Genomic DNA, 114,328 nt, shown 5'->3' with positions numbered 1-114,328 from the left:
GGCTGTTGTGCTGGTTCTGGGCACTGCGGTGACGACTTTTCTGGCGCACGTGTTCGCGGATTTCGTCGCAAGCAGTCAGATTCCCGAAGCGCACGGTGATGCGACCGACGAGCAACGCACGTTCGAAGCCGTCGAGGAACTTCGTGATGCAGTCCCCATCCTGAGTTCCGGTACCGTCCCTGCACTGATGCTGGCCCTCGGTTGGTTGTCGGTGCTTCCTGGCCAGTGGTCGGAGCTGCTGGCCGGTGTCGTCATCGTGGTGCGCATCGCCACTATTCAGATGGTCACGGAGCGAATTCGTGGGAACTCGTTGACCTTCCGCGCATTTCTGGGTGGGTTGGCCACCGCGGCGGTTGCGGCACTGATCGTCTTGGCGAAGGTCTTTCTGGGGCACTAGCTCCCGAACTCGGCGTACAACTCCGGCAGGAAGCCCGCGAGGTGGTTCATCTCCTGCCCGCAGTGCAGCATCAGTTCTCGGGCGAGATCGAGCCCGAGTACGAGGTCGGTGGGGTCCACCGACGCGCCGCGTTGGACGGCGCACGCGGCCTGCTTCACGTCCGGCACGCGCAGTCCTCGCAGGTTCAGGTGGAAACGGCTCCGCATCTCGGCACCGCCGGCGACGGGTCGGACCTGGTGGGCCAACCAGCCCAGGTCCACCGGTGCGATGGAGCTGCCTACTCTGCCGAACACGATCGTCTGGTCTGCGGGAACGTCGAAGCCGTGCGCAATCGGATCGCGAAAGCCGATACCCAACTGCTGCAGCTTCGGCCCGACGTATTCGTCCACGAAGGTCGTGTTGCCGATGTATTTGGCCTTGTCGGGTATGTCGAGTGCAGTTCGATCGTCGGCCAGCGCGGCATACAGATGGGCATCGGGATGCCACAGTTTGTAGCGCGCGGCCTCGGTGGAATGCCAGCCGAACCACCAGTCCCACATGGCCGCCGTCACGCGTGGCATCACCGTACGGACCGCCACGAATGTCACTCCGTCCGCGCGTCGGCCGTATCCGGTCTCGACCGCGGAGTAGCCGGTGGGTGCGAGATCTGTTGTGATCGAGTCGAATTCGGGAACCGAGTCGGGCGCGAGTGCAGGTCCGGCGTAGGCCTCGGTGACGGCTTCCTGTGCGGGAGTGGTTCGCTGCGCCATGAACCGTGCATAGGGCCGTTCTCTGTCGGTGTCGCGATAGCCCTGATAGCGCTCGCCGCACCCGGTACTCGAACCGGTCGTGGGAGACGCTGCGGCCGTGGCGACCGGACCGACGACGGCTGCGGTGGCCGCGGCTGCTGCTCCCATGATGATCTGGCGTCGGGTCGGTCCTCTGCTCACTCATCCACCCCTCTCAACAGAAGTTGAGGATAATGTGCAGAATCGTCGGCTGTCAATGGCCGGGCACTACACTGCGCGGTATGAGTCCGGCACACCCCAAGGACGACGAATCACGAGTGCGGCGGCGCGACGAGATCGCGACGGCAGCGATCGAGGTGCTGGCCACCAAAGGTTTCCGTGGCCTGACCCACCGCGCGGTGGACGCGGCCGCGGGACTGGGGCCCGGGTCGGTCAACTACCACGCGCCCACTCGAAGTCGGCTGCTGCACCTGGCTCTCGGCCAGTTGTTCGCTCGCGACTTCGAGATCGCCGGAGCGACCTTCGGCAGTCTCGTCGATGTCAAACCGCTGACCGTGGACGTCGTGGTGGCTCGGATCGTCGACTTCATCGAGGCGATGACGACCGGCGAGGCCGCAAAACGAGTGATCGCTCGCAGCATCATGCTGGGCGAGGCGCAGCACGACGCCGAGGTTCGCGAGCTGTTCGACACTCAGCGCGGTGCCTTCGTCACCTACACCCAGTGGATCGTCGCCGCACTCGACTCCGAGGACCCACAGTCGGAAGCAGAAACTCTGGTGGTGATGATCGAGGGTCTGATTCAGCGGCAAGTGCTCATCGGGTCTCGCCTGCCCCGGTCTTTCGTGGAGCAGATGCTGCGCACGATCGTGGTGAACTCGCCGCTGATTGCCGATCGGGCACAGGACGGGCGGACATCACCCCAGTAGCGACCGACGCTCGGTGTGGGTGAACGTGAAGATCGTTGCGCCGAAGCTGATCAGCGCGGTCAGGAGCAATACCTGCGGGCCGGTGATGACGACGCCGATGAAGGCACCGATCGCGCCACCCAGTGCGAACGATCCGAGAAGTGCTGTGTAGCAGAGCCAGTCGTAGCGCGTCCCGCCGCCGAACAGGTGCCGCTCGATACCCTGGCCGAGTTTGACCAACGTGCCGGTGACGTAGCTGAGCGGAATGTACGTCTCTTCCTTCTTCGTGAAGGCGGTGTTCAACGCACCGAGGGCGAACGCCACCAACAGGATCGGGTAGAAGTTCACGGTCGCCGACGACCAACCGGAGATGGCGATGTCGATCGATCCTGCCGCTGCGAGCGCGACGGTGGTCAGCACGGTTGCCCCGTGCGGATGGTTCGACCAGTAGCGACGACGGCAGATGGAGGAGACGACCACGCCGGCCAGGAAAGAGCCCATGAGTGCCAGAGCCGCAATGGGTGAGGCTCCCGGGGTGACCTCCTTGCCCTCGGGATGCCCGAAGTGCCCGACGACGGCACGTTCGGTGTTGCCGGTCATGAAGGTAACGAAGTAGCCGGCGGAGTGCAGGAAGGCGACTGCGCCCACCATCCCGGCAAGCCCGGACAGAATCCAGGACAGACGAGCTTCGGCACCGACGGCTGTCTCGCGGCTGATCGTCAATGGGGAAGTCATGACTCGATTCTCCTGGGCTGAGGCGAACCGGCAATACTTTGAGTTGTCGGTCACATAACCGACGTCGATTCCTCGACGGCCACCATTCCGCGGTGCATCACCCTGTTTCCTACCACCGCGCTGTGATCGGCTCGATGCATCACACATCTGTTGTCCCACATCACCACGTCGTCGGGTGCCCACGAGTGCCGCAGCAGGTTGTCCTCGTGCGTGGAGTGCTCGAAGAGGTATCGAATCGTCTCCTGCGCCTCGTCGGCGGACATTCCGCTGATCGCCACGCACCGCGCGGGCGCAGACAGGGCCAATGCGGTACGCCCGGACACGGGATGCACTGCGAACAAGGGATGTTCGGCGGAGGAATCGGTGTCCGACGCCACCCCGGTCACACGATGCGTCACCATGCGTCCGGCCAAGTGCGCTTTTCGGTCGTCGGGCAACGTGTCGTAGGCCGCGTACTGGTCGCTGAACAATGTGCTGCCACCGGCCCGCGGTACCTCCACCGCGCGTAAGGCGGTGTACGCAGGTGGATTCGGAACGTAGGTGGTGTCCACGTGAAAGGTCGATTTCGGAGGTGTCGTTCGGCCGACGTTGCTGATGACGTTCAGGTCGGGGAATCCCGGCACCGGCGTCTCGCCCTCGGTGAACATCATGTCGCCGAATCGGCGCAGGAACGCGAGAAAGTGCTCGTCGTCCACAGACTGCCGCCGCAGGATCAGTACGCCGTGTTCGGCCAACAGCATTCGTAGTTCGTCGACCGCGGCCGAGCCCACGTCCAGGTCGTCGATCTCGATTCCCAGCGTCATGAGGACAACTCCTTCACCAACAGTTCGTCGAGCGAGTGTGCGAACAATTCGTCGACGGCGATCCCGGCTGCCGAGGCCATCACAGCGAGCACACTGGACGGGGAGTACGAGCAGTAGAGACCGGCTTCGAGAAACCACGGTTCACCGTCGGGGTCGATGCGAAAGTCGAAGAGTCCGTAGTGCCGGCAACCCAGGGCTCGGTAGCACGATCGTGCTGCGGCCCAGACCTTCTCGGTGATCGGATCGGAGACGTCCACCATCCACGCCTTGGTCTGCTCCTTCGCGACCAGGTACAGATCTCCGTTCGAGGTGCGATTCAACTTGTCGGCGCTGGTGCGTATCGACTCGACGGCATACTCCTCCAGGGGAAGACAGATCAGTTCACCGCCTCGTTCGATGATGCCGCAGCGGACTTCGCGGCCGAGTTCGATGTACGACTCCACCAGCGCCGCGCTCGAATACGTCAGCGCCTCACTCACTGCGCTTGTCAGACGGTCGGATTCGCGAACGAGCGTGACGCCCATCGAATTGTCCGAGTCCACGGGTTTGACCACGACCGGCAGATCGACCTCGACGTTCTCGCCGCATCGCACCACAACGCCGTCGGGAACCGCGACCCCGGCCGCGGCGACGACGGCTCGGGCTCGAGCTTTGTCCGCCGTCATCGCCATCACGTCAGGACCGTTGCCCACATACGGCACGCCCAGCAGGTCGAACAGGCTGCGATACGTCGTCATGCCGGGCAGACAGAACATCTGCGGCACCATGACGTCGAAGTGCCACGACGACATGACCTCCACCGCCTGCGTCAACGTCATCTGATGCGCTGCAGCCACACTGGCGGCATCGATGCCGCCGGGGAAACTCCAGAGTCCGCCGGGGGAGACGAACGCGACCTCGAACCGGTAGGCGGGATCACCACCGAACGCGTCGAGGAATCCGCCCGCGTACACCCGAGACAGATCGCAGTGGAACTCGTCCACCGAGGATCCGACGAGTACCAGGACCGACACGGTCATCAATCGCCTCCGTTCTCCACGAGCTTGCCGATGTTGAAATCGATGCGAGACCACCCTCGGCGCATCAGCAGGTTGCGCACCAGCAGTGACGGAATCTGGAGGTGGTGCACCAGCAGGTACGGCAGAGGATCCCATCCCGTCAGGATGGCGTCCTTGCCGCGGAAGATGCTGCGCAGCCGAGCCTTCCGATCGGACTCGGTGATCAGACGCCACAATTCGTGGTAGATCCAGTACGTCGATCGGGCCGTCGGGCTCGGGACGATCACCGGATGACCGTCGTCGAGGTACGCGGCAGCCAGGTCTGGATGGTCGTAGAACATCGTGATGGCCGAATGGGTGCGGGGGTTGCATTCGATGGCATAGATGTGGCCGTCGGCGGCGGACTCGATGAAGTCGAACGAGAGCTGGCCGGTGACGTCGAGCGAGGAGACGAAAGTGTCCACCCAGCGCAGGATCTCGGGCTTGTCCACCATCTCGTAGTTGACCTGGAACGCCGACGATTCGCAGCAGCCGTACACCTGCAACCGCCCGCCACGAACGGTCCCGTGAGTGCAGTACTCCTGGCCGGGAACGAACTGCTGGAGGATCCACGGATCGTCCTCCGAGATTCCGAGACCCTGTGCGAATCGCAGATTCTCGGCCGGGGTCCCGCGGGTGAGGCGGGTGAGGTCCATCCGGCCGACCGGGTTGTAGGAGATGCGCTTGAGGATGTACTCGCGGCCCGGTGGGAAGTCGAACTCCTCGATCTGCTGCACGTCGGTGATGCGCCGCCAATCGGGAACGCGTAGTCCCAGCGCTGCAGCGTGCTCGGAGAATCGCGATTTGTCGTCCAGCATGCGAACCGTATCGCCGTCGCCGTGAATCACCTCGCAGTGTGGATCGAGGAGTGCTCGTGCGTCGGCATCGTGAATGCTCGCAGCGGGGCTTGCGACGGGCACGAAGACGTCGACGCCTTCGCGAAGAACCACATCCAGAAGTGCTCGGGCGTAACCGGATTCGGTGGGCTCGGGAATGCAGTGGAATCGGTCGACTGCCCGCGAGAACCGATGTCCGGTGAAACGGTACTTGGCCGATTCCACCAGGACGACGCGATGCCCGGCGAGGTGGAAGGACCGTGCGAGCTGCAGGGCCTTGGTCATCTTGCCGCCGCTGATCAGGACCGTCCTGGGCGAATCGGATCGGCGCGTGGCCGGTCGGCCACCGCGAACGACAGCCACCCCCGCCGCCACGAGATCGGCGGGGATGGTGACCGCGAGGCCGGCGAGCGCGGCGACGGTACGAATCATGTTCGACGGATCAGCGTCACGCCGTCGCGCAGAGGAAGCAGTACTTGCTCCACACGGGGGTCGTTCGCCACGTAGTCGTTGAATTCGGCGACGGCGCGACCGTTCTCGGTGGGCTGTTCGCTGTACGGCTGGCCCTGCAGCAGGGTGTTGTCGACAGCGATCACGGCGTTCTCGGCCAGCAGCTCGCTGCCGAGCAGGTGCTCCACGTACGCGCGGTATCCGGTTTTGTCGGCGTCGACGAAGACCAGATCGAACGTTCCGTCCAGCCTGCGGAGGGTGTCGAGTGCCGGCCCCACCTCCACCGTGATGGACGAGCCCGCAGGTGATTCGGCGAAGCAGGACTGCGCGAACTCGGCCACGTACGGATCCACCTCGCAGGCCACCACCTCGCCGCCTGGGGGCAGGGCCTCGGCCATCGCCAATGCCGAGTAGCCGGTGAACATACCGATCTCGAGCACCCGCTTCGCCCGGGTCATGTGGACGAGAAACGCAAGGAATCGTCCCTCCACGTGACCGGAGAGCATCTCCATCTCCAGGGGCCCCGAGCCGGAGACGACGTCACGCGATCTCCAGTCCTCGGTGCGGGTCCGCGTCGCCAGTGTTGCCAGAGCGGCGGATTGGGAGGTGGTGCAGGTGTCGAGATACGGGTCGAGTCCCGCTGCGAGATCGCGGGCTCGATGAACACGGGTGGTCAGTTCGTCGGTGACCCCGACACCGGCGTCGAGCAGATCGGCTATCTCGCTCAGCTCGCGCGCCAGAATGGTCGTCGGGGTCACCGGTCGCGGGGCCTTCGTCACGGCGTCGGTGCGGTGAACATGTCGAGGCCCTCGCCTGCCCGAGGAAAGTCCAGACAGATCTTCTTGTGCAGCGTCAGGACGTCGGCCAGCTCGGCTGCGTCGAGGTCGTTGAGGAAGCGGCACGTACCGATCGGATCCGGCACCGCGGCACGCAGAATACCGTCGCGAGTCTTGAGGATCGATGCCGTTGCCTCGGAGAGTAATTCGGGTGTCAGGTACGGGCTGTCCAGGGCCAGGCCGATGCTCGACATCACTCCGAGCACTCGATCGCGGTCGGCCGTGGACAGGTGTCCGCGTTGCTCGGCGACGGTCGTCGACAGAGCCATGTCGATGTTGATCGCGTGGCCGTGGAAGAACGGTGCGGGCGGGGTCAGCTCGAGGGTGGGGCTCCACGTGTGGCCGAAGGCGATGACGCGATCGAGATCGATCTCGTGCAGATTGGGAGCCTCGAGTTCGAGCATGGTGGCGATCGCCGAGTAGGTCAGTCTGTCTGCGACCGAACGCAATTCCGCTGTTCCGTCGAGATGACCGAATCGGGTTCGCAGTAGTTCCGGTCCGTACTGTTCCAGCATCTCGAAGATCTCCAGATTGCCGACGACGGAGATCTTGATCAGCTCGGCCATGCCGTTGCGAACCTGATCCTCGGGCAGTGTGCCGAGGAACGAGAAGTCCAGCAGCACCTTCTGCGACGCGTGGTACGCACCCAGGCGGTTCTTGTGCTTTCCGTAGTTGACGGCCACCTTGATGGAGACGCTCGCGTCGATCAAGCCGATCAGTGTGGTGGGAATGCGAATGTACGGAGTGTTGCGACGGTAACTGGCGCACGCGAAACCTGCTACGTCCGTGGTCAGTCCGCCGCCCACCACCAGTACCGGCTCGGTGCGGACCAGGCCGAACGCATCGAACTCTCCCACGATGCGCTCGAATGTCTCCAGCGACTTCGCGGTCTCCGCGATCTGAACCGGAACGACCGTCAGGGCGATGTCGTGGTGATCGAAATACGCGCTGATCCGGTCGCCGTAGATCTCGTGGACCGATTCGTCGACGACCATCAGCGCGCGACCGTACGGCCGGTAGCTGTCGGCCAATTCGGTGTTCTCGAGTGCGAACACCCCGTCGACATAGATCAGGTCGTATTCGATCCGCTCGTATCCTTCGACACGAAACGACCTGTCCCCGGCGACGACCTGGGCCTGAAGATTGCTCACTGGTTACTCCTGGAGGATTGGATGGAAGGTCAGACTGAGAGCAGAGCTCGGAGGCGCTCGGGATCGAGTGCATCGACCGTCTCGGCGGCCGAGCCGAATTCGGTGCCCGCGGTGTTCTCGTTGGGGAATGCAACGCAGGTGATGCCCGCGGCTGCTGCTGCCTGGACGCCGCCTGCGTTGTCCTCGATGGCCACGCTGTCGGACGCGTTCTCTCCCAGCGTCTTCAAGGCGTATTCGTACGAGGCGGGATCGGGCTTTCCTGGCTCGACCGAGGTCGCATCGACGATGATGTCGAACGAATCTGCGGTCAGCTCGGGAGACAGAGCGGCCAGCAGCGCGTCGATGTTCTCTCGCGAGGTCGTCGTCACGAAGCCGACCTTGAGGCCGTTGGCCTTGGCCGAGTCGATCGTGTCGGCCACGCCTGGCCTGGTCTCGACGTCGGATTCGCCGATCAGACGCTGGAAGATCTCGGACTTGGTGGCGTGCACGGCGGCTGCGTCCACCTCGGTGCCGGTCTCGGACGCGTACTCACTGATGCGGTTGGCACCACCGTTGGATCCGAGCATGGCGCGGTAGTCCTCGCGAGACCAGTTCCAGTTCAGGTCGTGTGCAGCGAACGCCTCGTTGAACGAGCGGCGCTGCAGTTCGGACGTGTCGACGAGAGTGCTGATCGAGCCGAACAGAATTGCGGACATGGATGCCTTTCGGAGCGAGAGACGTTGTATCGGTCAACGTCTCGCGCATGCGCGATGGGGTGAGTTGGTTCGGGGGGTATGCCCCATCGGCACCGAATTGGAAACCTTCGAATTTCTCGGCGGAACGGTCGGATGTCAGCGGTGACGCACGGGTGCGGCCAGAGTGGTCGGTGTCGAGCGGCCGCGCAGTGTGACCGCCTCGCCCGTCTTCCAATACGAGCGTTCGTCGGGGGATGCGTGATCGAGCACGATCGACGACGTGAGCACGTCGGTGTTCGGGTCGTCCTTCGCCAGATCGGTGAGCCGGGCGGCCTGGTTCACGGTGTCGCCGATGACGGTGTACTCGAAACGAGACTCGGCGCCGATGTTGCCTGCGATGACCGTTCCGTACGTGACTCCGATGCCTATCTCGTAGTCGCCGTCGGTGGCGAGTGCGGTCGCCAGGGTGCGCGCGGTGCGCAGTGCGGCGGTCGCCGGGTCCGGGTGATCGACCGGAGCGCCGAAGATGAGCAGCACCGCGTCGCCCTCGAACTTGTTGACGAATCCGCCGCCGCGTTCGCCGTGCTCGACGACGACCGCAAAGAATCGATTGAGCAGATCCACCACGGTCTCGGCCGATTCACGTTCGGCCAGTGCCGTCGAACCCACCAGATCGATGAACAGGACCGCCACCGTCCGGTTCTCGCCGCCGAGGCGGGGTGCGCTCGCGAGTGCGCGTTGAGCAACGTCCTGGCCGACGTGGCGACCGAACAGTGAGCGGAGCCGCTCACGTTCGTCGAGTCCGACGACCATCTTGTTGAACCCGTTCTGCAGTCTGCCGATCTCGGAGGCGTCGTAGACGTCCACACGGGTGTCGGTGGCTCCGGCCTCGACGCGCTGCATGGCCGAGCTCACCTGCTGCAGCGGATCGGATACGGAACGACCGACGAGAAACATGCCGCCGAATCCGACGACGAGGGCGATGGCCGACAGGGAGACCATTGCGGGAGACAGGTCGACGTCCGGGGGAATGACGGTATCGATCAGTCTGCCGAGTCCGATGAGGCCAAGTCCGAGGATGGGAATGGCCGTGCTCAGGACCCAGATCAGGACGACGCGAAGCCGAACACCGAGTGCGGCCGCGTCGGTGACCGCACTGACCTCCATCACTGCCGCGGTGATCGGCCGGAGAGTGCGCTCGGCCACCAGATAGCCCAGTGAGCAGGTGGCCAACCCGCCGAAGCTGACGGCTATCGCCACGATGATCGACAGCGCAGCGCCGGCCGACGCATTGACCCCGACGAACACTGCGACGCCGAGCGCCCACAGCAGTACATGGACGCCGAGTTGGCGCAGAGGCAGTCGGACGACGGCGATCGCGGTCTCGTCCGAGGGCATACCGCCGGTGTGCAGCCACCGCACCAGAGGTGCTGCGACGCGGAGTCCGAGCGCGATGCCGATGCCGATCGCAACCGGCAGATACACGAAGAACGCCAGGTAGTTGCGGTGGGAGAGGATCTCTTCCGAACCGACCGGCAGCGGCAGGATGAAGCGCGCCAGCACGAACACGATGACTGCACCGATGGCGTTGGCCGACACCATTCCCACCGCGTACAGACGCATGGGTGTGCGGTCGAGGGCGGACCGTAGAGCTTCGATCACCGGTGAATCTCCGTTCTGTGGTCGCTCGCACTCCAGGTGCCCGAAAAAAATCGAGGATATTCCGCGCGAGTGACTATCTGTGTCGGCAAGTACCTGGTAATCTCCGTAACAGTTAATCACTCCTGTTCGACGATGAAAGGAACGACGGCGATGACCAGCACACTCTCCAGGAACGACGTCCTCGAGCCCGAAGACGTTTCCGCTCGTTTGCTCGATTCCGCCGCCCAGCTGTCGTACGACCCGTCCGAGGAGGTCGACTGGGAGGCCGATCTGGATCCCTCCCTCTACGGACTCAACCCGGAGTGGAGCACCCTCTACGGCACGAAGCTGTGGGACGAGATGAGCGAGGAACAGCGCATCACGCTCACCCGCCACGAGGTCTGCTCGATCATGAGCACCGGCATCTGGTTCGAGATGATCCTGCAGCAGATGGTCCTGCGCGATCAGTACTGCAAGGACTCGTCCAACTCGGACTTCCAGTTCGCGCTCACCGAGATCGCCGACGAGTGCCGTCACTCGATCATGTTCGCTCGCGCCTGCCAGAAGATGGGCATCAAGGCCTACCTGCCGCGCCGGTCGAGCATCGAGCTCGGTCGTGGCTTCAAGGCTCTCGCCTCCGCCGAGGTCGCCTACGGTGGCATCCTCGTCGCCGAAGAGGTGCTCGACGTCATGCAGCGCGACTGGATGCGCGGCGAGAACGTGCTGCCGCTGGTGCGTACCACCAGCAAGATCCACGTCGTCGAGGAATCGCGGCACATGACGTTCGCACGCGCACAGATGCGTGAGGAGATCGCCGAGAAGAGCCCGGCGCGCCGCAAGGCCAGTGCGCTCGTCGTCGCGATCGCCGCTCGCATGATCGTGTCCAACATGGTCAACAAGGAGGTCTACGCAGCAGCGGGCCTCGATGTCGACCGTGCGGTGAAGGAAGCGAAGAACAACGCCCACCACCACACGATGATGCGCACCTCGAGCGAGCACCTGATGGCATTTCTTCTCGACTGCGGTTTGGTCACCAAGCCGGCCGAGATGATCTACCGTCGTCTGCACATGCTCTGACCACTCTTTTCGAGGCCGTGAAGGACATCTGAGAAACCCATGCCGTTCGCGATCACGCAGAACTGTTGCAACGACGCATCATGCCTGTCGGTGTGCCCGGTCAACTGCATTCATCCCACGCCCGACGAGCCGGATTTCGGTAAGACGGAGTTGCTCTACATCGATCCGCGCTCGTGCATCGACTGTGGGGCCTGTGCCGACGCGTGCCCGGTGGACGCGATCACTCGCGTCTCGCGATTGACGCCCGATCAGCAGATCTACGCCGACATCAATGCCGACTACTACAAGGACAAGCCGGCTGTGGCGGAGTGGGGCGCGCCTCGGTTCCCGGTGGCAACGGTCAACGACCTACCGCCGATCGACATCGCCATCGTCGGGACCGGGCCGGCCGCCTGCTACACCGCCCAGGCGCTGCTGCGAGTGCCCGGCACCACCGTCACGTTCTACGACCGGTTGCCCGTAGCGGGAGGCCTGGCCCGGTTCGGTGTCGCTCCCGATCACCTCGGCACCCGACGCATCAGCGAGCACTTCCGCGGGATCTTCGTGCATCCACGAGTGACGATGAAGCTTGGCGTCGAGGTCGGTAAGGACGTCGATCACGTCGAACTGGCCCGAAAGTTCGACTCGGTCGTCTACGCCGTCGGCGCCGACAAGGACCGAGCCCTCGAGATTCCCGGCATCGACCTCGATGGATCCGTCAGTGCGCGCACCCTGGTGGGTTGGTACACCGGCCATCCCGACGTTCCCGCCGATGCGATCGACCTCACCGGGGTCGAGCGGGTGACCGTCATCGGAAACGGGAACGTCGCGCTCGATGCGGCCCGCATCCTCACGGCCGACCCGAACCAGCTCGACGGGACCGAGATCGCGCCCCATGCCTTGGCCGAGCTGCGTCGAAACAGAGTGGCCGAGGTAGTCGTGCTCGCCCGCCGTGGCCCGGAGTTCGCGGCGTTCACGCGCTCCGAGTGCAAGGCTCTGGTCGATCGCTCGGACGTCGACGTCGTGGTGGCCGGACCGGACGGAATCGTCGACGCCATCGACAGACTGCCGATCTCGTCCTCGGCCTCTGCGCTGGCAGGAGCCCGGCGCGTCGATCTCGGCTCTCGCGCGCCAGGGCGTCGCATCGTTTTCGCATTCGGGCGGGCACCATCCGCCCTGCACGGCCAGGGCTCGGTGGAGTCCATCGACGTGGGGGTGGGTGAACACGCGGTCACTGTGTCGACCGAGCTGGTGCTGCTCGCCATCGGTTATCGCGGAACTCCGTCGCCGGGCATCCCGTTCGACGACATCACCGGCACCGTTCGCAACGAGGGCGGTCGAATCACCGCCGCCGACGGCACTCCCGTTCCCGGGTGTTACGTCGTCGGATGGGCCAAGCGAGGGGCCACCGGCGGCATCGGCGACAACAAGATCGACGCGGAGGAAACCGCCGAGGCGTTGCTCGCGGACGTCCCGACGCGAGGTCCGGCGCGTCCGCTCGGTTGGTACGGCAAAGTGAGCGCCGCTCTCGGTGATCGAGTCTCGCGAGCGCGCTGACCGTTGGTGACGCCCGTTCTGTTCACCTTGTGTAGCAGTCTCATTCGAGTCTGACCGATTCGTACGCACGGCGAGCTTCTCGGAGTTACCGTTGAGTATGGCTGAACGGGGGGCCAAGCCCCAGGTTTCTTTTGTGAGACGGACGATGCTGCGCGCAGTCCGGTCTCTGTTCAATCCGCTCCGACCCGACGACTACCTGTCGATGATCAATCCGCTGTGGACGACTCGCGAACTTCGGGGGAAGGTCGAGCGGGTGGTTCCCGAGGGATCGGAAGCCGTCTCGGTGTACATCCGTCCCGGTTTCGAGTGGCAGGGCCATACGCCCGGCCAGTACGTTCGACTCGGAGTACTGATCGACGGTCGGTACCACTGGCGGGCGTATTCGCTGACATCCGATCCGGATCCGGTGGACGGACTCGTCAGCGTCAGCCCCAAGCTGGTGCCGTCGGGCACTGTCTCGCCGTATCTGGTGGGCACCATCAGAACCGGCGATATCGTGCGCCTCAGCGAGGTGGAGGGTGAATTCACTCTGCCGAGTCCGGTTCCGGACAAGATGGTGTTCATCAGCGCAGGCAGCGGCATCACGCCGATCATCAGTATGCTTCGCGCCCTCGACCACCACGATCAGGTGACCGACGCCGTGGTTGTGCACTCGGTGCACAACCGTGAGCAGTTGATGTTCGCCGACACCCTCGACGAACTCGAAGCCAAGCACGACGGGCTGACGGTGAAGCTGCGGATCACCAGCGACGAAGGTCGAATGAAGGCGTCCGAATTGGACGAGTTGGTTCCGGATTGGCGTGAGCGCGAAGCATTCTGCTCCGGTCCGGGTGAACATCTCGACGATTTGCGCTCGTATTGGAAAGACCAGGGTGATTACGACAAGTTTCATCACGAAAGTTTCCAGCCCGTCATCGGCGGCGGAGACGATGCAGGCGAAGGCGGCGTCGTCAAGTTCCTGAACAGCAAGAAGGACGTCGAATGCGACGGTGGCACAACGATTCTCGCAGCAGGAGAGGATGCCGGACTGGACCTGACGTTCGGTTGTCGCATCGGCATCTGTCATACCTGTGTAGGTACCCTGAAAAAGGGGCGTTTACGTGACCTACGTAACGGGGATATCTCCGAACCTACGGGGCAAGCGGTTCGGATCTGTGTCAACACCGCTGAGGGCGACATCGAAATCGAACTCTGATCTTCCACTCGAACAGGGGAATGTATGTCTATCGACGAAACCACCAGGCGCGTCACCGACACCGATGAGCCGGTGAACCCGCTGGCGCACCTGAGTGACGAGACCATTGCCGAGCTCGCCAAGGAATTCGACGCCATCCACGACGAGGTGTATGCCAGCCTCGGTGAGAAGGACCGAAAGTACATCACTTCGGTGATCGCGGCCCAGCGTCAGCTGCTTGTCGCCGGACGCGTGCTGTTGCTCGGTTCCACCAGCAAGCCGGCCTGGCTGGCCGGCACCGCATGCCTCGGAATCGCCAAGATTCTCGAGAACATGGAGATCGGCCACAACGTCATGCACGGCCAGTGGGACTGGATGAACGATCCGGAAATCCACTCGTCGGTGTGGGACTGGGATACCGCGTCCACTGCCAACTCGTGGAAGCACTCCCACAACTACGTGCACCACACGTACACCAACATCCGCGGCAAGGACAAGGATCTCGGCTACGAGATCATGCGTATCGACCCACGTCAGAAGTGGAGTCCCGTCTACCTGGCCCAGCCGTTCTACAACGTTCTGCTGATGGCCTTCTTCGAGTGGGGCGTGGCCCTGCACGATCTCGACATCGAGGCCATCCGTCGTGGCGAGAAGCCGGTCAAGGATCTCGTCGAGGACCTCAAAGGGATCGGCGTCAAGGCACGCAAGCAGTTCGTCAAGGATTACGTAGGTTGGCCCCTGATCAGTGCCGGTGCGTTCGCGTTGGCGCAGCTGGCGTCGGGTGGCCGTGTGCCGGAGAGCAAGAGGTCTCGGCTGGCGTCCAAGCTGCGAAGCTCCACCCGCTTCGGGAAGAACCGTCGCACGGCAGCATTGCTGGACAGCCGGCTCAGTGGCGTCGAGAGCACGTTCCTGTCGACGGTCGCCGCGAACTTCACCGCCAACATTATTCGTAACGTCTGGTCGAATGCCATCATCTTCTGCGGTCACTTCCCGGATCAGGCCTACACCTTCAGCCAGGAAGAGGTCGAGAACGAGACCCGCGGCGGCTGGTACGTCCGTCAGTTGGTCGGTGCCGCGAACATCGACGGCGGACCGCTCTTCCACCTGATGAGTGGCAACCTGAGCTACCAGGTGGAACACCACCTGTACCCGGATATGCCCAGCACCCGGTACTCGGACGTCGCGCCGAAGATCAAGGACATCTGCGAGCGCTACGAATTGCCGTACAACACCGGACCGTTCTTTCAGCAGTGGGGCATGGTCCAGCGGACCATCGCGCGGCTGGCGTTCCCGGGCGGCAAGGTTCGGCCGAAGCCGGGCCCCTACCGTCCCGAGGAGAGCTGGCGTCGCAAGTTCGCCGAGGGTGCCACCAAGGACAGCGAGGCCGCGAAGACTCGCGGTCGCGTGCCGGCAGGGCATCCTGCGGCCGGACCGGAGCACAACTCCGGCGGCGTCGACGTTCAGCCGCCGCCCCGTGGCGACGACTGATCGATCTCTTTCTCGACCTGATACACCGCAACCGCGGCCATCCCGAAAAGGATGGCCGCGGTTGCGGTTTCGAAGGATGATCACGCCATGTCGACATCCTTGGTCTCGATGAGCCTCTTGGTGCAGACCAGGCTCAACACCGACAGCAGAGCCAGCATCACGCCGATCGAGATGCTGCCGAACGCGGCCGTGAGCGGAGCGGCCAGCATCGGCGGAATCGCGCCACCGAGAACGCCGGCGAGGTTGTAGCCCAAACCTGCTCCGGTATAGCGGAATCGGGTCTGGAACAGCTCCGGGAGCAGGGCCCCGGTCGGTCCGTAGGCAACTCCGAAGATGGCGAGCGTGACGCACATGCCGATGACGAACGCCGCAGACGAACCCGTGTCGAGAATCGGGAACAGCGCGATCGACCAGGGGATCGCAATGATGCACGCACCCATGATCACTCGCCGTCGACCGACACGATCGGAGTAGGTCGCCGAGACCCCGATGGCGATTCCGAAGATGACCGCGGCACCGATGCCGGTGACCAACACGAATGGACGGTCGAACCCGAGTGTCTTGGTGCCGTAGCTCGTCAGGTACGCGGTCCCCATGTAGAAGAAGGCGAACAGCGACGCCAATGCGCCTGCAGCAGTCAGGATCTCACGCTTCTGAATGCGCCAGGCGTCGAAGATCGGCAGTTTCGTCGGGGCCGCATTCGCCGGTGCCTGCTCCTCGGCGAGCTTGTTGGCGCGAAAGACCGGGGTCTCCTCGATGGCCAACCGCATGTACAGGCCGATGAGCACCAGAACGGCGCTGAGCAGGAACGGGATTCGCCAGCCGTAGTTCAGGAACGTCTCGTTGGTATCGCCGAGCAGCAGACCGGTCGCGAGGAATGTCGCGCTGGAGAAGATGAAGGCGGCCGACGGTCCGAGCTGGGGGAACATGGCGTAGAAGCCGCGTTTACCGGGCGGTGCGTACTCGGCCGTGAGCAGGGTCGCGCCTGCCCATTCTCCGCCGACCGCGAACCCTTGCCCGAACCTCAGTAGCACCAGGATGATCGGGGCCGCGACGCCGATGGTCTCCGCGCCGGGCAGCAGACCGATCGCGAACGTGGACACCCCCATCAACAGCAGCGTCGAGATCAGGGTCTTCTTGCGACCGATGCGGTCGCCGAAGTGCCCGAACAGGACTGCGCCGACGGGCCTGGCGATGAACGCGACCGCGAACGTCGCGAACGAGGCCACGGTGCCTGCCGTGGATCCGAGGGCCGGGAAGAAGATCGTCGGGAAGACCAGCGCGGCAGCGGTGCCGTAGATGAAGAAGTCGTAGAACTCGATCGTCGTGCCGATACCGCTGGCGACGGCGACCCGTCGAACACTGGTCTTGGTCTGCACCGCAGGTGACGACGGTGCGGACACACCCGGGTCGTCGGGTGAGACAGTGGTCATGGTTCCTCCGTTTTGTCGGGTATCGGGTGAATGCGCGATACCGAGTGCGACGAACGGTAGTGACCCGAGTCACCCCGCGAATACCCCCGAATGGGGGGATCGGTCGAGGGCGGAGAAGTCGCCGACGGTACGCGGCCCGAGTTCATGCTTCGTGTGTCGCCGTCGGTGGTGGCGGAGGCCACACTCGGCGGGTATTCGGCCTCAGGCGCACCTCAGGGTTCGCCGGTACCGTCTGATTCCGGGGCGAGGCGCGGGTGGCAGCGGTCAGGGAGGAAGGGGTGATCGGCGTGTCCACAGACCACAATCGGGATGTGTTCGACAGTGCTCGGGTGGCCGCGGCCTATGTGGAGTACGCCGGCCCCACCGATGGATTTCTCGACCGTGGGGAGGCCGCAGCGCTGGTCGCTGCCGCCTCGGTTGCGCGCGGAACGCCGGTGCTGGACGTCGGCGTCGGCAGTGGGCGAACGACGGCCCTGCTCCGACTCGTGAGCGATCACTATGTTGCGATCGACTACGCGCCCAACATGATCGATGCGTTCCGCCGAAATTTCCCTGACCTGCAGGCGCATGTGGCCGACGCGCGCAATCTGACGGCGTTCACCGACGGCGAGTTCGGCCTGATCGTGTTCAGCAACAACGGAATAGACACCGTCACCCACGAGGAGCGCGGCCAGGTACTCGCAGAATTCGGCCGACTGCTGGCGAATTCCGGAGTGTTGGTGTTCTCCACCCTCAACCGCAACGGACCGTCGTTCGGGGAGAAGCCGTTTCAGCTGAGCAGGCCGACGCAGCGGTTCAGCTTCTCGCCGAAACGGGCGGTGACGGCCATCGGGCGGAGGCTGCTCGATCCTGCCGGTGTCGTTCGCAGCGTGCGCAATTGGTGGTCGGCCAAATCCCGCGTCGACGATCGGGGATCATGGGCCATCGCTCCACTCGCTGCACACGATTTCGCGCTGTTCATGCACTTCACCACGGTGTCGGACGTGCGATCGCTGGTGACGGGTGCCGGGTTCACGATCGTGGAGATCTTCGCCGACGACGGTTCGATCGTGGCACCCGACGCCGTGGCGAGCTCGGCCGACAACTTCACGATCGTCGCGCGCAAGTAAGCGGTCAGTTCAGCCGCTCGAGCGCCTCGGTCATCTTCTCCACCGTCTCCGGAGCGACTTTCGCCTCGAATCCGGCTTTCAGGAACGGGCCGGCTACCTTGGCTGCACCGTTGAATTCGACCTTCGCGTGGTAGTCGATTCGGGTCGAGTGCGGTCCTTCGGAAGTCAGCGTGATGTCGTCGACGCTGGTGGCCGTCTTGTTCTCTCCCTCGAACACGATGTGTGTCGGTTCGTCGGTGACCAACGTGTAGGTCAGTTCGGTGGTGATCCCGAACAGTTTCGAAACGTTGTGCCACTGCGTACCGACGGCGACCGGGCCGTCGGAAACCTGTGTGCAGCTCTGTGTCCCGGGATCCCATGCCGTCGCGTTGGAGAAATCTCGAAGAAAGGCTGCGGCCTTCTCGATCGCGACTGCGGCGGTGAATGTTCTGGTGACGTCGACCATGACGCTCTCTCTTTCTGTGCGGATCAGTCTTCGAGTGGGACGCCGAGGTGCTCGGCGAGCCTGCGCATGGTGCCGACTATCTGGTCCTCGGTCACCCGTGGAAATCCGGCCATCTTCCGAAACTCCGGATCGGTGACACGAGACCAGTCGTAGACCTGAGTCAGCGCGGTGCGACCCTCGGAGACCGCGTCGAGCTCCCAGGACCACCGCGTGCCGCGAGGCTCCATGCCCTGACGGCGGGGAATCCAACCGATACGCCGGTCCTGCTCGAAGACGAAGACGGTGTTCTCCATGACGTACTCGCCGAGCTGCGGCTGATACATGTCCATCGCAAAGGTATCGCCGACCGCACGCAGCGGCGTCGGGTCGATTGCCCCGCGCAGCATCTCCGAGCCGTCGACCGCGGCCTGGACCTCGGGGTTGGCCAGGGCGGTGAACACCGAGGCGGGGGGAGCGTCGATCACGCGGCGGACGGTCAGCTGGTCGGTCACGGGGCTCGCTTTCGGTTGTTTACGCTGGCTACGGACTTACCCCCGTCTGCGTGGAAAGAAACTCCGATCGCGGTTTTGCATTGCAGTGGACACAGCGACGAAACACCACCGCCACGAGGCATTCGTACAGTCGCCGGGTCGGACTCCGCACAATCCAGGTGCGGAGCAGCACCTTGTCAAGGGGTAGCCATGAGTGGAAATACCGTACGCCTGCAGGCGATCAAAGACGTCGAGGCGTATGTACCGCCTGCGGTCAGCTTCGTCGGAGACGAGAAGCCGGGCGAGATCTTCGGTGAGAACGTCTTCAGCAAGGTCGTCATGCAGAAGCGTCTGCCCAAATCGGTCTTCAAGTCGGTGATGGCGACGATCGACAAAGGCAAGAAGCTCGACCCGATGGTTGCCGACGCGGTGGCGTCGGCGATGAAGGACTGGGCTCTCGAAAAGGGTGCGACGCACTACGCGCACGTCTTCTACCCCCTCACCGGATTGACGGCCGAGAAGCACGACAGCTTCTTCGACCCGGTCGGTGACGGCAGCGCACTCGCAGAATTCGCGGGCAAGACGCTGATCCAGGGCGAGCCCGACGCCTCCAGCTTCCCCAACGGCGGCCTGCGCAACACGTTCGAGGCCCGCGGATACACCGGCTGGGACGTCACCAGCCCGGCGTACGTGCTCGAGAACCCGAACGGCAACACCCTCTGCATTCCGACGGTGTTCGTCTCGATGGCCGGTGAAGCCCTCGACCACAAGACGCCGCTGCTGCGCAGCCAGCAGGCGATGGGCGGACACGCAGAGCGCATCCTGAAGCTGTTCGGGCACGAGAACATCGAGAACATCGTCTCGTTCTGTGGCCCGGAGCAGGAGTACTTTCTCGTCGACCGGCACTTCTTCCTGGCCCGTCCCGACCTGCTCAATGCCGGTCGCACCCTGTTCGGCTCGAAGCCGCCCAAGGGTCAGGAATTCGACGACCACTACTTCGGTGCCATCCCCGAGCGCGTCCTCGGCTTCATGATGGACACCGAGCGGGAGCTGTTCAAGCTCGGTATCCCGGCCAAGACCAGGCACAACGAGGTCGCACCCGGACAGTTCGAGATCGCCCCGATGTTCGAGCGCGGCAACATCGCGGCCGATCACCAGCAACTGCTGATGACGACGTTCAAGACGATCGCCAAGAAGCACGGCATGGAGTGCCTGTTCCACGAGAAGCCATTCGAGGGCGTCAACGGCTCGGGCAAGCACGTCAACTTCTCGCTCGGCAACTCCGACCTGGGATCGCTCCTGGTGCCCGGCGACAATCCGCACGACAACGCGCAGTTCCTCGTCTTCTGTGCCGCCGTCATCCGCGCGGTACACAAGTACGGCGGCCTGCTGCGCGCATCGGTGGCGTCGGCGACCAACGATCACCGCCTCGGTGCCAACGAGGCTCCGCCCGCGATCATCTCGATCTTCCTCGGCGATCAGCTCGCCGACGTGTTCGATCAGATCGCCAAGGGCGCGGCCACGTCGTCGAAGGGCAAGGGCACCATGATGATCGGTGCCGACACCCTGCCCGTGCTGCCCACCGATCCCGGCGATCGCAACCGAACCAGCCCGTTCGCGTTCACCGGCAACAGGTTCGAGTTCCGCGCCCCCGGTTCGATGCAGACCGTCAACGGCCCGATGGTCACGATCAACACGATCATGGCCGAGGCATTGGATTACATGGCGACCAACCTCGAAGCGGCCGTCGCCGAGGGCACCGACTTCGACACCGCCGTGCAGAACCTCCTGACGGAGATCATCACCGAGCACGGCGCGGTGGTGTTCAACGGCGACGGCTACTCCGACAACTGGCAGATCGAGGCCGAGGCGCGCGGGCTACCGAACCTGCGCACGACGCTCGACGCGTTGCCCGAGCTGATCTCGGACTCGGCCATGGAACTGTTCGAGAAGTACAAGGTCTTCAACCACCGAGAGATGCACTCGCGCTACGAGATCGGGCTCGAGCAGTACGCGTTGACGGTGTTCGTCGAGGCGCGGTTGACGCTGGAGATGGGCCAGACGTCCATCCTGCCCGCGGCGGTGCGCTACCAGACCGAGCTGGCGCAGAACGTCAGCGCGCTCAAGGGCGCGGGCGTCGACGACGTGGACATGACTGCGCTGCAGGCGGTCTCGGCTCCACTGTCGGAGCTGCGGGCAGCGTTGGCGACATTGAAGGGCGCGCTGGAAGCCGACCCGGGTGGCGACGCTCTGGCCGAGGCCACGCACGCCAAGGACGAACTGCTGCCCGCCATGGCTGCCGTCCGCTCTGCGTCGGACACGCTCGAGGCGATGGTGGCCGACGATCTGTGGCCGCTGCCGACGTATCAGGAGATGCTGTACATCCTGTAATTGCGTGAGCAATGTCTCGGATCGGAATAGCTTCATGGATCTCGATCGTTCGAGTGGTCAGTGGCAAAGATTGTGCACGCACTCGTAAGGAGAGAGATCCATGAAGTTGTTCACCCCGTTGGCGATCGGTGACCTGAAGCTCGACAATCGGCTGGTGATGGCCCCGTTGACTCGGGTGCGGTCCGGCAAGGACGGCGTGCCGGGCCCGATGGTGGTCGAGCACTACAAGCAGCGGGCATCTTTGGGGCTCATCGTCAGTGAAGGCACCTACCCGAGCCATGCAGGCCAGGGCTTCCCCGGTCAGCCCGGTCTGGTCACGGACGAGCAGATCGAGGGTTGGCGCAACGTCGCCGACGCAGTGCACGCCGATGGCGGCTTGATCGTCGCTCAGGTCATGCACGCCGGTCGCGTGACTCACGAGGCGACGACAGGTGGCCGTGAGGTCGTCGGACCCAGTGCCATCGCCATCGAGGGGGAGACCCACACCTATGAGGGCAAGAAGCCGTACCCCACCCCGCGGGCGTTGCGTGAGAACGAGCTGCCTTCGGTGATCGAGGACTTCGTGCAGGCGTCGAAGAATGCGATCGCTGCCGGCATGGACGGTGTCGAGATTCACGGTGCCAACGGATACCTGTTGCACGAATTTCTCTCACCGGCATCGAACCAGCGAGACGACAAGTACGGCGGCTCGCCCGAGAACCGTGCGCGCTTCGTCGCCGAGGTCGTCGAGGCAGTGGTCGCAGCTCTGGGCGCGGGCAAGGTGGGCATTCGAATCTCACCCTCGCACAACATTCAGGATGCGCTCGAGACGGACGCCGCGGACGTGCGGGCCACCTACCGTGCGTTGGTCGACCGGATCGCACCGCTGGGTCTGGCGTATCTCAGTGTGCTGCACAAGGATCCGGCGGGCGAGCTGGTTCAGGATCTGCGGCAGGCCTTCGGTGGTGCCGTACTGGTCAACAGTGGTTTCGGTGAGATCACCAACCGCGACGAGGCTCTGTCGCTGCTCGACAACGGCGTCGGTGACGCCGTCGTCGTCGGCCGTCCAGCGATCGCCAACCCCGATCTCGCATACCGCTGGCGCGAGGATCTGCCGTTGAACGAGCCGGATCCGAGCACCTTCTACACCGACGGTGCCAAGGGCTACACGGATTACCCAGCGTTCAGTGCCTAGCGGCAGTGGTGTGTTCAAGTGCCCCAGGGGGCACTTGAACACACCACTGCGCGGAGCGCACTCAGAAGTCCGCGGTCTTGCGGGCTCGGACCTTGCTGACGATCGAGAACACCACGGCGATGATCATCAGTGCGTACAGCACGATGGTGATCGCGCTGCCGACGAGGATCGACGGGTCGCCCTCGCTGACGGCCAGTGCGCGTCGGAGCGACTCCTCGGCCAGCGGGCCGAGGATCACCGCGATCAACACCGGTGCCAACGGAATGTCGTAGCGGCGCATCATGAATCCGACGATGCCGAGCCCGAGCATGAAGATCAGGTCCACGATCGACGCACTCGACGCATAGACGCCGAGGGCGGCGAACACCGAGATGCCGGCGTAGAGGTAGTTCTTCGGGATCTTCAGCAGCTGCGCCCACAACGGTGCGAACGGCAGGTTGAGGATCAGCAGCACGATCATCGCCACGAACAGGCTGGCCAGCAGGGCCCAGACGATGTCGCCGCTGCGCTCGAACAACAGGGGCCCGGGCTGCATGCCGTACTGCTGGAAGGCAGCCAACATGATGGCCGCCGTCGCCGACGTCGGCAGACCCAGAGCCAGTAGCGCTCCCATTGCCGTTCCTGCCGTGGAGTTTCCGGCGGCCTCCGGTCCGGCGACACCGCGGATGGCACCCTTACCGAACATCGGCTTCTCGCGCTTGCGATCGAGCCTGCGCTCGGTGCCGTACGCCAGGAAGCTCGGTACTTCGGCACCGCCCGCGGGGATCACACCGAACGGCACACCGAATGCCGTGCCGCGCAACCAGGCCGGCATCGCGTCGCGGAACTCGGCCTTGCTCAGCCACGGACGTCCCTGCGACTTGATCAGGCTGCGATCCTCGGGCCGACCGATCTTGGATGCGATGTGGATGACCTCACCGAGCGCGAGCATCGCGACGGTGATGACGACGATGTGAATGCCGTCGAACAGGGCAGGTACCTCGAACGTGAATCGTGAAGCGCCCGAGGGACCGTCGATGCCGATCACGGCCAGGGTGAGGCCGATCAGCAGTGCGGTCAGGCCCTTGAGCGCCGAGTCCGAGACCACGGCCGAGGTGGCGATGAACGCGAACACAGCGAGGGCGAGGTATTCGGCGGGACCGAAGTTGGTCGCCAACGACGCGAGCGTGGGAGCGAAGAACACCACCAGGGTCGTGGCGACGATGCCACCGATGAACGCGCCGATGGCCGAGGTGGCCAAAGCCTGTGGGGCTCGGCCGTTCTTGGCCATCCGGTGCCCCTCGAAGGTCCCGGCGATCGCGGTGCTGTTGCCGGGGGTGTTCATCAGGATGCCGGAGATCGAATCGCCGAACAGGCCGCCGAAATACACACCGGCGAACATGATCAGCGCGGCGGTGGGGTCGAGAGTGAACGTGACGGGCAGCAGCAGTGCCACCGCCATCGCCGAGCCGAGACCGGGTAGGACGCCGACGGCAGTACCGAGCAGTGCGCCGACGAACACCCAGACCAGGTTCATCGGAGTCAGCGCGGTGCCGAACCCGTCGAGAAGATTGCTCAATGAATCCATCGAAAATTCAGCTCCGTCAGAAGATCTGGGCGAGAACGCCGCCGGGCAGGGTCAGGCCGAGGCCCGCGGAGAATGCGATCTGAATGGCGCTGGAGACCAGCAGCGCGACGGCCGCGTCGAACACGTAACGGCGACCGCCCAATCCGATCGAGACGCCCCAGAAGAGGATCGCACCTGCCAGAACCCAGCCGAGCGGGTCGAGGAGGGCGATGAACACCGCCACCGATCCGACGGTGATCGACAGGGTGCGCCAGTTGCTGACGGTACCGGTGTGTGGCTTGCCGTCCTCGTCGACACCGCGGTCCACCACCTCGGGCTTGACCAACAGTTGGATGGCGACCAGCAGGGCGACCACGAAGCAGCCGCCCGCGACGATGGCCGGAAAGACCTGCGGGCCAGGGGAGGTGGCGGTCGATGGAACCTCCATCGTGACGGTTCCGTAGACCAGAAATGCTCCCAGTGCGACGAGCAGCGCGGGAACGATCAGTCCACTGCGGCCCGTCCAGAACGATCGGGACACGTCCGTGTCGGTAGTCGTCGTTGTCATACCAGCCCCAACTCTTCGAGAATTCCGGTGATGCGTGTCTGCTCGACCTCGAGGAATTCGCCGAATTCGTCTCCGGTCAGGACGGATTCCTTCCAGCGGTTGCGTTCGACGGCCGTCGCCCATTGCTCGGTCTCGACCATCTCGGTGACGATGTCGACGAGAGTCTGCCGGTCCTCGTCCGAGATTCCCGGCGGCGCAACGATTCCGCGCCAGTTCACCAGGTCGACGTTGTAACCCTGCTCGATGAAGGTGTCCACGTCGAATCCCTCGAGCGGCTCGGGCGAGGCGACGGCGAGCGCGCGCACGTTGCCGGCTTCGATCTGATCGCGGAAGTCGTTGAAGCCACTGACGGCAACGCCTACGGTGTTCGACAGTAATGATGTGAGTACCTCACCGCCACCGGAGTAGGCGATGTAATTGATTGCGGCGGGGTCGATGTCGGCTTCCTGCGCCAACTGACCCGCGACGATGTGGTCGATTCCGCCGAGCGAACCGCCGCCGATCGGAAGTCCTCCTGGGTTGGCGCGCCACGCCTCGATCATGTCCTCGAGATTCTGGATCGGTGAATCCTTCGGGACGACGAACACCTCGAAGTCCTCGGCGAGTTTTGCGATCGGGACGGTGTCGGCCAAAGTCGTCTCGGAGTTGTTGATCGCGATACCGCCGAGCATGACGGTGCCGGTGATCATGACAGTGGTGGGCTGCCCACTGAGGTTGTCGAGCTGGCTCAGACCGATGGTGCCGCCTGCGCCGGGGACGTTGACGACCTGGGCGTTGTTGACGATTCCGTCGCTGCGCAGTGCCTGCTGCGATTCACGGGCGACAAGATCCCAGCCGCCGCCCGCAGCGGCCGGTGCGATCAACGTGAGCTTGGCGCGTGCGTCGGAGCCGCTGGCGCTGTTGGCGGCATCGATTCCCGCAACGGTCACCGCTCCCACCACCGCCAGGGCTCCGGCTGTTCGTAGCAGTGTGGGCGATATCGCCATCAGAAACCTTTCGTGTGGTGTGTCACAGCGTCAGGTTAGATACAGTCTGTCGGATTAGTCCAGTTCACAACATCGAGGACGATCTTCGATGGATTCGAGCAACGGGAGACACCGTGTCGGTAGCGAGCGCAGTGGCAGTAGCGATGAGCAACACACCCGAGGGGCAGGAAGCGTTGCGACGTGGTGCCGCCGAGGCCGAGCTGCGTCAGGCCGAGCTGATCGTATTGTCCGTGGTGGACCGCGATTCCGTGTCGGCGGAGGACCAGAGCGCGGCTCAGGCGGAAGTGGAGCGAGCCCTCCCCGGAAAGGCGACGACCGTGCGCGTCGAACCGGACGGCGGCGACCCGGCGGGCGCTCTGGTCGATCTCGTCGCAGACGTCGGCGCGGGCATGGTCGTCATCGGTTCCAAGCGTCGTTCCGCGGTGGGCAAGTTCTTGATGGGCAGCACCGTGCAGCGGGTGCTCTTGGACTGCCCGGTGCCCGTCCTGGTGGTGAAGGCGCCGTGACCGAGTAGTATCGGACAAACTTCACACCACACGACCCCGAGGAATCATGGACAGCGATAAACCCGGGCCGGACACGGCTCCCCGCACTACGGCTACTACGTGCGAGGCGGTGTCCGGCGAATGAGCGTTCTGCTCACTCTTCTGCTCGGCCTGCTCGTCGTTTTCCTCATCACCGTCGCGACCGGCTACTTCGTAGCCCAGGAATTCGCGTACATGACCGTCGACCGGTCCCGTCTCAAGGCTCGCGCCGAGGCCGGCGACGCCGTCGCCGCTCGCACCTTGACCGTCACCAAGCGCACGTCGTTCATGCTGTCCGGTGCACAGTTGGGCATCACGGTCACCGGCCTGTTGGTCGGCTACGTGGCCGAACCGCTGATCGGTCAGTCCTTCGGCGCGATGCTGGGCGGGGTCGGAGTTCCGACGGCAGTCGGTGTCGGCCTGGGTGCTGTTCTCGCGATCACGTTCGCGACGTTCGTGCAGATGCTCTTCGGCGAGCTGTTTCCCAAGAACTTCGCCATCGCTCGTCCCGAGCCGGTGGCCCGATGGCTGTCGCTCTCGACGACCATCTACCTCAAGCTCTTCGGCTGGTTGATCACCATCTTCGATCAGTCGTCCAACCTGTTGCTCAAGGCGCTCAAGATCGAGCCGGTGCACGACGTGGAGCATTCGGCCAGCCTGCGCGACCTCGAGCACATCGTCTCGGACTCACGCGAGACCGGCGATCTGCCCGACGAGTTGTCGACGCTGCTCGATCGCATCCTCGACTTTCCTACTCGCACAGTCGAACACGCGATGATTCCGCGTTCACGTTCGGCGACGGTTCGCGATACCGACACCCTCGCCGAGGTCGCGGCCCTGATGGGCCAGGAACACTCTCGGTACCCGGTGCTCGACGACGACGACGGCATCGTCGGCGTTGTCCATCTCGCGGACGTACTGGCCGCGACGGTGCCGGGCTCCACGCCGATCTCGGAGCTCACGCGTGACGCGTTGATCCTTCCGGAGATCCAGAGCCTGCCCGACGCGATGCGCGAGTTGCGCTCGACGAAGAACCAATTGGCTTGCGTCATCGACGAATACGGCGGTCTGACCGGCGTCATCACGATCGAGGACCTGGCCGAGGAACTGGTCGGCGAGATCACCGACGAGCACGACGACGACCTGTCCGATCCGAGTCCGGTCAGTGCCGACGACGGTAGTTGGACCATGGCCGGTGAAGTGCACATCGACGAGGTCGAACGCTCCATCGGTATCGATCTGCCCGAGGGCGATTACGAGACCATCGCCGGTTTCGCCATCGCGCACAACGGATCTCTGCCGGACATCGGTGAACGTATCGAAGTGGACCTACCACCGGACAACGCCGATCTGGCGAACGACGAGGAGAGCCCCGTTCGCTTCGTGATCCTCGAGATCGAGGAGATCGACAGCCACGTCCCGTCTCTGCTGACCCTGACGCTCGGCGAGCGTGACCCCGAGCACGACGACGAGTCGGCCGAGACGAAGGAAAGTGTGCACCGATGAGCAACATCTGGGTTTTCCTGGCCGTCACGATCGGCCTCATCGCTGCCAGTGCTTTCTTCGTGGCCGTCGAGTTCGCGCTGTTGGCCGCCAAACGTCATCGACTCGAAGACGCCGCTCCCAATTCACGGGCAGCGCGGGCAGCGCTGCGCAGTTCGTCCGAGCTGACCGTCCTGCTCGCCGGCTCCCAGCTGGGCATCACCGTCTGCACCCTCGGCCTCGGTGCGACGACCAAGCCGGCCGTGCACTACTGGCTCACGCCTCTGTTCGAGAGCGGCGGCCTGCCGTACTGGTTCGCCGACGTCCTCGGCTTCGTGCTCGCGCTGATCGTCGTCACCTTCCTGCACCTGGTGGTCGGTGAGATGGCTCCGAAGTCCTGGGCCATCGCCCATCCGGAGAAGTCGGCAACGATGCTCGCAATTCCTATGCGCGGGTTCATGTTTGTCACCCGCCCGGTTCTGACGGCACTGAACAACATGGCCAACTGGTGCCTGCGTCGGGTCGGCGTCGAGCCGGCCGACACCGTGGGTACGGGCCAGAACGCCGACGATCTTCGCCAGTTGGTGGAGCACTCGGTGAATGTCGGTGCTCTCGACGCCAGCTACCAGGCGCAGATCTCGAGTGCGCTCGAACTGCAGGAACTGACGGTCGGCGACCTGGTGCGCCAGTTCGGCAAGCCGACGTCGGTGCCGTCGACGGCGACCATCGACGACGTGCGTGAGGCGTCGCGTCGTTCGGGGCATCTGCGGATCCTGGTCAGCGACGCCGACGTGGTCAAGGGAGTGGTGCATGTGCGCGATACGTTGACCGCTCCGCAGACCCTCGCGGAGATCACGCGTCCGGCGTACACACTCGAGGCGACGACTCCGGTGTACGTTGCCCTGCAGTCGATGCGCGAGACCCGGCACCACTTGGCTCTGGTGGTGGACGGTTCGGCGGCGGCGGACGATCCGGCGCGCAGCGTCGGTGTCGTGACCCTGTCCGACGTGCTGACACGACTGTTGCCTCAACCCGTCTGACTCGGAGGGTTTCGAACCAAGCATCCCCGCCCGGCCTGCGCGGCCGAGCGGGGATGCTTTCGTCGTATCGGACCCGAGAACTCAGATCGGGGCGACGACCAACAGGTGTGCCCAGTACGACGCGACGTCGTGGCCGAGTTGGGGGAGCAGAACGTCGTAGAGCAGGTAGGACATCATTGCCGTCGAACTCCTTGTTCAGCGGGCCGTTGCCGGCCCGCGTTCCGAGACTGTGGGTGACCGAGAGTGTCGGTCAGTGAGACTGTAGATCACGCGGACCCCCGTGACATCCATATCGCCCACTCGTGTCCGCCCCCGTGGCGTACGTCAGCCGATGCAGCCCTGCAAGGTGGTGAAGCTGCCGGCAATGCCGGCACCGTTGCACACCGCACCGGTCGGGGTGAGCGTGATGGTCGAGCCCGGCGCTGCCACTGCGATCGAGAGCCCGAGGCCGGCTGCGGTGTTCTGTGCGACGGCACCCGGGCCGAACGCGATGGCTGCAGGCGCGCCGCCGAAACTGCCGTTGGCGACGGCAGTTCCACCGCTCAGTCCGAGTGCAAGCGCGGCTGCGTTGTTCATGGCCTCGGCCGAGCCCCAACCCTCCAGCCCGAAGCCGGCCGCCGCGCTCGCGACGTCGGCGGAGCTGTCGCACTGCGATCCTCCGTCGATCGTGGCGACATCGACCCCGCCGGGTGCTGTGGTGCAGGCGACCGGCGCGGCCGATGCGGTGCCGGGTACCAGTGCCGCGAACGCACAGGCGAATCCGAATGCTGCTGCGCCGCCGACAATTCTCTTGGTGTGGAACATGGTGAATGCCTCCCGAGATCGGTGCGTCGGCACCGGTGTGCCGATCGTGTCGGTCGCCGGGCAACCGTGCTCGGGACCCGACTCCCTTCGTCCGAGTGTTACCCCGTTGCAACGCCGTCAGAGGTCATCGGAATCACGAATCCATCTCGGTAGCATAACGCCGAGATAACGCCCCGGATGATCAACGAGCGTCGTGCTCGGCGCGCGACTCGAGAACGGTCGGCATCGATCCCTCGATCAATTTGATGAGGTCGGTCAATCGGGTACCGACGTCGCGTCCGAGTGGGGTGAGGCTGTACTCGACCTTCGGCGGAATGGTTTCGAGCACGGTACGCACGATGAGGCCGTCGCGTTCGAGAGTCTGCAAGGTCTGCGAGAGCATGCGTTCGCTCACGCCGTCGACGCGTCGGCGCAGAGCGTTGAATCGATAGTCGCCTTCGGTGAGCGCGGCGAGTGCGAGGACGCCCCACCTGCTGGTCGCGTTCTGCAAGGTCTGTCTCGACGCGCAGTCCCGCGCGAAGACGGACGCTTCGAGTGACACGGCGGGTTCGGGCATACCGCCATGCTAGCGCATGTGGAAACAGAAGCAGTGATTGCTCTGCTTGCACTGCACGAAAAGTAAGTGCATAGTGGTGCGGAACTTGAAACCTCAACCTCAGGAGCTCGATCATGACCACAGCGGTAACCGGAGCAACGGGCAACCTCGGCGGACTCGTCGTCGACGCACTCATCGAACGCGGTCTCTCGCCCGCAGACATCGTGGCGGTCGTACGCGACGCGGACAAGGCGTCGACGCTCGCCGAACGCGGTGTGGTGGTGCGCGTAGCCGACTACTCCGATTCGGCCGCCCTGACGACTGCGTTCGCGGGCGTGGACAAGCTGCTGCTGGTCTCGGGTTCGGAGGTCGGGCAGCGAATTGCGCAGCACACCAACGTCATCGACGCAGCGGAGGCAGCGGGGGTGGGTCTCGTCGCGTACACGAGCCTGCTCGCCGCCGACACCTCCGGCATCAGCCTCGCGCCCGAGCACAAGGCCACCGAGGAGCGGCTGACGGCCTCGCCGATCCCCGCTGTGTTTCTGCGCAACGGCTGGTACTGGGAGAACTACCTCGGCTCCCTCGCGCAGACCATCGAGGGCGGAGTGCTCCTCGGCGCGGCAGGCAACGGCAAGCTCGCCGCCGCGTCTCGCGTCGACTTCGCCGCCGCGGCCGCCGCCGTGCTGACACTCGACGATCAGGGCGGAAAGATCTACGAGCTCGGCGGCGACGAACGCCTCACCTACGCCGAGCTTGCCGCCGTCATCAGCGAGATCTCCGGCAAGTCGATCGCCTACAAGGACGTCGCCGAGTCCGAGTACGCCGCGATTCTCCAGGGCGCAGGACTGCCCGACTTCGTGGCAACGATGTTGGCCAGCGCGGACGCCGGCATTTCTCGCGGCGAACTCGACACCGATTCCGGAGACCTGCAGTCCCTGATCGGTCGCGCATCCACCCCGGTGGCAGACGTGCTTCGCGCTGCGGTATGACGGGCATCGGGGGCGGTACTTGTACCGTGGGCGCGGTGAATCACTCCTACACCCGCACCATGTTCCTGGCCGCCTCCGCCTCGCTCGCCCTGTTGGCGGGAGCCTGCAGTTCGGATGCGGACTCCTCGTCCCCGGCGACCTCCACTCCGTCGGCCTCGGCGTCGGCAAGCACCGGTGCCACAGCCGCGAGCACCTGCCCCACCGCGGAACCCGACGCCGCTGCCACACCAGACTGGACGCTGGACGGAGACACCGGCAGCATCGCCGTCGTCGGATCTACGGAGACGGCAGCACCCTCGGTCACCGTCGAAGCACCGTTCAGCGTCGCGGAGACACAGGTGGAGACCCTGGCCGAGGGAGACGGACCGGTCGTTGCAGCCGACGCCGAGGTCTCCGTCTGCTACATGGGCGTCAACGGACGCAACGGGGAAACCTTCGACAGCAGCTTCGACCGGGGTGCACCGGTCGAGTTCCCGCTCGACGGAGTCGTCGCGGGATTCCAGAAGGCCATCGCCGGGCAGACTGTCGGCTCGACCGTCGCCGTTGCTGCGACCGCGGCGGACGGCTACCCGAGCGGTCAGCCGCAGGCAGGAATCGAACCGGGAGACAGCTTGATCTTCGCTATCTCGATCCTGTCCGCGAGCTGAGTGCCTCCAGCAGTGGTGCGGCTCTGTCTCTGGGTCGTTCCGCGGGCTCCACTCCCGCGTGCCCCAGGGGGGGCACCCAACCGCACCACTGCGGCTCCGCCGCACTACACCGTCGAGAGCTGCTGAATCGTTGTCGCGCCGCCCGGGGTGGGCGTCGTGGTGATGAAGTTCGAGTCGTAACCCAACGATTCGACGACACCGCGGATCTCACGGAACTGCTCGACGCTGACGTCGGGCGTGCGCTTGAGTACGAATCCGGACGTGCGGGTGGGGCTTCCGACGAATGCCCACGAGTAGTCGTCGGCGATGTAGGCCACGATGTAGTTGGTCGGCCCCTCCTGGCTCTCCTGCGTGGGGACGCCCGGGAAGCTCACGTGCAGTTGGGCATTGGTGACGGTGTCGTTGACTCGTGCGTTACCGACGATGCGGTTCTCCTGGCCGGTCCAGGTGGTGCAGGTGTTCTCGACGCGAATGTTGGACTCGTCGATCATCTGGTAGTTCGCCTGCGTGTCACGAGCACAGATCAGGTTGAAGGGCTGCGGCACGGCGGCAACCTGGTTCCAGGTGCCCAGGTAGCGCTCGACATCGAGTGACGGGATCGGAGCCAGTGGCTCGAGGCCGACCGATCCCAGGGGGCCGACCGGCTGCGCCTGAGCCGGGGCCGCGGTCAGCAGTGCACCAGCGGCGAGGGCACCGACGAGTGCGGTGCGGCCGAATGCGTTGCGGATCTTCATGTGTTCGCTCCTTGGGTTGCGGATGTGTTCTTGCTCGAGTCGATCCTGTTCGGCCACCAGATCCCCGGGCCGATGAGGGTGAACAGGGCGGGAATCACCACGGTGCGTACGACGAAGGTATCGAGCAGAATACCGAGTCCGACGATGATGCCGAGTTGGGTCAGAGTGATCAGCGGGAGGACGCCGAGCACGCAGAACACGGCAGCCAGAACGATTCCCGCGCTCGTGATGACACCTCCGGTAGCCGACACTGCCCGCACGATAGCTGATCTGGTGCCGTGCCGAGGCGTCTCCTCGCGGGTGCGTGTGACCAAGAAAATGGTGTAGTCCACGCCGAGGGCAACGAGGAACAGGAACGCGAACAGCGGAGTGTTGTCGTCGAGGGCCGGAAATCCGAAGATGTGCAGGCTCACCCAGCTACCGATCCCGATCGCGGCCACTGCGCTCAATACCGTTGTGGCAACCAGGATCACGGGTGCGACGAGGGCGCGCAGCAGTACCAGGAGGACGGCGAGCACGACCGCGAGGATGGCGGGAATGACCACGAGGCGATCGCGAGCCGCCGCGTCCGTCGTGTCGAGCGCCTTGGCGTCGCTGCCACCTACCTGTGCCTGGTCCACGCCGCTGAGTGCGCCGCGGATGTTCTCGACCACGGTGAACGACTCGTCCGATGCGGGAGCTGCGTCGGTGACGACCGAGAGGCGAGTGAGTCCGGTGTCCGAATCTGCGACGCGGTCGACCGAGACGACTCCGTCGATCCCCTCCACTGTGCTGATGACCCCGTCGATGTCAGCGGTGGGGGCCAGGACCGTCATCGGATCGGCCGATCCGGCCGGGAAGTGCTGCGAGAGAGTGTCGAAGCCTTCGACGGATTCGGCGGTCACGCGGAACTGTTCGGTTTGAGAGAGTCCGATCTGTGTCCCGAACAATGCTGCGCAGCACGCCAGTAGCGCAACGATGGTGACCGAGGCCGTCGCTACGGGGCGTCGAGAGACGCCCGCCGCGATCGAGTGCCAGACGCCCTCCGTTGTGGTGTCCCGGTCCGATTCCTTGGGAACGAAGGGCCAGAACAGTTTCGGGCCGCAGAGTGCCAGGAGCGGCGGCAGTACGAACAGTACGAAGACCGCTGCGACGACGAGCCCGGCCGCGGCCAGAGCGCCCAGGCTGCGGGTGCTCGGCAGTATCGCCAATAGCAGCGTGAGCAGCGCCAGTACGACGGTGGCGTTGCTGGCGAGGATGGCAGGCCCGGCCTGGCGGACGGCGTGGCGGAGGGCGAGCCGATGATCGGGCTCGCGCCGCAGTTCCTCGCGGTACCGAGAGATCAGCAGCAGCGCATAGTTGGTGCCGGCACCGAAGACCAGCACGCTGGTGATTCCCGACGTGGACCCGTCGAAGGACAGGCCGGTGACCTCGGCCAGGGCGGTGCCGACGGTGGTGGCGAAACGGTCGGCGAATCCGATGACGGCCAGCGGCACCAACCACAGGATGGGTGACCGATAGGTGACGATGAGCAGGACGGCCACCACGAGTGCGGTGACGGCGAGAAGAGTGAAGTTGGCCCCGGAGAACGAGTTCGCGATGTCGGCACCGAAGGCGGGTCCGCCGGTGACCTGAGCGCGCAGCTCCGGTGCGAGGCCGTCGGTCGCGGCCGACCGCAGTTCGGTGATCAGTTCGTTCAGCGTGAATCCCGACAGCTCGGAATCGACTTGGACCAGCGCAATCGCAGCTTTGCCGTCGGGTGCGACGATCGGGGGCGGTCCGGGCTCGTCCGGTACGGAACGATCGACGGCGAGCAGCCGGCTCTGTGCGGCAGCTGCTCCTTCGATGTCCGCCGGTGTGAGGTCACCGCCGTCGACGCGGCTCAGTACCAGAATCACCGGGGCGGAGTCGGAGTCCGGAAACTGAGAGAGCAGCTCGTTCACCTGGAAGGACTCGGCCGACGTCGGCAACGAGTTCGGTGATTGATCGGCGGAGTCGTTGCTGCCGACCAGCCCCATGACGGCGATGGAGAGAACGAGGATGGCGAGCGCGATCGCCCACGATCTACGGTGCGTCACGGCTGCGGCGACGCGGTCCAAGGCGGCGGGGTTCTCGGTTCGGGTGCTGTCCACGTTCCAAACAATCTCATTTACTTAGATATTAAGCAACTGAATCTGTTGTGGGCAGTACTCTGACGTTGACCGTAGCGAAGGAGTTACCACCGACATGGCCGACCGAGACCACCTCGAATCCGCGATCTCTGCGGATCTACGAGCGCTGTCGTCGGTCTCCGAACAGATCGGCCAAGTGTTCGGGGCTCTACACAGCCTGCGCCCCAACGATTTTCGAGCACTGCTACATGTGATGGTCGCCGATGTCGAGGGTGCGCCGTTGACGGCGGGCGAACTGGGCACCATGTTGGGACTGTCGTCCGCGGCGATGACCTACCTCGTCGAGCGCATGATCGCGTCGGGGCACATCCGTCGCGAATCCGACGCGTCCGATCGACGCAAAGTCATTCTGCGCTACGACGAGCACGGGATGGAGGTTGCTCGCGGGTTCTTCGGACCCCTCGGCAGGCGCACCAGCGCTGCGTTGGCGGACCTCCCCGATACGGATCTCGCCGCCGCGCATCGAGTGTTCGAAGCACTCATCGGTGCTATGCGCGAACACCACGCCGACCTGGGTGACAGCACTCGCGCATAGTGCGTGCGCCCGGGCGCAGTGTTCGAACTGCTGGTGGGCGGCCTCCTCGATCCGATGCTGGACGCCGAGCGTGCGAGTGACGTAGGGTTGTCCCTGGTTGAGCTAACAGCCGGTCACGGGGAAACGCAGCGAAGTCGGCGTCCGGGTCAGGCAACAATTCTGCTCCCGCTGCGTCAATCGGTTTCCCCTTCAGTTCGACCGATCGATGGGATCTGCCATGAGTGTTGAATCTTCAGGCAACAAAGTTCGAACCACCCCGGTGACCGTCGCGGAGAAGTCCGTGTCGGTCGCAGCAACCGGAGCAATCTTCACCGCGCACGACGGCCCCGACGGTTCACTCGTCGTCGCCGTCCACGGCGACATCGACATGCGCAGCGCGCCGATGTTCTCCGATTTCGTCTGCAGCCGCGTGTCCAGCAAACGGCATGTCACTCTCGATCTGTCCAATGTCGAATTCTTCGGCATCGCAGGTCTCACCGTCTTCGATGCAGTCCGTGAGTACACGGCCGGTATCGGTGCATCATGGTCGATCGTCGCAGGACGCTCGGTCTCACGTCTGATCCAGGTCGCCGACCTCGAGTCCACGATTCCGACGGCTCGTCCTTCGACCGACCAGTAGAACTCCGGCGATCATCGCCGCGACAAGAGGTGGGCAGCTCCAGTACAGGGGCTGCCCACTGTTCGTTCGGTCCCTCACAGAAACGGACGACCCTGCCCGACGGGGTGGCCGGGGCGCAGGATCGTCCGTGAGTGTTTCCGTACGGGCGAACTAGTCCTTGGTTCCTTCGGAATCGCTGAAGAACGCCCACTCGCCGTCGTGCTCGACCTCGAGTCGCCACCCCAACTCCTCGTTGTCGGAACGGCTGTCCTTGAACCACGCGTGCGCGTCCTCTGAACTGGAGATGTCCTTGGTGTCGACGACGGTTCCGTGCGGATCGATAACTCTGTAATTTGCCATGACGTCGGGATGCCCCGATGCCGCGCAACCTAATCCACACGGAAGCGTCGAGGCGTGTGCGGCGGCCGGCCCACTACGTGCGGGATAGCACCGATCGAGCGAAGAACACCAGGTTCGCCGGACGCTCGGCCAGTCTGCGCATGAAGTAGCCGTACCACTGCGATCCGTACGGGACGTACACGCGAACGTGTTGTCCGGCGTCCACCAGTCGCCGCTGCTCGGGATCGCGGATTCCGTACAGCATCTGGAATTCGAACTCCTCGGACGACCGTCCTGCAGCCGACGCGAGACGTTCTGCCGCCTCGATCATCTCCGGATCGTGTGAGGCCACCATCGGGTAGCCGCGGCCGTTCATCAGCACCTGCAGGCACCGGAGGTAGGAGTCGGACACCTCCCGTGCACCTTGAAACGCTACCGACGACGGTTCGTTGTACGCCCCCTTGCACAGTCGGATACGAGATCTCGGCCCGGACAGGTCCCGGCAGTCGGCCTCCGTTCGTCGCAGGTACGCCTGCAGCACCGTACCCAGGTCGGGGAAGTCCACGCGCAGTTCGCGGACGATCGACAGGGTCGAATCGGTGGTGGTGTGGTCCTCGGCATCCACCGTCACCCACACCCCGGCCGCGGCGGCAGCAGTGCAGATCGTCCGTGCGTTCTCGAGTGCCAGAGTCCGGTCGATTCCCTGGCCGAGCGCGGACAGTTTCAGCGAGATCTCCAGTGCTGTCGCATCGGCGTCACGCGTCGAAAAGCGTTGTATCAGTGACAGATACGCGTCCACGGTTGCTGTCGCCTGAGCTCGATCGGTGGTGTCCTCACCGAGATAGTCCACCGAGACGAACCGGCCCGACGCCAGCAGGGCGTCGACTGCGCTGACGGCTGCGGGCTCGGATTCGCCCGCGACGAAGCGGTCGACGAGGGATCGGGTGGCGCGCAGCCGCGTCACCGTCGCCTGCAGTTTCGGTGAACGCGCCGCCGCCAGCAGTGCCGGCCGCAGCGGATTGCTCAGCAGAGTGGTCATCGCGTGCCCTCACCTTCCTGATGCGGGTAGCCGTGCGTGGTCGGCGGTACGAACGTTTCCTTCACGGTGCGGGCCGAGGCCCAGCGCAGCAGATTCTGCGGTGAACCCGCCTTGTCGTTGGTGCCCGACGCGCGGGCTCCGCCGAACGGTTGCTGCCCCACCACTGCGCCGGTCGGCTTGTCGTTGACGTAGAAGTTTCCGGCGGCGAATCGCAATGCCGCATGTGCCTGTTCGACGGCGGTGCGATCGGTGGCGATGACCGCTCCGGTCAATGCGTACTTCGATCCGGAGTCGACGGTGCGCAGGGTCTCGGCATAGGCGTCGGGCCTGCTGTCGTCGTACACGTGGACGGCGAGGATGGGGCCGAAGTACTCGGTGGTGAACACCTCGTCGGTCGGGTCGTCGCCGAGAAGGACGGTGGGAGAGACGAAGTACCCCTCCGAGTCGTCGCAGGTACCACCGGCGGCAATGGTCAGGCTCGAGACGGACTTCGCCCGATCGAGAGCAGCTGCGTTGCGGTCGAACGCCTTTCGGTCGATGACGGCTCCGCCGTAGTTGGACAGGTCGGTCACGTCGCCGTACTTCAGAGCCGAGACCTGCTCGATGAACGTATCGCCCATCGAGGCCCACAGCGATTTCGGTACGAACGCCCTCGACGCTGCCGAGCACTTCTGTCCCTGGAAGTCGAACGCGCCGCGAATCATGGCCGTGGTCAGCACATCCGGGTCGGCCGAGCTGTGCGCGACGATGAAGTCCTTGCCGCCGGTCTCGCCCACGAGCCGTGGGTACGAGTGGTAGTTCGAGATGTTGTTGCCCACCTCGCGCCAGAGCGTCTGGAACGTCGCGGTGGATCCGGTGAAGTGGATTCCGGCCAGCCGCGGATCGGCGAGGGCCACCTCGGACACCATCGGCCCGTCGCCGAGAACGAGGTTGATCACCCCTGGTGGCAGCCCTGCGGCTTCGAGCAGCTGGAGCGTCAGATACGCGGCCACTGCCTGAGTGGGGGAGGGCTTCCACAGCACGGTGTTGCCCATCAAGGCCGGCGCGGTGGGGAGGTTGCCTGCGATGGCGGTGAAGTTGAACGGGGTGATGGCGTAGACGAAGCCCTCGAGCGGACGGTATTCGACGCGGTTCCACACTCCCGGAGCCGAGACCGGCTGGTCGGCGAGGATCTGCCGAGCGAATGCGACGTTGAAACGCCAGAAGTCGATGAGCTCGCAGGGCGCGTCGATCTCCGCCTGATAGGCCGACTTCGACTGTCCGAGCATCGTTGCAGCAGCGATTCTTTCGCGCCACGGACCGGACAGCAGATCGGCGGCGCGCAGGAACACTGCGGCTCGCTCGTCGAAGGGGAGATCGCGCCACGCGGGGGCGGCGGCAGTGGCGGCGTCGATGGCGTCACGCACATCCTGATGGGTGGCCCCGGTGAAGCTGCCGATGATCGACGAGTGCTTGTGCGGCTCGACGACGTTCTCGACCGGACCGTCGGCAACGCGGTGGACACCGCCGATGACCTGGTGGATCTCGACGGGCGAGGTCCGGAGCTCGGTCAGGCTGGTCCGGAGGCGAGCGCGTTCCGGGCTCCCCGGGGCGTAGGTGTTGACCGGCTCGTTGGTGGGGGTGGGGACGGATGTGACGGCGTCCATGGGTGCTCCTCGTCTTCGGTGTGTGCTGTTCATTGAAGACCGATCCGCACGTCGTTCAATCAGCCGGTCGGCCAAAGAATTCGTGATGTACTTGTCCGTATGGCCAACACTGTGTCGCTGCGATCGTTGCTGACCTCACTGCACAGCGCCGTCGTCGAGCTCGTGGTGGCGCCGGTGGGAATGGACATGGCCGTGGAGTCCGTCGCGCTGCTCGACGCCGACGACCTGCGGTCACCTCCGGGAACATCCGCTGATCTGGCGCTGCTGGTGGGCGTGACCGAGGCCGATGTGATGCGGTGGTTCGACGATGTCGCGTTGCGCCCGGTCGCAGACCGACCGCGTGCGGTGCTGACCAAAGTCGCCGCCTCGACTGCGCTGTCCCACGGTGCGCGAGAGACAGGCATCGCGCTGGTTGCGGTGCACCAGCAGACACGGTGGGACCTGTTGCTGTCGATGATGCGTGGAGTCCTCGACCAGGTCCGGGCCCAGAGCCCCGACGACGGACTGTTCGGTGCCGACACCGACCTGTACGAACTCGCGCAGACGGTGGCGTCGCTGACGAAGGGCATGGTGAGCATCGAGGACGAGCGCTCGCACGTGCTGGCCTATTCGGCATCCGACGACGCGGCCGACGAACTACGCACCCTGTCGATACTCGGGCGAGAAGGTCCGGCGGACTATCTGCGCAGATTGCACGAGCGCGGCGTGTTCGATCGACTCCGCCGCACCGACGACGTCATCGACGTACCCGCGGATCCCGAACTGGTGATTCGTCGACGCCTCGCGGTGGGGATTCGTCGGATGGCCGGCAGGAGTGGAGCCGGCGGAACGACCGTTTCGATCGGCCCGACGACCCTCGGAACGATCTGGGTGCAGGAGGGTTCCGCCCCGCTCGCCGCCGACGCCGACGCAGTACTGCGTGGTGCCTCCGCAGTTGCAGCCCGACTGATCACCCGCATCGCGAATGCCCCCACCAACGAGGCCCTGCAGATTCAGCGCCTGCTGGGGGCCAGGGGCGGCGGTGTCGACGTCCCGTCGCTGGCATCGGCGCTGTCGATACCCACCACGGGATCTGCAGCGGTCGTCGGATTCGCTGCCTGCGGGGAGTTCGAGATCAGCTCCTTGGCCCCGGCTATTCGATTGCACGCCAGTGCTTTCCGCCGAGATTCGTTGGTCACGATCATCGGTGAGAGAATCTACGCACTGTTTCCCGGGGTGGCGTCGGGCACGGGTATCGCGGCGTGGACCGCCGATGCCGTGGGCCGGATCGAGACGCGCACCTCGCTGGCGCTGCGCGCCGCGGTCGCCGCACCGATCGCCGACCTCGACGGGGTGGCGGTGGCCCGATTCGAAGTCGACCGAGTACTCGACGGCACCACCGGCGAGGTACGCGTCACGACGCTGGAGGAGTCGAGAACCTCTGTGTTGCTGGGCGAAATCCTGGAACTGATCGCCAATCACGAACAGCTCCGAGACCCGCGGATCGCCGCCCTCGACCGATACGACGCCACGAACCACTCGAGAATGCGCGAGAGTCTCGAGACGTATCTGGAGTGTTTCGGCGACGTTCGGGCCGGTGCCGAGCGACTGCACATTCACCCGAACACCCTGCGCTACCGTATTCGCCGCGTCGAGCAGATCCTGGAGCTCGACCTGACCGATTCCGACGCACGCCTACTGGTGGAAATACAGCTGCGGATGTAAGAGGGCCTGCGGCCCATGTGCATAGAACCTCGTAGCAGGCTACGAAGTTTCATGCACGTGCGGCACCGGTGCTCGCTCGGATCACCAGTCTCGGTTCGATGCTCGAACGCCTGGTGCTTCGGTTTCCGGTGTCGATCTGGTCGAGCAGAATTTCGACGCTTCGGACACCGACGTCGGTGAATTCCTGGCGGATGGTGGTCAGCGGTGGTGAGAAGAACTCCGCATCGGGAACATCGTCGAAGCCGACCACGCTGACGTCCTGTGGCACTCGCTTGCCGTGGACGTCCAGTGCGCGCAGCACCCCGAGTGCCATGGAGTCGTTGCCGGCGAACACTGCAGTGACGTCGGTGTTCCCGGCCAGTTCGGTGCCGGCCCGAAACCCCGATTTTGCGGTCCAGTCGCCGCTGAGGGCGGCAGGCGGATCGATGCCTGCATCCTCGTGGGCCAGCCGCCATCCGGTGACGCGATCGGCAGCCTCGTACCACCCCAGCGGGCCGGCCACATGCCACACGGCGCTGTGTCCGAGCGAGAGCAGGTGCGCGGTTGCCGCTTTCGCTCCGGCGATCTGATCCACCGAGACGACGGCCAGATCACCGGCAGGCGAACCCTCGACGGCGACCAGCGGGAGTTCGCCGGCCAGATCGGCGATGTCGCCGCCGTCGGTTCGCAGTGGAGCGATGACGACGACGCCGTCGACCCCCTGCTTCTGCAATCGGCGCACGCAGGTGATGATCGCCGACTCCTCGAACGAGGTGGGGACGCCGACCACGACGGAGTAGCCGGCCTCGCGGGCTGCGTATTCGACGCTGTAGAGCGTCGACACCGGACCGTAGAGAGCATTCCCGGTTCCCACGATTCCGATGGTCCTGCTCCGGCCGGTGACGAGAGCGCGAGCTGCAGTGTTCGGCCGGTAGCCGAGCTCCGAGATCGCCTGATGCACTTTCGTTCTCGTCGCTTCGGTCACGTTGGGGTGACCGTTGATGACGCGGGAGACGGTCTGATGGGACACGCCTGCGAGCCGGGCGACATCGGTCATGGCGGGTCCGCGAGTCGGCGTCATCGTGTCCGAGCCTCCCTTCCTGGTCGAGGACAATCACAGCATGCCCGGGCCCGTGATGCCCGCGACTACAGGGTTTACGTGGGTGTGGTCACCGCCGAGCCGGTCGTGGTGGGCGCAGGCTTACCGGCCTCGGGACCGGAGAACATCTCGGCCGGGACGGGCACACCCAGATAGCTGCTCGGCGGCGCGGCTCTGTCGCCCTTGCTGCCCTTACCGCTCGCTGCTCGGCGTTTGGTCCAGATGTCGAATGCCACGGCAGCGAGGAGCACCAGCCCCTTGACCAGCTGAACGCGCTCGCTTGGCGAACCGATGAGCGACATTCCGCTGTTGATCACGGCGATGATGAGTCCACCGGTGAGCGCTCCGACGATGCGTCCGACGCCGCCCTGCACCGCTGCGCCGCCGATGAAGGCCGCCGCGATCGCGTCGAGCTCGAAGCCGTTGCCCGCGGTGGGGCCCGCCTGATTGAGTCGGCCGGCGAAGATGATTCCGGCGAGGGCGGACAGCACTCCCATGTTCACGAAGATCCAGAAGGTGACCGGTTTGACCTTGATGCCGGAGAGCGACGCAGCGTGGATGTTTCCGCCGATGGCGTACACGTGCCGACCGAACACCGTCCTGCCTGCCAGAGTGGAATAGGCCATCACCAGCACGGCGAGAAGGATCAGCACGTACGGGAGGTTCTTGAAGCGGGCGAGCTGGACGGCGATGGCGAGCACCAGACCGCCGGCCAGAATCATCTTGGCCAGGAACAGCGGCATCGCGTCGACGGCCTGCCCATACTTCTGACGGCCCGTCCGAGAACGCCACTGCGTGAACACGATTCCGGCAACGGCGAGGATCGCGACGAGCAGCGTGAAGATGTCGGCACCACCGAGCGGCCCGAGGCCGACATTGCCCATGAAGCCGGGGAGAAATCCGTTGGAGAGGGTCCGCACGGGACCGGGGAACGGCCCGATGCCCTGGTTGCCGAGAACGATGAGAGTGACCGCTCGGAAGATGAGCATGCCGGCCAGAGTCACGATGAATGCCGGAATGCCGAAGTACGCAACCCAATACCCCTGCCAGGCACCGATCAGCCCACCGACGATCAGGGTGATCAGGACGGCCAACGGCCACGGCACGTTCTGCTGGACCATCAGGACACCCGCGATCGCTCCGGTTGCCGCGACGACCGATCCGACGGAGAGGTCGATGTGGCCCGCGATGATGATCACGACCATGCCGATGGCCAGAATGAGGATGTACGAGTTCTGCACCACCATGTTGCTGATGTTCTGCGGCACCAGAAGCTGACCGCCCGTCAGTACGGTGAAAAGCACGATGATCAGCGCGAATGCAATGAAGATTCCGCTCTGGCGGAGGTTGCGCGTGAGCAACCCCCGCACGGTCGACAACTGATTCATCGAAGTACTCCTGTTCCACGGGTCATGAGATGCATGAGAGATTCCTGCGTCGCGTCCTCGCGAGTCACCTCACCGGTGATGCGGCCTGCGGACAGCGCATAGATCCGGTCGCAGAGCCCGAGCAGTTCCGGTAGTTCGGACGAAATCACCAGAACTGCTTTGCCCGCATCGGCGAGGCTATTGATGATCGAATAGATTTCGAACTTGGCGCCGACGTCGATTCCTCGCGTCGGTTCGTCGAGAATGAGCACATCGGGATCGCTGAAGATCCACTTGCTCAGCACGACTTTCTGCTGGTTGCCGCCGGAGAGCTTGCCGACCACGGCGGAGACGTTCGGTGCCTTGATGTTCATGCTCTTGCGGAAGCCTTCGGCGACCTTGTACTCCTGGTTGTCGTCGACGAATCCACCGGTCACCAGTTTGTCGAGTGCCGCGGTGGAGATGTTGCGCTTGATGTCGTCGATCAGGTTGAGGCCGTAACGTTTTCGGTCCTCGGTGGCGTAGGCGATTCCGTGATGGATGGCGTCGCTGACGGATTTGACGTGAATTTCCTTGCCGTACTTGTACAGACGCCCCGAGATGTCGATGCCGTAGCTACGGCCGAAGACACTCATGGCCAACTCGGTGCGTCCGGCACCCATCAATCCCGCGAGACCGACGATCTCGCCGCGGCGCAGCGTCAGATTCGCCCCGTCGACGACGGTTCGGCCGTGCTGAGTGGGGCTGTGTACGGTCCAGTCCTCGATGCGCAGAACCTCCTCTCCCACCGTGGATTCGTGCGGTGGGAATCGGTGCTCGAGATCGCGGCCGACCATCAGCGAGATGATGCGGTCTTCGGTGACCTCCGGGTTGCGCATGTCCAATGTCTCGATGGTGCGGCCGTCGCGAATGATCGTGGTGCGGTCTGCGACGGCCGCGATCTCGTTGAGCTTGTGCGAGATGATCACGCACGTGATGCCCTCGTCGCGCAGTCCGCGCAGCAGGTCGAGGAGATGAGCCGAATCCGAATCGTTCAGTGCTGCAGTCGGTTCGTCGAGGATCAGCAGCGTCACGTCTTTCGAGAGTGCCTTCGCGATCTCGACGAGTTGCTGCTTGCCCACGCCGAGATCGCCCACGACCGATACGGGGTTCTCCCGCAGCCCTACCCGGTTCAGTAGGGCTGCGGCCTCGGAGTTGGTGCGGTTCCAGTCGATGAACCCGCGCTTCGACCGCTCGTTGCCGAGAAAGATGTTCTCGGCGATCGAGAGATGCGGACTCAGCGCGAGTTCCTGGTGAATGATGACGATGCCCTCGGCTTCGCTGCTCCTGATGTCGGAGAATGCACACGGCCGACCGTCGAACACGATCTCGCCGTCGAACGTGTCGTGCGGGTAGACACCCGACAACACCTTCATGAGCGTCGACTTGCCTGCGCCGTTCTCGCCGCAGATCGCGTGGATCTCACCGCGATTCACCGAGAGAGTGACATCCTGTAGCGCCTTGACGCCGGGAAAAGTTTTGGTGATGCCGCGCATCTCCAAGATCGGGCTCGTCATCGCCGAACTCACTTCAATTGATCGTCGGTGTAGTAGCCGCCTTCGACCAGCAGCTGCTCGTAGTTGCCCTTGTTGACGATCTCGGGCTGCAGTAGGTACGCGGGAACGACCTTGTCGCCGTTGTCGTAGTCCGTCGTGTTGTTCGTCTCCGGCGTCCCACCGTCGAGCATGGCCTGAGCCATCGCGATCGTGACCTCGGCCAGTTCCCGGGTGTCCTTGTAGATCGTGGAGTACTGCTCGTCGGCGATGATGGACTTGACCGACGGCACTTCGGCGTCCTGGCCGGTGACGATCGGGTACGGCTGGCCGGCGGTGCCGTAGCCGTTGCTCTTGAGTGCGGAGAGGATGCCGATCGACAGGCCGTCGTACGGCGAGAGCACGCCCTGAACCTTCTGGCCCGAGGAGTACGTCTTGGTGAGCAGATCCTCCATGCGCTTCTGGGCGGTGGCCGGATCCCAGCGCAGTGTTGCGGCAGTCTCGAAGTCGGACTCGCCACTGCCGATTTTCAGAGTTCCGTTGTCCAGGTACGGCTTCAGGGTTTCCATCGCGCCGTCGAAGAAGAAGGTGGCGTTGTTGTCGTCGGGGGAACCGGCGAAGACCTCGATGTTCAAGGGGCCTGCAGGCGCGTCGGCCTTGTCGGTGCCGTCCTCGTTCTTCAGGCCGAGACCGACGAGTAGCGACGTGGCCTGGTCGACGCCGACCTTGTAGTTGTCGAAGGTCGCGTAGTAGTCGACATTGGGCGAGTTGCGGATGAGACGGTCGTAGGCGATGACGCCGATGCCGTTGTCCTTGGCTTCCTGCAACTGCGTGGTGATGGCAGTGCCGTCCACCGAGGCCACGATGAGAAGCTTTGCGCCCTGGGTGATCTGGTTCTCGATCTGGTTGACCTGAGTGGGGATGTCGTTCTCGGCGTACTGCAGATCGACTTTGTAGCCCTGGCCCTCGAGCGCACTCTTGAGGTTGTCGCCGTCGGCGATCCATCGAGCCGAGGACTTGGTCGGCATCGTGACGCCGATCAGGGCGCCCGCCGTGCTGCCGCCCTCGGCCGGGGCCTCGTCTGCGGTCTTGGTGCTCGATCCGCACGCGCCGAGCGTGAGGGTGAGTGCCACCGCGGCCGCGGCCATGGATAGGTGTCGAAACTTCATCGTTTCTCCCTGCGTAGTGGAGTAGACCGTGAAGCGGGGCCGCCGGGGTGTCCCTTGTGGTTCGCATCACATCAAGACGAAAGTGTGAGCGATAACATCCAGGTTGTCAAAGATTTCTGTTCTGCACCCTCGTGACCAGTGTGAGCGCTAACATCAACCGAGTCGGGAACCGCCGGACGCGCCTGTCGGACGGGTCAGTGCAGCTCTTGCACCGACTGCTTGCCGCTCTTGAGCCACCGACCGGGTAGCCGGCCGACCAACTCTCCGAGCGGGTGCACCGCGGCCGAGAGGATCTCCACCGAATCCTGCAGGATGTCGATCGAGATGCTCATCCGCTCGATGTTCGGGGCCACGGACGTCAGCGTCTCCGACAGCTTGACCAACTGGTCCAGTGGACCGTCCTTGGCGGTCAGGCGCTCGACGGCACCGTCCTCGGCCAGAAGCGTTTCGAGGATGCCCTCCTCGGCGATGGCTCGTTCGATGAGGCCGTCCTGACGCGTCAGCACCTCGAGCGGGCCGTCCTTGGCCGTCAGTCGTTCGAGTGGTCCGTTGGTGGCCGTGATGCGATCGAGGAGGCCGCCCTCGGCGAGCAATCGTTCGAGCGGACCGTCCTCTGCGAGCAGCCGATCCAAGGGTCCGCCGGGGGCCAGGATTCGCTCGACCGGGCCGCCCGGAGACAGTAGGCGTTCGAGGGTGCCGTCCTCGGAGGTGAGGCGATCGACGACGCCACCCTGGGCGAGAAGGCGATCCAGTGGCCCGCCTTCCTTGAGTGCGTTGCCCAGGGCGCGGTCGTCGGAGGTGAGCTGGCCGAGCTGGGCGAGCAGTTGCATCGTGCCGCCGCGCGGGTTGGCGAGCGACGCCACTCCGGCCGTGCCCGAGGCACCGGTGGCCAGGGCCATCCTGGTGGTCGCCAGCGCGACCTCCGCGACGCCGATCGCCTGCTCGGCGATAGCAATTCCGGCGCGCGCGGGCAGTGTGATCGCTGACACCCAGTTCATCGTTTTACTGTAACTGCTTGTAGCTCGGAAGATCAGTGAAGAACCTTCAGTCCGACGACGCAGCCGACGATGCCGACCAGAAGCGCGACTTTGAGCAACGACGCTGCTTCGGCGCCGGTGATCATCGCGTACGTGACGGTGAGGGTGGCACCGATTCCCACCCAGACGGCGTAGGCGGTACCGGTGGGCAACGACCGCATCGCAATCGCGAGACCGATCATGCTGAGCACCACCGCGACGCCGAAGACGACGGACGGTCCGAGTTTGGTGAAGCCCTCGGACTTACCGAGTGCGGTGGCCCAGATCGCTTCGAGGACGCCGGAGACGACGAGAATCAGCCAAGCCATGAGAAATCACTCCTTGCACCGTCTTGTCGCTGTTCGGGCTCCGCACGAGGGTCGTTCCGCAGGCTCCACTCCTGGTGTGCGCTCGTCCGATTGTCGGAAGTGACTTGTACGATCGTACCAATCCTCGCCGGGTCGGGACAGAGCATTCGAGTTCTCAGTAGGCATACGTGTTCGCCGGTGCCTCGATTCGCTCGACGGTCGACACCGTCATCGTGGGTGTGAACGCGGTGTCCTCCGTCGCCGTGGCAGCGTCGACGGTTCCCGATATCTGCAGCCAGGTGCCGTCCGGAATGTCGTCGAGAGCTGCGCTACCTGCGTCGAGGTGAATCCTGACGGACCTGGCGTCGGCCGCGCAGCAGATGATGAGAATGCGGGCGAGGTCGAGGCCTTCTCTCGTGCCGTCGGCCCGCGGCGAGCCTCCGTTGGCAGTCGCGACGGCGAATCCGGTGACGCGAATCTCCCGTCCGTCGAGGCTGCCTTCGGTGTCCCTGACCGCGCGTTGCACGACATCGAGCAGCGGAACCTCGGGCGCGCGCTCGTCCGGCAGGGGTGGAAACGCGGTCCTCTGACGATCGGCCGCCGAGGTGACGGATCGATCGCCGACTGCCGAGACTCCCAGTGCGGGCGGTGCGACGAACAGGATGACCGCGAGCGGAATCAAGAGCAGCCAGTACGGACGCGCATCATGATCGTGTCCGTCGTCCCCTGGCCCACCGCGGCGGATGTCGGCGACGATCGACGCGATCGCCAGGGCGACGATCAACACCCCGGCGGTCAGCAGATACGGATGCAGCGACGGTTTGACGTATCGCACAAAGCTGCCGTCCCACGAGATCTTGACCATGGCTCCGCCGAGGAGGAGTAGCAGAAGATTCTGCACCTCACGTTTCATCGCGCACCCAGGACGAGGTAACCGCACACCGTGGCGCACACGATCGCGACGACGAACGTCAGCGGGGCGAAGCGAGCCACGAAGCCGCGTCCGAAACTGCCCGCCTGCATCGCCATCAACTTCACGTCGACCGCGGGTCCGACCACCAGGAAGACCAACCGTGGCAACAGCGGCAGCATCGACATGCTCGCGGCGACGAATGCGTCGGCCTCCGAGCACAATGCCAGGATCACCGCGAGAACAGCCATGACCACGATCGACAGCAACAACTGCCCGGCGAGATGGGTGAACACCCAATCGGGAACCACCAGGTGCAGCAGCGCGGCGGCCGCTGCTCCGAACACGAGGAAGGCTCCGGCCTGAAGCAGGTCCGCACGCGCCGACTCACGGAAGGTCTCCCACTTCGAGGTTCCGTGGCGGTGTTCACGATCAGCGAGTCGAGCGGTGATCCACTCGGCCTTGCCGAACCTGGTCCACAGCCAGCCCATCACCAGGGCGGTGGCGAGCGAGCCGAGGAACCGGGCGAGAACCATCGCCGGTTCGCCGGGAAAGGCCACGGCGGTGGAGACGAGGACGACGGGGTTGATCGCCGGTGCGGACAGCAGAAACGCCAGAGCCGCAGACGTCGGTACACCCTGATCCATCAACCGACGCGAGACGGGAACGGCACCGCACTCGCACCCGGGCAACGCCATTCCCGCGAGTCCGCTCACTCCGACGGCAGCGGTGGCGTTCTTCGGAACCACCTTCTGCAGCACCGCGGGCGAGACGAATGCGGCGATGCCTCCGCTCACGAGCACACCGAGGACCAGGAACGGCGTCGCCTGCACGAAGATCCCGGTGAACACCGTTGCGCCGGTCCGCAGCGCGGGAGACGAGTCGACCCACCGGGCGATGTCGCCGCCGAACACGATGCCCAACACGAGCAGAGTTGCGAATACGTGCATGGATGACACTGGAATCCGAGTCCTGGTGCGGGTGTCCGTGTTCGCGTCGACCATGTTCCTGCCATCATGCCTCCTCCAGGTTCGGAGTGACGGCCGTGGCTCACAGCAACCTCACAGCGAGAGTGCAGCGGACGAGCAGCTACCCGCGCGATGATGGACATCGTGAGCGAGACACCCGAGGCACGAGTCCTGATCGTCGACGACGAACCGACCATCGTCGAGCTGCTGTCGGTCAGCCTCCGATTCCAGGGATTCGAGGTCGCGACGGCGTCATCCGGTCCCGAGGCGTTGGACAAGGCCCGCAACTTCAGGCCCGAGGCTCTCATTCTCGACGTGATGATGCCCGGCATGGACGGCTTCGGTCTGCTGCGCCGGCTGCGAGCGGACGGGATCGATGCGCCCGCCCTGTTCCTGACCGCGCGAGATTCCGTGGAGGACAAGGTGACCGGACTGACCCTCGGTGCGGACGACTACGTCACCAAGCCGTTCTCGCTCGAAGAGGTGGTGGCTCGGCTCCGGGTCATCCTGCGTCGATCGGGCAAGAGCGAGGACGCGCAACCGTCCCGAGTTGCGTTCGCAGACATCGAACTCGACGACGACACCCACGAGGTGTGGAAGGCGGGCGAGCCGGTTTCGCTGTCGCCCACCGAATTCACGTTGCTGCGGTACTTCATGGTCAACGCGGGCACCGTGCTGAGCAAGCCGCGGATTCTCGACCACGTGTGGCACTACGACTTCGGGGGTGAAGTGGGAGTGGTGGAGTCGTACGTGTCGTACCTGCGGCGCAAGGTCGATACGGGTGATACTCGATTGATCCACACACTGCGGGGAGTCGGCTACGTCATGCGCCGGCCACGGTGACGGGCATTCGAGTTCGGATTCGGAATCTGCCGCTGCGGTTCACCTTGGTCGCAGCGTTGCTGCTGCTGGTCGGGCTCGGTCTGCTGGCATCGGGGGTTGCGGTGACCTCCTCGCTCGAGACCTCGCTGATGCGACGCCTCGACAGTCAACTGATCGAGGCGTCCCAGGGGTGGGCGAAGCCGGGTGGAGAACGCCCGCCCTTCCCGGTCGACGAACCCAGCCCGAACAGACCGCCGTCCAACTTCTTCGTTCGTTCGGTGGCCACCGACGGTACCGTCCGTGGTCCGATCAACGATGTGGCAGAGGATGTCCCGGATCTGTCGGGCACGCCGTCCGCCATCCCGACGACCGTCGGTTCCGAGGGTGACCCGTCGAAACAATGGCGGGTGATCACGGTGACCAACGACCAGGGCTCCACCACCGTGGGAATGTCGCTCAGCGCCAACCAGCAGACCGTCAGCAGGCTCGCGGTACTCCAGTTCTACATCGGCGCGGCGGTGTTGCTGGCACTGGCCGTGATCGCCTATTTCGTGGTGCGGCGCAGTCTGCGACCGTTGCGGGAGGTGGAGACGACTGCTGCGGCCATCGCTGCCGGAGACCTGCATCGCCGAGTGCCGGAGTGGAGTGAGAAGACCGAGGTGGGCCGATTGTCGTTGGCCCTCAACGGTATGCTCTCGCAGATTCAGCGTGCCTTCGCGGCAACTGCTGCCTCGGAGGAGGCGGCACGTGCGTCCGAGGATCGGATGCGCCGCTTCGTCGCCGACGCCAGTCACGAACTACGGACGCCGCTGACGACGATCCGCGGGTTCGCCGAGTTGTACCGGCAGGGTGCGATGAGCGACATCGCCGTGTTGATGAACCGAATCGAAGGCGAGTCGGCGCGCATGGGACTGCTCGTCGAAGACCTGCTGATGCTCGCGCGCCTCGACGCCCAACGGCCCCTCGAAGTACGCCGAGTCGATCTGCTCACCATCGCCGCCGATGCCGTGCACGACGCCAAGGCGGTCTCGCCCCGACGCGACATCTCGCTGAAGGTGTTGGCGGGACCGGGGATTCCCGAGGTCGACGGCGACGACGCCCGGCTGCGTCAGGTGCTCGCGAACCTCGTCGGAAACGCAGTTCGGCACACGCCCGAATCCGCGTCGATCACCGTGTGTGTGGGGACCACCCAATCCTCGGTGCTGCTCGAAGTACAGGACACCGGACCGGGTCTGCGAGAGGAGGAGGCTGCACACGTCTTCGAGCGGTTCTATCGTGCCGATTCCTCGCGGACCAGGGAGAGCGGCGGGAGCGGGCTGGGGTTGTCGATCGTCGCGGCCCTGGTCGCCGCGCACAACGGCACGGTGAGCGTGCAGAGCGTCCCGGGGCAGGGCGCGACCTTTCGGGTCGAATTACCGCGCGCCGACGGTTGATTCGCGTTCCGTCCTGGCCTTCTTCCGTTCGGCCAGCTTCGTGTACGCGGCTGCGGCGAGAGGCGCAGCGACGAGCATCGACACCAGCCGGATCACCTGAACGCACGCCACGAAGGTGACGTCGGATCCGGTCGTCGCGGACACCGCGAGCACGGCGGCCAATCCGCCGGGTGTGGTGGCGAGGTAGCCGGTGAGCATGCTGACCCCGGTGATCGCAGACAGCGCCCAACCGAACAGGGCGCACACCAGGCCGATCGAGAGAACCAGCAGCGCTGCCCACGGAAAGATCCGTCCGATGGCCCGCAGGCTCGCGGTCGTGAAGGCAAGTCCCGCTTGCCATCCGATGACGATGAATGCCACCGGCAGCAGCACGGTGGGCACCGAGATGTCCACGGGCCACCCGAGCAGCTCGCAGGCGCCCGCCACGACCAGTGGTCCGAGCGTTGCCGGTGCGGGCAGTCTGATCAGACGTGCGAGCGCGATTCCGACGACGACGGCTCCGAGCAGAAACGCTGTGCCGATGTACCAGGGCGTCGTCGACTGCTCCTGTGTTCCGGCCCCACCACCGGTGTCGGTGTGAAAGGCGAAGGTGACGATCAGGGGCATCGTGACCACCACCAACGCCACGCGGAGATACTGGACCACGGCGACGATCCGCTCGTCGCCGCCGAGCTCCCGGGCAATCGACACCAGACCCGTTGCGCCACCGGCGATGAGAGACAAGGCACCGGTGACCGGGTCGACATCACGATGCAGTGCCAGCAGAGCGCCACAGCCGGCGCTGACGACCAGCGTCCCCGCGCCGACGAGAACGGCGGGAATCCAGTTCTCGCCCAGCGCACCGAGTGTCTCGGTGTCGAGCATCAGCCCGATCGTCACCGCCAGGGTCCCCTGCGCCGCCATCGACAGTGGACGGGGAACAGCCGCGGGTCCGAGACCGGTCAGTGCGAAGACCACGGCGACGACGAGAGCCGCGAACAGTGACGGTGCCGTGAGCCCCAGCGCCGCGAAAAGGGCCCAGCCCCCGGACGGATACGGCCGCGAGACCGATCCATCGGAGGCTGTGCCCCACTACTTTTCCGGCGCGGTCGGAGACACTCACACTCCGGACTTGACCAGCAGAACCGGGACCGGGATCTCGAGCAGCAGACGCTGAATCGTCTGCCCCATCAGGAACTTGCCGACGGCCGAACGGTGGCGTGACCCGACGACGAGGATCTCGGACTTCTGCTCTTCGACCAGTGTCAGCAGGGTATTGACGGCATCGGGATCGGGCCTGCCCACCGCCACGGTCCAGGAGACGGCGTCGGCGTGGTCGATGTCGGTGAGGGCCGTGTCCACTGCAGTGGAGACTGCAGCAGTTTCGGCGGCCTCGGCGGACGGCTCGGCCGATCCCGACAGGGCGTGCAGGACCACGAGGTCCGTCTCGCGGATGCGTGCCTCTCGAACGGCGGCTGCCAATGCTGCGCGGCCCTCGGGTGAATTGTTGTGCAGTACGCCAACAGTCATGACGGTTTCTCCTACGAGAGGTGGGGTGGGGGATCAGCCGAACGGGATCTGGCCGAGGACTATGCCGACGGCCAGCATCGCGAGGGAGACGACCACCGCTCGCCACAGGACCTTCTTGTGGTGATCGGCCAGCGACACTCCGGCGAGGGTGACGAGCAGCAGGATGGCCGGAACCAGCGGGCTCTGCAGGTGGACGGGCTGACCGGTGATCGAGGCACGGGCCATCTCGACCGGGTCGATGCCGTACTTGCTCGCCGTCTCGGTCAGCACCGGGAGGATGCCGAAGTAGAAGGCGTCGTTGGTCATGAAGAACGTCAGCGGGATGCTCAGGATGCCGGTGATGACGGCCAGGTACGGGCCCATGCCGGACGGGATGACGTTGAGCAGCCACTCGGCCATGGCCTCGACCATGCCGGTGCCCTGGAACACGCCCGTCAGAATTGCGGCGGCGAGCACCATGGCGACGACGGAGACGATGGAGGACGAGTGCCGTGCGATCGCGTCGCCCTGCTCCTTGACCTTGGGGAAGTTGACCGTCAGGGCGATGGAGGCGGCGATCATGAACAGCACCGGGATGGGCAGGATGTCCATGACGAGGATGACGAGGAGGATGACCGTCAGCGCAGCGTTGAACCACAGCAGCTTGGGGCGCAGGGTGTCGCGATTGGGGTCGAGGCCGTCGAAGAACTGGCCCGATTCGCCGTTGTCCGATCCGCCGGTGCCTGCTCCGCCGGTTGCCTTGCCGCCCTTACGGATACTGCCGCCGCCACCGGAGGCCACCAATTCGGGTTCGTAGATCAGCTTGCCGATGCGTCGGCGCTCCATGATGCCCAGGTGAACGGCGAAGAGCAGCACGATGATCAGGCCGACGATCATCGACGGAACCATCGGAACGAAGACGTCGGACGGGGAGATGCCGAGAGCGGAAGCAGCGCGAACCGTCGGGCCGCCCCACGGAATGATGTTCATCGTGCCGTTGGCGAGACCGGCGACGACCGTCAGGATCACCGGGCTGACACCGAGTTTGAGGTAGAGCGGCAGCAGCGCGGACGTGACGATGATGAACGTGGTGGAGCCGTCACCGTCGAGCGAGACGACCATGGCCAGAATGGCAGTTCCGACAACGAGTTTCATCGGGTCGTTGCGCACCAGGCGCAGGATGCCGCGCACCAGTGGGTCGAAGAGTCCGACGTCGATCATGATTCCGAAGAAGATGATGGCGAAGAACAGTAGGGCTGCGGTAGGGGCGAGGGACTTGATGCCGTCGGTGATCATGTCACCGATGCCGAGCCCCGCGCCGGCCAGCAGGCCGAAGATGAAGGGTACGAGGGTGAGTGCGACGACGGGCGTGGCTCTCTTGGTCAGGATCAAGAACATGAAGGCGGCTACCATGAGGAAGCCGAGTATCACCAACATCGTGCACTCCTTCTCGAATGTGTGAGGTGGGTCCGGTTGGACTGCGTCTGTGACTGAAGTTACGTAACCGGCATCACATGGTCGCCGTTGTGCGCACTACCCGCGCAAGCAACGTAAAGAGCCTTTTGCGCATTGTGCTCGAGCCCGCTCGGCGCATAGCCTGAGTCTGTGCGATTGAGGACCCAGGTGCTGTTGTTGCAGGCAGCGCTGGTGGCGGTGGCCCTGGCAGTGGCGTTCGGGGTGTTCGCGATCAGCAGTGGCAGGCAGGCGAGCGAGGAATACGGCGAACGTGCGCTCGCAGTCGCCCGGACGGTGGCGTCGGACCCGGAGGTGCGCTCGCTCGTCGAGCAGTTCTCGGCCGTCGACACCGCAGGCACCGATGCCGCGCCCGCGGGAGTGTTGGCGGGCGGTGCGCTGCAGCGCGCTGCCGAGGGTGCGCGCAATCGCACCGACGCCCTGTTCGTCGTCATCACCGATGATCGGGGTCTGCGCTTGGCGCACCCCGATCCGACGGTGCTGGGCCAGCGGGTGAGTACCGATCCTTCGGGTGCGTTGGCGGGTAACGAGGTGGTCGAACAGGAGCGTGGCACGCTCGGCGACTCCGTACGTGCGAAAGTGCCTGTGCTGGCGCTCGGTTCGACCGACCTGGTGATCGGCGAAGTGAGCGTCGGCATCTCCACGACGGCCGTGCGCACCGAGCTGGTGAAAGATCTGATCAACGGCGGCTTGGTGACCGGTGCCGTGCTGTTGCTCGGTCTTGCCGGCTCGACCCTGTTGGCGCGCAGATGGAAACGACTGACGCTGGGGCTGGAGCCGGAGGAGCTCGCCGAATTGGTCCGTGAACAGGAGGCGGTGCTGCACGGGATCGGTGAGGGTGTCGTCGCCGTCGACCCCGACGGAGTCGTCACGGTCGTCAACGACGAGGCGCGTACGTTGCTCTCGATCGACGGCAAACCGGGAATGCGCATCGAGAACATCGGCCTGACCCCCAGATTGCTCGAGGTCATCCGAACTCCGACGGCCGAGCCGGTGCTCGCGGCCGTGGACGAGGTGGTCGTCATCGCCTCCGCCCGAAAGGTGCTGCGTGACAATCGCAATCTGGGTACGGTGCTGACCGTGCGCGACCGGACCGACGTGGAGACGCTGACGCGTCAGCTCGACGCGGTGCAGTCGATGTCGGCGGTGCTGCGCGCCCAACGTCACGAGTTCGCGAACCGGATGCATCTGGTCAGCGGACTCCTGCACGAGGGCCATCCGGATCGCGCGTCGCAGTACATCGACGAGATCCTCGGTGTGGGGCCGAGATCGGAAACCGTCGAGGGCATCGATGCCGTGTCCGACGCCTATCTGCGGTCGTTCCTGACGGCGAAGGCCGCGCATGCCCGCGAGAGCGGGGTTCGAATGGTGTTGGGCGAGAACACCTGGGTCGGGGGAGAGGTCGCCGTTCCCGTCGACGTCACGACCGTGCTGGGCAATTTGGTGGACAACGCGATCGATGCGGCCAGGATGGGAGTCAGGCGGCCGGCCGAGGTGGAAGTGGAGCTGGTGCAGGACGGTTCGACGCTGCACATCGTGGTCGTCGATTCCGGCGACGGTGTGGATCTGGAACTCGATCAGGTGTTCGTGGAGGGAGTCTCGACCAAGTCGACGGCGGAATCCCCGGGCGGTCGAGGCGTGGGGTTGGCGCTGAGTCGGCAGATCGCGCGCACCCGCGGCGGTGACGTGACGTTGGCCGATGTCGGTGGGCAGATCACCGACGAGAACGAACGAGGCGGCGCAGTGTTCATTGCGTCGATACCGGATGCACTACTGACCGACGAGGTGTCGCAATGAGAGTACTGGTGGTGGACGACGATTTCCGAGTCGCGGATCTGCATGCGGCACTGGTGAATTCGCTCGACAACTTCGAGGTGGCCGCGGTGGCGACGAGCATCGCCCAGGCGCGGGAGTTGGCGTCGACGCACTCGTTCGATCTGGCGCTGGTCGACGTCTATCTGCCCGACGGGTCCGGAATCGACCTGGTGCGCGAACTCGAGTGCGACGCAGTGGTGCTCTCCGCTGCAGCGGATCAGCAGACGGTGCGCTCGGCGATGACCGCGGGTGCCTGGACGTATCTGATCAAACCGTTTCCGCGCTCGGCGCTGGTCGATCGCCTGACCGGATACCTGACGTACCGCAGCGCTCTGGACCGTGCGGACGAGCTGAGCCAGGCCGACATCGACAGCGGACTCGATGCGCTCCGTCCGCGGGCTGCGGCACCGCTGCCGTCCTCGCAGTCCGTCACCCGTGATCTCGTGCTCGACGCGGTGCGCACGACGGCCGAGCCGATGTCCGCGGGTGAAGTTGCTGCAGCGATCGGCATTTCACGTGCGACGGCGCAGCGCTATCTGGCAACCCTGGTGTCCAAGGGGCGACTGCGCATGCAGCTGCGCTACGGGTCGACCGGGAGGCCGGAGCAGGAGTACTCGCTACCTCCGGGTGCGTGAGGCCGCCACGACCACGGCTCCGACCACAGAAATTGCCGCGGTGACCAGAGCTGCGGTGTTCCATCCGTGCACCAGCACCGCTGCGCTGTGGTCGCCGGCCGGAACGGCAACCACCGCAACGACGGTGACACCGATGGCGGATCCGACGTAGCGCGCAGTGTTGTTCGCCCCGCTGCCCATGCCGCCGCGTCCGGCGGGCACGCTGGCCACGGCCTCGCGTCCGAGAGCGGCGTTGAGCACTCCGCTGGCGACGCCTGCCACGAGTAGTCCTGGCAGCAATCGCGGCCAGGCTGCGTTCTCGGACAACCCTGTGAGCATCAGCATGCCGAGTGCAACGCCCACCAGACCGACGGCAAGTTGCGTTCGGCCACTCAGGGACGCGGGCAACCTGCGGGCGAGCAAGGCGGTGACCACGGAGGTGGCCGACCAGCCGAACAGCAACAGGGCGGCACCGAGCGCATCGATTCCCAATACGGTTCCGAGAAATCCGGGCATGTACGACAACAGCGCGATGATGCCACCGCCGGTGGCAAGCGCGGCGATCGTGGCGGCCAGAAACGGTGGGTGTCGGAAGAGGTTCAGGTCGAGCATCGCTGTGGTGCTGCGTAATTCGAGGACTGTGAAGGCGGCCAGTAACAGGGCTGCGAGGACGAAGAGAACGATCGGGGTCACGGCCGTCCAACCCTGTCTGCCCTCGACCAGCGCGGCCAGCAACGCGGTGATGCCCGACGCCAACAGCAGCGCGCCGATCGGATCGAGGCCTCGCGGGGCGTCGGAGATGGATTCTTCGACGAGCAGGTGTGCGGCGACGGCGAGCGCGAGTGTGGCGATCGCAAGCACCACGTAGGCCTCACGCCAACTTGCCCAGCGATCCAATACCGCGGCGAGCAGTGGACCGAGGGCAATGCCGGCACCCACGCTCGCACCCCAGACTCCGCTGGCTTTCGCGCGCACCGGACCGGCCGGGTGGGTGTGCGCGATGATGCCCAGGCTCGATGCGACGACGGCTGCGCCGCCCAGGCCCTGCAGGATCCGCGCCACGACGAAGATCAGCGTGTTGGGCGAGACGGCGCAGGCAACAGCTCCGACGGCCAGAACGGCGGCACCGAGTGCGAACGTGCGACGACGTCCGAAGTCGTCGGCGACGGTACCGGTGGTCAGTAGGGCCGCGGCGAGGCCGATGCTCATCGAGCTGAGAATCCAGGTGCGTCCTGCTGCGTCCGACATCAGGTCTGCCGCGGTGCTGTTGATGGTCGCGAGCGGTGCGGTGAACGCCATCAGGGTCAGCAGGGTGCCGAGCGCTGCGATGGTGAGCGCGCGGGTGCTGTTCGCAGTGCCGGCGGGCGAGGGTGCAGCGTCGGTCATCGTTGTCCTTGTGGTCGGGTGATCGAACACCCGACCAGGTGCCGATGCAGCTACGGACGCGTCGACGACTGTCGACGCCTCTGCGTCGAGGCTTGCGCGACCGGGGTGTCAGTTCGGGACGTGAGCCTCGTGCCCGAGGTCACGCAACGCCGCCCGGAGCTTGGTCGCCGCCTCGTCCTGTGACTCCGCCGACGGATTCGGATCGGCACCCGAGATGTCGAAGTTCCCCATGTCGTACGCCGGAAACACATGCAGGTGCAGGTGCGGAACCTCTAGCCCGGCGATCAGCAGTCCGGCGCGGGGAGCGTCGAATGCAGTTCGGACGGCCTGGCCGATGATCTGCGCAACGGCAGTGATCTTGGCGAACACGGCCCCGTCGACGTCCTGCCACTGGTCGATCTCCTCGCGCGGAACCACCAACGTGTGGCCCTGCGTGACCGGCGCGATCGTCAGAAACGCAACCACGTCGTCGTCCTGCCACACGAAACGTCCCGGGATGTCACCGGCGATGATCTTGCTGAAGATGGAAGCCATGGGAACAGGATGCCTTACTGCTGTTCCTCCCAGGTGATTGCCAGGTCTGTCGCAGGATCGGTCCAGCTGCGCACACGAGGGTTGCCTCATGACAACAAAATCCCTCGTACGAGCAGCAGGCCAGCGGCCCGGCTCGAACGCCACGGCCACTCTCGAGGTGGTCATTCCGGTATACGACGAAGAGGCGGATCTCGAACAGTGCATTCGTCGTCTGCACGAGCATCTGGAGGACCGGATCCCGTTCCGGTCGCGAATCACCATCGCCGACAACGCCAGTACCGACGGCACCCTCGCCGTGGCACAGCGGCTCGCCGACGAGATCGAGGCAGTTCAGGTTCACCACCTGGACGAGAAGGGCCGCGGCCGCGCTCTCAAGGCCGTGTGGCTCGCATCGGACGCCGAAGTAGTGGCCTACATGGACGTCGATCTGTCCACCGACCTCAACGCTCTGATGCCGCTGATCGCGCCGCTGATGTCCGGTCACTCGGACGTCGCCATCGGATCGCGACTCGATCGATCGTCCCGGGTTGTCCGTGGCGCGAAGCGTGAATTCATCTCGCGCAGTTACAATCTCATTCTGCGTGCGTCTCTGCGCGCACGTTTCTCGGATGCGCAGTGCGGCTTCAAGGCCATGCGAACCGATGTCGCTCGGCAACTGCTGCCGCTGGTCGAAGACAACGGATGGTTCTTCGACACCGAATTGCTCGTCATCGCAGAGAGAGTTGGGCTGCGAATCCACGAGGTACCCGTCGACTGGGTCGACGACCCGAACAGCAGCGTCCATCTCGTCGACACCGCCGTCAAGGACCTGCAGGGATGCTGGCGCGTCGGCCGCGCCCTGGCCACCGGAGTGCTTCCGGTCGCCGAACTGCGTCGAAGCCTGGGACGGGAGCCGCTCGTGCCCGGAGTACCGCACGGAATGATCAGCCAGATGGTGCGATTCGGCATCATCGGCATCGCCAGCACCGTCGCGTATGCGTTGCTGTACCTCGTACTGCATTCCTTGATCGGCGCGCAGGCCGCGAACTTCTTCGGACTGTTGATCACCGCGGTGCTCAACACGGCGGCCAACCGTGCCTTCACCTTCGGCGTCCGTGGATCGGACGGCGTAGGCAAGCATCAACTGCAGGGGTTGGCGATCTTCGGCTTCGCCCTGCTCGTCACCAGTGGGTCGCTCGCTGTGCTGCACGCGTGGGCACCCGAGGTGTCCCGGCACGTGGAACTCGCGGTCCTCATCGTCGCCAATCTCGTTGCCACCGTGTGCCGATTCGTCGCACTGCGGTGGGTCTTCCGTGACTCGAAGAAGGCACTGTGACCACCGTGATCGAGCGTCCCGCCGAGGCCGCGCCGCCCACCCGCGAGAACTCCCCACGGTGGGAACGGATCGGGCTGATCGCGCTGTTGGTCGGCACCGGTGTCGCCTACATCTGGGGCCTCGGTGCATCGGGCTGGGCCAACTCCTTCTATTCCGCTGCGATACAGGCGGGCTCGGTGTCGTGGAAAGCCTTCTTCTTCGGATCCTCCGACGCCGCCAACTCGATCACCGTCGACAAGCCCCCGATGTCGCTGTGGTTGATGTCGTTGTCGGTGCGCATCTTCGGACTGAACACCTGGGCGATGCTCGTGCCTCAGGCTCTCCTCGGAGTCGCCTCCGTGGCACTGCTGCGAACCACCGTCAAGCGTCGCTTCGGTGGCGCGGCCGGTCTGCTCGCAGGCCTGGTACTGGCCGTGACTCCGGTTGCCGCATTGATGTTCCGGTTCAACAATCCCGACGCGTTGCTGGTGCTGCTGATGATCGCCTCGGTGTGGGCGCTGCTGCGAGGCGTCGAGACCGGAAAGACCAAGTGGCTGTTGATCACCGGCATGTTCGTCGGATTCGGCTTCCTCACCAAGCAACTCCAGGTGATGCTCGTCGTACCGCCACTGGCGCTGACCTATCTGATCGCCGGTCCGCCGAAGTTCCTCACTCGACTGTGGCAGCTCTTCGGAGCGCTGGGCGCGATGATCGTCGCGGCGGGATGGTGGATTCTGATCGTGGAATTCTGGCCGGCGTCCTCCCGCCCGTGGATCGGTGGCTCGCAGAACAATTCGATTCTGGAACTGACACTCGGCTACAACGGATTCGGCCGCCTCAGTGGTGACGAGACCGGAAGTGTCACCCCCGGCCGCGGCGGTACGGGAGCAGGTATGGGCGCTTCGATGTGGGGAGAGACCGGCATCTTCCGCATGTTCGACGCCTCCCAGGGCGGCCAGATCGCCTGGCTGATCCCGGCCGCGTCGATCCTGCTCGTGGTCGGACTCGTGCTGCGCGGCAGAGCCCCTCGGACAGATGTGCAACGAGCCTCGATGATCGTCTGGGGATCGTGCTTGCTCGTCACCGGTCTGACATTCAGCTTCATGGCCGGAATCTTTCACTCGTACTACACCGTTGCGCTCTCGCCCGCCGTCGCTGCTCTCGTCGGCATCGGCAGTGTCGTGCTGTGGCAGCGACGCGAGAGGTACTGGGTGCGCATCGCGATGGTCGTCGCGTTGGCGTCGAGCGTCGTGATGGCGTGGGTGCTGCTCGGTCGTAGCGCGAGCTTTGTGCCGTGGCTGAAGTGGGCGATTCTCGTCGTCGGACTTCTGGCGGCCGTCGCGTTGCTGATCCCGGCGCTGACCCGCGGCAGGCTGGCCGCGGCGTCGATCCTGGCGGTGTTGTTCGCCGGGCTCGCCGGCCCGACGGCCTACGCCGTCGACACGATCGACACTCCGCACAACGGATCCATCGTCTCGGCCGGGCCCGACACCGGTATGCGCGGATTCGGCGGCATGGGCGAGGGTCGACGTGGTCAGGGCGGGATGCCGGGTGGAATGCAGTTGCCGGCCGGGATGCAGCTGCCGGCCGGGATGCAGCTACCGGCGGGCGCTCCCGGCCAGATGCCGGGTGGTGACGGTGCGGCCGGTGCCGAGCTGGGTGGTGGAATGGGCGGTCTTCTCGAAGGTAGTGCGCCGACCGCCGCGATCACCGAGATGCTCGAGCAGGACGCAGACTCCTACACCTGGGTGGCAGCGGCCATCGGAGCCAACACGGCGGCCGGTTATCAATTGGCCACCGAGGAGCCCGTGATGCCCGTCGGCGGGTTCAACGGCACCGACCCGTCGCCGACACTCGCCGAATTCCAGCAGTACGTCGCCGACGGAGAGATCCACTACTTCATCGGAGGCGGCGGCATCCCGGGCATGGAGTCGGGAACCTCGGCCGCGATCTCGGCGTGGGTCGCCGAGAACTTCACCGCGACCACCGTCGACAACGTGACGTTCTACGACCTCACGCGGTAGCACCGATACCACCACGAGAAAGCCCCGCACCGTGACAGGTGCGGGGCGCTGTCGCGTCGAGCAGATAGTCTGATGCACTGTGCGCGTACTTGTCATAGGTTCCGGTGCTCGTGAGCACGCCCTTCTACTTGCGTTGAAGGCCGATCCGTCGGTCGAGAAGCTCTTCGTGTCTCCCGGCAACGCAGGCACCGCAAAGCTTGCCGAGCAGCACGCGGTCGACGTGGCCTCCGGCGAGGCGGTGACCGAGCTGGCGAAGAAGCTCGAAGCCGATCTTGTGGTCATCGGACCGGAGGTGCCCCTCGTTCTCGGTGTGGCCGACGCGCTCCGGGAAGCCGGCATCGCCGCGTTCGGCCCGTCCGCCGACGCCGCCCGCATCGAAGGGTCCAAGGCATTCGCCAAGGACGTGATGGCAGCGGCCGGAGTGCGAACCGCGCACAGTGAAATCGTCGACTCGCCCGCCCTGCTCGACGCAGCACTGGACCGTTTCGGTCCCCATTGGGTGGTCAAGGACGACGGATTGGCGGCGGGCAAAGGCGTCGTCGTCACCACCGATCGTCTCGTCGCCCGTGATCATGCTGCCGAACTCCTCGAGAACGGCCACCCGGTTCTGCTCGAATCGTTCCTCGACGGCCCCGAGGTGTCCCTGTTCTGCCTCGTCGACGGCGAGACCGTGGTGCCGCTGCTGCCCGCGCAGGACCACAAACGCGTCGGCGATGGAGATACCGGACCCAACACCGGCGGCATGGGCGCGTACACCCCGCTGCCGTGGTTGCCCGAGGGTGCAGTCGAGGAGATCGTCCGCGACGTGGTGAAGCCTGTTGCCGCCGAGATGGTGCAGCGCGGCGTGCCGTTCTCCGGGCTGCTGTACGCCGGTCTGGCAATGGGTGCCGACGGCCCGGCTGTGGTCGAATTCAACTGCCGCTTCGGCGATCCCGAGACCCAGGCGGTGCTGGCCCTGCTCGACTCGCCCCTCGGTGAGGTGCTGAACGCGACGGCAACCGGCACACTTGCATCGCTTGCGCCGTTGCGCTGGAAGGACGGCGCGGCCGTCACCGTTGTCATCGCCGCCGAGAATTACCCCGGTCGACCGCGTACCGGTGACGAGATTCTCGGCTCGGACGGCGCGGGCGTCCTGCATGCGGGCACCGCGGTGAAGGATGGTGCGGTCGTCTCCGCGGGTGGACGCGTGCTCAGCGTGGTCGGCACGGGATTCGACCTCACCGCCGCCCGAGACGACGCCTACTCGCGTATCGCGGGAATCCGATTGCCGGGCAGCCACTTTCGCACCGACATCGGCCTGGCTGCGGTGGAGGGTCGTATCTCGCTGTAGATGGGCTGGAGCGCAGGTGCGCTGAGTGTCCACAATTTCCCTTATCACACGGGATCCCGTGTGCCGGCCGAAAAAGTGGACACTCACGTCAGTTGTCCACAGGTAGCAGCGTTATCCACATTTCTCGAATCGCTCGCCCTCGAGTGGATTTCCGACGCCAGGCTGTAATCCATGGGGGTTTACACGAGGCAGCAGCTGCTGGACACCGGCGTCAGCGAGGGCGCAATCGCATATCGGACGAGAGCCGGCACACTGACCCGGCTTCTCCCGGGCATCTACTGCACCGGCGAACCGACGTACCGTGACCGTTGCGTCGCCGCTACGCTCTGGCAACCGCACGCAGTGCTGAGCCATCTCGCTGCAGCGTGGTGGTGGAACCTGCTCGAGCACGAACCCGATCACGTGGACATCACAGTTCCTCGCGCGTCGAGAACTCGCGGTCCGAAGTGGCTGCGGGCATACCGACGCAGTCTCACCGAGTCGAGCTTCGCGGACGGTCTGCCGGTGGTGACCATCGAGCAGTCCATCATCGACGTTGCTGTGTCGCTGACCCGGCCCGAGCTGGAGCAGTTCTTCGACTCTGCACTGAGCCGCACGGTGAGCTGGCGCGGGGTTGCGAGGCAATGCGAGAAGTCGGCCGGGATGGCCGGCATCACCGAGGTGAGAAGGCAGCTGCGACTGTGTTGCCCGCGCACTCTGTCCGAACCGGAACGCTTGGTGGCTCGGGCACTCAAGGCGGCGGGCTACTTCCTCGAGATCAACGCGGAGGTGGGGCCCTACTACGCGGATCTGATGGACCGCCGCGCTCGGGTGATCGTCGAAATCGATGGACGTGAATTCCACAGTGCGCCGAATGTGTTCACCAACGACCGCGTGCGCCAGAATGCGCTGCAACTCGACGGCTGGCTGGTGTTGCGCTATTCGGCGGCAATGGTGCTGACCGACCTGGACTACGTGGTGCGGCAGATCGTCGAGACAGTGCGGCGTCGCCGGAAGGCACTGACGTGAGTGTCCACAATGTGTGCCCTCGGACGGGATCCCGTGCCTGCTGCGAAATAGTGGACACTCAGTGCACCTACGCCGAGCGAATCGACGTCGGTAGGGTCGATCCAATGCACAGTGAATCGCAGCGGTCGAAGGTCGAGCCGTTCCACGTGATGGATGTGTTCGCCGCGGCAGCCGAGCGGGCGCGTACTCACGGCGACGTGCTGTCTCTTGCTGCAGGTCAGCCCTCCACCCGAGCGCCCGAGCCGGTGTTGCGCGCCACCCGCGAGGCTCTGGATGCGCATCTGCTCGGGTACACCGAGACGCTCGGGATTCTGCCGCTGCGTCGCGCGATCGCCGAGTACCACAGCGCGCGGTACGGCATCACCGTCGACGCCGACGATGTGGTGATCACCACCGGCTCGTCGGGCGCGTTCACGCTGCTGTTCCTCGCTGCGTTCGACGCGGGTGACACCGTCGTCATGGCCAGGCCGGGCTATCCGGCGTATCGAAACACGTTGGCGGCGTTGGGCTGCCGCGTCGTCGAACTCGACTGCCTGAAGAGTACGCGGTTCCAGCCGACCGTCGCCATGCTCGAGGAACTGCCCGAGCCGCCCGCGGGGCTCATCATCGCGAGCCCGGCCAACCCCACCGGCACGATCATCGACCCCGACGAGTTGGCCGCCATCGCGCGGTGGTGCGACGAGCACGGAACTCTGCTGATCTCGGACGAGATCTACCACGGTATCGCGTACGGGGACGCGCGCACGGCGAGTGCCTGGGAGACCTCAACGGAATCCGTCGCCATCGGATCGGTGTCGAAGTACTTCTCGATGACCGGATGGCGGCTGGGTTGGATGCTGCTGCCGACGCGATTGCGCAGGGCCGTCGGACGTTTGGCGTCGAACATGACGGTGTGCCCGCCGGCGATCTCGCAGGTTGCCGCCATCGCTGCGTTCACCGAGGAGTCCCGCATCGAGTTGGATTCGCACGTCGAGCGGTACGCCGTCAACCGCAGGATCCTGCTCGACGGTCTGCCGGCCATGGGCATCACCGACCTCGCACCGGCCGACGGTGCCTTCTACGTGTACGCCGACATTGCGCACCTGACGGACGATTCGCGAAGTTGGTGTGCCCGAGTGCTTTCCGAGACCGGTGTCGCACTGGCACCGGGCGTCGATTTCGACACCGTCCGCGGAAATCACACGGTGCGATTCTCGTTCGCAGGCACGACCGCCGATGTCGAGGAAGCGTTGGAGCGACTTCGTCGCATGTGAGCGTTTCCTCGTAGCAGGCTACGAAGTTTCGTTCACATGCGGCGCAGCCGCTCCAGCACCTCGGAGATGTCTGCGGCATCGACGTCGCGGTGGGTCACGAAGCGCACCTTGCCCGCAACGGTGACCGCGGCGATGCCCAACTCGGCCAGTTCGCTCACCGTCTGCGCTGGGTCTTCCACAGTGGCCAGCACGATGTTGGTTTCGGGGGTCGGCACGTCCCAGCCCCGCTCGCGCAGCCCGGAAGCAAGGGTGGACGCGTTGGCATGATCCTCGGCCAGATCACCGATTCGGTCCAATGCGACGAGCCCTGCGGCAGCAAGAACGCCACCCTGACGAACGCCGCCGCCCAACATCTTTCGCACGCGGCGAGCCTCGTGGATACGTGCGGAATCCGAGACCAACATCGAGCCGACGGGTGCGCCGAGACCCTTGCTCAGGCACACCTGCACGGTGTCGGCGCCTGCAGTGAGCGACGCGATCGGAACATCGAGGGCGACAGCGGCATTCCACAGTCGCGCGCCGTCCAGGTGGACTTTCAACCCGCAATCACGCCCGGCCGCAACGAGTCCCGCCCACTCGTCCGGCCCGAACACAGCACCGCCGGCGAAGTTGTGCGTGTTCTCGAGCGAGAGCAGCGTCGTCCGCAACGCGAAGTACGGCCCGGCACCACCGGCTTTCGCGCGGACCGTCGACGCGAGGGGACGGCCGGGCCCGGCGTCGTGGGGGAGGGCGTCGGGCATACCGCCTGCGAGCCATGCTGCGGTACCGAGCTCGGACCCCAGCACGTGCGCGTGCTCGGGTGCCAGGAAGCGATCGCCGCGCTGCAGATGCAGCATCAGCGCGATGATGTTGCCCATCGACCCCGACGGCACCCACAGGGCCGACTCGAATCCGAGCAGACCTGCCACGGCTTCTTCCAGCGCCGCCATCGTCGGATCGTGATCGAGGACGTCGTCGCCCACTTCGGCGTCGGCCATGGCTTTTCGCATGACCGAATCGGGTCGGGTGATGGTGTCGGAGCGAAGGTCGATCGTTCGATGTGCCACAAGTGTCGACAATTCCATAGCGCGAAAGCAGTCCGACGAACGGCCTCGAGCTGGCACGATGACTTGAATGTCCGCAGGTCCGACCGAGTCGCAACACAAGGTGTCGGGTGCGACTCCGAAGGGGGTGCGCCGCCGCCAGGCATTGGCGTCGGCCGCTGCGGACCTCCTCGTCGAGGGCGGATTCGACGCGGTGCGGCACCGATCGGTGGCCGCACGAGCCGGATTGCCGCTGGCGTCGACGACCTACTATTTCGAGTCCCTCGGAGACCTGGTAGCCGCGGCGGTCGACGTCGTCGGGACGCGCGAGATCGACGTCATGCGCGGTCGCATCGACGACGAGGGCAAGTGCTCGAACGAAATGGAGTCGACGGTCGATCTCATCGTCGACCTTCTCATCGGGCCCCTGGACGGCCACGAGCAGCTGATCGCGCGCTACGAACGCTTCATCGCCTCGGCGCGGCATCCCGAACTGCGAGAGGTGCAGCTGCGGCTGCGCGCCCAGATCGACGACCTGCTCACCGACGTGCTGCGCAGATCGGGCCGAACCGTGCAGGAAGAGCAGCTACGACGACTCGTGGCAGTGGTCGACGGAGCCGTCGTCGGAGCGCTCAGCGAAGTGGATCCCGACCCCCGTCACATGGCCCGAAGCATGCTGCTCGCGGTCATCGACGTCGTGGCTCCGGCGGAACAGGTGCCGGCCGATTGACTGCTTTCGAGCCGGAGTCTGTGTCGTGGATCGGTGGCACCTCGCACACGCCGTTCTCGCAGACGGGGCCGTCGTCGCCGACGATCTCCAAAGGACCGCTCATGAGCCGGCAGCGGCTTTGTGCAGGACGTCGGTGAACACCGACGGGTTCTGCGCGCCCGACACACCGAACCGTCCGTCGATCACGAAGAACGGCACACCACTGATCCCGTAGGCGATGGCCTGCTCCTTGTCCGCGCGCACTGCCGGCAGGAAATCCTCGGACTTCAGCGCCTCGACCACCTCGTTACGGTCGAGGCCGATCTCCGCAGCAAGGTCGGCGAGGTCATCGGTGCGGCCGACATGGCGGCCCTCCTCGAAGTAGGCCGCCAAGAGCCGCTCCTTCATCTCGACCTGCTTGCCCTTCGACTTGGCGAAGTGCAGGAGCTCGTGCGCCTTGACGGTGTTGGTGTGCTGCAGGGCGTCGAAGTCGTACGCGAGCCCCTCGGCTGCGGCCAGCTCGGTCATCTGCGCCAACATCTGCGTGACCTGGGCGGCCGGCATCCCTTTGTGAGAGACGAGAAAGTCGACCTCGCTGCCGTCGAAGTCGACCGGTGTGTCGGGCGCGAGCTCGAACGAGTGGAACTCCACCTCGAGCGTTCCGCCCCCGGCGGTGAACTCCGCAGCGCCTGCCTCGAAACGGCGCTTGCCGACGAAGCACCACGGGCACGCGATATCGGACCAGATGTCGACCTTCACTGTTCGGCTCACGACGCCTGCAACATGGGAATGCGCTGCGGTTATTCCACGCTGCGGCGATAGTCTCGATGCTCGGTCCGACGGCCGAATTCGAGTCCGACCTCATCCGAGACCGACAACTGCGCCACGTAAGCTGGTCGCTCGTGAGCATCCCGAATGTCCTGGCCACCCGCTACGCGAGTCCCGAACTGGTGGAGCTGTGGTCTCCGGAGCACAAGATCGTCCTGGAACGTCAGTTGTGGATTGCCGTGCTGCGCGCACAGTCCTCCCTCGGAGTCGACGTCCCCAACGCTGCCATCGCCGACTACGAAGCCGTTGTCGATCAGGTGGATCTTGCGTCGATCGCCGAGCGTGAGCGGGTCACCCGGCACGACGTCAAGGCTCGCATCGAGGAGTTCAACGCCCTCGCCGGGCACGAGCACATCCACAAGGGACTCACCAGCCGCGACCTCACCGAGAACGTCGAGCAGCTGCAGATTCTGCGCTCACTCGAACACGTCCACGGGCACGGCGTTGCTGTCGCGAAGCGGCTCGCCGAGCGCGCGGCCGAGTACTCCTCGCTGGTGATGGCCGGGCGCAGTCACAACGTCGCTGCCCAGGCCACCACGCTGGGCAAGCGATTCGCGTCTGCCGCGGACGAGCTGCTGTTGGCGCTGTCGAGGGTGCAGGAACTGATCGCGCGCTACCCGCTGCGCGGAATCAAGGGGCCGATGGGCACCTCGCAGGACATGCTCGACCTGTTCGGCGGTGACTCCGCCAAGCTGGTCGCTCTCGAGCGGATCGTTGCCGACCACCTCGGCTTCCGCCACACGCTCACCAGCGTCGGCCAGGTCTACCCGCGCTCGCTCGACCACGAGGTCGTGTCCGCGCTGGTCCAGGTCGGTGCCGGCCCGTCCTCGTTCGCACACACCGTCCGCCTGATGGCAGGCCACGAACTCGTCACCGAAGGTTTCCAACCGGGCCAGGTCGGCTCGTCGGCGATGCCGCACAAGATGAACACCCGGTCGTGTGAGCGCGTCAACGGCCTGCAGGTGGTGCTGCGCGGCTACGGATCGATGGCCGCCGAGCTCGCCGGAGCGCAGTGGAACGAGGGCGACGTCTTCTGTTCCGTTGTTCGCCGCGTCGCGCTGCCCGACGCCTTTTTCGCTATCGACGGTCTCATCGAGACCTTCCTGACCGTGCTCGACGAATTCGGGGCGTATCCGGCGGTCATCGCGAAGGAACTCGACCGCTACCTGCCGTTCCTCGCGACGACCAAGGTGCTGATGGCAGCCGTGCGCGCGGGCGTCGGACGCGAAACCGCACACGAGGCGATCAAGGAACACGCCGTTGCCGTCGCATTGGCGATGCGTGAGCAGGGACTCGACCCGGACCTGCTCGACCGCCTGGCCGCCGACGATCGGCTGCCACTCGACCACGCTGCCCTCGATGCGGCGCTGGCCGACAAGACGGCCTTCATCGGTGCGGCCGACGCTCAGGTCGGTGCTGTCGTCTCGGCAGTGGAGCGGCTGATCGCGAAATTCCCGGCCGGAGCGTCGTACAGCCCGTCGCCCATTCTCTAGTCAGGCGAGGACGTCGGGCAGGTCGGCGACCGAGTCGATCACGTGATCGGGTTCCATCGCGAACTCGTCGGTGATGCGTCGATCGAGGACGTCCTGACGGAATTTCCCGGTGCGAACGAGTACTCCCGTCATGCCGACGACCTGGGCGGCGAGGACGTCGTTGTCGAGATCGTCACCGACCATGACGACGTCGTCCGGGTCGACGCCCATCCGATCTGATGCCGTCCGGAAGCCCAGGGGAGCGGGCTTGCCGATCGCTTTCGCAGCGTGACCGGACGCTTGCTCCATCCCGGCGAGGTACATGCCGGTGTCGATGCGCAACCCGCCACCGGTGCTCCACATCAACGACCTGTGCATTGCGACGACGGGTATGCCGCGGCACAGCCAGTCGTAGACGCGGCTGAGCCGCTCGTGCGTGAACTCCGGCCCGGCACCGCCGACCACCACGACGTCGGGATCCTCGGACGTCTCGTCGACGAAGTCGATTCCCGGCATGTCTCTTGCGATCTCACCGTTGTTGATCAGCACCACCCGTGAATCCGGATAGTTCTCGCGAAGATGATCTGCGGTGAGCGACGCGGCCGTGACGATCTCGTCCGAATGCACGTCCAGCCCGACATCGCGCAGTGCGGTCGCGATCTGCTCACGCGTCTTCGACGTCGTATTGGTCAGAAATGCGCGCGCAATGTCCTTGCTGTCCAAGTACTTCAGAGTGTCCGCTGCCCCTGGCACCGCTTGCCACGACGTCACCAGAACGCCGTCGATGTCGAAAAGAACCCCGCCGATACCCATCGACAAACAGTAGTCTCCGGCTTCGGGCTCTGCAGCCTCAGAGCACCGAGCGCCTACGCTCGGTGGTTGTGAACCCCTACACGATTTTCGCCGAGATCATTGCCGGGACGGCCGAGGCTTCTCGCGTCCACGAGGACGAGACAGCGGTTGCGTTCATGGACATCAGGCCGCTCACCAGCGGACATGTGCTGGTCGTGCCCAGGCAGCAGTTCCGGACTCTCGAGGAGCTGCCACCGGAGATCGGGGCGCACCTGTTCGTGGTGGGACAGAAAGTGGCCGCCGCTGTGCGAGCGAGCAATCCGCGTGTCGCCGGAGTCAACTTCTTTCTCGCCGACGGCACGGTGGCCGGTCAGGAAATCTTCCACGTGCACCTGCACGTGATCCCCCGGATGATCGGCGACGGCTTCGGGCTGCGGGCTCGGCCGTCGTCGCCGCAGCGATCCGAACTGGACCGGCAGGCCACAGAGATCGCAGCCGCTCTCACTCGGTCGTGACCTTCTTCGCCTTGGACAGCGCGTCGGCATAGACGTCGATGGTCTTGGTGTAGCGGCTGTAGCTCTTGTTGGCGCCGTAGTCCCACAACACCATCTGCTGGTCGTCGACGGCGGCGATCGTGTCGAAGGCCGGGTAACGACTCGGGATGTCGGCGAGCTTCACGTCGGCGGCGTTGGCGACGTCGTGATAGACGAACGCGACGTCGGCGTCGACGGTCGACACGTTCTCCCACGACACCTTCTTCCAGTACCCGTCATCGGTGCCGTCGGGTGTGTACATCCTCAGGCCCCACCGTTGATAGTCGCTGAAGTCGGGGTCTGCCGACGGGTCGAGGACGTACGCGACGTCGAGTGGCCAGACGCCGACGCCGGTGAGGTCCTGACGCTCCGAGGCAACCTTCTCGAATTTCGCCACGGCGGCGTCGAATTCGGCCTTGATGTCGGCCAGTTGTGGCGTGTCGAGGTCGACGCCGAGCGAGGATGCGAGTCCGGCGTAGTTCTCGATGGTCTTCGCCGTCGAGGTCGTATCCAAGGTGACACCCAGAGTGGGGGCGAGCAGATCGATCGTGTCTGCCTTCGACGAGTCGGCCGTGGTGGTCAGCTTGCCGAACTGGCCGAATCGAGGGTTGTACTCGCCGATGACGAGATCCGGTTCGAGGGCGGCGGCTTTCTCGACATCGAATGTGCCCCAGCTCTCGCCGACCGATTCGATGCCGGTGAGGTCGGAGCAACTCAGAATGGGGCTGGTGCCCATCGGAGTCGTCGACCAGATGGCGATCGGCTTGATTCCGTACGACATCAGAGCCGCGGCCGATTCTTCGTCGGCGATGATTCTCGTCGGCTGAGTATCGAGCGAGATCGTGCGTCCACGACCGTCGGTGTACGTGAACGGTCCCGATGCTCGGTCGACTGCATCGACGCGGTCGTTCTCGCCGCACGCGGCTGGGTTCGCGTTCAGGTCGACGACCTCGGTGTCGGTGGTGCCGCTGCTGCACGCTGCAGTGGCGAGAAGCACGAGCACCGCGATACCTCCGGTGCGGGCGCGGGGGCCGGATCTGTATCGCCCCATGGTGCGGATTCTTGTCGAAGACATGCGCTCACTTTCGCGTTCGATGATGGACGGTGGAACCGAGGGAGATCGAGGGCCGCACACGTTTCCGGGCGCACTCGGCGAACGACGGAGCCGTTGTAGCCGAGAGGATGTTAGGTTAGCCTACCGTAGGCAAGTAGCGTTGCTCATGACATCGAGCCAGGACGCTGGGCACTGCCGAGACGGCCATCGACGGACCCTCGCCGGCGTCACCCCGAATCTCGTCCGCAAGTAGAAGGAGACGCCTCATGCACCGCACCCAGCTCGGTGGAGCGATCCACCGTGTAGGCCTCGTTCATGCCGATCTGCACTCCACCGATCGAATCTCGGGGGCGACCGTTCGATGACCTCGCACAACGACCACGTCGACGGTCAGTACGACATCGTCGGCGTCGGATTCGGTCCTTCCAATCTCGGTCTGGCCATCGCGATCGAGGAACACAATCGAACATGCGCGCCGGCCGAGCGTCTGACCTCGTGTTTCATCGAGTCGAAGGACGAGTTCGCCTGGCACCCCGGCATGTTGTTGCCGGGCACCTCGATGCAGATCTCGTTCCTCAAGGACCTGGCGACGCAGCGCAATGCCGGCAGCGAGTACACCTTTCTGGCGTATCTGTCGGAGCAGGATCGGCTCCATCACTTCATCAACCTGCAGACGTTCTTCCCGAGTCGGCTCGAGTTCCACGATTACCTGGCCTGGGCCGCCGGAAAGGTCGACGCGACCGTCCACTACGGGACCCGGGCGGTGGACGTCGTCGACACCGGCGACGGCTACGGCGTCCGTACCGAGGGCCGGCGAACCGGGACCGTCCGGGCGCGCAACATCGTGCTCGCCGGTGGACTGACCGCCAGCCTGCCCGACGGGGTCACTGCGTCGGACCGGCAGTTCCACAATCACGATCTTCTCGGCCATCTCGATCGGTTGCCGTCGCGGACGCAGCGCACGTTCGTCGTCGTCGGTGCCGGGCAGAGCGCAGCCGAGGTGGTGGACTACCTGCACTCGACGTACAGCGATGCCTCGGTGCACGCGGTGCTGCGCAAGTACGGGTACAGCCCGGCCGATGACAGCCCGTACGCCAATCGCATCTTCGATCCGACGGCCGTCGACGACTTCTATTCGTCGTCGCACACGCTGCGCGAGCAGTTGCTGCAGTATCACCGCGGCACCAACTATTCCGCCGTCGACCTGCCTCTGATCGAGGAGTTGTACGCGCGCGAGTACGCCGAGCGGGTCAGCGGGCAGCGCCGGTTGTTCGTGCACGGAGCATCCCGGTTGGTCGGAGCCACCGAGGAGCCGTCGGGCGTGCGTGTCTCCGTAGAGCACGGCCCGACGGGGCTGGCCGAGGACGTACTGTGCGACGCTGTCGTCTATGCCACCGGCTTCACGTCCCTCGATCTACCCGAGATCCTCGGTCCACTGTTCGACGCCGTCGAATACGACTCTCGCGGTCCTCGCGTGACGCGTGACTACCGACTCGTGACGCGAGAACCGAGTGCGGGTTCGATCTACCTCCAAGGCGGCACCGAGCACACGCACGGTCTGACCTCGTCCTTGTTGTCCAACATCGCTGTTCGCAGCGGTGAGATCGTGAAGTCCGCTGTGAGCGCGAGGGTGCGATCGGTGGTGTGAATCGGGTGAGGACGAGCGTGGGCGACGAGCCGGAACAGCGAGACGTTCCGGCTGAAGTCGGTGGCCTGGCTCGTACCGATGCGCGGCGGGCCGCAGGATTGTTCTTCGTCGTCGCTGTCTTGGCAGCGTTGTGCCTGGTGAGCATCTCGGTGGGGACCGAGTACATCCCGATCGGTCAGGTGTGGCGCGGGCTGTTCTTCACCGACGGATCCACCGAATCCGTGATAGTCCGCGAACTGCGGCTTCCTCGTACCGTTCTCGGGTTGCTGGTCGGGATCGCCCTCGGGGTGGCCGGTGCGCTGATTCAGGCGATGACGCGAAATCCACTGGCCGACCCGGGAATCCTCGGTGTCAACGCCGGGGCGGCGTTCCTCGTGGCGATCGCCGTCGGTGTGTTGGGTGTCACCGGCATTCGGTCCTACATCTGGTTCGCGTTCGCCGGGGCCGTGCTCGCCACGGTGGCGGTGTACGCGCTGGGGTCGCTGGGGCGAGCGGGAGCGACTCCGATTCGCTTGACGCTGTCCGGAATTGCGCTCGGTGCGGTCCTCGGCGGTATCACCTCGGGCATGCTGCTGCTCGATCCGGATGCCTTCGACAGGATGCGGTTCTGGGGTGCGGGGTCGTTGGCCGGTCGGGGCGTGGACGTCGCGTTCGAGATCGCCCCGTTCATCGCGGTCGGCGTCTTCCTGGCCGCCCTGATCGCTCGTCCCCTCAACGCGGTCGCGCTCGGCGACGACCTGGCGCAGTCGTTGGGGGCGAACGTGATTCGTACCAGAATCATCGGTGTCGTCGCAGTGACTCTGCTCGCCGGCGCTGCGACGGCGGCAGCCGGTCCCATCGGATTCGTCGGACTGATGATTCCACACATGGTGCGCTGGTTCGTCGGCCCGGACCAGCGCTGGATCCTGATCTACACGGTGTTCGCAGCACCGGGCTTGCTCCTGCTCTCGGACGTGGTCGGACGTATCGTGATCAGGCCGGGGGAGCTGCAGGTCGGCATCGTCACCGCGTTCGTCGGCGCACCGGTGCTCATCGTGCTGGTTCGCCGGAAGAAGGCGAGCGGACTGTGACCCGTGAACAACACGGCGGCGGCATCGATTTCGGCCGAAAGCTGTGGGTCGTTCGAGTGCGGGATCGAGTGGACGGCCGTATCGATATCCGGGCGGTCGGCGTCTGCGCGGCCTTGCTTCTGGTCACGGTGGTGGTCTCCGTTCTCGCGGTCGGGACCGGCGACTTCTACATTCCGCCGAACGAGGTGCTCACCGCGGTGTTCGGCGACGCGCCACGCCTGACCGAGATCGTGGTGATGGAGTGGCGGTTTCCCCGAGTGGCACTGGCCTTCCTGTTCGGAGCCGCCCTCGGTGTATCGGGTGCGATATTCCAATCTCTGACGCGAAATCCTCTGGGCAGCCCGGACATCATCGGATTCGCCACCGGTTCCTACACCGGCGCGCTCGTTGTCATCCTCGCCCTCGGTGGTGGCTACTACCGGACCGGAGCGGGCGCGCTCGTCGGTGGCCTCGCCACGGCCGCGGTGGTGTATCTGCTCGCATACCGACGAGGGGTACAGGGCTTTCGGTTGATCATCGTCGGGATCGCCGTCAGTGCGGTACTTGCCTCCGTCAACACCTGGCTCGTGATCAGGGCCGACCTGGACGACGCGATCGCAGCCGCAGTGTGGGGCGCGGGCACGCTCAACGGGCTGGGATGGTCGCAGGTGGGACCCGTACTGGCAGTGTCGATCGTCATCGCGTCGGGCTTGGCGCTGCTCTCGCGTCGGCTGCCGATGTTGGAGATGGGGGACGACGCGGCGAGGGCGCTCGGTGTGCGTCCCGAGCCGACCCGGTTGATGCTGGTGTTCCTGGGAGTTGCACTCATCGCGTTGGTCACCGCGGCGGCGGGGCCCATCTCGTTCATCGCGCTCGCTGCACCGCAGTTGGCGCGCCGCCTCACCGGCACCTCGGGAGTGGCGATGGTGCCCGCCGCGTGCATGGGAGCGCTGCTGTTGGTCGTGAGCGACGTGGTTGCGCAGCGCGTCTTCGCTCCCACTCAGCTGCCGGTGGGCGTGGTGACCGTATCGGTCGGCGGCGCATACTTCGTGTGGTTGTTGGCGCGGGAAGGCAGGAAGCAGTGACGAAGCCTCGATTGCACACCGACGACATCACGGTCGGCTACGACAAGAGTGTCATCAGCGAGAACCTGACCGTCGAGATTCCCGACGGCAAGTTCACCGTCATCGTCGGACCGAATGCCTGCGGCAAATCGACTCTGCTGCGGGCGCTCTCGCGGCTGTTGAAGCCCTCGCACGGAACCGTTCTGCTGGACGGGAAGGCGATCTCGTCGTATCCGGCGAAAGAAGTTGCCCGACGCCTCGGCCTGCTTCCGCAGACCTCCATCGCACCCGACGGTATCTCGGTGGCCGATCTCGTTGCGCGGGGGCGTTATCCGCATCAGAAGCTGATCCGGCAGTGGTCGGCGGTGGACGAGGCTGCGGTGATCGAGGCCATGAACGCCACCGGAGTGACGTCACTGTCCGCTCGTCCGGTGGACGAACTGTCCGGCGGCCAGCAGCAACGCGTCTGGGTGGCAATGGTTCTCGCGCAGCAGACCCCACTGTTGCTGTTGGACGAGCCGACGACCTTCCTCGACATCGCCCACCAGGTCGAACTGCTCGACCTGTTGGCCGGTCTGAACCAGGAGAACGGTCGCACCCTCGTTGCGATACTGCACGACCTCAACCATGCCTGCCGGTACGCCGACCACATCATCGCGATGAAGGACGGAGCGGTGGTCACCGAAGGCGCGCCCACCGACGTCGTCACCGCCGAGCTGGTCGAGGCCGTCTTCGGGTTGCCGTGCCGCATCATCGACGATCCGGAATCACACACTCCGTTGGTGATTCCCAAGGTGGGCGGTCACAGGCTAGGCAAGGCTTAGTTTAGAATTGGTGGAGAACGGCCGCCGAGTCAGCTCGAAGGTCTCGCAAGAGTTACGTCGAGATATGTATCGAGGACGAAGATGAGTGAACAACCGCGGGGTTACTACTACGCCGATGTCGTTGCAGTGGAACAGCTCACCGTGCACATGGTGCGCGTGACGTTCGGCGGCGAGCATGTCGCGGGCTACCGCACGCTCGGGGTTCCCGACGAATGTGTCGGCGTCTATTTTCCTCGGGCGGGGGAAATGAAGCCGCCGCCGATGACCGAGGTCGACGGCGTGTGGTGGTTCCACGGTCTGGACGACGCACCGGAGGGCCGCAACTACACCATTCGTTGCCTCGACGAGACGCGCGGTGAGCTGACCATCGACTTCTTCGCCCACGAGGGCGGCGTCGCGGCCACCTGGGCACAGCAGGCCGCGCCAGGGCAGACGGTGCTGTTCACCCGTCCTCGGTCCTGGTACTCACCGCCCGCCGACGTCGAATGGCTGTTGCTGGTCGCGGACATGACCGGGTTGCCCGCACTCGGACGGCTCGTCGAACAGTTGCCTGCCGGGATGCGGGCGCATGCGATCGTCGAGGTTCTCGAACGCGGCGACATCCAGTCCTTCGAGACCCAGGCCGACGTCACCTTCGACTGGCGCATCGGATCCGGAAACGGCGACAGCGCAAGCGTTCTCGATGACGCGGCGCTGGCCTACCCCGTGCCCGAGGGACGTGGGTACGTGTGGTTCGCCGGCGAGGCGTCGTCCTCGCGTCGGGTGCGCAAGCACTTCCGCAAGGAATTGGGCTACGACATCGCGTACTTCGACATCATCGGTTACTGGCGCGCCGATTCCGAGAAGTGGCTCGAGAAATACAAGCAGTACCAGGAAGAGGCGCTGGCGGTGTACAACGGCGTCATCGAATCCGGCCGCACCGAGCAGGAAGCCAGCGAGGCATTCGATGCGCTGCTCGAGCGGGTGGGGCTCTAACTCTGGAATACGAAGTTCGGCAACTCCAGTGTCGCCGCGTCGGGGCCGAGGAACTTGCTGGTCACGGCCTGCACAGGCTTCGATCCGGCCAGGCGCAGGACGGTGCGAAATGCGGCGACTCCCACCGAGGTCTTCGGATGCGCGACGCGCGGCACGCCGGGCGGGAGTTTCTGCGCCTGATCGACGAACGGACGCATACGCGCCTCGAAGGCCTCGAACCCGGCGCGATGATCGGTCGCCCGTGCGAGTTCACCGGCGAGCACGTACGCACCGGTGACCGACAACGTGGTCCCCATTCCGCTCAACGGCGTTGCGCACCAGGCGGCGTCGCCGAGCATGCCGATTCTGCCGTTCGACCAACGCGGGGCCTTCACCTGCGCCAGATAGTCGACGTACAGTTCCGAGTCCGGACCGAGGGAGTCCAGGATCCGGGGCACCTCCCAACCGACATCGGCGAACTGCGTCCGCAGCGCGGCGACGACCTGCTCGGTGGACGCGCCCTCGTAGCCGCCGGCGTTCGACACCCAGGACAGGCTGAATCGCGTCGTGCCGAGGTTGTCCGGTCGTAGGTTCGCCACTCGCGATCCGGGGGCGTTGTACCAGCGCCACCAGCCGTCGTCGCTCGGTCCCTTCGGCAGTACGCCGTAGGCGGTGTACAGGCCGACCGGGGTGGTCTCGGCCTCGCCGGCGAACACCAGTTCTCTGCTGCTGGAACGTATTCCATCGGCGAAGAGAACCAGATCGAATCGCTCGGACGGCCCCGACGCGAACGTCACATCGACTCCGTCGGCATCCTGGGCCACGTCGAGAACGCGATCGCCGTAGCGATACTCGGTTCGGGGTCCGGCGGATTCGACCAGAATCCGCGCGAACTCCCCGCGCAGAATTTCCAACTCCGCCGTCGGGCCGTCTTGGGAGCCATCGCCGGCCGGGAAGGCCGCGATGGTGGCGTTTGCGTCGTCGACGAATCGGGTGCCTTTCTCGGTGGTGCCGTTCGCGAGCAGGGTCTCGTCCAGGCCCATGCGCCGCAGCACCTCGCGGCCGGAGCCGCGCACGTCGATGTTCTGGCCGCCGAGTCGCAGTTGCGGAGCGCGTTCGAGCACGGTGACCTCGTAGCCGGCTCGGTCGAGCCAGAAGGCGAGAGTGGGGCCGGCGATGCTGGCACCGGTGACGAGCACACGAGAAGACATGGGGCGCGGATGCCCGGGCGGCCGGTCGTTCAATCCCGGAGGGAAAGTAGCTGAGCCTCACCTTTGTGGTGTACTTTCATCGAATTGTCCGAATGACCCGTTTCCGTCAGGAGAACCGTGTTCACCGTTCGCCGTCTGGCGCTGCTCTCGTGCAGCGCAACCCTCGCCCTCGGTCTCGTTGCATGCAGCTCGGAAGGCTCGTCCGACGAAGGCACGTCCACCTCCGAGTCCGCAACCGCCGAGTCCGCACTCGTGGTGTACTCCGGCCGCGGTGAAGAGCTCGTCGACCCCCTGATCGAGCGCATCGGTGGCGGTATCGAGGTCGACTACTCGGGCAACACCAACGCCCAGGCCGCGAAGATCCTCGAAGAGGGCGACGCCACCCCGGCGGATGTCTTCTACGGTCAGGACGCAGGCGCACTCGGTGCCCTCGACGAGGCCGGTGCCCTCGCGCCGCTGCCCGAGGACATCCTCTCCCTCGTTCCCGAGCAGTACCGCGGTGCCGACGGCACCTGGGTCGCCACCTCCGCGCGGGCCCGCGTGCTGGCCTACAACTCCGATTCGGTGCAGGCAGCAGACCTGCCCACCGGTATCGACGGACTGCTCGACCCGCGCTGGCGCGGACAGATCGGCTACGCACCCACCAACGCGTCGTTCCAGGCCTTCGTCACCGCCCTGCGCGTGCAGCGCGGTGAGGACGGTGCCCGCACCTGGCTCGAAGGCTTCGTCGCCAACGAGCCCGTCGCCTTCGAGGGCAACAACCCGCTGCTGACCGCAGTCAACGACGGACAGGTCGCCACCGGCCTGCTCAACCACTACTACTGGTACCCCTTCAAGGACGAGAACGGCGACGACGCCCCGGTCGAGCTGCACTACTTCGAGCCCGGCGACCCCGGCGCGCTGATCAACGTCGCCGGTGCCGGTGTGCTGGCCGACTCGGACAACCAGGAAGCGGCATTCGACTTCGTGCGCGAGTTGCTCTCCACCGAATCGCAGACGTACTTCGCGAACGAGACCGCCGAATACCCCGTCATCGACGGAGTCACCTCGGACTACGACCTGCCGCCGCTGTCCGAGCTGGGCTCGACCGATCTCGATCTGGGCCAGCTGTCGTCCCTCGAGGAGACCCAGACCCTGCTCACCGACGTCGGAATCATCTAGGCGGTGCCCACGTCTGCACTCCAGCCGCTTCGGCGGCGCCACTTCGGCGGTCGTCCCGTTCTCGGGACGACCGCGTTGTGCGTGGGAGCGCTGACGCTGACACCCTTGGTGTACCTGTTCGTTCGAGCGTTCGACGGCGGAACCGAGAAGGTGCTGCGACTGCTCCTGCGGCAACGAACACTCGACCTCGCGATCCGTACGGCAACACTGACTCTCACCGTGCTCGTCGCGTCCGTCGTGGTCGGGACCCTGCTGGCCTGGTTGACCGTCCGTACCGATCTACCGGGGCGACGCTTCTTCGCGATGGTCCTCGCCGCTCCACTCGCCATCCCGTCCTACGTGTCCGGGTACCTGTGGATCGCCGAATTCCCCTCGTTGGCAGGCTTTTCCGGTGCCGCACTGGTGCTCACGTTGTCGTGCTTCCCGCTGGTGATGCTGCCGGTCTCCGCGGCGTTCGCCACCGCCGACCCATCGTTGGCCGAGGTCTCGCGAACCCTCGGTCGAGGTGCCGTGCGCACGGCGCTGACCGTCGAGTGCCGTCGCGTGGTTCCGGCCGCGGCGGCGGGCGCTCTGCTGGTCGCGCTCTACACCATCAGTGACTTCGGGGCGGTGGCTCTGATGCGATACGACGCCTTCACGCTCGGTATCTACAGTGCGTACCGCGGGGGACTCGATCGCACCGCAGCCGCTGTTCTCGGTCTGGTCCTCGTGGTGGGTGCGTTGGTGCTCACCCTCCTCGAACGGCGTGCCCGACGCGGTGCCACGGCGAGGGTGGGATCGGGAACCGATCGGACGGCCGAGCCGGTCGTGCTCGGCCGCTGGCGTATCCCGGCTCTCGCCGTTGTCGTTGCGGCACTGACACTCTCGGTAGTGGTGCCGATACTGGCCCTGGCGCGATGGCTCAGTCGATCGTTGCGATTCACCTTCGACTGGGTGGACGTGCTGGCCGTCACGGCCAAGACCGTCCAGTACTCCGCGACCGCCGCAGTGGTGGTGGCCGTGCTCGCGTTGCCGGTCGCGCTGTTCGCGGCCCGATCCACGTCGAGGGCCGCTCGGGGTGCCGAGTTGTCCACCTACATCGCGCACGGGCTACCGGGTATCACCGTCGGGCTCGCCACGGTCTTTCTCGGAATCCGGTTCCTGCCGTCGTTCTACCAGACGGCGGTTCTGCTGGTACTGGCATACGTGGTGCTGTTCCTGCCGTTGGCCGTCGGCAGCACAAGAGCTGTCGTCGACGCCACTCCCGTTGTCCTCGAGGATGTCTCACGGACGTTGGGCGCGGGCCGGCTCCGCACCGACCTTCGGGTGACGATTCCGATCGCGGCACCCGGCATCGCCGCCGGGGCCGCTCTGGTTTTCCTGACCGTCGCCAAGGAGCTCCCTGCGACGTTGATGTTGCGCCCTCGGGGAGTCGACACTCTCGCGACTACGCTGTGGTCCACCACCGAGGCGTTCCGATACGGCGAGGCGGCTCCCTACGCCCTGGCCCTGATCCTGATCTCGGTGGTCCCGACGGTCGTACTGACACGAGCGCTGGGGCGCACGACGCGGAAGCGAGTAGCACTGCCATGAGCATGGTGATCTCCGGTCTGGTTGCCTCGTACGGCAGTACGGCTGTGCTGCACGGGATCGATCTCGACCTCGGCGACGGCGAGATGCTCGCCGTCCTCGGTCCGTCCGGCTGCGGCAAGACGACTCTGTTGCGATCCATTGCGGGCCTGCACCGCATCGATGCAGGCCGGATCACCTCCGATGGGCGGGACATCTCGGTGGCGGGGCAGATTCAGGTGCCACCGGAGAAGCGGGGGATAGGCCTGATGCCGCAGGAGGGTGGACTCTTTCCACACCTGTCGGTACGAAGGAACATCGAATTCGGTTTGCGTGCAGGGTTTCTGCGGCCCTACCTGTCCGGTCGCGCAGAGCGCATGCACCGCGTCGACGAGATGCTCGAGCTCGTCGGACTGCCGGACGCCGGTGGGGTCAAACCCAGCGAGCTCTCGGGCGGCCAACAGCAGCGCATCGCGTTGGCGCGCGCGCTCGCTCCGGCTCCGTCGGTGGTGTTGATGGACGAGCCGTTCGCCGCCCTCGACGCGGGACTGCGAACCTCGATCAGGCAGGACGTACGAGAGTTGTTGCAGTCCAGCAAGACCGCGTCGATCCTGGTCACCCACGATCGGGCGGAGGCGCTCGGAACTGCCGATCGGGTCGCCGTGCTGCTGGGTGGTCGCTGCGCCCAGATCGACACACCGCGTGAGGTGTACGAGCGACCCGCCACACCCGCCGTCGCGCGCTTCGTCGGCGATGCCTACTTCGTCGACGCTGCAGCCGAGGGCGGCCACGTCGACACCGTTCTGGGACGTCTCGAATCCACCACCCGAGCGACGGGAAACGGGCAGGCGCTGCTCCGGCCCGAACAGCTGGCGGTCTCGGAACGCAAGGACGGCGCATTTTTCGTCGAACACGAGTTCTTCACCGGCCCGGAATCCTCGGTCACCCTGCGGCACAGGGACACCGGGCTGCGGCTTCGGGCGATTGCCCGGACCGCCGACCGATTCGCTCCCGGTACCGTAGTCGAGGTTTCAGTGACGTCGCCGGTGCACTGGTTTCCGCGTCAGGTGAGTTGAGAACTATCGGGTCGGTTCCGCTGCCCGGTTGGGCATGAACAGTGCCGCGACGGCCATCACCGCTGCCGCCGCCAGGACACCCAGAAAGACCGGATGGATGGCGTCGGACAGTTGTTCGGGGCTCGGATCGCCGGAGACGCGCGAGTTGACGATGGCACCGAAGATCGCGACCCCGACTGCGCTGCCGATGGACCGGGCGAACATGTTGGTCGAGGTGGCGACGCCGCGCTCGGACCATTCGACGCTCGACTGAGCGGCAATGAGGGTGGGGCTGGCGATCAGACCCATGCCGAGGCCGATCACGAAACACACCGCGCCCACCTGCCACACCTGCGAACCGGCACCGAGGCCGGTGGCGAATGCCGCTCCGACGACCGCGATGGAGGCACCGACGAGCGCCGTGGTGCGGAAGCCGAAGCGCAGATACACCCGTCCGGACTGGGATGCCGCGATCGGCCAGCCGAGGGTCAGGGTGGACAGCGAGAAGCCGGCGACGATCGCGCCGGTACCCAGAACGCCTTGTACGAACGTCGGCACGTACGAGGTCAAGCCGAGGATCAATGCACCGACGAGCAGCGAGATGAAGCTGCTGACCACCAGGACCCGACGCGTGAACACCCACAGCGGAAGGATCGGCTCCTCGACTCTGGTCTGAACCACCGCGAAAGCGGCGAGCAACGAGACTCCGGCGGCGAAGATGGCGATGCTGACGGGGGAGTTCCATGCCCAGGACTGGCCACCTTCGAGCAGCCCGAGCAGCACCATCGCTGCGCCCACCGTCAGCAGCCCGGCACCGAGGTAGTCGATCTTGGGCTTGGTGCGTTCCACGGCTCCCTCGTCGAACTTGCGCCACAGCATCCCCGCGGCCAACGCGCACAACGGAATGTTGATGAAGAAGATCCAGCGCCACGACAAGTATTCGGAGAAGATCCCGCCGAGCGCAGGCCCGAGAACCGAGGACATGGCCCAGACGCTGGCCAGGTAGCCCTGCACCTTGGCGCGCTCGGCGAGGGTGTAGATATCGCCGGCGATGGTGATGCCCATGGGCTGCACGGCACCCGCCCCGAGACCCTGGATCGCCCGGAACACGATCAGGGCGGGCATGCTCCAGGCCAGTCCGCACAGGATCGAGCCGAGCAGAAACACCGCGATGCCGAACAGCATGATCTTCTTGCGCCCGAACAGGTCGGCCAGTTTCCCGTACAAAGGCACCGATACGGCCTGCGCCAGGAGATAGATGGAGAACAGCCACGGAAACTGGGTGAAGCCGCCCAGGTCGTCGACGATGGACAGCACCGCCGTGGCGATGATGGTCGCATCGAGGGCGACCAGAGAGGTGCTGAGCATCAGCGCGACCAGGATCGGTCCGCGTTCGGAGCGGAATCCGACATCCGACGTCGTGTTGTTCGTTGCCACAGCTACCAGTCTGATCCCTGCAGACGCCCCCACCGCCACCGGCCCAGATAGTGTTGAACACCGTGCGACCATCACTGAGTAGCTACGAGCATCTGGCCGGCGGCAAGGTCCGCGATCTGTACACCATCGACGACGCGCATCTGCTGCTCGTCGCGAGCGACCGAATCTCGGCATACGACCACATCCTCGACACCCCGATTCCGGACAAGGGACGTGTGTTGACGGCCATGAGCGTGTTCTTCTTCGAGGAGCTCGGCGGTGTCAACCACCTGGCCGGCGATCCGCTCGACGAACGCATTCCCACCGAACTGCTCGGCCGTGCACTGGTGGTGAAGAAGCTGAGCATGGTTCCGGTCGAGTGCGTGGCGCGCGGCTACCTCACCGGCTCCGGGCTGACGGATTACAACGCGACCGGCTCGGTGTGCGGCGTAGAGCTTCGGCCGGGGTTGATCGAATCCAGCAAACTCGACCAAGCGATCTTCACCCCCGCGTCCAAGGCCGAGATCGGCGACCACGACGAGAACATCACGTTCGAACAGGTCGTCGACCTGGTCGGAGCCGAACTCGCGTTCAAGTTGCGTGAAGACACCATCGAGATCTATTCGCGCGCAGCCAACTTCGCTCTGGAACGCGGAATCATCCTCGCGGACACCAAGTTCGAGTTCGGCACCGACGCCGACGGCAACCTCGTCCTCGCCGACGAGGTACTCACGCCCGATTCCTCGCGTTACTGGCCTGCCGATTCGTACGAAGAAGGTCGCGTCCAGCCGAGTTTCGACAAGCAGTTCGTCCGGGACTGGTTGACGGGCGAATCCGGTTGGGATCGCAACTCCGACACTTCACCGCCACCGTTGCCGGACGACATCGTCGCCGCAACCCGCAGCCGCTACATCGAGGCCTACGAGCGCATCTCGGGCCTGAACTTCGACGATTGGGTCACGCCATGACGATCACCCCACCCGTTGCCAAGAAGGTGCCGCACGAGCGCACCCATCACGGCGACACCTTCATCGACAACTACGAGTGGTTGCGAGCCAAGGAAGATCCCGAGGTGATCGCCTACCTCGAAGCCGAGAACGCATACACCGAGCAGCAGACGGCCGGCCTGGAGTCGTTGCGCGGCAAGATCTTCGACGAGATCAAGTCGCGAACCCAGGAGACCGACCTGTCCGTGCCGACGCGCATGGGCCAATGGTGGTACTACTCGCGCACCGTCGAGGGCAAGTCGTACGGTCTTCAATGCCGTTGCCCCGTCGACTCTCCCGACGATTGGACCCCGCCGACGTTGTCGTCCGACGTGGACGTTCCCGGTGAGCAGGTCCTGCTCGACGCCAATCTCGAGGCGGAGGGTCACGACTTCTTCTCCCTCGGTGCGTTCTCGATCAGCCTCGACGGCACGCTGCTGGCGTACTCCACCGACACCGAGGGCGACGAGCGGTACACGTTGCGTTTCAAGAACCTCGAGACCGGAATGCTGCTCGCAGACACCATCGAGAACGTCGCGCCCGGGGCCACCTGGACGGCCGACGCCACGCACGTGTTCTACCTGACGGTCGACGAATCCTGGCGTCCCGACACCGTCTGGCGGCACACGCTCGGCAAGTCCGGAGACGTCAAGGTCTTCCACGAGCCCGACGAAAGCTACTGGGTCGGTTTCGGTTCCACCCGTAGCGAGAAGTACCTGATGATCTGGGTCGGATCGAAGATCACCTCCGAGTGCCTGGTCCTGGAATCCACCGATCCCGAGGGCGAGTTCCGCGTCGTACTGCCGCGTACGGACGGCATCGAGTACAGCATCGAACACGCTGTCGTGGCCGGTGAGGATCGCTTCCTCATCACCCACAACGGCTCGGTCAACGGCTGGGGCACCGAGGGGGAGAAGGCCGAGAACTTCCTGCTCGCCGAGGCTCCGGTGAGCGATCCTTTGGATCAGCGCATCTTGGTGCCGCATCGCGACGACGTCCGAGTCGAGGACATCGACGCCTTCGCCGGACATCTGATCTTCACCTACCGGCGAGAAGCATTGACCCGCATGGCGATCTGGCCGCTGACCGACGAGGGATACGGCGAATACCGCGAGCTCGAGTTCGACGAGGAGCTCTACTCGGTCGGAGCCGGCTCGAACCCCGAGTGGGATCAGCCGCTGCTGCGGATGGTCTACACCTCGTTCATCACTCCCGGGCAGGTCTACGACCTCGACATCGCCAGTGGCGAACTGCTGCTCCGCAAGTCGCAGCCGGTTCTGGGGAAGTTCGACGCCGCGGACTATGTGCAGCATCGTGAGTGGGCCACTGCGCCCGATGGCACGCAGATTCCGCTGTCGGTCATCGCGCGAAAGGACGTCCCCGAAGGGCCTGCGCCGACGCTGCTCTATGGCTACGGATCGTACGAGGCGTCGATGGACCCGTCGTTCTCCGTCGCTCGGTTGTCGTTGCTCGACCGCGGCATCGTCTTCGTCGTCGCGCACGTGCGCGGCGGTGGTGAGATGGGTCGGCACTGGTACGACAACGGCAAGACGTTGAAGAAGAAGAACACCTTCACCGACTTCATAGCTGCCGCACAGCATCTCATCGACACCGGCCGCACCTCACCGCAGCATCTGGTCGCCGACGGCGGCAGCGCGGGCGGACTGCTGATGGGTGCGGTGGCCAACTTGGCACCCGAGCTGTTCAACGGCATCCTCGCCAACGTTCCGTTCGTGGACCCGCTCACCTCCATCCTCGACCCGTCACTGCCGCTGACGGTCATCGAATGGGACGAATGGGGAAACCCGTTGGCGGACAAGGAGGTGTACGACTACATGAAGTCGTACAGCCCGTACGAGAACGTCGAGGCCAAGGACTACCCGTCGATCCTGGCGATCACGTCCATCAACGACACCCGCGTCCTCTACGTCGAACCCGCCAAATGGGTTGCGGCGCTGCGCGCAACGAAGACGGGGGACTCGGACCTGCTCCTCAAGACCGAAATGAGCGCCGGACACGGCGGAGTCAGCGGACGCTATGAGAAATGGAAAGAAGCGGCTTTCGAGTACGCGTGGATTGTGAGCGCCTCCGGCGCACGTGCATAGAAATTCGTAGCCTGCTACGAATTTCCGCTCACATGCGGCGCAGCCGCTCTAACGCCAGACGTAGCGGACCTGCGGTCGCCCGGCCTTACCGTATTCGGTGTGCCGAGTGACCAGGCCGTCGTCGGCGAGGCGTTCGAGGTATCGCCATGCCGTCACTCGGGAGACTCCGACGACCTTGGCGGCCTCGGATGCGTTGAGTCCGTCGGCCGCTTCCTTGACGCTGGCGGTGATGCCGTCCATCGTCTGCGGGGCAATGCCTTTGGGAGTCGAGACGCGTTCGTCGGCCGTGCGTAGATGCGCCATGGCACGGTCGATGTCGCGTTGACTCGACGCGTTCTCGCCGGCAGGCAACGCGGCATGGAATTCGCGATAGCGCTCGAGCTTGTCGCGGAACGCAGCGAACGTGAAGGGCTTGAGCAGATACAGCACGATGCCGTGCGCCACCGCCGAACGCACCACCGACAGATCCCGCTCGGAGGTGATGGCGATGACGTCGGGACTCGGCCGCAGACCGCCGAGCGCGGCGGCCACGTCGATGCCGCTGGCGTCGGGCAGGCCGATGTCGAGCAACACCAGATCGACGGCCTCGGTACTGGCGAAGCGCATGGCCGACGCTCCGGTGTGCGCCACCCCGGCCACTTCGAAGCCCGGGGTGCGCTCGACGTACGTCTTGTGGGCCTCGGCGATCAGCGGTTCGTCGTCGACGATCAGCACCCGGATCACGAGGTAGCTCCCGGAATTGTCGCAACCAGGACCGATCCGTACGTCACTTCTGAGGTCAGAGTGCCTCGATGGCGCGTGATCACCTGGGCTACCAATGCCAAGCCGAGCCCGCGCGAGCCGGACTTGGTCGAGTAGCCACGCCGCAGAGCAGCTTTCAGCGTTTCGGGCGGCATTCCCGGACCGCTGTCGGCGACCCGGACGACGAGTTCACCGTCGGCGTCGCGGACCGTCACTTCGACCCAGGGCTGGTCGGATTCTTTCGAGGCATCGATCGCATTGTCTATCAGATTGCCGACCAGCGTGACCAATTCACGGGCAGTGAGCACACCCTCGTGTTCCATCGCGGTGTCGTCGGTGATCGTCAGCTCCACGCCCTGCTCGGCGGCCTGACTGACCTTGCCCAGCAGCAGCGCCGCGAGTGCAGGCTCGCCGACGGAGTTCATCAGGCGGTCGATCAGCGTCTGGGAGAGTTCCAGGTCGGCCGTCGCGAACTCGACGGCCTCCTCGGGTCGGCCGAGCTCGACCATGGTGATGACGGTGTGCAGCCTGTTCGCCGACTCGTGAGCCTGCGAACGCAGCGACTCCGCAAAGCTGCGTACCGAGTCCAATTCACCCATCAACGAACGCAATTCGGTCTGATCGCGAATCGTCAGAACATTGCCCAGGCGTCGGCCCTCCCACATCACCGGATCCTGGTTGACGACGAGCACGCGATCCTTCGTCAGATGCAATTCGCCGCGCACGATGCCGGTGTCCATCTGCTGCATCGACTCCGGCAACGACTCGAACGAGACCGGGCCCTCCGGCAGATCGAGGAGGCGTCGGGCCTCGTCGTTGACCAACTCCGCCTCGTCGCCGCGGCCGAACACCAGCAGTCCCTCACCGATCGAGTGCAGGACGGCGTCGTGATGTTCGTACATCGTGCGCAGTTCCGCCGGTGCCATTCCCAGTGTCTGACGCCGGAGCCGTCGGCTGAGCAATGTCGAACCCGCTGCGGCGACGACAAAAGCGGCGAGCACCACCCCGATGATGAGTGGAAGGCCCTGGAAGAACTGATCGCTGATCTTCTGCCGGGTGACTCCCGCCGAAACGAGCCCGACTATCTCGCCGGACGAGTCGGTGACCGGTGTGACCGAACGGATCGACGGACCGAGAGAACCGACGTACGTCTCGGTGAACGTCTCGCCCTGCAATGCGCGATCGATGTTGCCGCTGAACGGTTTACCGATCAGGTCGACGGTGGTGTGCGTGAATCGGGTGCGATCCGGAGCCATGACGACGATGAAGTCGACGCCGGTGACCTGCCTGATCTTCTCGGTTTCCGGTTGCAGACGCGACGTCGGGTCGTCGGACTCGATCGCGATAGGCGTCGACGGTTCGTTGGCGATGCTCACCGCGATCGCCGTGACTTCGCGTCGGGTCGCGTCGTCGCTGTTGGACCGTTCGTTGAGCACCGTCAGGATGCCGCCGGCGAACACGACGACGCCGATGACGACGAGCTGCAACACCAAGACCTGGCCGGCGACGCTCAGCGGGCGCTTCGAGGACAACGCATTCCTTTCGAGCAAGAACATTCGGTGTGAACGAAATGAACGTATAGGTGACTCCTGTCACGGCGTCGAGCAACATCATCTCTCAGCAGGGGTGATGCACCTCACTCCACTCCCCGTAGTCACGAAGTCAGCAGTTCGACTCGCGCTTCACCTGAAACCAGAAGGAACATTCATGACAACCATCGATGCCGAGCGGTTCGACAATCCGCCAGCCGAGCCCAAGAAGAAGCGCGACAAGACTCACTGGCTCTACATCGCCGTGATCATCGCCGTCATCGCCGGCGTCATCGTCGGACTGACCGCCAAGGACTTCGCCACCGAGCTCGCGGTCCTCGGCACACTGTTCGTCAGCCTGATCAAGATGATGATCAGCCCGGTCATCTTCTGCACCATCGTCCTCGGCATCGGATCGGTCCGCGCCGCAGCCAGCGTCGGTCGCGTCGGCGGCATGGCTCTGGCCTACTTCATCGGCATGTCGACCATTGCCCTCGGTATCGGCATGGTCGTCGGCAACCTCATCCAGCCCGGTGAGGGACTCAACATTCCGTCCACCGGTGCCGCAAGCGATCTCGCAGCGACAGCTGAAGAAGCCGGCGGCACGATGGACTTCATCTCCGGCATCATTCCCGAGACCCTGGTGTCGTCGCTCACCGCCGGTTCGGTGCTGCAGACGCTGTTCGTCGCCATCCTCGTCGGCTTCGCACTCCAGGCCATGGGCAAGAGCGGCGAGGGCATTCTCAAGGGCATCGGCGCTGTACAGAAGCTCGTCTTCCGCATCCTGACGATGATCCTGTGGCTTGCCCCGATCGGCGCTTTCGGCGCCATCGCCGGTGTCGTCGGCCGCACCGGCTTCGACGCCGTCGTTCAGCTCGGCACCCTGATGCTCGCCTTCTACATCACCTGCTTCATCTTCGTCTTCTTCTTCCTCGGCCTGATCCTGCGCTTCGTCACCGGTTTCTCCATCTTCAAGCTGGTCAAGTACTTGGCCCGTGAGTACCTGCTCATCGTCGCCACCAGCTCCTCCGAGTCGGCCCTGCCGCGTCTGATCGCCAAGATGGAGCACGTCGGAGTGCAGCGCACCACCGTCGGCATCGTCGTCCCCACCGGCTACTCGTTCAACCTCGACGGCACCGCGATCTACCTGACGATGGCCTCGATCTTCATCGCCGACGCCATGAACATGCCGCTCTCGATCCCCGAGCAGTTCTCGCTGCTGCTGTTCATGATCATCGCCTCGAAGGGTGCGGCCGGAGTCTCCGGAGCCGGACTGGCGACGTTGGCCGGCGGCCTGCAGAGCCACGCTCCCCAGCTGCTCCAGGGCGTCGAGTTGATCGTCGGAATCGACCGCTTCATGTCCGAGGCCCGTGCAGTCACGAACTTCTCCGGTAACGCCGTCGCCACCCTGCTCATCGGAACCTGGACCAAGACTCTGGACAAGGAACGAGTCAACACGGTGCTCGACGGCAACCTGCCGTTCGACGAGGAGACCATGGTCGACGACCACCTCCCCGAGGACGACGGACCCGCCGACAAGCAGGTCGTCATCGAAAAAGCCGCCGCCAAGGCGTAAGACCTGCCGGGCGCCGCGCATCCCCCCGTCGCCCGGTTCGGAAGAACGCAAGTACGACCCCGCCACCAGCGGGGTCGTACTTGCTTTTGTGCGTCGGTTCCATTCTGTCGGTACTCACAGGTAAGTTCGGGTGATGACTGAAGTTCAGAACATCGGCATCAACACGCTGGGTGGTGCGCCCACCTCGCTCGACGAGTACGCCGGAAGAGCCGTCCTCGTGGTCAATGTCGCCTCCAAGTGTGGACTGACCCCGCAGTACGAGAAGCTCGAGAAGCTCGCCAACGAATACTCGGCCCGTGGCCTCTCGGTCGTCGGAGTGCCCTGCAACCAGTTCGGTGGCCAGGAGCCCGGTACCGCCGAAGAAATCGAAACTTTCTGCTCCACCACGTACGGCGTCACGTTCGCGATGACCGAGAAGGTCGACGTCAACGGTGACAACCAGCACCCGTTGTACGCCGAATTGACCCAGGCCGAGGACGCCGACGGCAAGGCCGGAGACGTCCAGTGGAACTTCGAGAAGTTTCTGATCTCGCCCGACGGAGTCGTCACGAACCGCTTCCGTCCGCGCACCGAGCCGGACGCCCCCGAGGTGCTCGCCGCGATCGACAAGATCCTGCCGAAGGAAACGATCGCCGTTTAGCTTCTGTCTGCATCGACGTCGAGCCTCGTTCACGCTGGTGTGCGAGGCTCGAGTCATGTCTGGACGCCTGATCGTGTCGGTGAGCGGAATCAAGAACGACACCTACGAGCACGCCGCCGAGTTCGCGCGAATCCTCGACGGACGAGGCGTCCCGCTGTCGCTGCTCGTCGCGCCTCGGTTGAAGGACAAGTACCGTCTCGCAGCGGACGTGCCCACCCAGGAGTGGTTGCGGGCCCGACGCGACGGTGGCGACGCGATCGTTCTGCACGGCTACGACCAGGCCGCGACGAAGCGTCGACGCTCCGAGTTCTCCGCACTACCGCGTCACGAAGCCCGACTTCGATTGATGGCCGCGGACCGCGTCATGGAACAGACCGGCCTGCGCACTCGAGTGTTCGCCGCTCCGCGCTGGATCGCCTCACCCGGAGCCGTCGAAGCCCTGCCCGACGCCGGCTTCCGAACCCTCGCTTCACTCAACGGCATTCACGATCTCGATCGTGACGGAGTCGTGCGCGCTCGGGTGTGGGGAATCGGCGAAGGATTCAAAGCCGAGCCGTGGTGGTTCAAAGCTCTGGTACTCGGCGCAGGCCGCACCGCCCGACGCGACGGAGTGGTGCGCCTGGCCATCAGTGCCAAGCAACTCGGACGGCCCGCGCCGCGGCAGGCAGTCCTCGACACGATCGACCTCTCCCTACACCACGGAGCCGAGGCCGGCGTGTACGAATGGATCCCGCGAACCAAAGCCCGCGTGGCGTAGTTCCTCGCTGCACCCCCCTTTGCGTCAATGGACCCTTGCACGGCCCAGACGTATGCAAAGCGCCATTCACGCGCACCGAGTAGCTGCGTGAATGTGCCACTGCACCGCTCAGACGTGTGCAGTGGTCCATTGACGCGAACGGGGTGGGTGCGGTCGTAGACTCGGATCGATGAGTGCCTCGAGTGTGACCCTGGACGACATCGCCCACGCACATCGACTTCTGCGCGAACGCAATCCGTTGGTGCAGTGTCTGACCAACACCGTGTCGGTGCAGTTCGTCGCCAATGCACTGTTGGCTGCCGGGGCTGCTCCCGCGATGGTGGACAACCCCGAGGAAGCGGCCGGCTTCGCCGAGATCGCCGACGCGGTCCTGATCAATCTCGGAACACCGACGGCTGCCCAGGTGGAGAGTGCTCACCTGGCGTCGGCCGCAGCGAGGGCAGCGGGGAAGCCGTGGGTACTCGATCCGGTGGGAGCCGGCGGTCTGCCGTGGCGAACCCAGGTGGCCGTTGAGCTACTTGTCAACCGGCCCAGCGTCATTCGTGCAAACGCGTCGGAGGTGATGGGTCTGGCGGGCGCTGAGGGTGGATCAAGGGGAGTGGATTCGTCTGCGCACGCGGCAGATTCGGTCGATGCGGCGCGTTCTTTGCTGGACCGAGCCGAGGTGGTGGCTGCATCGGGGGAGACCGATCACATTCTCGGCCCCGACGGCATGGTGAAGGTGGGTGGCGGAAGCGCACTGCTGCAACGGGTTACGGCTACCGGGTGTGCGCTCGGTGCGCTGACGGCGGCGTACTGCTCGGTTGCTCCGACTGTGCTGATCGGTGCCGTCGCCGCGCATGCGCATGTTGCGGTGGCGTCGGAGATCGCGGCCCGGTCGACTTCGCGGCCGGGATCCTTCGCCGTCGCATTCCTCGACGGACTCGACACGGTCGACGAGTCGGCAATTCGTGAATTGGTTCGGCTCGACATCGGCTGGCCTGAATGACACGCGCTCCAGTGTGCAACTGGTGCTCCACTGTGCAGCAATATGCGTGGGAATGTCGCGAAATGTGCGCGTAGTGGTGCGAAAAATGCAGATCGCTGCGGAGGTTACGCCCTCTTGACCGAAACGTGATGTAACGGAACATGTTTGCGAGTGGACATACCTGGCGTCGGACAAATCGAACCAGGCGGTCTACATGAAACGACTTCTGCTCCTTGCAGTCGGTGCAACAGCTCTCGTCGCGTGCGGCGGGTCGGAGCAGGGAACGCCGTCGGCAGCACCGTCCTCGGCCGTTTCGGCGACCACACCGGAAAGCCCAGCACAGGTGACGCCGGATCCGGCAACCGAAGGAACGCAGCCGCAGCGGACCCCGCCCGAGGAGACCGGCGACCTGGTTCCGATGGGCCCGCCTGACGACGAGCCGCAGTGTCTCGATCTGGCGTCGGCACCGGTGACACAGGCCGTGGACTCGCTGCCGCTGGTGTTCGCCGATTCACCCTGGGTCGCCACCGACATGGGCGATCCGTGTGCGTCGTTCACCTGGGTGGAAGCGCTGCCGTACGGCGCGACGGTGAGCTCGCCGACGCATCTGCTGTTCTTCCACGACGCCGAATATCTGGGTACGGCCACGCTCGAGCCCTACGGATTCACTTCTGTGGCGGCGCAATCCGCCGACACCGTCACGGTGAACTACCGCTGGCCACTCGCCGACGACGCCAACGCCAATCCCACCGGCGGACCGGTGACGATCGACTATCGCTGGGACGGGACGCAGGTGACCATGATCGGCACCCTCCCGCCCGAGGTCACCGGCTAGATCGAGACGGACGATTCCTCGGGAAGCTCGCGGATTTCGGCGTCGGACATCTCCTTGAAGCGGCCGTAGTAGACGCCCCTCGCCTGTTCCGCGACGATGGCCTGGTGGATGGGAAACGCCATCCTCGGGGCCACTGCGCGCAGGAATTCGACGGTCTCGGAGAGCTTCGACCACGGTGCGGCTGCGGGAAGCGCGAGCACCTCGACCTGCTGCTCGGGTACGAACAGCGAGTCGCCCGGGTGGAACAGCTGGCCTGGATTCTCCGGAGTGCCGAGCAGGTAGCCGGTGTTGTCGATCTCCGGCAGTTCGGGATGAATGACGGCATGAGTGCCGCCCACACCGGTGACGGTGATGCCGCCAACAGTGAAGGCCTTGCCTGCAGGAGCCGCCGCCCACTTGCCGCCGAGTTGGCCCGCGGTCATCGGATCGGCGTGCAGTGCCGCTCGCGGATTGGCCTCGACGAGAGCGGGAAGTCGTTGCAAATCGACGTGATCCGGGTGCTGATGGGTGACGAGGATGGCATCGAGTCCGGTGATGCCCTCGAACCCGTGGGAGAACGTGCCCGGATCGAACAGGACGGTGGTGCCGTTGAGTTCGACGAGAACGCAGGAATGTCCGAAGTGAGTCAGCCGCATGGACTCCACAGTAAGCGCGGTTTCGCGCCTCCCGCCAGGGCTGCGTAGACTCCCACCTGCCGGTAACTGTCTTGCTGTACGTATTTCAAGGAGCACTTTCGTGGCCCGAGTCGTTGTCGATGTCATGCCCAAGGCCGAGATTCTCGATCCGCAGGGTCAGGCGATCGCGGGAGCGCTCGGTCGTCTGGGAATCTCGGGCGTGTCCGACGTTCGCCAGGGCAAGCGCTTCGAGCTCGAGATCGACGATTCCGTCGACGACGCGGAGCTCGAGAAGATTGCCGAATCGCTGCTCGCCAACACGGTGATCGAGGACTGGAAAGTGACCCGCACCTCATGAGCGCCCGCGTAGGTGTCATCACCTTCCCCGGCACACTCGACGACGTCGACGCCTCCCGCGCAGTCACCCTTGCCGGCGGAGAAGCCGTCAGTCTGTGGCACGCCGACGCCGATCTGAAGAACGTCGACGCCATCGTCGTACCCGGCGGATTCTCCTACGGCGACTACCTCCGGGCCGGCGCAATCGCCCGCTTCGCTCCCGTGATGGAGTCCGTCGTGAAAGCAGCCGAGGGCGGTATGCCGGTTCTCGGGATCTGCAACGGCTTTCAGGTGCTCTGTGAGGTGGGGCTGCTTCCCGGCGCGCTGACCCGCAACGAAGGGCTCCACTTCGTCTGCCGCGATCAGTGGCTGGCAGTGGACAACACCGACACTGCGTGGTCGTCGCGCTACGAGCCCGGTGCGGAGATCCTGATTCCGGTCAAGAACGCCGAGGGTCGGTTCCAGGCACCGCAGAACGTGCTCGACGAGCTCGAGGGCGAGGGCCGGGTGGTGTTCCGTTACAGCGGAACCAACCCGAACGGATCGCAGCGCGGGATCGCCGGTATCTCCTCGGCCAACGGCCGGGTCGTCGGTTTGATGCCGCACCCCGAGCACGCCACCGAGCCGCTGACCGGACCGAGCGACGACGGCTTGGGCATCTTCTACTCGGCACTGGACACGATCGTCAACGCCTGACCCGAACCTGTCGGTGGCGGCGGTTATCGTGCCGCCATGACACTGACGTTGGGGATGATCACGTTCGACACCACCGATCCGAAACCGCTCGCACGCTGGTGGGCGGCGCAGGTGGACGGAACGATCGTGGAGGAGAACGACGGCTGGTTCTACGTCGTCGAACTCGCCGCCGCGCCGTACCGAATGGCCTTTCAGAAGATCGACGACCCGACGCCCGGCAAGAATCGCGTCCACCTCGACATGACCACCGCTGATCTCGACGGTGAGGTCGCGCGCCTGCTCGAGGCGGGTGCGGGTGAAGTTTCGCAGCACACCATGGGCGAGTTTCGTTGGGTCACCCTGACCGATCCCGACGGCAACTCGTTCTGCGTGTCCGGGTCGCACTGAGCGGATGCCCGCCCAATCGTGGGTCACCCTGATCGTCGGTGTGCTCGCCGTCCTCGGAGTCGCTCTCACCATTCGTCAGCGCACCGTCGCCGACAAACGGGCCCAGGCCTGGCAGCGAATCGCCTGGTGCCTCGACCACACCGTCAGTGACAGTGATGACGAAGCAGAACTCGGCTGGGACGTCTTTGCGACGGTCACCGACTCCCCGCTCATCACCAGCACCGAACGCAAGGTGCTGCTGGCCGTTGCGGGCCGATCTGCACGTCGCGCACTGGCGCAACCGCGCGAAACCGAGGACACTGACGGCGAGAGCGAGCAGGAGGACCCGCGATGACCACCACCGACGAACGCAACGTCAGAGCACCACGGCCCACGGTCGCCGCCGCCGCTGCCCGCGCGTACATCACCATGGCCGAACGCGATCATCAACCCGTACCCGACTGGATTCGCGACGCTGCAGCCGGACGGCCCACCACTCCGCCGCCCGAATAGCGGGTCGACCGGCACGTGATCGCGGTCAGGCCGCGCACGCTCGAAGCTCTGCCAAGGTAGAGGCGAAAACTCCCGTGGGCCCGCTCGATACGTCGCAGTACTCGCCGTCTCGCCAGAAGAACACCGAGCGTGACAGTGGGCTCGGCGTGTCACGACTGAACATATCTGCCAGATCGGCGAGCTCGGCTGCTGCCGCGAGCGCCACGTCGGCGTTGCGTGGCCGGTGAAAAATGAACTCGTAGGCATTGGGAACGACGAACAATACGCCGTACAGACATTCGCCGAGGTGTGCGGAGATCAGCGTGGACATATCGGCGACTTTCGACGCGAGGTAGATCGAATCGCCGCTGAGGACCTCGATGTCGATGCTGTTTCTGCTGAGAATTCGGCCGTCCTCGAACTTCAGCGCTGCGGTGTTCCTTCGGCCGGCTGCCCAGGCGGCGTTCAGGTCTCGGCCTACGAGATGTCGATCTGCCAGTGTCACAGCGCGATTCGGAGAAGACAGGTTCAGTACCCGCCTCGGTGCGCCCGGCACGTCGAGTAGCGGGACGGAATACTCGTACTCGCACTCACCCATAGCCGCCAGGGCGGACGGAGCGATGACGCGCTCGCGCAGCCTCGAGTGGAACTCGTCGTCCGACAGTCCGGTGAAGAACGTGGGATCCGCCTCGCGCATCGTCTCGATCATGAGGTCGACATGGCCGGCGATGATGCCGTCCCACGCCGATCGACTCACCCCGGAGCACCGAGCGAACACATTGTTCAGTGACATACGAACGTCCGAGCCCACCGCCAAAGTCGTCGCGTCCTCGCGGTGAACCACCACCCCTCGCTTGCGAAATGCTTCGATCGTCTTCATCCGCACGATGGCGAATGTGGTCGCATGAACTGCGCCGTAGTCAGGCAAAGAATGAAATTTCATGACGTTGTCCCCCCGGTCGGTGTGTGCTCTCGAGGTGTTCGACGCGGCGGCTGCCACAATGGTTCCCATGTCGACTCATGCCTCCGCAACCGGTCTCTGCAACTTCGTCGACGTCTCGCCGTCCCCGTTCCATGTGTGTCGGACGGTGTCGGTGCAGCTCGAGGATGCCGGGTTCGTGCGGCTGGACGAGACCGATGCATGGCCGACCGAGGCGGGTCGCTACTACCTCATCCGCGGCGGTTCGCTCGTCGCGTGGAGTACCGAGCGTGATTCGGGTCGTTCCGCAGGCTCCACTCCCGATGGCCCCTTCCGCATCGTCGGCGGACACACCGACAGCCCGAACCTCCGCGTGAAGCAGCATCCCGATCTGCAGTCCGCAGGCTGGCAGATGGTGGGCCTCGAACCGTACGGCGGCGCGTGGCTCAACTCCTGGCTCGACCGCGATCTGGGTATCTCCGGCCGGTTGAGTGTGCGCGACGGAAATGCCGTGCGCGAGGTGCTGGTGAAGGTCGACGAGCCCATTCTGCGAGTTCCTCAGCTGGCGATCCACCTGTCCGAGGATCGTAAGGGCGTCACCCTCGATCCGCAGCGGCACGTCAATGCCATTTGGGGAGTAGGCAATTCGCCGCAGTCGTTCATCTCCTACGTCGCCGAGCGAGAAGGCGTCGACCCGCATTCGGTGTTGGGTTGGGAGCTGATGACACACGATCTCGCGCCCAGTGCCGTCGTGGGCGTCGAGTCCGAGCTGGTCAGCGCGCCGCGTCTGGACAATCAAGGTACCTGCTACGCCGGAACTCAGGCTTTGCTTGCAGCAGTCGACAATCCGACTGCCGTCACGCCGGTTCTTGCGCTGTTCGATCACGAGGAAGTCGGCAGCATGTCCGACCGCGGCGCGTTCTCGGATCTGCTGAACACCGTGCTCGAGCGCATCGTGATCGGACGCGGCGGTGGCCGTGAGGAGTTTCTCCGCGCGATGGCCGGATCCGTCTGTGCATCGGGCGATATGGCACACGCAACGCATCCGAACTACCCGGATCGGCACGAGCCTGCGCACCGCATCGAGCTCGGCGGGGGACCGGTGCTGAAGGTCAACCAGAACCTGCGCTACGCAACGGATTCCGCGGGTGCGGGTGCCTTCGCACTAGCGTGTGATCAGGCCGGAGTTCCCCTGCAGCGCTACGTACATCGCGCCGATCTGCCGTGCGGATCGACCATCGGGCCGATCACTGCGTCGCGCACCGGACTGTCGACGGTGGACGTCGGTGCAGCGCAGCTCGCCATGCACTCCTCGCGAGAGTTGATGGGAGCCGCGGACGTGAAGCTGTACGCCGACGCCTTGGCGGCCTTCCTCGCCCCTGCCTGAGCCCGATCACCGGTCGCAAACGCGCGCGCATTCGTCAGCTGCGCGCGGATTCGCTACCTAATCCGGGGTGATTCAGCAAACGCGCGCGCGTTTGCGAATCCCGATGGGGCGGAGGGTGTGGGCGGAAGCCGAATACCGCGGCGCGACATCGTTCCTCGTTCGGCAATCGCAAACGCGCGCGCATTCGCCAGGTGCGCGCGGATTCGCTACCTAATCCGGGGTGATTCAGCAAACGCGCGCGCGTTTGCGAATCCCGATGGCCCAGCGCTGCGAATCCCGATGGCCCAGCGCGGCGGACCCGCGCGCTACACAGGATCGAGTTGCAGACACGCATCCGCCGCGAGCCAGAACAACTGTTCGCGCACTGTTGTTGCCTTGGTCCAGCCGCGGTGATCCCAGTCGGCGGCCAGGGAGTCACCGGCGTACAGCAGTTGCGCGAATCGCACTCCGCGGAATCGGGCAACGGCGCAGAAGGCCGAGGCTTCCATGTCGACGGTTCGGCAGCCCTCTTCGACGCGACGGGAGACGCGCGCACGGGTCTCGCGGTAGAGCGCATCCGTCGTCCAGGACCGGCCGGTGACGAAGTCGATTCCGGCGTCGGTGAGCACCGACTGCAGCACGGCCACTCCGTCCGGATCGGCGTCGACCACCCGGCCCGGCGGTAGGTAGTGGAACGAGGTGCCCTCGTCGCGAAGGGCGCTGTCGACCACCATGACGTGTCCCATGCCCAGGTCGTCGGACAGTGCTCCCGCGCCGCCCACGGCCACGAACTGCGTGCAGCCCATCGCGATGGCCTCCTCCAGGAACAGCGCGGCCAGTGGCGCGCCGACGCCGGGGTGGAAGACAGCAAGCTTCTGCCCGTTCCGTTCGATCTCGTAGACGGGGTGTTCGCCGTGCTCGGAGCGCATGATCGAGACGACTCGGGCGTCGCCTTTCGCGCAGATGCTCTCGATAACCTCGGAGAAGAAACAGACGACGGCTTTCGGCGGGACGTCGACTCCCTTGGCCACCATCGACGGGTCGATGACGCCCGTTTCGTCCAGATCGTCCTCGGTCAGCGCGATGTCCATGAGGTGATGTTCGCACGACCGAAGCGCAGCCCTGCACGACCGATGCCATACATGTCGCAGGGTCCCGATAGACTCTCCCTGGCATTTCGCTCCATCGAAGGGACCTATTCCTCGTGTCCGCTAGCTCCGTACCCACAGACACCGTCTCCAACGCCGTCGCCACCCCCGACGTTGCGCAGCCGTACAAGGAACTCGGACTCAAGGACGACGAATACGTCCGCATCAGGGAAATCCTCGGCCGTCGGCCCACCGACGCCGAGTTGGCGATGTACTCCGTCATGTGGAGCGAGCACTGCTCGTACAAGTCCTCGAAGGTGCACCTGAAGTACTTCGGTGAGACCACCACCGACGAGATGCGCAAGCCCATGCTCGCCGGTATCGGTGAGAACGCGGGCGTCGTCGACGTCGGCGACGGCTGGGCCGTGACGTTCAAGGTCGAGAGCCACAATCATCCGTCGTACGTCGAGCCCTACCAGGGTGCAGCCACCGGCGTCGGCGGCATCGTCCGCGACATCATGGCCATGGGCGCGCGCCCGATCGCCGTCATGGACCAGCTGCGATTCGGTGCTGCGGATGCACCCGATACGCGCCGCGTCCTGAGCGGCATCGTCGCAGGCGTCGGCGGTTACGGAAACTCCCTCGGCCTGCCCAACATCGGCGGCGAGACGGTGTTCGACGCCTCCTACGCCGGTAACCCCCTGCTGAACGCCCTGTGTGCCGGCGTCATGCGCGTCGAGGACATGCACCTTGCCTTCGCGTCGGGCCTGGGCAACAAGATCATTCTGTTCGGTGCCCGCACCGGTCTCGACGGCATCGGCGGCGTGTCCGTCCTCGCCTCGGAGACGTTCGACGGTGACGAGACCGGCGGCGGCCGCAAGAAGCTCCCCGCGGTCCAGGTGGGCGATCCGTTCACCGAGAAGGTGCTCATCGAAGCCTGCCTCGAGCTGTACTCCAACAAGTTGGTCGTCGGTATCCAGGACCTCGGCGGTGCCGGATTGTCCTGTGCCACTTCGGAACTCGCCTCCGCCGGCAGCGGCGGCATGCACATCGAGCTGGAGAAGGTGCCGATGCGCGCCACCGGCATGACGCCCGCCGAGGTGCTCTCGAGCGAATCCCAGGAGCGCATGTGCGCGGTGGTGACGCCCGACAACGTCGACGCGTTCATGGCCGTCTGCAAGAAGTGGGACGTGCTGGCCACCGTCATCGGTGAGGTCACCGACGGTGAACATCTGCAGATCACCTGGCACGGCGACACCGTCGTCGATGTTCCGCCGAAGACCGTTGCGCACGAGGGACCGGTCTACAACCGTCCGGTGCAGCGTCCCGCCACTCAGGACGACCTGGTAGCGAACACCACTGCGTCGCTGCAGCGCCCGGAAACCGGGGACGAGCTGAGGGCGACGCTGCTGAAGATGATCGGCTCGCCGCAGCTGTGCAGCCGCCGGTTCATCACCGAGCAGTACGACCGCTACGTGCGCGGCAACACCGTCCTCGCCGAGAACGCCGATGCCGGAGTGATCCGCATCGACGAGAAGACCGGTCGCGGAATCGCTTTGGCCACCGACGCGTCGGGCCGCTACACCGCACTCGATCCGTATCGGGGTGCGCAGCTCGCGCTCGCCGAGGCGTTCCGCAACGTTGCGGTCACCGGCGCGACGCCCAAGGCCGTCACCAACTGCCTGAACTTCGGCTCGCCCGAGGATCCGGGCGTCATGTGGCAGTTCCAGCAGGCCGTGCGCGGACTGGCCGACGGCTGCGTCACCCTCGGCATCCCGGTGACCGGCGGCAACGTCAGTTTCTACAACCAGACCGGTGCCGAGCCGATCCTGCCGACGCCCGTCGTCGGTGTTCTCGGCGTCATCGACGACGTCCATCGCCGCATCCCCACCGGCCTCGGTCTCGAGCCCGGTGAGACGCTCATCCTGCTCGGCGACACCTACGACGAGTTCGACGGATCCATCTGGGCGCAGGTCGAGCACGATCACCTCGGTGGCGTACCGCCGAAGGTCGATCTGGCCCGCGAGCAGTTGCTGGCCGACATTCTGCTCTCGTCCTCGCGTGACGGACTGGTCTCGGCGGCACACGACCTGTCCGAGGGCGGCCTCGCCCAGGCCGTCGTCGAAGCCGCTCTGGCCGGCGAAACCGGTTGCCGCATCATCCTTCCCGAGGGCACCGATCCGTTCGTGACGCTGTTCTCCGAGTCCTCGGGCCGCGTACTGGTCGCGGTACCGCGCACGGAAGAAACTCGCTTCAACGGCATGTGCACCGCCCGCGGTCTGCCGTGGGCGCGCATCGGCGTCGTCGACGAGGGCTCGGACTCGATCGAGGTGCAAGGGCAGTTCTCCGTCCCGATGACGGAACTGCGCGAGACGTTCGAGAGCACTCTTCCCAGACTCTTCGGCTGACCGAGGTGGGGGGACAGGTATCGGAGCGTCGGAAGGAGACCGAGCCCGCACTCGAGCAGGATCAGCATCACCGGTACCACCTGCCGTCGGTCGAATTCTCGGTCCCGTCGCCCGACAAGCATCCGTTCGTCATGTGGGCGTGGGGCCTGCTGCGCCTGGACTTCACCGGAATCGCGTTCAGCGCGTTGTTCTTCTGCTGGTCGTTGACTCCGTCTCTGCTCCCTCGGGGATGGTTGTTCCAGGGCATCATCGGCGGTATCAACGCGGCCATCGGCTACGCATTCGGCATCGCGGTGGGGTGGGCCGTGACCCGATGGTGGCTCTCGTCCCGATCGTGGTGGCCGTTGCCTCGCACGGTCGAGCTGGCCGTCAAAGTCGCTGTGCCCGTAATGGCGATCGCGGCATCGATGATCATGCTGGCGATCTCGGCGGAATGGCAGCGTGAGCTGGCCGCGCTGATGGACGCGGAGGGGACGACCACTACGGGGTACCTCCGCACCGGCGCGCTCAGTATCGCCGTTGCGGCACTGTTGATCTCGGTGTGGCGGGTGTTGCGCGACCTCGTTCGGCTGGTCGCCCGTCAGATCAACCGCATCGTCAAGATGCCGCGAGAAGTGGCCAATGCGCTCGGGGTCGTCGTCCTGGTCGTGCTGTCCGTCGCCCTGGTTCAGGGTGTGCTGCTGCGTGCGGTCTCCGAGGTCACCAACTCGGCCTTCAGCCTGCAGAACGACGAAACCCGGGACGGCGCAGAGCAACCCGTTGCCGACGAACGCTCCGGCAGCCCGAACTCGTTGGCACCGTGGGACACTCTGGGTTTCGAGGGGCGCAACTTCGTCTCGAGTGGGCTGCGCGCCGACGAGATGGAGCGGGCCACGGGCCGTCCGAGTCTCGAGCCGATCCGGGCCTACGCAGGCCTGGAAACCGCAGAGACGCAGGACGAACGACTGAACATCGTGGTCGCCGAACTCGAACGCACCGGGGCATTCCAACGTGCGGCCCTGGTCGTCGTTCCGACCACCGGGACCGGATGGGTCAACCCCACCGCCATCGAAGCCGAAGAGCTCATGTTCGACGGCGATGTCGCCACCGTCGCATCCCAGTACTCGTACCTCCCGAGTTGGATCTCCTTCATCGCGGAGGGAGACAAGGCCGCGCAGGCAGGCAAAGCTCTGATCGACAAGGTGCACGACCGCTGGCTGCAGGAACCGGAGGCAACGCGCCCCAAGTTCTACGTCTACGGCGAGAGCCTCGGTACTCAGGCGGGCGAGGGTGCGTTCACCGGCCTGGCCGACATCAGAGCCACCACCGACGGGGTCCTGTGGGTGGGACCGCCGAACAACAACCGCATCTGGAGTCAGTTCGTCAATAGGCGTGACCCGGGAAGTCCCGAGGTTCGGCCGGTGTACTCCGAGGGCCTGACCGTCCGATTCGCCGACAACTCGACGGGCATCCCGCCGGAGGATCAGCCGTGGTACGAGCCGCGGATCCTCTACGTCCAGCACGCGTCGGATCCGGTCGTCTGGTGGTCACCGGACCTGCTGTTCGAGCGTCCCGACTGGCTCTCGGAGCCACCGGGACCGGACCGGCTGCCGAGCATGCGATGGTTCCCGGTCGTCACCTTCTGGCAGGTGGCCGCCGATCTGACCAACGCCGCAGGCGTTCCCGACGGGCATGGCCACAACTACGGAACCCTCGTGCTCGACGGCTGGGTGGCCGTCGCCGCGCCCGAGGGGTGGACCGACCGCGACACCGAACGAGTTCGCGGCGTCATGGAGCAGTTCGCCGGCCGAGACGGTCCCGAGAAGTGAGCACCGAAGCGCTGCTGGTCGGCTCAGCGACGACGGCGTGGAGCACGGTCGTGCTGCCGTCGACGGGTCTCGATGCCCGGGGACGGGCGGTGGCCAATGCCTCGTTCGCCGTCGGTGTGGCTGCACTGTCCCGAACGGACGCGGAGAAACTCGGTCTGCGCAACACTGCTGCCGGTCTGAAGTGGGGCGCTGCGGCGTCGGCGATTCCGGTGCTCGGAGCTGCCGTCGTCGCGGCGATTCCGGCGTTGCGACGCCGTGTCCGGCCGTCCGAGGACGATCTGGCCGAGTGGGTGTTGTTTCGGATTCCGGTGGGGACGGTGCTGACCGAGGAGTTGCTGTTCCGCGGTGTGCTCGACGCCGCGTCGCCGGTGCTGTCGCCGATCTTCTTCGGCCTGTGGCACATCCACCCGGCTCGCTCTGCGGGTGACAGCGTGGTCGGAACAGTGGTCGCGACCACGGCCGCGGGCGTTGTGTTCTCGTGGTTGCGGTCCCGCAGCGGGAGCGTGCTCGCCCCGGCCTTGCTGCACTACTTCCTCAACGCCAGCGGTGCCGTGCTGGCGCATCTCGCGGCGAACGACAGGAGTCAGTAGCAGTGCCACCGCACAAGGAAGTCGGCCCCGCCGAGGTACGTGACGCCGTTCTGGCCGTCGAGCAATGGATCAAGGGTGAGGCGGACAAGCCTGCGCGGGCGCAGATCGCCGCCGCTGTACGCACCACCGCCAGAACTCTCGGTCAGAATGCACCGGGATCCTCGGTGGAGGTGCGGGTGCCGCCGTTCGTCGCGGTGCAGTGCATCGAGGGTCCGCGTCACACGCGGGGGACCCCGCCGAACGTGGTCGAGACCGATGCGCTGACGTGGCTGCAGGTGGTCACTGGAGTCCGCGATTTCGCCGAGGCTCTCGCCGACGGTTCGATCGATGCGTCGGGCAGCAGAGCAGCCGAAGTGGGTCGCTGGCTGCCACTGTTGTCCATCAGGTGATCGGCTCGGAATCGGACACTCGTTCACCGACCGGGAATCTCCCGTACACACGATGCGTTGACTCCGGCCGTGTGCCCGTAGACTCGGGCACGGCCCCCCGCCCCGTACCCCCAAGGGAGCAATGCCCGTGACCAACGCCGATTTGTCGGTCGACAGTCCGAACCTTCTGGCAGGCAAACCGCTCGACGAACCGGAGAACGAACCGCGCGAGGAGTGCGGAGTGTTCGGAGTATGGGCACCGGGCGAGGATGTGGCCAAGCTCTCCTATTACGGTCTCTACGCGCTCCAACACCGTGGTCAGGAGGCTGCCGGCATCGCAGTGTCCGACGGCTCCCAGGTGCTGGTGTTCAAGGATCTCGGTCTCGTCAGCCAGGTGTTCGACGAGCAGACACTCGGCGCGATGCCCGGGCACGTCGCCATCGGACACTGCCGCTACTCCACCAGTGGATCGGTCACGTGGGAGAACGCGCAGCCGATCTTCCGCACCACCACCGCCGGGACCGGGATTGCGCTCGGCCACAACGGAAATCTGGTGAACTTCGCCGAGCTCGCCACCAAGGCGCGCGACGCGGGGCTGATCAGCGACCGGCTGCAGGGCAACGGCACCTCGGATTCCGACGTCGTGACCGCGCTGCTGGCGCACAAGGCCGCCGACTGCACCATCGAGCAGGCGGCAATGGAATTGCTGCCACTGCTCAAGGGTGCCTTCTGCCTGACATTCATGGACGAGCACACCCTCTACGCCGCGCGCGACCCGCACGGCGTGCGCCCGCTGTGCCTCGGCCGCCTCGATCGCGGCTGGGTGGTGGCCAGCGAGACGGCGGCACTCGACATCGTCGGTGCCGCGTTCGTCCGCGACATCGAGCCCGGTGAACTGCTCGCGATCGATGCCGACGGTGTCAGGTCCTCGCGATTCGCGGCCCCCGAGCCCAAGGGCTGTGTGTTCGAGTACGTCTACCTCGCCCGGCCCGACAGCGTCATCGGTGGCCGGTCGGTGCACTCGACGCGAGTCGAGATCGGACGACGACTCGCGAAGGAGCATCCGGCCGAGGGTGACCTGGTGATTCCCGTGCCCGAGAGCGGAACTCCCGCCGCGGTCGGTTTCGCGCAGGGCTCCGGCATCCCCTACGGCCAGGGCCTGATGAAGAACGCCTACGTGGGCCGCACGTTCATTCAGCCGTCGCAGACCATCCGCCAACTCGGCATCCGGCTCAAACTCAACCCTCTCAAAGAGGTCATACGGGGCAAAAGGCTGGTGGTGGTGGACGATTCGATCGTTCGCGGCAACACTCAGCGCGCCCTGATCAGGATGCTGCGCGAGGCCGGTGCGCTGGAAATTCACGTGCGTATCGCGTCGCCGCCGGTACGTTGGCCCTGCTTCTACGGCATCGACTTCGCTTCTCCCGCAGAGCTGATCGCCAACGGTGTCGACTCCGAGGACGGCATTCTCGAGGGCGTTCGACAGGCGATCGGCGCCGATTCGCTGGGGTACATCTCCATCGACGGCATGATCGCTGCCTCCGAGCAGCCTGAATCGCGCTTGTGTGCAGCATGTTTCACCGGCAAGTACCCGATCGATCTGCCTGCCGACAATGCGCTCGGCAAGCACGTTCTCGAGGGCCTGCTTGCCTCGGCCGCCGGGCAGCCGGTGGACAACGATGCGAATGTGAGCGCTCTGAGTCGTCCGTGAGCTGGGCGTTCCTGCGAGGGAACAGCGGGGTTTTCTCAATGCCACATATTGGAAACAGTCCGTCGGTACTGTCCTTTCAGTTACATAGGACACACCGATTTGGATAGAGGCATCAGATGACCCTGTCGCCCGACGACGGACGCATGCAGCGCTACAGCGCGGCATCGAAGACCGCCGTGCGCAAGCACAGCAAGAAGACCGCTGCAGTGGCAGCACTGTCGGTACTCGCATTGACTGCGGCGGCCTGCGGCTCGGGCCGCACCGACGACGCCGGCGGATCCGGCGACAGCGGCGGCGGCGAGACGATCACCGTCGGAACCACCGACCAGGTGACGTCACTCGACCCCGCCGGCTCGTACGACAACGGCTCGTTCATGGTGATGAACCAGACGTATCCCTTCCTGATGAACTTCGCCCCCGGTAGCTCCGAGCTCGAGCCCGACGCCGCCGAGAGTTGCGACTTCGCCGAGCCGACCGTCTACACGTGCACGCTCAAGGACGACCTGACGTTCGCGAACGGCAACCCACTGACGAGTGAGAGCGTGAAGTATTCGTTCGATCGAATCGTCGCGATCAACGATCCCAACGGGCCTGCGTCGCTGTTGACCAACCTCGACAGCATCGCCACGCCGGACGAGAAGACCGTCGAGTTCACCCTGAAGGCTGCGAACGACCAGACGTTCCCGCAGATTCTGGCGACCCCGGCAGGCCCGATCGTCGATCAGACCGTCTTCCCGGCAGACTCCGTACTCGACGACGATGCCATCGTGGCGGGTACGCCGTTCGCCGGTCCGTACTCGATCTCGAGCTACGCCAAGAACTCCCTCGTCAGCTTTGCCGCGAACGGCGACTACAACGGCATTCTCGGAACGCCGAAGACGTCGTCGATCAACGTGAAGTACTACACCAGCTCCGACAACCTCAAGCTCGACGTGCAGAACAAGGCCATCGACGTGGCATGGCGCTCGCTGACTCCGACCGACGTCGAATCGCTCGGAGCCGTCGACGGTCTGACGGTGCACGAGGGTCCCGGTGGCGAATCTCGCTACATGGTGTTCAACATGAACACGATGCCCGGCGACACTCCTGAGCAGAAGTTGGCCGTGCGCAAGGCAATTGCGGCCTCCGTCGATCGCCAGGCGCTTTCCGACAGCGTCTACAAGGGCACGTACACCCCGCTGTACTCGGTGGTCCCGACCGGTCTCGAGGGCTCCAACACGGCCTTCTCCGACGTCTACGGCGAGGCACCCGACCGGGACGAGGCTGCCGGATTCCTCTCCGCCGCAGGCGTTGCCACCCCGATCCAGCTCAACCTGCAGTACAACCCGGACCACTACGGTTCGTCCTCGAGCGAGGAGTACGCCGCGATCAAGAGTCAGCTCGACGCGACGGGCCTGTTCAACGTGAACCTGCAGTCGACCGAGTGGAGCACGTACACCAAGGAACGCGTCGCCGACGCGTACCCGGTGTACCAGCTGGGTTGGTTCCCGGACTACCCCGACGCAGACAACTACCTGACGCCGTTCTTCGCACCGGACAACTTCCTGCAGTCGCACTTCGAGAGCCCGGAGATCACCTCGCTGCTCGATCTCGAGCGCACGACGGCCGACGAAAATGCGCGGATGCAGATCATCGGTCAGATTCAGACCGAGCTGGCGACGAACTACCTGCCGACGCTTCCGTTGTTGGAGGGCAAGCAGATCGCCGTCGCCACCGACGAGATCAGCGGTGTCGACGAGACTCTCGACGCCTCGTTCAAGTTCCGTTTCGTCACTCTCGCCAAGAGCTGACCGGTGCCCACTACCGCGGACGCGCCGGTAGGGGAGAAGCAAGCGAAGCAGGCGAGCGCGCCGTCACGATACGGCGCGCTCGCCCGCTATCTCGGGATCAGATTTCTGCTGATCATTCCGACTGCCTGGATTCTCGTCACCGTCGTCTTCTTTCTCATGCGGGTCATCGGTGATCCGATCACCGCCGCCCTCGGCGGCCGCCTACCCGCCGAACAGATCGCCCAACGCAAGGCCGAGGCCGGCTACGACCGGCCGATCCTGACGCAGTACTGGGAGTACCTGACCGGTTTGCTGCGCGGCGACTTCGGCCGCTCGGCCACCGACAATCGCGCGATCAGTGACGTCCTACTCGTCAACGGTGCTGCCACACTGGAATTGGCCTTCTGGGCTCTGCTGGTGGCCTTCGCGGTCGGTATTCCGCTCGGGTTCTTCGCCGCCACCCATCGAGACCGATTCGGCGACGCCTCGCTGCGAATCTTCGCGATCCTGGCGTACGCGGCCCCGGTGTTCTTCGTCGGCATGCTGCTCAAGCTGCTGTTCGCCGTCAAGCTCGGCTGGCTGCCGGTGGCGGGACGAGCCAGCACCAATGTGGAACTGGCACTGCAGAACGTCTCACCCAAGACCAACATTCTGATAGTCGATTCGTTCCTGTACGGCGACACGGGCTACACCATCGACGTGCTCGAGCACGCGGTGCTGCCCGCTCTCGCCCTGGGTCTGTTGACGGCCGGAGTGTTTCTGAGGTTGGTGCGCGTCAACCTGATTCAAACGCTGCAGGCACCCTTCGTCGATGCCGCCCGCGCTCGCGGATTGAGCGAGGGCACGGTGACGCGACGCCATGCGTTCCGCAACGCCATGATTCCGATCGTCACCGTCATCGGCCTGCAGATCGCCGTGCTGCTCGGCGGCGCGGTATTGACCGAGACCACGTTCGAGTGGCAGGGCCTCGGCTACGAACTCGCCCGCTACCTGCAGGCCCGCGATTTTGTTGCCGTGCAGGGCATTGTGACGTTCCTGGCCGTGGTGGTCGCCGTCGTCAGCTTCTTCACCGACGCGATCGTCGCACTCATCGACCCGAGAGTGAGGTTCTGATGAGCACGGAAGTCGTGCTGTCCGACGTCCCGCCCACCCGCCCGCACCGTCGAGGAGTTCCCGGCGTCGCGTTCGTGAAGTCGACATCGGGCTTGCAACGCGTCACCTTGATCGTCGGGTTGGTCCTGATGGTGGGGTTCGTGATCGCCGCAGTGTTCGCTCCGCTTCTCGCGCCGTACGGGTTCTCGCAGACCAGTGACGCCGGGCAGGACTTCGCCCGCCAGGCAGCACCGTCCGCGCAGCATTGGTTCGGTACCTCGGTCCGCGGTGAGGACGTGTTCTCTCGGGTGATCTACGGTGCGAGAACAGCTTTGATGGTGATTGCGTCGTCGTTGATTCTCTCGCTGATCATCGGCGTTCCGCTCGGTCTGGCCTCGGGGTACATCGGCCGGTGGTTCGACCGAGTGCTCGTGCTGTTCATGGACGCGATGTACGCATTCCCGTCGCTGCTGCTCGCGGTGGTCATCTCGATCGTCGTCGCGGGTGGTCAGTCGTCCAGTTTCGGCGGTATCGCATCCGCAGCCATAGCCATCACGGCGATCTTCGTGCCGCAGTACTTCCGCGTGGTACGCAACGCCACCGTGGCGGTCAAGACCGAACCGTACGTGGACGCCGCCCGGGTCACCGGGGCCGGCACTCCGCGAATACTGTTCCGCCACATCCTTGCCAACGTGGTGCAGACGCTGCCGGTCATCATCACCCTGAACGGGGCCGAGGCCATTCTGACCCTGGCCGGACTCGGATTCCTCGGGTTCGGCATCGAGCCCACCTCCGCCTCGGAGTGGGGCTACGACATCAACAAGGCGCTGCCCGACATCTCCAACGGCATCTGGTGGACGTCGGTGTTCCCCGGCCTGGGCATCGTGCTCGTTGTGCTCGGCCTGACCATGGTGGGCGAAAGCGCAAGCGAGACACTCAATCCGCTGCTGCGCACCCGCAAGAAGTTCAAGAAGGCGGTGAAGGTATGACATCGAGCGTTGTGACTCCACGCGAGTCCGCACTGTCGGTGAAGTCGTTGTCCGTCACGTTTCTGACCGATGCCGGCGAAGTCGATGCCGTCACCGAGGTCTCGTTCGAGGTGTATCCCGGTGAAGTCCTGGCCGTGGTGGGCGAGTCCGGCTCGGGCAAGTCCGTCAGCGTCAGATCCGCCATCGGACTGCTACCCGACACCGCGCGCGTGGAGGGCCACGTGGTGCTCGGGGGCCAGGACGTCACGACGCTGAGCAACAAGGCGTGGGCGCAGTTGCGCGGCAACAAGATTTCGATGGTGTTCCAGGAACCGGGCAGCGCTCTGGATCCGCTGTTCACCATCGGGTATCAGATCGTCGAGGCACTGCGGGCGCATACGCGCGACGACGGAAAGCGAATGTCGGCCAAGGACGCCAAGACGCGGGCCGTCGAACTGTTGACGATGGTCGGCCTGCCCAGCCCCGAACAACGCTTCTCGTACTATCCGCACGAGCTCTCGGGTGGGCAGAAGCAACGCGTCATGATCGCGATCGCCATCTCGTGCGAGGCGAAAGTCATCATCGCCGACGAGCCGACCACCGCGCTCGACGTCACGGTGCAGGCCGAGATCCTCGAACTACTGCGCGATCTCAAGGATCGGCTGGGTTGTGCCATCGTGCTCATCACCCACAGCATGGGCGTCGTCTCCGATCTGGCGGACCGCGTCGTCGTCATGCAGAACGGTCGCGTCGTCGAGGAAGCGCCGGTGGCGCAGCTCTTCGATGCGCCCGCAGACGACTACACCAAGAAGCTGCTGGCCGCGGTGCCGACGCTGGCCGCGGTGGAGTCGGACAAGACCGTCGACACGTCGGGCGAACCGGTACTCGACGTCTCTCGGTTGGTGGTGCAGTTCTCCGGTGGTGTCGGCTCGCCTGCCTTCCGGGCGGTCGACGACGTCTCGCTCACCATCCACCGCGGCGAAACCCTCGGCCTGGTGGGTGAATCCGGCTCGGGTAAGTCCACGATCGGCAGATGTGTTGCGGCACTGCAGAAGCCGACCAGCGGAAGCGTGACGGTGATGGGGCAGAACATCGCAGGGGTGAGCGAACGCAAGCTCAAGCCCCTGCGGAAGCGCTTCGGGTTCGTCTTCCAGGACCCGTCGGCGTCACTGAACCCCCGACTGACCGTCGGACAGTGCATCGCCGAGCCGATGATCGTGCACAAGTACGGCTCCAAGGATGCGATCGCGGCCAGGACGACCGAGTTGCTCGACGCCGTGCAACTGCCGTCCGGCACCGACAAGCGTTACCCGCACGAGCTCTCCGGTGGGCAGCGGCAACGCGTCAGCCTGGCGCGGGCACTGGTACTGGGACCGGATCTGGTGGTCGCGGACGAGCCGACCAGTGCACTGGACGTCTCGGTGCAGGCGGCCGTGCTCGACCTGTTCGAGGCACTGCAGCGGGAGTTCGGATTCGCGTGCCTGTTCATCAGCCACGACCTCGCGGTGGTCGATCGCGTCGCGCACCGCGTGGTGGTGCTGCGGGGCGGGGGAATCGTCGAACAGGGAACACCGTGGAAAATTCTGCGATCACCGGAGGCGGACTACACCAAGAAGCTGTTGGCAGCGATTCCCGGTAAGCGGCTGCACACGTGAGTTCTTCTCCTGACCGGGCACTCCGGTACCGTTAGGGCGCTATCTGTGCCGTCACGGGCGCTGACATGATCGAGTACACAGGCTGGAGCCGAATGACCGAGGAATCCCAACCCACGAGCGCAACTCACTCGGGCGGTGCCTCCTACGCGGCGGCCGGGGTCGACATCGCCGCAGGAGATCGAGCAGTGCAGCTGTTCGCGCCGCTCGCCAAGAAGGCCAGCAGGCCCGAGGTCATGGGCGGTCTCGGTGGTTTCGCCGGCCTCTTCGCGCTCAAGGGCGACTACCGCGAGCCCGTCCTGGCCGCCTCGACCGACGGCGTCGGCACCAAGGTGGCCGTGGCGCAGGCGCTCGGCAAGCACGACACCCTCGGCCTCGACCTGGTCGCAATGGTCGTCGACGACCTCGTCGTCTGCGGTGCCGAGCCACTGTTCCTGCAGGACTACATCGCCGTGGGCCGCGTGGTTCCCGAGCAGGTCGCGGAATTGGTCAAGGGCATCGCAGAAGGCTGCGTCATCGCCGGCTGCGCGCTGCTCGGCGGCGAGACGGCCGAGCACCCGGGACTGATGGCCGACGGCGATTACGACCTCTCGGCCACCGGCATCGGCGTCGTCGAGGCGGATTCGATCCTCGGACCCGAGCGGGTGCGACCCGGTGACGTCGTCATCGGCATGGGATCGTCGGGCCTGCACTCCAACGGCTACTCCCTCGCTCGCAAGGTGCTGCTGGAGATCAACCACATGGATCTCGGCGGACACGTCGAGGAGTTCGGTCGCACGCTCGGTGAGGAACTGCTCGAACCCACCAAGATCTACGCCAAGGATTGCCTCGCACTCGCTGCGGAAACCGACGTCCGCACGTTCTGCCACGTGACCGGCGGCGGATTGGCGAACAACCTCTCACGGGTCATGCCCGAGGGCCTGGTCGCCGAACTCGACCGCACCACGTGGAGCCCGGCTCCGATCTTCTCGCTGATCGCGCAGCGTGGACGCGTCGAGCGGGCCGAGATGGAGCAGACGTTCAACATGGGTGTCGGCATGGTGGCCATCGTGGCACCCGAGGACGTCGACCGCGCCCTCGCAGTGCTGACCGCCCGTCACATCGACTGCTGGACGCTGGGCACGGTGAAGAAGGCGACCGGTAAGGACGTCGCCGACGAGCGTGCGCTGTTGCTGGGTAACCACCCGCGGTTCTGATCGCGGCGTTATCGCACGAACAAATGAGGGGGAGCCGCACTGCGGCTCCCCCTCAGTCGTTCAGTGCACAAAACTAGCGTCGCCAGTCCTCGTACTCGTCTTCCTCGACTCGGGAATGCACATCCGAGTCAGAGTGGATGCCACGATGGGAGTTGGACGAACCACCGGAGAGTTCCTTCTGCAGACTCTCCAAGTCCGTTGTCGGCGAGCTGTACTTGAGCTCACGAGCGACTTTTGTCTGCTTTGCCTTAGCCCTGCCTCGGCCCATGGCGGTGCCCCCTCGCGGACTTGCGGGGCGGCCTGGGGAAATTTGGCGGCCCCGTTAGAGTTGGTATTTCTTCCTGGCACACACTCTAGCGCGCGAATCGCCGCGATGCGCATACGGCACCTCGTGTCGGTGGCATGCGACCGGGCGCGACACGCCCGGGGCAGGGGTCGACGCTGCCTGTACCTGCACATATCCGTGCACAGGCAAACTATCTACGTTTCGCGACACGAAAACTACGTGCTGCGCGTTATGGCCTTCTCGCGGATTTCAGTGCTCCCGCCGCGTCGCGGTAGACCTTCGGTGCCAATCCCGGCTCGTCGAGCAGAGTCGCCATCGCCACCGCATCCTTCCCCTCGAAGAGCATGCGCACCGTCACCCCGTGTTCCGGGACGGACTGCACTGCAACCGCGTCACCGCCGGCGAACACCCCCGGTTCGACGACTCGGAGATACGCCCCCACATCACCTCGATCCGTGAAACGACGGATCCACCTCGGCTCGTCCATCCATCGAGCGAACGTCCCACAGGGCTTGCGGGCGATCGTCACCTCCAAGGTCACCGTTCCCACGCGCCACCGCGACCCGATCACCGCGTCGGTCACCGGTACACCCTCGGTGCGGAGATTCTCGCCGAATCGACCCGGCGGAACCGGCACCCCGAGCTCGGAGGCCCAGTACCGGGCCTCCGCCTCGTCGTAGGCGTAGACGGCCTGATCGAGCCCGCCGTGGAACTTCGTGTCCCGGCAGTGATCGCCGCCGATGCCGAGCTCGTGGACGTCCACCGGTCCGTCGACAGGTCTCTTGTCGATGCCGCTGTCGACCACCGCGCGGCGTCCGAACGGCACGTCGGCGTGCACCACGCAGACCGCCAGAACGGTTCCGGTCACCGGCCGCGCAGGCGGTCGACGGCAGCGCGACCGGCCTGGACGTCGTCGTAGGACGGGATGGAATCAGGATCGATCGATGCC

Annotated in this window: 109 protein-coding genes (2 of these 109 running past the window's edge); 60 read left to right on the top strand and 49 right to left on the bottom strand. The window is 65.1% G+C overall.

What is annotated here, in order from left to right; all coding sequences use genetic code 11:
• Positions 1–397, top strand: the 3' portion of a protein-coding gene (locus MTX35_RS05190; RefSeq protein ID WP_243593940.1) for a hypothetical protein. It extends 179 nt beyond the left edge of the window; the window shows 397 of its 576 coding nt (coding positions 180–576); the start codon falls outside the window, past its left edge; its stop codon occupies positions 395–397.
• On the opposite strand, the gene MTX35_RS05185 is transcribed toward MTX35_RS05190, so the two are convergent.
• On the bottom strand, positions 394–1,326 hold the full coding sequence (locus MTX35_RS05185; RefSeq protein WP_243593939.1) for a DAPG hydrolase family protein: 933 nt from the start codon (positions 1,324–1,326) through the stop codon (positions 394–396). The genes MTX35_RS05190 and MTX35_RS05185 overlap by 4 nt on opposite strands.
• Positions 1,327–1,406: 80 nt before the next feature.
• Between MTX35_RS05185 and MTX35_RS05180 the strand changes: the two genes are divergently transcribed.
• Positions 1,407–2,051, top strand: coding sequence for a TetR/AcrR family transcriptional regulator (locus tag MTX35_RS05180; protein WP_243593938.1), 645 nt, complete (start codon positions 1,407–1,409; stop codon positions 2,049–2,051).
• Here MTX35_RS05180 and MTX35_RS05175 read toward each other — a convergent pair.
• From MTX35_RS05175 to MTX35_RS25955, 8 genes are all read right to left on the bottom strand, one after another.
• Entirely contained in the window at positions 2,040–2,765 is a 726-nt protein-coding gene (locus MTX35_RS05175) for a YoaK family protein (protein ID WP_243593937.1), read from the bottom strand. The two genes, MTX35_RS05180 and MTX35_RS05175, sit on opposite strands and share 12 nt — an antisense overlap.
• 50 nt (positions 2,766–2,815) lie before the next feature.
• Positions 2,816–3,568, bottom strand: coding sequence for a TauD/TfdA family dioxygenase (locus MTX35_RS05170; RefSeq protein WP_243593936.1), 753 nt, complete (start codon positions 3,566–3,568; stop codon positions 2,816–2,818).
• Entirely contained in the window at positions 3,565–4,587 is a 1,023-nt protein-coding gene (locus tag MTX35_RS05165) for a D-alanine--D-alanine ligase (RefSeq protein ID WP_243593935.1), read from the bottom strand. Before MTX35_RS05165 ends, MTX35_RS05170 begins: the two co-directional genes overlap by 4 nt.
• Positions 4,587–5,873, bottom strand: a complete 1,287-nt coding sequence (locus MTX35_RS05160) for an ATP-grasp enzyme (protein WP_243593934.1) — start codon at positions 5,871–5,873, stop codon at positions 4,587–4,589. The genes MTX35_RS05165 and MTX35_RS05160 overlap by 1 nt, the downstream gene beginning before the upstream one ends.
• A complete protein-coding gene (locus tag MTX35_RS05155; protein WP_243593933.1) occupies positions 5,870–6,649 on the bottom strand; it encodes a class I SAM-dependent methyltransferase in 780 nt (259 codons plus the stop codon). The genes MTX35_RS05160 and MTX35_RS05155 overlap by 4 nt, the downstream gene beginning before the upstream one ends.
• A gap of 17 nt (positions 6,650–6,666) precedes the next feature.
• Positions 6,667–7,878: a sedoheptulose 7-phosphate cyclase gene (locus MTX35_RS05150; protein ID WP_243593932.1), complete on the bottom strand. Its 1,212-nt coding sequence runs from the start codon at positions 7,876–7,878 to the stop codon at positions 6,667–6,669.
• Positions 7,879–7,907: 29 nt separating this feature from the next.
• A complete protein-coding gene (locus tag MTX35_RS05145; protein WP_243593931.1) occupies positions 7,908–8,573 on the bottom strand; it encodes an HAD-IA family hydrolase in 666 nt (221 codons plus the stop codon).
• A 135-nt stretch (positions 8,574–8,708) separates the two neighbouring features.
• Positions 8,709–10,214, bottom strand: a complete 1,506-nt coding sequence (locus MTX35_RS25955) for an adenylate/guanylate cyclase domain-containing protein (protein ID WP_243593930.1) — start codon at positions 10,212–10,214, stop codon at positions 8,709–8,711.
• 150 nt (positions 10,215–10,364) lie between these two features.
• Here MTX35_RS25955 and MTX35_RS05135 point away from each other — a divergent pair, with 150 nt between their 5' ends.
• The 4 genes from MTX35_RS05135 to MTX35_RS05120 all read left to right on the top strand — a co-directional run bounded on the left by MTX35_RS05135 (position 10,365) and on the right by MTX35_RS05120 (position 15,468).
• Positions 10,365–11,270, top strand: coding sequence for a diiron oxygenase (locus MTX35_RS05135; RefSeq protein WP_243593929.1), 906 nt, complete (start codon positions 10,365–10,367; stop codon positions 11,268–11,270).
• Positions 11,271–11,309: 39 nt separating this feature from the next.
• Complete coding sequence (locus tag MTX35_RS05130) at positions 11,310–12,806, top strand: FAD-dependent oxidoreductase (protein ID WP_243593928.1); 1,497 nt, start codon at positions 11,310–11,312, stop codon at positions 12,804–12,806.
• Positions 12,807–12,903: 97 nt separating this feature from the next.
• Positions 12,904–14,001, top strand: coding sequence for a ferredoxin reductase (locus tag MTX35_RS05125; RefSeq protein WP_243593927.1), 1,098 nt, complete (start codon positions 12,904–12,906; stop codon positions 13,999–14,001).
• A 24-nt stretch (positions 14,002–14,025) separates the two neighbouring features.
• Complete coding sequence (locus MTX35_RS05120) at positions 14,026–15,468, top strand: acyl-CoA desaturase (RefSeq protein WP_243593926.1); 1,443 nt, start codon at positions 14,026–14,028, stop codon at positions 15,466–15,468.
• An 80-nt stretch (positions 15,469–15,548) separates the two neighbouring features.
• Here MTX35_RS05120 and MTX35_RS05115 read toward each other — a convergent pair whose 3' ends face one another.
• Positions 15,549–16,901, bottom strand: a complete 1,353-nt coding sequence (locus MTX35_RS05115) for an MFS transporter (protein ID WP_243593925.1) — start codon at positions 16,899–16,901, stop codon at positions 15,549–15,551.
• Between the two features lie 287 nt (positions 16,902–17,188).
• Between MTX35_RS05115 and MTX35_RS05110 the strand changes: the two genes are divergently transcribed.
• Entirely contained in the window at positions 17,189–18,010 is an 822-nt protein-coding gene (locus tag MTX35_RS05110) for a trans-aconitate 2-methyltransferase (protein WP_243593924.1), read from the top strand.
• Positions 18,011–18,014: 4 nt separating this feature from the next.
• Here the strand turns inward: MTX35_RS05110 and MTX35_RS05105 are convergent, their stop codons facing one another.
• The gene (locus MTX35_RS05105) at positions 18,015–18,455 is read right to left on the bottom strand and encodes an SRPBCC family protein (RefSeq protein ID WP_243593923.1); all 441 of its coding nucleotides are present in this window, start codon (positions 18,453–18,455) and stop codon (positions 18,015–18,017) included.
• 23 nt (positions 18,456–18,478) lie between these two features.
• Positions 18,479–18,946 carry a polyketide cyclase gene (locus tag MTX35_RS05100; protein WP_243593922.1) on the bottom strand — a complete coding sequence of 156 codons (468 nt, stop codon included), beginning with the start codon at positions 18,944–18,946 and terminating at the stop codon, positions 18,479–18,481.
• 189 nt (positions 18,947–19,135) lie between these two features.
• Here MTX35_RS05100 and MTX35_RS05095 point away from each other — a divergent pair, with 189 nt between their 5' ends.
• Both MTX35_RS05095 and MTX35_RS05090 read left to right on the top strand, forming a co-directional pair.
• Complete coding sequence (locus MTX35_RS05095) at positions 19,136–21,316, top strand: glutamine synthetase III (RefSeq protein ID WP_243593921.1); 2,181 nt, start codon at positions 19,136–19,138, stop codon at positions 21,314–21,316.
• 100 nt (positions 21,317–21,416) lie between these two features.
• On the top strand, positions 21,417–22,490 hold the full coding sequence (locus tag MTX35_RS05090; protein ID WP_243593920.1) for an alkene reductase: 1,074 nt from the start codon (positions 21,417–21,419) through the stop codon (positions 22,488–22,490).
• A gap of 61 nt (positions 22,491–22,551) precedes the next feature.
• Here the strand turns inward: MTX35_RS05090 and MTX35_RS05085 are convergent, their stop codons facing one another.
• From MTX35_RS05085 to MTX35_RS05075, 3 genes are read right to left on the bottom strand one after another with little or no spacing between them, the layout of a single operon-like run.
• Positions 22,552–24,057, bottom strand: a complete 1,506-nt coding sequence (locus MTX35_RS05085) for a tripartite tricarboxylate transporter permease (RefSeq protein WP_243593919.1) — start codon at positions 24,055–24,057, stop codon at positions 22,552–22,554.
• Positions 24,058–24,073: 16 nt separating this feature from the next.
• Positions 24,074–24,604 (bottom strand): tripartite tricarboxylate transporter TctB family protein, encoded by a 531-nt coding sequence (locus tag MTX35_RS05080; RefSeq protein ID WP_243593918.1) that lies wholly within the window; start codon positions 24,602–24,604, stop codon positions 24,074–24,076.
• The gene (locus MTX35_RS05075; RefSeq protein ID WP_243593917.1) at positions 24,601–25,590 is read right to left on the bottom strand and encodes a tripartite tricarboxylate transporter substrate binding protein; all 990 of its coding nucleotides are present in this window, start codon (positions 25,588–25,590) and stop codon (positions 24,601–24,603) included. Before MTX35_RS05075 ends, MTX35_RS05080 begins: the two co-directional genes overlap by 4 nt.
• Before the next feature lie 113 nt (positions 25,591–25,703).
• Between MTX35_RS05075 and MTX35_RS05070 the strand changes: the two genes are divergently transcribed.
• From MTX35_RS05070 to MTX35_RS05060, 3 genes are all read left to right on the top strand, one after another.
• Positions 25,704–26,096: a universal stress protein gene (locus MTX35_RS05070; RefSeq protein ID WP_243593916.1), complete on the top strand. Its 393-nt coding sequence runs from the start codon at positions 25,704–25,706 to the stop codon at positions 26,094–26,096.
• Between the two features lie 120 nt (positions 26,097–26,216).
• A complete protein-coding gene (locus MTX35_RS05065) occupies positions 26,217–27,620 on the top strand; it encodes a hemolysin family protein (RefSeq protein WP_243593915.1) in 1,404 nt (467 codons plus the stop codon).
• Complete coding sequence (locus MTX35_RS05060; RefSeq protein WP_243593914.1) at positions 27,617–28,636, top strand: hemolysin family protein; 1,020 nt, start codon at positions 27,617–27,619, stop codon at positions 28,634–28,636. The genes MTX35_RS05065 and MTX35_RS05060 overlap by 4 nt, the downstream gene beginning before the upstream one ends.
• 324 nt (positions 28,637–28,960) lie before the next feature.
• Here MTX35_RS05060 and MTX35_RS05055 read toward each other — a convergent pair whose 3' ends face one another.
• Both MTX35_RS05055 and MTX35_RS05050 read right to left on the bottom strand, forming a co-directional pair.
• On the bottom strand, positions 28,961–29,440 hold the full coding sequence (locus MTX35_RS05055) for a DUF6764 family protein (RefSeq protein ID WP_243593913.1): 480 nt from the start codon (positions 29,438–29,440) through the stop codon (positions 28,961–28,963).
• A 181-nt stretch (positions 29,441–29,621) separates the two neighbouring features.
• The gene (locus MTX35_RS05050) at positions 29,622–29,996 is read right to left on the bottom strand and encodes a helix-turn-helix domain-containing protein (protein WP_243593912.1); all 375 of its coding nucleotides are present in this window, start codon (positions 29,994–29,996) and stop codon (positions 29,622–29,624) included.
• A 113-nt stretch (positions 29,997–30,109) separates the two neighbouring features.
• Between MTX35_RS05050 and MTX35_RS05045 the strand changes: the two genes are divergently transcribed.
• Together MTX35_RS05045 and MTX35_RS05040 are read left to right on the top strand one after the other, a co-directional pair.
• Positions 30,110–30,964, top strand: a complete 855-nt coding sequence (locus tag MTX35_RS05045; protein WP_243593911.1) for an SDR family oxidoreductase — start codon at positions 30,110–30,112, stop codon at positions 30,962–30,964.
• A gap of 59 nt (positions 30,965–31,023) precedes the next feature.
• The gene (locus tag MTX35_RS05040; protein ID WP_243593976.1) at positions 31,024–31,611 is read left to right on the top strand and encodes an FKBP-type peptidyl-prolyl cis-trans isomerase; all 588 of its coding nucleotides are present in this window, start codon (positions 31,024–31,026) and stop codon (positions 31,609–31,611) included.
• A 104-nt stretch (positions 31,612–31,715) separates the two neighbouring features.
• Here MTX35_RS05040 and MTX35_RS05035 read toward each other — a convergent pair whose 3' ends face one another.
• Positions 31,716–32,345, bottom strand: a complete 630-nt coding sequence (locus tag MTX35_RS05035) for a lipocalin family protein (RefSeq protein WP_243593910.1) — start codon at positions 32,343–32,345, stop codon at positions 31,716–31,718.
• Complete coding sequence (locus tag MTX35_RS05030; protein WP_243593975.1) at positions 32,342–34,342, bottom strand: MMPL family transporter; 2,001 nt, start codon at positions 34,340–34,342, stop codon at positions 32,342–32,344. Before MTX35_RS05030 ends, MTX35_RS05035 begins: the two co-directional genes overlap by 4 nt.
• Before the next feature lie 208 nt (positions 34,343–34,550).
• Between MTX35_RS05030 and MTX35_RS05025 the strand changes: the two genes are divergently transcribed.
• Both MTX35_RS05025 and MTX35_RS05020 read left to right on the top strand, forming a co-directional pair.
• Positions 34,551–35,030: a MarR family winged helix-turn-helix transcriptional regulator gene (locus tag MTX35_RS05025; RefSeq protein WP_243593909.1), complete on the top strand. Its 480-nt coding sequence runs from the start codon at positions 34,551–34,553 to the stop codon at positions 35,028–35,030.
• Positions 35,031–35,247: 217 nt separating this feature from the next.
• Entirely contained in the window at positions 35,248–35,649 is a 402-nt protein-coding gene (locus tag MTX35_RS05020) for an STAS domain-containing protein (RefSeq protein WP_243593908.1), read from the top strand.
• 150 nt (positions 35,650–35,799) lie between these two features.
• On the opposite strand, the gene MTX35_RS05015 is transcribed toward MTX35_RS05020, so the two are convergent.
• The 3 genes from MTX35_RS05015 to pruA all read right to left on the bottom strand — a co-directional run bounded on the left by MTX35_RS05015 (position 35,800) and on the right by pruA (position 38,652).
• Positions 35,800–35,988, bottom strand: a complete 189-nt coding sequence (locus MTX35_RS05015; protein ID WP_243593907.1) for a hypothetical protein — start codon at positions 35,986–35,988, stop codon at positions 35,800–35,802.
• 73 nt (positions 35,989–36,061) lie between these two features.
• A complete protein-coding gene (locus MTX35_RS05010; protein ID WP_243593906.1) occupies positions 36,062–37,006 on the bottom strand; it encodes a proline dehydrogenase family protein in 945 nt (314 codons plus the stop codon).
• The gene (gene pruA / locus MTX35_RS05005) at positions 37,003–38,652 is read right to left on the bottom strand and encodes an L-glutamate gamma-semialdehyde dehydrogenase (protein ID WP_243593905.1); all 1,650 of its coding nucleotides are present in this window, start codon (positions 38,650–38,652) and stop codon (positions 37,003–37,005) included. Before pruA ends, MTX35_RS05010 begins: the two co-directional genes overlap by 4 nt.
• A gap of 99 nt (positions 38,653–38,751) precedes the next feature.
• On the opposite strand from pruA, the gene MTX35_RS05000 reads away from it, so the two are divergent.
• Positions 38,752–40,356 carry a CdaR family transcriptional regulator gene (locus tag MTX35_RS05000; protein WP_243593904.1) on the top strand — a complete coding sequence of 535 codons (1,605 nt, stop codon included), beginning with the start codon at positions 38,752–38,754 and terminating at the stop codon, positions 40,354–40,356.
• Between the two features lie 49 nt (positions 40,357–40,405).
• Here MTX35_RS05000 and MTX35_RS04995 read toward each other — a convergent pair whose 3' ends face one another.
• The 8 genes from MTX35_RS04995 to MTX35_RS04960 all read right to left on the bottom strand — a co-directional run bounded on the left by MTX35_RS04995 (position 40,406) and on the right by MTX35_RS04960 (position 48,740).
• On the bottom strand, positions 40,406–41,416 hold the full coding sequence (locus MTX35_RS04995) for a LacI family DNA-binding transcriptional regulator (protein ID WP_243593903.1): 1,011 nt from the start codon (positions 41,414–41,416) through the stop codon (positions 40,406–40,408).
• A 74-nt stretch (positions 41,417–41,490) separates the two neighbouring features.
• Complete coding sequence (mmsB, locus tag MTX35_RS04990; protein ID WP_243593902.1) at positions 41,491–42,822, bottom strand: multiple monosaccharide ABC transporter permease; 1,332 nt, start codon at positions 42,820–42,822, stop codon at positions 41,491–41,493.
• Positions 42,819–44,357: a multiple monosaccharide ABC transporter ATP-binding protein gene (gene mmsA / locus MTX35_RS04985; RefSeq protein WP_243593901.1), complete on the bottom strand. Its 1,539-nt coding sequence runs from the start codon at positions 44,355–44,357 to the stop codon at positions 42,819–42,821. Before mmsA ends, mmsB begins: the two co-directional genes overlap by 4 nt.
• An 8-nt stretch (positions 44,358–44,365) precedes the next feature.
• Positions 44,366–45,502, bottom strand: a complete 1,137-nt coding sequence (gene chvE, locus MTX35_RS04980; RefSeq protein ID WP_243593900.1) for a multiple monosaccharide ABC transporter substrate-binding protein — start codon at positions 45,500–45,502, stop codon at positions 44,366–44,368.
• A gap of 194 nt (positions 45,503–45,696) precedes the next feature.
• Complete coding sequence (locus MTX35_RS04975; protein WP_243593899.1) at positions 45,697–46,500, bottom strand: ABC transporter; 804 nt, start codon at positions 46,498–46,500, stop codon at positions 45,697–45,699.
• A gap of 32 nt (positions 46,501–46,532) precedes the next feature.
• A complete protein-coding gene (locus MTX35_RS04970; protein ID WP_243593898.1) occupies positions 46,533–46,847 on the bottom strand; it encodes a multidrug efflux SMR transporter in 315 nt (104 codons plus the stop codon).
• Positions 46,848–47,001: 154 nt separating this feature from the next.
• A complete protein-coding gene (locus MTX35_RS04965) occupies positions 47,002–47,739 on the bottom strand; it encodes a TIGR03943 family protein (RefSeq protein ID WP_243593897.1) in 738 nt (245 codons plus the stop codon).
• On the bottom strand, positions 47,736–48,740 hold the full coding sequence (locus tag MTX35_RS04960) for a permease (RefSeq protein ID WP_374230237.1): 1,005 nt from the start codon (positions 48,738–48,740) through the stop codon (positions 47,736–47,738). Before MTX35_RS04960 ends, MTX35_RS04965 begins: the two co-directional genes overlap by 4 nt.
• Before the next feature lie 99 nt (positions 48,741–48,839).
• On the opposite strand from MTX35_RS04960, the gene MTX35_RS04955 reads away from it, so the two are divergent.
• Positions 48,840–49,547, top strand: a complete 708-nt coding sequence (locus tag MTX35_RS04955) for a response regulator transcription factor (protein ID WP_243593895.1) — start codon at positions 48,840–48,842, stop codon at positions 49,545–49,547.
• Positions 49,544–50,959, top strand: coding sequence for a sensor histidine kinase (locus MTX35_RS04950; RefSeq protein WP_374230236.1), 1,416 nt, complete (start codon positions 49,544–49,546; stop codon positions 50,957–50,959). The genes MTX35_RS04955 and MTX35_RS04950 overlap by 4 nt, the downstream gene beginning before the upstream one ends.
• Here MTX35_RS04950 and MTX35_RS04945 read toward each other — a convergent pair.
• The 3 genes from MTX35_RS04945 to MTX35_RS04935 form a co-directional block, all read right to left on the bottom strand.
• On the bottom strand, positions 50,939–51,916 hold the full coding sequence (locus tag MTX35_RS04945; RefSeq protein ID WP_243593894.1) for an AbrB family transcriptional regulator: 978 nt from the start codon (positions 51,914–51,916) through the stop codon (positions 50,939–50,941). The two genes, MTX35_RS04950 and MTX35_RS04945, sit on opposite strands and share 21 nt — an antisense overlap.
• Before the next feature lie 141 nt (positions 51,917–52,057).
• A complete protein-coding gene (locus MTX35_RS04940) occupies positions 52,058–52,468 on the bottom strand; it encodes a universal stress protein (protein ID WP_243593893.1) in 411 nt (136 codons plus the stop codon).
• A 33-nt stretch (positions 52,469–52,501) separates the two neighbouring features.
• Positions 52,502–53,884 (bottom strand): CitMHS family transporter, encoded by a 1,383-nt coding sequence (locus MTX35_RS04935; RefSeq protein WP_243593892.1) that lies wholly within the window; start codon positions 53,882–53,884, stop codon positions 52,502–52,504.
• A 168-nt stretch (positions 53,885–54,052) separates the two neighbouring features.
• Here MTX35_RS04935 and MTX35_RS04930 point away from each other — a divergent pair, with 168 nt between their 5' ends.
• A complete protein-coding gene (locus MTX35_RS04930) occupies positions 54,053–55,717 on the top strand; it encodes a sensor histidine kinase (RefSeq protein ID WP_243593891.1) in 1,665 nt (554 codons plus the stop codon).
• Complete coding sequence (locus MTX35_RS04925) at positions 55,714–56,370, top strand: response regulator (RefSeq protein WP_243593890.1); 657 nt, start codon at positions 55,714–55,716, stop codon at positions 56,368–56,370. Before MTX35_RS04930 ends, MTX35_RS04925 begins: the two co-directional genes overlap by 4 nt.
• On the opposite strand, the gene MTX35_RS04920 is transcribed toward MTX35_RS04925, so the two are convergent.
• Positions 56,353–57,735 carry an MFS transporter gene (locus tag MTX35_RS04920; protein WP_243593889.1) on the bottom strand — a complete coding sequence of 461 codons (1,383 nt, stop codon included), beginning with the start codon at positions 57,733–57,735 and terminating at the stop codon, positions 56,353–56,355. The genes MTX35_RS04925 and MTX35_RS04920 overlap by 18 nt on opposite strands.
• Positions 57,736–57,843: 108 nt before the next feature.
• Positions 57,844–58,269 (bottom strand): HIT family protein, encoded by a 426-nt coding sequence (locus MTX35_RS04915; protein WP_243593888.1) that lies wholly within the window; start codon positions 58,267–58,269, stop codon positions 57,844–57,846.
• A gap of 88 nt (positions 58,270–58,357) precedes the next feature.
• On the opposite strand from MTX35_RS04915, the gene MTX35_RS04910 reads away from it, so the two are divergent.
• The 5 genes from MTX35_RS04910 to MTX35_RS04890 all read left to right on the top strand — a co-directional run bounded on the left by MTX35_RS04910 (position 58,358) and on the right by MTX35_RS04890 (position 65,178).
• The gene (locus MTX35_RS04910; protein ID WP_243593887.1) at positions 58,358–59,584 is read left to right on the top strand and encodes a bifunctional glycosyltransferase family 2/GtrA family protein; all 1,227 of its coding nucleotides are present in this window, start codon (positions 58,358–58,360) and stop codon (positions 59,582–59,584) included.
• Positions 59,581–61,587 (top strand): glycosyltransferase family 39 protein, encoded by a 2,007-nt coding sequence (locus tag MTX35_RS04905; RefSeq protein ID WP_243593886.1) that lies wholly within the window; start codon positions 59,581–59,583, stop codon positions 61,585–61,587. The genes MTX35_RS04910 and MTX35_RS04905 overlap by 4 nt, the downstream gene beginning before the upstream one ends.
• A 79-nt stretch (positions 61,588–61,666) precedes the next feature.
• On the top strand, positions 61,667–62,917 hold the full coding sequence (gene purD / locus MTX35_RS04900; protein ID WP_243593885.1) for a phosphoribosylamine--glycine ligase: 1,251 nt from the start codon (positions 61,667–61,669) through the stop codon (positions 62,915–62,917).
• Between the two features lie 171 nt (positions 62,918–63,088).
• Positions 63,089–63,925: a type IV toxin-antitoxin system AbiEi family antitoxin domain-containing protein gene (locus MTX35_RS04895; protein ID WP_243593884.1), complete on the top strand. Its 837-nt coding sequence runs from the start codon at positions 63,089–63,091 to the stop codon at positions 63,923–63,925.
• A 104-nt stretch (positions 63,926–64,029) separates the two neighbouring features.
• Positions 64,030–65,178, top strand: coding sequence for a pyridoxal phosphate-dependent aminotransferase (locus MTX35_RS04890; protein ID WP_243593883.1), 1,149 nt, complete (start codon positions 64,030–64,032; stop codon positions 65,176–65,178).
• Between the two features lie 32 nt (positions 65,179–65,210).
• Here the strand turns inward: MTX35_RS04890 and MTX35_RS04885 are convergent, their stop codons facing one another.
• Positions 65,211–66,242, bottom strand: coding sequence for a GntG family PLP-dependent aldolase (locus MTX35_RS04885; protein ID WP_279392944.1), 1,032 nt, complete (start codon positions 66,240–66,242; stop codon positions 65,211–65,213).
• Between the two features lie 49 nt (positions 66,243–66,291).
• Here MTX35_RS04885 and MTX35_RS04880 point away from each other — a divergent pair, with 49 nt between their 5' ends.
• Complete coding sequence (locus MTX35_RS04880) at positions 66,292–66,930, top strand: TetR/AcrR family transcriptional regulator (protein WP_243593881.1); 639 nt, start codon at positions 66,292–66,294, stop codon at positions 66,928–66,930.
• A 99-nt stretch (positions 66,931–67,029) separates the two neighbouring features.
• Here the strand turns inward: MTX35_RS04880 and MTX35_RS04875 are convergent, their stop codons facing one another.
• Positions 67,030–67,680 carry a DsbA family protein gene (locus MTX35_RS04875; RefSeq protein ID WP_243593880.1) on the bottom strand — a complete coding sequence of 217 codons (651 nt, stop codon included), beginning with the start codon at positions 67,678–67,680 and terminating at the stop codon, positions 67,030–67,032.
• Positions 67,681–67,811: 131 nt separating this feature from the next.
• Here MTX35_RS04875 and purB point away from each other — a divergent pair, with 131 nt between their 5' ends.
• A complete protein-coding gene (purB, locus tag MTX35_RS04870; protein ID WP_243593879.1) occupies positions 67,812–69,230 on the top strand; it encodes an adenylosuccinate lyase in 1,419 nt (472 codons plus the stop codon).
• Here the strand turns inward: purB and MTX35_RS04865 are convergent, their stop codons facing one another.
• Positions 69,231–70,022 carry an HAD-IIA family hydrolase gene (locus MTX35_RS04865; protein WP_243593878.1) on the bottom strand — a complete coding sequence of 264 codons (792 nt, stop codon included), beginning with the start codon at positions 70,020–70,022 and terminating at the stop codon, positions 69,231–69,233.
• Positions 70,023–70,090: 68 nt separating this feature from the next.
• On the opposite strand from MTX35_RS04865, the gene MTX35_RS04860 reads away from it, so the two are divergent.
• Entirely contained in the window at positions 70,091–70,516 is a 426-nt protein-coding gene (locus MTX35_RS04860; RefSeq protein ID WP_243593877.1) for an HIT family protein, read from the top strand.
• Here MTX35_RS04860 and MTX35_RS04855 read toward each other — a convergent pair.
• The gene (locus MTX35_RS04855) at positions 70,503–71,609 is read right to left on the bottom strand and encodes an ABC transporter substrate-binding protein (RefSeq protein WP_243593876.1); all 1,107 of its coding nucleotides are present in this window, start codon (positions 71,607–71,609) and stop codon (positions 70,503–70,505) included. The two genes, MTX35_RS04860 and MTX35_RS04855, sit on opposite strands and share 14 nt — an antisense overlap.
• A gap of 340 nt (positions 71,610–71,949) precedes the next feature.
• Between MTX35_RS04855 and MTX35_RS04850 the strand changes: the two genes are divergently transcribed.
• The 5 genes from MTX35_RS04850 to MTX35_RS04830 all read left to right on the top strand — a co-directional run bounded on the left by MTX35_RS04850 (position 71,950) and on the right by MTX35_RS04830 (position 77,148).
• Positions 71,950–73,236: a lysine N(6)-hydroxylase/L-ornithine N(5)-oxygenase family protein gene (locus MTX35_RS04850; protein WP_243593875.1), complete on the top strand. Its 1,287-nt coding sequence runs from the start codon at positions 71,950–71,952 to the stop codon at positions 73,234–73,236.
• 5 nt (positions 73,237–73,241) lie between these two features.
• The gene (locus MTX35_RS04845) at positions 73,242–74,306 is read left to right on the top strand and encodes an iron chelate uptake ABC transporter family permease subunit (RefSeq protein ID WP_243593874.1); all 1,065 of its coding nucleotides are present in this window, start codon (positions 73,242–73,244) and stop codon (positions 74,304–74,306) included.
• The gene (locus tag MTX35_RS04840) at positions 74,303–75,370 is read left to right on the top strand and encodes an iron chelate uptake ABC transporter family permease subunit (protein WP_243593873.1); all 1,068 of its coding nucleotides are present in this window, start codon (positions 74,303–74,305) and stop codon (positions 75,368–75,370) included. The genes MTX35_RS04845 and MTX35_RS04840 overlap by 4 nt, the downstream gene beginning before the upstream one ends.
• Entirely contained in the window at positions 75,367–76,173 is an 807-nt protein-coding gene (locus MTX35_RS04835) for an ABC transporter ATP-binding protein (protein ID WP_243593872.1), read from the top strand. Before MTX35_RS04840 ends, MTX35_RS04835 begins: the two co-directional genes overlap by 4 nt.
• 81 nt (positions 76,174–76,254) lie before the next feature.
• Entirely contained in the window at positions 76,255–77,148 is an 894-nt protein-coding gene (locus MTX35_RS04830) for a siderophore-interacting protein (protein ID WP_243593871.1), read from the top strand.
• Here MTX35_RS04830 and MTX35_RS04825 read toward each other — a convergent pair.
• Positions 77,145–78,338, bottom strand: a complete 1,194-nt coding sequence (locus MTX35_RS04825) for an FAD-dependent monooxygenase (protein ID WP_243593870.1) — start codon at positions 78,336–78,338, stop codon at positions 77,145–77,147. The genes MTX35_RS04830 and MTX35_RS04825 overlap by 4 nt on opposite strands.
• A gap of 117 nt (positions 78,339–78,455) precedes the next feature.
• On the opposite strand from MTX35_RS04825, the gene MTX35_RS04820 reads away from it, so the two are divergent.
• From MTX35_RS04820 to MTX35_RS04810, 3 genes are read left to right on the top strand one after another with little or no spacing between them, the layout of a single operon-like run.
• The gene (locus tag MTX35_RS04820; protein WP_243593869.1) at positions 78,456–79,499 is read left to right on the top strand and encodes an iron ABC transporter substrate-binding protein; all 1,044 of its coding nucleotides are present in this window, start codon (positions 78,456–78,458) and stop codon (positions 79,497–79,499) included.
• Positions 79,500–79,502: 3 nt separating this feature from the next.
• Positions 79,503–81,071, top strand: coding sequence for an iron ABC transporter permease (locus tag MTX35_RS04815; protein WP_243593868.1), 1,569 nt, complete (start codon positions 79,503–79,505; stop codon positions 81,069–81,071).
• Positions 81,068–82,123, top strand: a complete 1,056-nt coding sequence (locus MTX35_RS04810; protein ID WP_243593867.1) for an ABC transporter ATP-binding protein — start codon at positions 81,068–81,070, stop codon at positions 82,121–82,123. Before MTX35_RS04815 ends, MTX35_RS04810 begins: the two co-directional genes overlap by 4 nt.
• A gap of 3 nt (positions 82,124–82,126) precedes the next feature.
• Here the strand turns inward: MTX35_RS04810 and MTX35_RS04805 are convergent, their stop codons facing one another.
• Entirely contained in the window at positions 82,127–83,539 is a 1,413-nt protein-coding gene (locus tag MTX35_RS04805; protein ID WP_243593866.1) for an MDR family MFS transporter, read from the bottom strand.
• A 62-nt stretch (positions 83,540–83,601) separates the two neighbouring features.
• Here MTX35_RS04805 and MTX35_RS04800 point away from each other — a divergent pair, with 62 nt between their 5' ends.
• The gene (locus MTX35_RS04800) at positions 83,602–84,486 is read left to right on the top strand and encodes a phosphoribosylaminoimidazolesuccinocarboxamide synthase (protein ID WP_243593865.1); all 885 of its coding nucleotides are present in this window, start codon (positions 83,602–83,604) and stop codon (positions 84,484–84,486) included.
• Complete coding sequence (locus tag MTX35_RS04795; RefSeq protein ID WP_243593864.1) at positions 84,483–86,609, top strand: S9 family peptidase; 2,127 nt, start codon at positions 84,483–84,485, stop codon at positions 86,607–86,609. The genes MTX35_RS04800 and MTX35_RS04795 overlap by 4 nt, the downstream gene beginning before the upstream one ends.
• A 48-nt stretch (positions 86,610–86,657) precedes the next feature.
• On the opposite strand, the gene MTX35_RS04790 is transcribed toward MTX35_RS04795, so the two are convergent.
• Positions 86,658–87,332 (bottom strand): response regulator, encoded by a 675-nt coding sequence (locus tag MTX35_RS04790; protein ID WP_243593863.1) that lies wholly within the window; start codon positions 87,330–87,332, stop codon positions 86,658–86,660.
• A complete protein-coding gene (locus tag MTX35_RS04785; protein ID WP_243593862.1) occupies positions 87,329–88,906 on the bottom strand; it encodes a sensor histidine kinase in 1,578 nt (525 codons plus the stop codon). Before MTX35_RS04785 ends, MTX35_RS04790 begins: the two co-directional genes overlap by 4 nt.
• 151 nt (positions 88,907–89,057) lie before the next feature.
• On the opposite strand from MTX35_RS04785, the gene MTX35_RS04780 reads away from it, so the two are divergent.
• From MTX35_RS04780 to MTX35_RS04760, 5 genes are all read left to right on the top strand, one after another.
• Positions 89,058–90,455, top strand: a complete 1,398-nt coding sequence (locus tag MTX35_RS04780; RefSeq protein ID WP_243593861.1) for a cation:dicarboxylate symporter family transporter — start codon at positions 89,058–89,060, stop codon at positions 90,453–90,455.
• 130 nt (positions 90,456–90,585) lie between these two features.
• The gene (locus MTX35_RS04775) at positions 90,586–91,095 is read left to right on the top strand and encodes a glutathione peroxidase (protein ID WP_374230235.1); all 510 of its coding nucleotides are present in this window, start codon (positions 90,586–90,588) and stop codon (positions 91,093–91,095) included.
• Positions 91,096–91,150: 55 nt separating this feature from the next.
• Positions 91,151–91,852, top strand: coding sequence for a DUF2334 domain-containing protein (locus MTX35_RS04770; protein ID WP_243593859.1), 702 nt, complete (start codon positions 91,151–91,153; stop codon positions 91,850–91,852).
• A 169-nt stretch (positions 91,853–92,021) separates the two neighbouring features.
• Complete coding sequence (gene thiM, locus MTX35_RS04765; RefSeq protein WP_243593858.1) at positions 92,022–92,840, top strand: hydroxyethylthiazole kinase; 819 nt, start codon at positions 92,022–92,024, stop codon at positions 92,838–92,840.
• Between the two features lie 193 nt (positions 92,841–93,033).
• On the top strand, positions 93,034–93,654 hold the full coding sequence (locus MTX35_RS04760; protein WP_243593857.1) for an LppP/LprE family lipoprotein: 621 nt from the start codon (positions 93,034–93,036) through the stop codon (positions 93,652–93,654).
• On the opposite strand, the gene MTX35_RS04755 is transcribed toward MTX35_RS04760, so the two are convergent.
• On the bottom strand, positions 93,651–94,289 hold the full coding sequence (locus MTX35_RS04755) for an MBL fold metallo-hydrolase (protein ID WP_243593856.1): 639 nt from the start codon (positions 94,287–94,289) through the stop codon (positions 93,651–93,653). The genes MTX35_RS04760 and MTX35_RS04755 overlap by 4 nt on opposite strands.
• A gap of 100 nt (positions 94,290–94,389) precedes the next feature.
• Here MTX35_RS04755 and purS point away from each other — a divergent pair, with 100 nt between their 5' ends.
• Genes purS through MTX35_RS04730 form a run of 5 tightly spaced genes read left to right on the top strand, consistent with a single transcriptional unit; the run spans position 94,390 to position 96,179 of the window.
• Entirely contained in the window at positions 94,390–94,626 is a 237-nt protein-coding gene (gene purS / locus MTX35_RS04750) for a phosphoribosylformylglycinamidine synthase subunit PurS (RefSeq protein ID WP_243593855.1), read from the top strand.
• Entirely contained in the window at positions 94,623–95,300 is a 678-nt protein-coding gene (gene purQ / locus MTX35_RS04745; RefSeq protein WP_243593854.1) for a phosphoribosylformylglycinamidine synthase subunit PurQ, read from the top strand. The genes purS and purQ overlap by 4 nt, the downstream gene beginning before the upstream one ends.
• Positions 95,301–95,336: 36 nt before the next feature.
• Entirely contained in the window at positions 95,337–95,687 is a 351-nt protein-coding gene (locus MTX35_RS04740) for a VOC family protein (RefSeq protein WP_243593853.1), read from the top strand.
• 4 nt (positions 95,688–95,691) lie between these two features.
• Positions 95,692–96,021: a hypothetical protein gene (locus tag MTX35_RS04735; protein WP_243593852.1), complete on the top strand. Its 330-nt coding sequence runs from the start codon at positions 95,692–95,694 to the stop codon at positions 96,019–96,021.
• Entirely contained in the window at positions 96,018–96,179 is a 162-nt protein-coding gene (locus MTX35_RS04730; RefSeq protein ID WP_243593851.1) for a hypothetical protein, read from the top strand. Before MTX35_RS04735 ends, MTX35_RS04730 begins: the two co-directional genes overlap by 4 nt.
• A gap of 25 nt (positions 96,180–96,204) precedes the next feature.
• Here MTX35_RS04730 and MTX35_RS04725 read toward each other — a convergent pair whose 3' ends face one another.
• Positions 96,205–97,101, bottom strand: a complete 897-nt coding sequence (locus tag MTX35_RS04725) for a hypothetical protein (protein ID WP_243593850.1) — start codon at positions 97,099–97,101, stop codon at positions 96,205–96,207.
• Positions 97,102–97,159: 58 nt separating this feature from the next.
• On the opposite strand from MTX35_RS04725, the gene MTX35_RS04720 reads away from it, so the two are divergent.
• Positions 97,160–98,464, top strand: coding sequence for a M18 family aminopeptidase (locus MTX35_RS04720; RefSeq protein ID WP_243593973.1), 1,305 nt, complete (start codon positions 97,160–97,162; stop codon positions 98,462–98,464).
• A gap of 305 nt (positions 98,465–98,769) precedes the next feature.
• Here the strand turns inward: MTX35_RS04720 and MTX35_RS04715 are convergent, their stop codons facing one another.
• The gene (locus tag MTX35_RS04715; protein WP_243593849.1) at positions 98,770–99,534 is read right to left on the bottom strand and encodes a nucleoside phosphorylase; all 765 of its coding nucleotides are present in this window, start codon (positions 99,532–99,534) and stop codon (positions 98,770–98,772) included.
• Positions 99,535–99,647: 113 nt separating this feature from the next.
• Here MTX35_RS04715 and purL point away from each other — a divergent pair, with 113 nt between their 5' ends.
• The 10 genes from purL (at position 99,648) to purM (ending at position 113,093) form a co-directional block, all read left to right on the top strand.
• Positions 99,648–101,939, top strand: a complete 2,292-nt coding sequence (gene purL / locus MTX35_RS04710) for a phosphoribosylformylglycinamidine synthase subunit PurL (RefSeq protein WP_243593848.1) — start codon at positions 99,648–99,650, stop codon at positions 101,937–101,939.
• Between the two features lie 80 nt (positions 101,940–102,019).
• On the top strand, positions 102,020–103,747 hold the full coding sequence (locus tag MTX35_RS04705; RefSeq protein ID WP_243593972.1) for an alpha/beta-hydrolase family protein: 1,728 nt from the start codon (positions 102,020–102,022) through the stop codon (positions 103,745–103,747).
• Complete coding sequence (locus MTX35_RS04700; RefSeq protein WP_243593847.1) at positions 103,744–104,337, top strand: CPBP family intramembrane glutamic endopeptidase; 594 nt, start codon at positions 103,744–103,746, stop codon at positions 104,335–104,337. Before MTX35_RS04705 ends, MTX35_RS04700 begins: the two co-directional genes overlap by 4 nt.
• Before the next feature lie 2 nt (positions 104,338–104,339).
• Positions 104,340–104,726, top strand: a complete 387-nt coding sequence (locus tag MTX35_RS04695; protein WP_243593846.1) for a sterol carrier family protein — start codon at positions 104,340–104,342, stop codon at positions 104,724–104,726.
• A 127-nt stretch (positions 104,727–104,853) separates the two neighbouring features.
• Positions 104,854–106,416 (top strand): amidophosphoribosyltransferase, encoded by a 1,563-nt coding sequence (purF, locus tag MTX35_RS04690; protein ID WP_243593845.1) that lies wholly within the window; start codon positions 104,854–104,856, stop codon positions 106,414–106,416.
• 143 nt (positions 106,417–106,559) lie between these two features.
• The gene (locus MTX35_RS04685; protein WP_374230240.1) at positions 106,560–108,206 is read left to right on the top strand and encodes an ABC transporter substrate-binding protein; all 1,647 of its coding nucleotides are present in this window, start codon (positions 106,560–106,562) and stop codon (positions 108,204–108,206) included.
• Positions 108,207–108,302: 96 nt separating this feature from the next.
• Positions 108,303–109,298 carry an ABC transporter permease gene (locus tag MTX35_RS04680; RefSeq protein ID WP_243593971.1) on the top strand — a complete coding sequence of 332 codons (996 nt, stop codon included), beginning with the start codon at positions 108,303–108,305 and terminating at the stop codon, positions 109,296–109,298.
• The gene (locus MTX35_RS04675) at positions 109,298–110,266 is read left to right on the top strand and encodes an ABC transporter permease (RefSeq protein WP_243593843.1); all 969 of its coding nucleotides are present in this window, start codon (positions 109,298–109,300) and stop codon (positions 110,264–110,266) included. Before MTX35_RS04680 ends, MTX35_RS04675 begins: the two co-directional genes overlap by 1 nt.
• Positions 110,263–111,900, top strand: coding sequence for an ABC transporter ATP-binding protein (locus MTX35_RS04670; protein WP_243593842.1), 1,638 nt, complete (start codon positions 110,263–110,265; stop codon positions 111,898–111,900). The genes MTX35_RS04675 and MTX35_RS04670 overlap by 4 nt, the downstream gene beginning before the upstream one ends.
• A gap of 92 nt (positions 111,901–111,992) precedes the next feature.
• Positions 111,993–113,093 carry a phosphoribosylformylglycinamidine cyclo-ligase gene (purM, locus tag MTX35_RS04665; RefSeq protein ID WP_243593841.1) on the top strand — a complete coding sequence of 367 codons (1,101 nt, stop codon included), beginning with the start codon at positions 111,993–111,995 and terminating at the stop codon, positions 113,091–113,093.
• Between the two features lie 73 nt (positions 113,094–113,166).
• Here the strand turns inward: purM and MTX35_RS04660 are convergent, their stop codons facing one another.
• From MTX35_RS04660 to MTX35_RS04650, 3 genes are all read right to left on the bottom strand, one after another.
• Positions 113,167–113,361: a DUF3073 domain-containing protein gene (locus MTX35_RS04660; RefSeq protein WP_008719426.1), complete on the bottom strand. Its 195-nt coding sequence runs from the start codon at positions 113,359–113,361 to the stop codon at positions 113,167–113,169.
• Positions 113,362–113,608: 247 nt separating this feature from the next.
• Positions 113,609–114,247, bottom strand: coding sequence for an MOSC domain-containing protein (locus MTX35_RS04655; RefSeq protein ID WP_243593840.1), 639 nt, complete (start codon positions 114,245–114,247; stop codon positions 113,609–113,611).
• A protein-coding gene (locus MTX35_RS04650; RefSeq protein ID WP_279395658.1) for a folate-binding protein YgfZ crosses the window boundary here: on the bottom strand, positions 114,244–114,328 show its final stretch. It continues 1,064 nt past the right edge of the window; the window shows 85 of its 1,149 coding nt (coding positions 1,065–1,149); its start codon lies beyond the right edge, outside the window; it ends in the stop codon at positions 114,244–114,246. The genes MTX35_RS04655 and MTX35_RS04650 overlap by 4 nt, the downstream gene beginning before the upstream one ends.

Source organism: Rhodococcus sp. ARC_M12 (assembly GCF_022810385.1).
Lineage (GTDB): Bacteria > Actinomycetota > Actinomycetes > Mycobacteriales > Mycobacteriaceae > Rhodococcoides > Rhodococcoides navarretei.
The sequence above is the reverse complement of the archived record's forward strand: the minus strand, read 5'-3'. Positions and strand labels throughout refer to the sequence as shown.

Coding starts and splice junctions, on each gene's coding strand:
- MTX35_RS05010 (WP_243593906.1), bottom strand. CDS start 37,006: ATGACCACTCTGCTGAGCAATCCGCTGCGGCCGGCACTGCTGGCGGCG.
- MTX35_RS05095 (WP_243593921.1), top strand. CDS start 19,136: ATGAGTGGAAATACCGTACGCCTGCAGGCGATCAAAGACGTCGAGGCG.
- MTX35_RS04715 (WP_243593849.1), bottom strand. CDS start 99,534: ATGGACATCGCGCTGACCGAGGACGATCTGGACGAAACGGGCGTCATC.
- MTX35_RS05165 (WP_243593935.1), bottom strand. CDS start 4,587: ATGACCGTGTCGGTCCTGGTACTCGTCGGATCCTCGGTGGACGAGTTC.
- chvE (WP_243593900.1), bottom strand. CDS start 45,502: ATGAAGTTTCGACACCTATCCATGGCCGCGGCCGCGGTGGCACTCACC.
- MTX35_RS05015 (WP_243593907.1), bottom strand. CDS start 35,988: ATGGCAAATTACAGAGTTATCGATCCGCACGGAACCGTCGTCGACACC.
- MTX35_RS04910 (WP_243593887.1), top strand. CDS start 58,358: ATGACAACAAAATCCCTCGTACGAGCAGCAGGCCAGCGGCCCGGCTCG.
- MTX35_RS04940 (WP_243593893.1), bottom strand. CDS start 52,468: ATGACTGTTGGCGTACTGCACAACAATTCACCCGAGGGCCGCGCAGCA.
- MTX35_RS05180 (WP_243593938.1), top strand. CDS start 1,407: ATGAGTCCGGCACACCCCAAGGACGACGAATCACGAGTGCGGCGGCGC.
- MTX35_RS04810 (WP_243593867.1), top strand. CDS start 81,068: ATGAGCATGGTGATCTCCGGTCTGGTTGCCTCGTACGGCAGTACGGCT.
- MTX35_RS04915 (WP_243593888.1), bottom strand. CDS start 58,269: ATGGCTTCCATCTTCAGCAAGATCATCGCCGGTGACATCCCGGGACGT.
- MTX35_RS04920 (WP_243593889.1), bottom strand. CDS start 57,735: ATGACCGACGCTGCACCCTCGCCCGCCGGCACTGCGAACAGCACCCGC.
- MTX35_RS04825 (WP_243593870.1), bottom strand. CDS start 78,338: ATGTCTTCTCGTGTGCTCGTCACCGGTGCCAGCATCGCCGGCCCCACT.
- MTX35_RS05055 (WP_243593913.1), bottom strand. CDS start 29,440: ATGTTCCACACCAAGAGAATTGTCGGCGGCGCAGCAGCATTCGGATTC.
- MTX35_RS04955 (WP_243593895.1), top strand. CDS start 48,840: ATGGACATCGTGAGCGAGACACCCGAGGCACGAGTCCTGATCGTCGAC.
- MTX35_RS05075 (WP_243593917.1), bottom strand. CDS start 25,590: ATGGCGATATCGCCCACACTGCTACGAACAGCCGGAGCCCTGGCGGTG.
- MTX35_RS05175 (WP_243593937.1), bottom strand. CDS start 2,765: ATGACTTCCCCATTGACGATCAGCCGCGAGACAGCCGTCGGTGCCGAA.
- MTX35_RS04725 (WP_243593850.1), bottom strand. CDS start 97,101: ATGAAATTTCATTCTTTGCCTGACTACGGCGCAGTTCATGCGACCACA.
- MTX35_RS05050 (WP_243593912.1), bottom strand. CDS start 29,996: ATGCCCGAACCCGCCGTGTCACTCGAAGCGTCCGTCTTCGCGCGGGAC.
- MTX35_RS05105 (WP_243593923.1), bottom strand. CDS start 18,455: ATGGTCGACGTCACCAGAACATTCACCGCCGCAGTCGCGATCGAGAAG.
- MTX35_RS04960 (WP_374230237.1), bottom strand. CDS start 48,740: ATGGTCGACGCGAACACGGACACCCGCACCAGGACTCGGATTCCAGTG.
- MTX35_RS04780 (WP_243593861.1), top strand. CDS start 89,058: ATGACAACCATCGATGCCGAGCGGTTCGACAATCCGCCAGCCGAGCCC.
- MTX35_RS05025 (WP_243593909.1), top strand. CDS start 34,551: ATGGCCGACCGAGACCACCTCGAATCCGCGATCTCTGCGGATCTACGA.
- MTX35_RS04670 (WP_243593842.1), top strand. CDS start 110,263: ATGACATCGAGCGTTGTGACTCCACGCGAGTCCGCACTGTCGGTGAAG.
- MTX35_RS04730 (WP_243593851.1), top strand. CDS start 96,018: ATGACCACCACCGACGAACGCAACGTCAGAGCACCACGGCCCACGGTC.
- mmsB (WP_243593902.1), bottom strand. CDS start 42,822: ATGAATCAGTTGTCGACCGTGCGGGGGTTGCTCACGCGCAACCTCCGC.
- MTX35_RS05160 (WP_243593934.1), bottom strand. CDS start 5,873: ATGATTCGTACCGTCGCCGCGCTCGCCGGCCTCGCGGTCACCATCCCC.
- MTX35_RS04975 (WP_243593899.1), bottom strand. CDS start 46,500: ATGAACTGGGTGTCAGCGATCACACTGCCCGCGCGCGCCGGAATTGCT.
- MTX35_RS04675 (WP_243593843.1), top strand. CDS start 109,298: ATGAGCACGGAAGTCGTGCTGTCCGACGTCCCGCCCACCCGCCCGCAC.
- MTX35_RS04685 (WP_374230240.1), top strand. CDS start 106,560: ATGCAGCGCTACAGCGCGGCATCGAAGACCGCCGTGCGCAAGCACAGC.
- MTX35_RS04880 (WP_243593881.1), top strand. CDS start 66,292: ATGTCCGCAGGTCCGACCGAGTCGCAACACAAGGTGTCGGGTGCGACT.
- MTX35_RS05120 (WP_243593926.1), top strand. CDS start 14,026: ATGTCTATCGACGAAACCACCAGGCGCGTCACCGACACCGATGAGCCG.
- purQ (WP_243593854.1), top strand. CDS start 94,623: ATGAGCGCCCGCGTAGGTGTCATCACCTTCCCCGGCACACTCGACGAC.
- MTX35_RS04785 (WP_243593862.1), bottom strand. CDS start 88,906: ATGTTCTTGCTCGAAAGGAATGCGTTGTCCTCGAAGCGCCCGCTGAGC.
- MTX35_RS05130 (WP_243593928.1), top strand. CDS start 11,310: ATGCCGTTCGCGATCACGCAGAACTGTTGCAACGACGCATCATGCCTG.
- MTX35_RS05085 (WP_243593919.1), bottom strand. CDS start 24,057: ATGGATTCATTGAGCAATCTTCTCGACGGGTTCGGCACCGCGCTGACT.
- MTX35_RS04865 (WP_243593878.1), bottom strand. CDS start 70,022: ATGGGTATCGGCGGGGTTCTTTTCGACATCGACGGCGTTCTGGTGACG.
- MTX35_RS04895 (WP_243593884.1), top strand. CDS start 63,089: ATGGGGGTTTACACGAGGCAGCAGCTGCTGGACACCGGCGTCAGCGAG.
- MTX35_RS05125 (WP_243593927.1), top strand. CDS start 12,904: ATGGCTGAACGGGGGGCCAAGCCCCAGGTTTCTTTTGTGAGACGGACG.
- MTX35_RS04965 (WP_243593897.1), bottom strand. CDS start 47,739: ATGAAACGTGAGGTGCAGAATCTTCTGCTACTCCTCCTCGGCGGAGCC.
- MTX35_RS05000 (WP_243593904.1), top strand. CDS start 38,752: ATGGCCAACACTGTGTCGCTGCGATCGTTGCTGACCTCACTGCACAGC.
- MTX35_RS05135 (WP_243593929.1), top strand. CDS start 10,365: ATGACCAGCACACTCTCCAGGAACGACGTCCTCGAGCCCGAAGACGTT.
- MTX35_RS04995 (WP_243593903.1), bottom strand. CDS start 41,416: ATGACGCCGACTCGCGGACCCGCCATGACCGATGTCGCCCGGCTCGCA.
- pruA (WP_243593905.1), bottom strand. CDS start 38,652: ATGGACGCCGTCACATCCGTCCCCACCCCCACCAACGAGCCGGTCAAC.
- MTX35_RS05115 (WP_243593925.1), bottom strand. CDS start 16,901: ATGACCACTGTCTCACCCGACGACCCGGGTGTGTCCGCACCGTCGTCA.
- MTX35_RS05065 (WP_243593915.1), top strand. CDS start 26,217: ATGAGCGTTCTGCTCACTCTTCTGCTCGGCCTGCTCGTCGTTTTCCTC.
- MTX35_RS04795 (WP_243593864.1), top strand. CDS start 84,483: ATGACGATCACCCCACCCGTTGCCAAGAAGGTGCCGCACGAGCGCACC.
- MTX35_RS05030 (WP_243593975.1), bottom strand. CDS start 34,342: ATGGGGCTGGTCGGCAGCAACGACTCCGCCGATCAATCACCGAACTCG.
- purM (WP_243593841.1), top strand. CDS start 111,993: ATGACCGAGGAATCCCAACCCACGAGCGCAACTCACTCGGGCGGTGCC.
- MTX35_RS05145 (WP_243593931.1), bottom strand. CDS start 8,573: ATGTCCGCAATTCTGTTCGGCTCGATCAGCACTCTCGTCGACACGTCC.
- thiM (WP_243593858.1), top strand. CDS start 92,022: ATGAGTGCCTCGAGTGTGACCCTGGACGACATCGCCCACGCACATCGA.
- MTX35_RS04850 (WP_243593875.1), top strand. CDS start 71,950: ATGACCTCGCACAACGACCACGTCGACGGTCAGTACGACATCGTCGGC.
- MTX35_RS04925 (WP_243593890.1), top strand. CDS start 55,714: ATGAGAGTACTGGTGGTGGACGACGATTTCCGAGTCGCGGATCTGCAT.
- MTX35_RS04935 (WP_243593892.1), bottom strand. CDS start 53,884: ATGTTGGTGATACTCGGCTTCCTCATGGTAGCCGCCTTCATGTTCTTG.
- MTX35_RS05080 (WP_243593918.1), bottom strand. CDS start 24,604: ATGACAACGACGACTACCGACACGGACGTGTCCCGATCGTTCTGGACG.
- MTX35_RS04970 (WP_243593898.1), bottom strand. CDS start 46,847: ATGGCTTGGCTGATTCTCGTCGTCTCCGGCGTCCTCGAAGCGATCTGG.
- MTX35_RS05090 (WP_243593920.1), top strand. CDS start 21,417: ATGAAGTTGTTCACCCCGTTGGCGATCGGTGACCTGAAGCTCGACAAT.
- MTX35_RS05020 (WP_243593908.1), top strand. CDS start 35,248: ATGAGTGTTGAATCTTCAGGCAACAAAGTTCGAACCACCCCGGTGACC.
- MTX35_RS04660 (WP_008719426.1), bottom strand. CDS start 113,361: ATGGGCCGAGGCAGGGCTAAGGCAAAGCAGACAAAAGTCGCTCGTGAG.
- mmsA (WP_243593901.1), bottom strand. CDS start 44,357: ATGACGAGCCCGATCTTGGAGATGCGCGGCATCACCAAAACTTTTCCC.
- MTX35_RS04755 (WP_243593856.1), bottom strand. CDS start 94,289: ATGCGGCTGACTCACTTCGGACATTCCTGCGTTCTCGTCGAACTCAAC.
- MTX35_RS05035 (WP_243593910.1), bottom strand. CDS start 32,345: ATGAAGATCCGCAACGCATTCGGCCGCACCGCACTCGTCGGTGCCCTC.
- MTX35_RS04760 (WP_243593857.1), top strand. CDS start 93,034: ATGAAACGACTTCTGCTCCTTGCAGTCGGTGCAACAGCTCTCGTCGCG.
- MTX35_RS04890 (WP_243593883.1), top strand. CDS start 64,030: ATGCACAGTGAATCGCAGCGGTCGAAGGTCGAGCCGTTCCACGTGATG.
- MTX35_RS04855 (WP_243593876.1), bottom strand. CDS start 71,609: ATGTCTTCGACAAGAATCCGCACCATGGGGCGATACAGATCCGGCCCC.
- MTX35_RS05060 (WP_243593914.1), top strand. CDS start 27,617: ATGAGCAACATCTGGGTTTTCCTGGCCGTCACGATCGGCCTCATCGCT.
- MTX35_RS04830 (WP_243593871.1), top strand. CDS start 76,255: ATGAGTGAACAACCGCGGGGTTACTACTACGCCGATGTCGTTGCAGTG.
- MTX35_RS05045 (WP_243593911.1), top strand. CDS start 30,110: ATGACCACAGCGGTAACCGGAGCAACGGGCAACCTCGGCGGACTCGTC.
- MTX35_RS05170 (WP_243593936.1), bottom strand. CDS start 3,568: ATGACGCTGGGAATCGAGATCGACGACCTGGACGTGGGCTCGGCCGCG.
- MTX35_RS04770 (WP_243593859.1), top strand. CDS start 91,151: ATGTCTGGACGCCTGATCGTGTCGGTGAGCGGAATCAAGAACGACACC.
- MTX35_RS04735 (WP_243593852.1), top strand. CDS start 95,692: ATGCCCGCCCAATCGTGGGTCACCCTGATCGTCGGTGTGCTCGCCGTC.
- MTX35_RS05040 (WP_243593976.1), top strand. CDS start 31,024: ATGTTCCTGGCCGCCTCCGCCTCGCTCGCCCTGTTGGCGGGAGCCTGC.
- MTX35_RS04740 (WP_243593853.1), top strand. CDS start 95,337: ATGACACTGACGTTGGGGATGATCACGTTCGACACCACCGATCCGAAA.
- MTX35_RS04885 (WP_279392944.1), bottom strand. CDS start 66,242: ATGGAATTGTCGACACTTGTGGCACATCGAACGATCGACCTTCGCTCC.
- MTX35_RS04720 (WP_243593973.1), top strand. CDS start 97,160: ATGGTTCCCATGTCGACTCATGCCTCCGCAACCGGTCTCTGCAACTTC.